This is a genomic window from Pseudomonas sp. Q2-TVG4-2 (assembly GCF_013620795.1).
Taxonomy (GTDB): Bacteria; Pseudomonadota; Gammaproteobacteria; order Pseudomonadales; family Pseudomonadaceae; genus Stutzerimonas.
In genome coordinates this window covers 173015-261105 of the sequence record NZ_LGLW01000008.1, presented here as the reverse complement: position 1 = coordinate 261105, position 88091 = coordinate 173015, and the positions used below count along the sequence as shown (strand labels likewise).

The window sequence follows — 88091 nt, the reverse complement described above, 5'->3', positions numbered from 1 at the left end:
TTGCGTGGCGAAAAAGTTGATCGGCTCTTGGGACTTGGCAGCAAGACGCCCGCCCAGTCACAGGCGCCTGCCGGCGATTTCTAATGGCAATGCGTGCCTGAGGAAATGGGTCACCGATGTCACGGGAATCGCTACCCTAGGAACAAGCTATTCCTAAGCGTGGTGCTTGATCTATACAGCAAGTTAATCGGTTGGCCGATGCAGCGTCAGGGTGGCCCGGCAATCCGGGCCGCGGAAAGGTATTTGGCGGCGCCTGGATAACGCTGCCCGTGGAGGCTTCTTCAGCCTGCTCAAGCTAATCGCGCGTATCGGACTCGCGACACAAAGCAGGAGTGGATCTAGATGACTGCCTCGAGCGGTTTGATAACCCAAGGATGCGTCATCGAGTCGCTCGTCAGGATCGGAAGTTTTCAACTCTCTTCAAGCTACCCGTAGAAGCGGAGTAGAGCCCGGCGAGCAGGCGAACATCTTAGGTTGCGGCTGTAGAAGTGACTGGAGAGAGGGTCTGGTCTTAATGTAAACGTCAAAGCGCCATCGCGCCTCAACGGCGCCTCGACCATCGGATGCCAAAATTTGAGTGTCAGACGACTTGGCAACTAATCCAGAACCCGTCTCGACAAGGCAGTTAAATCCCGCGGTACTCACAGCCACTTGTGCAGGTTTCGTGGATGCGTATCCGCGACAACTCCGGTAGTAGCGGCTTTAGCTTGTGCCAGATCCATTTTGCAAGGTTCTCGCTGGTCGGATTCTCCAGACCTGGCAGGTCGTTTAGATAGTTATGGTCGAGCTGGTCGTAAAGCGGTTTGAAGATCTGTTTTATCTCACCGAAATCTCGAATCCAACCAGTGTGCACATCCACTTCGCCTTCCAGATAAATCGCGATCCGAAATGAATGGCCATGCAAACGTCCGCATTTATGGCCTTCGGGCACATGTGGCAAGCGGTGCGCTGATTCGAACGTAAATTCTTTGTATATTTCCATTGAGCCGTCCAAAAGGTGAAGCGAATCGTTGCATCTTATCGTTTTGTATCCGGAAATCGCAGCTAAATAACAGCGAAAGGAAATCAGCGTAGATCTTGTTTGGTGTCTTGCAATGGCTCTTTGACACTCCTGTGGGCTTGAGGCAAAGTACGCGGCTTTTTACCGGCATGCGCCGCTTTGAGGAGTCAAGATGAATGCAGTAGTGGCAGCAGTCGGCATTATGCTGATTCTTAGCCTGTGCAGGGTCCATGTTGTTGTGGCGCTGATTGCCGGTGCTATTGCTGGCGGCGTTCTGGGCGGGTTGGGGCTTGACGGTAGCCTCGCTGCTTTCAATAAAGGGCTTGGTGGCGGCGCGACGGTTGCGCTGTCCTACGCCCTGCTTGGTGCGTTCGCAGTAGCGATCGGCAAGAGTGGGCTGGCTCACGCATTGGCCGATCGCGCATTGGCTATGGTCGGCAAGCGTGAGTCCCAAGCTGGCGGATCGGTCAAGTGGATGATGGTCGGGCTGCTGCTTGCGGTCGCCGTGTCATCCCAGAATATTCTTCCGATTCACATCGCATTCATTCCCCTGCTGGTCCCGCCACTGTTGTACGTACTGAGCAAGCTACAGATCGACAGACGACTGATTGCGTGCGTATTGGCGTTTGGTTTGGTCACGCCATATATGTTTCTACCCGTTGGCTTCGGGAGCATCTTCCTGAAGGAAATTTTGCTCGCAAACGTTGCCAAGAGCGGTGCTGACATCGTCGGAATCAATGTCAGCCAGGCCATGCTGATACCGGCGCTTGGAATGACGGCAGGCCTGCTGATAGCCATGTTTACCTATCGCAAGCCACGCGCTTATGACATGACCAAAGTCGATCAGTCGCAAACTACCGGTGCAAGCTACAGCCCGCTCACGTTGTTGGTAGCAGCTTTGGCTGTAGCCGCAGCGTTCATTGTCCAGCTGTGGTTGGACTCGATGATTATCGGGGCGCTGACAGGTTTCGTTATCTTCTCCGCCTCCGGAGTGGTGCGCTGGAAGGAGGCGGATGACCTATTCACCGAAGGCATGAAAATGATGGCCATGATCGGCTTCATCATGATCGCTGCCGCTGGGTTCGCAGAAGTGATGCGCGAGACTGGCGAGGTGAAAACGCTTGTCGACGCGTCTGCGGAATGGATCGGCAACAGCAAGGCCATCGGCGCCTTGATGATGTTGCTGGTGGGGCTGTTAGTCACGATCGGCATCGGGTCGTCATTTTCAACGGTTCCGATCATCGCGGCGATTTTTGTCCCGCTCGGGCTTGAACTCGGCTTCAGTCCATTGGCGATCGTCAGCCTGGTGGGGACGGCCGGCGCGCTGGGTGACGCGGGCTCACCTGCTTCCGACTCGACATTGGGTCCAACAGCCGGATTGAACGCGGACGGCCAGCACAACCACATCTGGGACACCGTGGTGCCGACTTTTCTGCATTACAACCTGCCGCTCCTGGCATTTGGCTGGATTGCAGCCATGACCCTGTAACGATGGGCTAACTGCTAATCCTCTCAGATTATGCGCCGTTGCCAAGACGGCGCTTTCACCACTGCCTATCGCTCGAATCAGCACTCCTTACGGCAATCGCTGACTAATAGATACAGCCGCAGCGATAGGATGCAGATAGTGAACTCGACCCTTGAGCAAAAAGTGTTTCTTGCTCTGTTACTTGTCGTAAGCATTGCGTTCGGCTGGATACTGTTCCCGTACTACGGCGCTGTATTCTGGGCCGTCATTCTGGCCATCATCTTTGCGCCACTGCAAAGCCGCCTCTCCCCTTATTTAGGTAACAGACGAAATCTGACTGCGCTGGTTACCTTACTGGTGTGCCTCATTGTTGCAGTATTGCCGGTCATTCTGATTACAGGTCTGCTGGTTCAGGAAGGCTCTTCGCTTTACAAGCAGATTGAAAGCGGTGAGCTCGATATAGGTAGTTTCGTCGGCGACGCGAAAGAGCTGTTGCCCGCGTCGTTTCAGCTACAACTGCAGCGGTTTGGCCTTGGCGACGTCGATCAGATCCGGGAACGCCTTGCAAGCGGTGCCCTAGAAGGCAGTCAATTTCTTGCGACCAAAGCATTCAGTTTTGGGCAGGGGACCTTTCAATTCCTCGTCAGCTTTTTCGTGATGCTGTATCTACTGTTCTTTCTCATTCGAGACGGACGAGAACTGGTGGCGTTAATCAGGCGAGCGCTGCCATTGAGCGACAATCAGAAACGTCGGCTGTTCAGCAAGTTCACGCGAGTGGTCAGAGCGACCGTAAAAGGCAATATCGTGGTGGCGGCCACCCAAGGAGTTCTCGGTGGAGTGATCTTTGCCATTCTGGGGATTCCGGCGGCATTGCTTTGGGGTGTACTTATGGCGTTCTTATCTCTGCTCCCGGCAATCGGTGCAGGGCTGATATGGACGCCAGTAGCGATCTATTTCTTGATGAATGGGATGATCATCCAGAGCGTGATCCTTACGCTTTATGGAATCTTGGTGATTGGTCTGGTTGATAACATCCTGAGGCCAGTTCTCGTGGGCAAGGACACTAAAATGCCGGATTACTTGGTATTGATCTCAACGTTGGGCGGACTCGCGCTGTTCGGCCTGAACGGCTTCGTGATCGGCCCCCTCATCGCCGCGCTATTCATGTCTACCTGGGGTCTGTTTACAACAGCCGAAGGGAAGTCGTCGGTCTAGTGCGTCCGGCTGTACCGGACGCACCACCAGGCTAAAGCACTCGCCCGCCATCATCACGGCTAATGATTACCGTCGCGGAGCGCGGTCGGCGGCCCGGACCATCGGGCCATACGCTCGTGTAGTCAGTGGATGTTGAGCCTTCGCCGGGATGTTGAATATTGACGAATAGGGTGCGGAAGTCCGGGGTCGCGGTAATACCGGTTACTTCGGCCCCCTTTGGTCCAACGAGGAATCGCTTGGTTTCGCCTGTTCTGGGGTCAGACACCAACATTTGATTGTTACCGAAGGGTCCGGTACTCAACTGGCTTCCGCTCATGTCGGTCTGGATCCAGAGCCGCCCGTCATTGTCGAACCAGAGTCCGTCCGGGCTTGCCAAAATATTATCTTCGTTCAGCGGCCCGCCACGTGGATCGCGGCTATCACTTTGTGGTCCGGCGAGCAGGTAAAGATCCCACTGGAACTGCGTGCCGATATGGTTTCTTCCGGCTTCGCGCCAACGAATGATGTGCCCGTAGCGGTTCGGTGCGCGAGGGTTTGCCGCCTCCGCATCCTCTCGAGCGCTATTGTTCGTCAGCGTGAAATACACCTCGCCGGTGTCGGGATGCACGGCACCCCATTCGGGGCGATCCATCTTGGTCGCCCCGACGACATCAGCAGCGAGGCGAGTGTTGATCATTACGTCACCCTGGTCAGCGAATTCGACGTTGGCCGCGGCACACGCCTGCTGGAATCCAGCATCCTCAACGTCCAGTGGTAGCCAGTCACCGCTGCCGTCCGGATTGAAACGAGCGACATACAGCGTGCCCTCATCGAGGAGGCGGCTATCGCTGCGCAGAGGGCGGTACCTGTCGCGGCTGACGTACTTATAGATGTATTCGTTCTGCGAGTCGTCTCCGGAATAGCATACGACTGGCCAGCCAGGTTTGGCGGGCGCAAACACCAGCCCCTCATGAGCAAAACGGCCCAGCGCAGTATGCTTCACAGGTGTCGAGTCGGGATCGAACGGATCGATTTCGACGATCCAGCCAAAGGTGTTGGGCTCGTTGCGATAGTCGGCTCTCGGGTCTTCGGCGGATGCTGTAGCATCGAAACGCTGGAATTCGTCGCCCTGAATCGTCTCCCAGCCATAGCGGCTCGTAGAGCGCAGCCCGTAGCGCTGCAAGTGGCGTGGAAGGTCGGTGTCTCGACTCGCGAAATAGCCAGCCCAGTTTTCCTCGCAGGTCAGGTAAGTTCCCCAAGGGGTATAGCCATTCGCGCAGTTGTTCAACGTTCCGCGGGTGGAGGTTCCGCTTGGGCTATAGCGGGTTTTCATCAGCTCATGGCCGCGTGCTGGGCCTTCGATCCGCATGGGAGTTGCGCCAGTGATGCGTCTGTTACGAGCTGTTGGCAGTACTGCCCATTCGCCACGGGCGCTGCGACGAATTTCCACAATCGAAACACCATGAGCGTTGATCTCCTTTCTGACCTCGTCGGCGTCGACGCGTTTGCTGTTAACCACGGAGGGGCCGTTCCGGTGTAGCAATGGCGCATTTATATACTCGTGATTCAGCGCGAGCAATCCGTGATCGCTCTTGCGTCCCTTGAACTTCGCATCCATGGGGAAGAAATGCATGCCGTCATGGTGCATACCGGTCTGCTGCGCTTGCTGTTCTGCGGTGTTGCTGGCGTCTTCGAGGTATGCCGGGTAGCTTCCGCAGATAGGCGTACCCCAGGGAATGAAGGTTTTCGCGGAATAGCCGGATGGGACCGTGACAGTGTCGGCTCTGGTTACGCTCACCGCACCGAATGGGAGGCGGGTGCCTCGCTGGAAAGGCAATCCACTACCAGTGCCGGTAGGCTCGGCTGCCCCAGCAATCGCAGGGATACCGCCTAGAAAGGCAAGGGCGCCAAATGCCGCGCCGCCGGCCAGCACCTTGCGTCGCCCCAAGCTGACGAGATCTTGAATATGAGGGTTGGCTGAACGGTTGCTGGGCAACTCATCGCCATTGCCGAACATTGTATTGTGGGTATCGTCAGTCACGACGCAGCTCCATTGGATAATCGACGGAACTGTGACGCTAGGCGGGGCGTGCGACAGCTTAATGACAATCCGTGTAGGCAGCGACAAGCGGTCCGTTTGATCATTTGCCAACAAAAAAAACCTCGGCGGATGCCGAGGTTTCGTTTACATCACCGACCTGGACCGCAAGCCGGTTTTGAAACCATTCTTAGTGGAACTGGTTCATGGTGTTGTCTTTGCCACTTGCCTTCAAAGCAGCTTCGCCAGCGAAGTACTCCTTGTGATTGTCGCCGATGTCGGAGCCAGCCATGTTCTGGTGCCTGACGCAGGCGATACCCTGACGCAGCTCCTGGCGTTGAACCCCTTTGACGTAAGCAAGCATCCCTTCTTCTGCAAAGTAACCCTTGGCCAGGTTGTCGGTGGACAGCGCAGCGGTGTGGTAAGTCGGCAGAGTGATCAGGTGGTGGAAGATACCTGCATGAGCGGAGCCGTCCTTCTGGAAGGTGCGAATCTTCTCGTCGGCGACTTGAGCCAGCTCGGTTTCGTCATAATCGACGCTCATCAGCTTGGCGCGATCGTAGGCGGACACATCCTTGCCTTCGGCAACGAACGCGTCGAACACCTGCTGGCGGAAGTTCAGGGTCCAGTTGAACGATGGGCTGTTGTTGTAGACCAGTTTGGCATTCGGGATGACCTTGCGGATCTCGTCAACCATGGCCGCAATTTGGCCAACGTGCGGCTTTTCGGTTTCGATCCACAGCAGGTCGGCGCCGTTCTGCAGCGAGGTGATGCAATCCAGGACGCAGCGCGCTTCGCCGGTGCCTTTGCGGAACTGGAACAGGTTGGATGGCAGACGCTTCGGGCGCAGCAGTTGGCCTTCGCGCTTGATCACGACGTCGCCGTTGTCCAGTTCGGCTTCGGTGATTTCTTCGCAATCCAAGAAGGAGTTGTAAAGATCGCCCAAATCGCCCGGCTCTTTGGTCACGGCGATCTGCTTGGTCAGGCCGGCGCCCAGAGAGTCGGTACGCGCAACGATCACGCCGTTGTCGATGCCCAGTTCGAGGAATGCATAGCGAACGGCGGCGATCTTGGCAAGGAAGTCGGCGTGAGGAACGGTGACCTTGCCGTCCTGGTGGCCGCATTGCTTCTCGTCGGAAACCTGGTTCTCGATCTGGATGCAGCAAGCGCCTGCTTCGATCATGCGCTTGGCCAGTAGATAGGTAGCTTCCGGGTTACCGAAGCCAGCGTCGATGTCGGCGATGATCGGGACGATGTGAGTTTCGTAGTTATCGATCTGGTTCTGGATTTCAGCAGCCTTGGCGCTGTCTCCGGCTGCGCGGGCGGCATCCAGGGCGGTGAACAGCAGATCCAGTTCGCGCGAGTCAGCCTGACGCAGGAAGGTATACAGCTCCTCGATCAGATCCGAAACGGCGGTTTTTTCATGCATCGACTGGTCCGGCAGTGGGCCGAACTCGGAGCGCAGAGCTGCAACCATCCAGCCCGACAGGTAGAGATAACGCTTGTTGGTGGTTTTCAGGTGCTTTTTGATCGAAATCAGCTTCTGCTGACCGATGAAGCCGTGCCAGCAACCCAGCGACTGGGTATAGACGGAGGAGTCGGCGTCGTACTCAGCCATGTCCTTGCGCATGATGTCAGCAGTGTACTGAGCGATTTCCAGACCGGTCTTGAAGCGGTTCTGAGCACGCATGCGAGCGACGGATTCAGGGTTGATAGCGCTCCAGCTGCTTCCAGCTACTTCTTTCAGAGCGGCAACGGCTTTGATGTCGTTTTGATAAGCGGACATGGTCAATCCTTCAAAAAATTCGTGTTTGGTTGAGCACCGACTTTTCCCACCGAAACCTACGTGCTAGCGCTGATCATGCGGACAACACGCGGCAGAGCGTCGAAATACCGACCGGGACGAGGATTGAACCAAGGAGAGGAGGGGTGTGCAGTCACGACCGCAAGAGGACTTCGGCTAGCTGCGGAATGATCGTGGCATTCCGGCACGCAGCGGCACGGGCCGTCGAGTGACTCAGCAGTACAAATGTCTCGAGCTGATGCGTTAATCGCTTCCCCGTCCCTCAGGACGACTCGTTCCAGTCGCAACCTCGTCAGTCCACCTTGTGGGCAGTACAGTCACGGAACGCCTCTGCTGGTTGGCTGAGTGCGATCCGGGGACCCTTGCCAGGGCCCCTGGTTAGCGGGAGCGGGGCCATAATGCGCTGGCGAAAAAGGTTCGTCAAATGTTTTGTAGTGCGTTTTTGAAGGCACTACATATCCTGAAGATAGCCGCAGGACGGCCGAACTTTTCTAATTCAGCGTGTCTACTTTCAGTCGTAGCGAAAGGTCCTGGCGTCCCTGTGTGGAATAACGCCGCAGGGTCCCGCTCTGATTGGAGATGGCGCTCTCGTCGATTCCGCCGAGAGAAATCCATTCTCCGAGTCGTCCGCTGACGCGGGTATCGGTTTCCTGGATATCGATGGTGTCTGGACGGGAAGGGCTCATGCGATCCTGACGGCTGCTGATGGTTACCTGTACGCGATCCCCGTGCACCGTCGCCGTGGCATAAAATCCGCGGGTGATGTCGCGAAATTGGGTCTGCTGATAAATCTGGCCGTAGCTATCGGCGCCGCTGGTGGTGATCGGCACGCTCTGACCCACCTGAATGAGCGCCGGATATCCTTCTGTTGCTTGGACCTGCTGAACGCCACTGCCCTGGCTGGTTGTGCTGCGCCGGATGATACGCACCTGATCACGACCGTTCTTCTCGCCACGTCCCGTTTGGACCTCGACATCGCCGACGCCGATCGAACCGTCGACGCGGTAACCGCTCTCGCCGCCCGCCGCGGAGTTTTGCGTATCGATGCTGATGAGCAACCTTCGGGGTTCGTTATCCAGCTGCGACAGCACATCACGCAGCTCGCTAATCACCGAGGAGGGCGCGTTGACGATCAGCTGATTGCCGTAGGCGTTCACCTTGCCCTGATCGCCGACAACGGATTGTGCGATCGGCAGGACGTCTTCGGCCAAGCGGAAGTTCAGCGGGATCACTTCGGTCGCAGCTTGAAGCGATAGGCTGGCCAGCAGCGAAAGGGCGGCGAGAAAGCGGCGATTCATAGCAGAAAGCTCCGCAGGTCGGGATCGGACAGGCTGTGATCCCAGGCCGTGTCGAATTGTCGTTGAAGCTGGCGCGCGCGGCCGGGATCCCGATAAAGTGCATAGCCAATGAACTGATCCGGCTCAGGGCGAACCAGCACGCCGCAGCGATCCGCTACGAGAAAGGCGCATGTTTGCGCGGGATAATCAGGGTGGAGCTTGCGGATCTGCATGCTGCTACTCAATCGACGTGCCAGGCTGAGCAGGCGGTGACCCTGCCTGACTGCTCGAGAGGAGTCCTTGAGCAGGACGCGAAGATGATTGCGCGGGTGCGCCAGGAGAAAACGCACACAAGCTTGATGAATGCTGCTGTGGTTGTACAGCAAGGGCTCGAAGTCAGGGCTGTAAAGCGTCAGAGTGCGCTGCGCCTGGCCGAGCAAAGCAAGTGCATGCCGGCGAGCATCGTCGGGAGATTCGAATCGCTGGATCGTCGTTGCCGTCCCGAGCGCGAAGGGTGCGGGCTGCCACTGATCCGGTTGATTCGATGACGCAGGCGGGTTGTGGACTATGAAGCGACCCGGCGATTGAAACTCGATCGCCGCCAGCTCAGGTGCGATGTTCGAACGATCCGGGTCGTCGGCGTTCATGCGGGATCAGCCGCTCTTTCGAAGCATGTCGACATGAGGTAAGCCCGCTTCGAGGAATTCATCGCTGATCACTTCGAAACCAAGCCGTTCGTAGAACGCGGTGGCATGGACCTGCGCGGTGAGTCGCTGTTCGCTGAGGCCGCGACGTTCGGCTTCTTTGATCACAGCTTGCATTAACGCGCCTCCGACATTCATTCCACGCCAATCGCGAAGGACCGAAACACGTCCGATGTGCCCGTCGCTGAGCAATCGCGCGGTACCGATTGGATAACCGCTTTCCAGAGCCAGAAAATGCACCGCCTCTGCATCGTCCGCATCCCACTCCAGTTCAGGGGGGACCGACTGTTCTGCGATGAACACGGTTTCACGAATCCGGCGTAGCTCGGCGTTGTCCTGGTGCCAGTCGGCGATGCGAACTTCTATCTCACTCATCAGCAAACTCCAGACTTCCCTGTTTGACCAATTGCCATATCAGATTACGCCCATCCTCGTCGCTCAGCCAGGCAGCAAGGTTTTCTTTATGCAGCGCCTCCGCCGAGCAGATCAGCTTCAGAAGATTCCGCAGGTGGCTCGGAAGCAGTCGACTTTGACCACTGGCAAACAGCAGCAGGCCGATGTCCACCTCGCTCCAGGCCAGTCGGGCGCTCAGGTTCCGCACCAGTATGGCGCCATCATTCAGCATAGCGAGCAACTCCTGCTCTTCAATTTCGGGGCCCTGCACACGCTCTGGGTAGCGAGGTTCGGTCATGAACTGACCAAACCATGTGAGCAACAGCCGCTCATCACCCATATGCTCGGCGAGCATGGCTCGCAGGCGCTCCAGCGCATCGCTTTGAATCTGGTGAGGGTCTTCAGCCGGGACCAGGTCGCCATCACTGTAACGCTCCTCCTCGGGCAAGAACTGCGCGAGAAAATCGGTGAAGTGGGTCAGCACTTCCGCTGCGCTGGGTGCCCGGAAGCCCAGGGAATAGGTCATACAAGCATCTTCGGCCGTACCGAAATGCGCGAGGCGCGGCGGCAGGTAGAGCATGTCGCCGGGCTCGAGCACCCATTCATCCGTGCCTTGGAAATCCGCGAGGATACGTAGATCGGCGTGCTGAAGTACTGGGCTGTCGCTGTCGCACATCTGCCCGACTCGCCAGCGGCGCTGGCCATGGGCCTGTAGCAGGAATACATCGTAATTGTCGAAATGTGGGCCGACACCGCCGCCCGAAGCCGCGAAGCTGATCATCACATCATCGATTCGCCAATTGGGTAGGAAGCGAAAGTGTTCAATAAGCTCAGCAACTTCCGGAACCAGCTGGTCAACCGCCTGGACCAGCAAGGTCCAATTGCGCTCTGGCAGGTTCTGGTAAGTATCTTCGCTGAACGGCCCGCGACGTAACTCCCATGGGGTTTCGCCATGCTCGATGACCAGGCGCGACTCGACTTCTTCTTCCAACGAAAGGCCGGCCAGCTCGTCTGGGGACACCGGGCTCTCGAACGAAGGGATCGCCTGGCGGATCAGAAGCGGTTTTTTTTGCCAGTAATCGCGCAGGAACTCGCGCGCGCTGATGCCGCCGAGAATTTGCAAAGGGATATCGGAAGTCATGCCAGGTACCTTGCTCTGCTACAGAGCTGCAAATAAAAACGCCCGGCACAGCCGGGCGTGCAAAGAGAGGGTTCGCTCAGATCCGCGCGGCTTGGGCTGCGGCATTGCCGATGTAGCTGGCCGGGGTGAGTTTGCGTAGATCTGCCTTGGCTTCGGCCGGTATTTCGAGCCCATCGATGAACGCCTGTAGGGCCTCGGGGCTGATGCCCTTGCCCCGGGTGAGCTCCTTGAGCTTCTCGTAGGGGTTCGCGATGGCGTAGCGGCGCATGACGGTCTGGATCGGCTCGGCCAGCACTTCCCAGCAGGCGTCGAGGTCCTGGGCTATGCGCGCTTCGTTGAGCTCCAGCTTGCCGATGCCCTTGAGGCTCGCCTCGTAGGCAATGACGCTGTGCGCAAAGCCGACGCCGAGGTTACGCAGCACAGTGGAGTCGGTCAGGTCACGTTGCCAGCGGGAGATCGGCAACTTGCTCGCCAGGTGCTGCAGCAGCGCGTTGGCGATGCCCAGATTACCTTCGGAGTTTTCAAAGTCGATCGGGTTGACCTTGTGCGGCATGGTCGAAGAGCCGATCTCGCCAGCGACGGTACGCTGCTTGAAATAGCCCAGCGAAATGTAGCCCCAGATGTCGCGATCGAAATCGATGAGAATCGTGTTGAAGCGTGCGACGGCGTCGAACAGCTCTGCGATGTAATCGTGAGGCTCTATCTGCGTGGTGTAGGGGTTCCACGACAGACCGAGATCACCCTCGATGAACTCGCGCGCGTTGGCTTCCCAGTCGACGTTCGGGTAGGCAGACAGGTGGGCGTTGTAGTTGCCGACCGCGCCGTTGATCTTGCCCAGCAGGGGGACGGCGGCGATCTGTGCGATCTGACGCTCGAGGCGGTAGACCACGTTGGCCAGTTCTTTGCCAAGGGTGGTGGGTGAGGCGGGCTGACCATGCGTGCGTGACAGCATTGGAACGTCGGCATGGGTTACCGCCAGCGTGCGGATGGCTTCTGCGAGTTGGCGCATCAGCGGCAGCAGTACGTTGTCGCGCCCCTCTCGCAGCATCAGCGCATGGGAGAGGTTGTTGATGTCCTCGCTGGTGCAGGCGAAGTGGATGAACTCGTTGACTTTAGCCAATTCGGGGAGCTGTTTGGCCTGCTCCTTCAGTAGGTATTCCACTGCTTTCACATCGTGATTGGTGGTGCGCTCGAATTCCTTGACGCGCTCGGCGTGCTCAACCTGGAAGTTCTCGGCCAGCTGGTCGAGCAGGGCGTTCGCCTCGTCGGAGAAGGGGGCGACTTCCGGTACGCCGGCATGTGCTGCCAGACGCTGCAACCAGCGAACTTCAACCTGAACGCGGCAGCGAATCAGACCGAACTCGCTGAAAATTGGGCGCAGAGCGCTGGTTTTGCCGGCGTAGCGGCCATCGACAGGGGAAACCGCGGTAAGCGAGGAAAGCTGCATAGAGGGCGTTCTCGGACAGTCGGGCAACGAAAAGAGGGCGCAGATTATACATGAAAGCGGGGGAATGACCGTCGCCGTGGCTAGAACGGTTGTCGCATAGCCTCGTCCTGGCTTATTCCGAGCGGAGCATGGGGTAAAGCGCGTCGAGCATTTTGCGACGGCTGAAAACCATCTGCCAACGATGCCCGCCCAGCTGACGCCAGAGTCGCGCGGAGCGAATTCCAGCTAAGAGAAGCGCGCGAATCTTGGCAGCGTTGTCGGTCTGTTGAAGGTGGCGCATGTCGCCTTGCACCTGGATGCGTTGGCGAAAGGTGCTCAGGGTGTCCTGATACAGGCCGCCAAAGGAGGCGATTACGTTTTCATGGGTCAGCCCGAAATGGTCTGCTTGTTGCTGTATCTGGTCCAGCCGAGTGCCGATCACCTGCAACAGGTCGCTGCGTTTATCCAGCTGGCGCTCCAGCCCTATCATGGCCAGCGCGTAGCGCAGCGGCTCGCGCTGCAGGCTGCTGGTGTCGCGCTCAAGTGCGCCGACCAGGGCTCGATAGCCGTCGCGCAGGTTCAGGTCGTCGCCGCCGTATATCTCCAATGCGGGCTTGTCCTCGCGCACCAGCAGGCTGCCCAGGATGCTGGCGAGCGCAGCATTTGGGACCTGTCCGGTCCGAGCGATTCGGTCGACCAGCGTCGCGGCTTCGAATACCGCGCCGAGCGCTACCAATTGTTCCCGTATCGGCGTCATGGGCGAACTCCGGCGAACCAGGGTTCCGCCGTCTCGATGACGCCACCTCCGAGGCAGACGTCGCCATCGTAAAGCACCACGGACTGCCCAGGCGTGACGGCGCGTTGAGGTTCATCGAATACAGCCCGATACCCATTGGCGGTCCGCTCCACCGTGCAGGTCTGATCACCCTGACGATAGCGAACTTTGGCGGTGAGCTGTAAAGGTTCGGGCAGTTCGATCGGGTTGACCCAATAGATCTCCGAAGCGAGCAGGGCGCGGGAGAACAACCAGGGGTGATCGTTGCCCTGCCCGACGACCAGCACGTTGCGCTCCAGGTCCTTGCTCAATACGTACCAGGGCTCGTCACTCGCATCCTTGAGCCCGCCGATGCCCAGCCCCTGGCGCTGGCCGATGGTGTGGTACATGAGGCCGTGGTGGCGACCGATGATTTCACCGTCGATCGTTTCGATGTCACCCGGCTGGGCCGGCAGATACTGCTTGAGAAAGTCGCTGAAACGGCGCTCACCAATGAAGCAGATACCGGTGGAATCCTTCTTCTTCGCGGTCGCGAGGCCGTGCTTTTCGGCAAGTGCCCGGACGGCCGGCTTTTCCAGTTCCCCCACCGGAAACAGCGTCTTGCTCAGCTGATCACCGCCAACCGCGTGAAGGAAGTAGCTCTGATCCTTGTTCGGGTCGAGCCCCTTGAGCAACTCGCTGTGCCCGTCAATATCGCGGCGGCGCACGTAGTGCCCGGTCGCGATCATGTCCGCGCCAAGCGTAAGTGCATAGTCAAGGAACGCCTTGAACTTGATCTCGCGGTTACAGAGGATGTCCGGGTTCGGTGTCCGCCCGGCCTTGTACTCGGCAAGAAAGTGCTCGAACACGTTGTCCCAGTATTCGGCGGCAAAATTTGCGGTGTGCAGTTTTATACCGATCCGGTCGCAGACGGCCTGAGCATCGGCCAGATCTTCCCGCGCGGTGCAGTATTCGGTGCCGTCGTCTTCTTCCCAGTTCTTCATGAACAGGCCTTCGACCTGGTATCCCTGTTCGAGCAGAAGAAGGGCGGAAACCGAAGAGTCGACGCCGCCGGACATACCGACGATAACGCGCAGGTTTTCAGGAGCAGCGGAGATTGAATCAGACATAGAAACTCAGGGCTGACTGCAAAAGGCGAATTCTAACAGGCTGACCAAGTCAGCGGTTAAGGCGGATTAGTCGCGAACGACGGCGAGGTCGTAGGTTGGCCCGGCGAGGTAGTCCTCAATGCAGCGCAGAATCAGCTCACTGCGCCAGCGTTCCGGCTGGGCCGCCAGTTCATCACGCGTCATCCAGCGAGTGCCGACAATGCCCGTATCGAGCTTTCGCTGTGGGTCGTGGCGAACCGCGTTGGCTGCGAAGCAGGTGCGTTGATAGGTCACGCCATTGCTCGGTGCGGTATAGAGATAGATCCCTACCACACCGCTCAGCTCGACGTTCCATCCCGTTTCTTCGAGCGTTTCGCGCGTAGCCGCCTGGCGTAGCGTCTCACCGGGTTCGAGATGGCCTGCGGGCTGATTCAGCACCAGCCGGCCCCCTTTCGATTCTTCAACCATAAGGAAGCGGCCATCTGTTTCGACGATCGTGGCCACCGTAATGCGGGGATGCCAGGTCATGTTCGGGTTTGTCCTGTCTAGGTTGATGATAGCGATCAGCCTGATTGAAAACAGAAAACCCCGACGCCAGGCCGGGGTTTTCGATTCAACAGCGCCACTCAGCGCCGAACGACTCAGGCCAGCGAGGCGAGCGCGGCGTTGAAGGTCGCGCTCGGACGCATGACCTGGCTGGTCAACTCCGAGTTGGAGCGGTAGTAACCGCCGATCTCCACCGCCTTGCCCTGAACCTCGGCAAGCTCAGCGACGATGACCTGCTCGTTGTCGCTCAACTGTTTGGCCAGTGGCGCAAAGTAAGCCTGAAGCTCCAGGTCTTCGGTTTGTGCTGCCAGTTCCTGCGCCCAGTACAGCGCCAGATAGAAGTGGCTGCCGCGGTTGTCCAGCTCGCCGGTACGGCGTGACGGAGACTTGTTGTTGTCGAGCAGTTTGCCGGTGGCCGCATCCAGCATTTTGCCGAGCAGCTTGGCTTTGACGTTCTCCGTCTTGATCCCGGTTTCTTCCAGCGATACCGCCAGCGCCAGGAACTCACCGAGCGAATCCCAGCGCAGATGGTTTTCTTCAATCAGCTGCTGTACGTGCTTGGGTGCTGAGCCACCGGCACCGGTTTCGTACATGCCACCGCCGGCCATCAGCGGAACGATCGAGAGCATTTTCGCCGACGTGCCCAATTCCATGATCGGGAACAGGTCAGTCAGGTAATCGCGCAGCACGTTGCCGGTCACCGAGATGGTGTCTTGGCCACGAATCAGACGCTCCATGCTGATACGGATCGCTTCGTTGTAGCCCATCATGCGGATATCCAGACCAGTCAGGTCGTGCTCCTGCAGGTAGGCTTCGACCTTCTTCTGAAGCTCACGATCGTGGGCGCGCTCGGGGTCAAGCCAGAAAATGGCCGGGGTGTCCGATTGACGAGCGCGGGTAACAGCCAGCTTGACCCAGTCACGAATCGGGGCGTCCTTGGTCTGACAGGCGCGCCAGATGTCGCCTTTCTCCACTTCGTGCTGCATCAGTACGGTGCCGTCGGCGAGTACGACACGCATGGTGCCGTCGGCAGCCATTTCGAATGTCTTATCGTGAGAGCCGTATTCTTCAGCCTTCTGCGCCATCAGGCCGACGTTCGGCACGCTGCCCATGGTGGTCGGATCAAAGGCACCATTGGTTTTGCAGAAGTTGATCATCTCTTGGTAGATGCGGGCGTAGGTGCTTTCCGGCATTACGGCCTTGGTGTCCTTGAGCTTGCCGTCCTTGCCCCACATCTGACCGGAACTGCGGATCATCGCCGGCATGGAGGCGTCGACAATCACATCACTTGGAATGTGCAGGTTGGTGATGCCCTTGACCGAGTCAACCATCGCCATTTCCGGGCGACCGGCATAGCACGCATGGATGTCCTGAAGGATTTCTTCCTGCTGGGAATCCGGCAGCGACTTGATCTTGTCGTAAACGCTGCTCAGGCCGTTGTTCGGGTTGACACCCAGCTCCTTGAACAGATCGCCGTACTTGTCGAACACGTCCTTGTAATAGACGCTTACGGCGTGGCCGAATACGATCGGGTGGGAAATTTTCATCATCGTGGCTTTTACGTGCAGGGACCACATCACGCCGGTCTCCTTGCAATCCTGCAGCGTTTCCTCGAAGAACGCGCGGAGCTTCTTGCAGCTCATAAACATGCCGTCGAGCACTTCCCCTTGCTGCAGGGCGATTTGCTTCTTGAGCTCGACTTGACCGTCTTTGCCTACGAATTCGATGCGAACGTCGCCAGCGTTTTCCATGGTGATGGACTGTTCGCTGGAGAAGAAGTCGCCGCCACGCATGTAGTCAGCATGGGACTGTGAGGCCTTGCTCCATTCGCCCATGGAATGCGGATGCTTACGGGCAAAGGCTTTTACTGCAGCGGGTGCGCGTCGGTCGGAGTTGCCTTCACGCAACACTGGGTTCACGGCGCTGCCGAGGACCTTGCTGTAACGCGCGCGTGCTTCTTTTTCCGCATCGGTCTGCGGATCTTCGGGGTAGTTGGGGATGTTGTAACCAAGGGCTTGTAGCTCGGCAATGGCGGCCTTGAGCTGAGGAACCGAGGCGCTGATGTTCGGAAGCTTAATGATGTTCGCGTCTGGCTGAACGGTCAGCTCTGCGAGTTTCGCCAGGTCATCATCAATTGCCTTATCGGCGTCCAGTTGATCAGCAAAGCTTGCAAGAATGCGCCCTGCAAGAGAGATGTCACGTGTTTCGACGGCGATGTCAGCGGAGGCGGCAAAGGCTTCTACAATAGGCAGAAGCGAATAAGTGGCCAGCGCCGGGGCTTCGTCGGTGAAGGTGTAGATAATCTTCGAGCGGGTGGACATGTAGAGTTGACTCTCTCTTGCTGAGCGTGCACAGAGTCCCGAAGTGCGCAGGTAGGCGCTCTGGCTGCGTTTGTTGAGCCAGTCTCGAGATCCGCCGCGATGATGTTGGATACAGCACCACTAGAGTGTTGAGCGTTTGATCCGTCTGGCTGCGGTTGGCGGCCTGGCGGGTTCAGGAGCAAGGTCTCGTTGGAAACCGGTTGGCCCCTCATGACTCGTTAGTCACCTAAGCAGTATATCACCGCGGCCCGTTGTCAAAGAATGCCCAGACCATAAGACGAACGCACATATGGTTTCGGCTGAATCAACTGGGTTACTCTTCGGAGATGACCACTGTTTAATGTTTAACCACAGAAACGGAGTCCAGCATGGGATACCAAAAGATCCAGGTGCCTGCCAGCGGTGACAAAATCACCGTCAATGCCGATAACACCCTGACCGTTCCCAGCAATCCGATCATCCCTTACATCGAGGGTGACGGGATTGGGGTTGATATCAGTCCGGTGATGATCAAGGTTGTCGATGCGGCCGTGGAAAAAGCCTACGGCGGTCAGCGTAAGATCTCCTGGATGGAAATTTACGCGGGCGAGAAGGCGACCCAGGTCTACGACCAGGACACCTGGCTGCCAAAGGAAACCCTGGAGGCCGTGCGTGACTATGTGGTATCCATCAAGGGCCCGCTGACCACGCCAGTCGGCGGCGGTATCCGCTCGCTGAACGTTGCATTACGTCAGGAGCTCGATCTCTACGTCTGTCAGCGTCCGGTTCGCTGGTTCACTGGCGTGCCCAGTCCCGTGAAGAAGCCCGCCGATGTCGACATGGTGATCTTTCGCGAAAATTCGGAAGACATCTATGCTGGTGTCGAGTGGAAGGCCGGTTCCCCGGAGGCGGAGAAAGTCATCAAGTTCCTCACCGAGGAAATGGGCGTCAAAAAGATCCGCTTCACCGAAAACTGTGGCATAGGCATCAAACCGGTTTCGCTGGAGGGCACTAAGCGCCTGGTTCGCAAGGCGCTGCAATACGCGGTAGATAACGATCGCAGCTCGGTGACGCTGGTGCACAAGGGCAACATCATGAAGTTCACCGAAGGCGCCTTCAAAGAGTGGGGCTACGAGGTGGCGCGTGATGAGTTCGGTGCGCAGCTGCTCGATGGCGGCCCCTGGATGCAATTCAAGAACCCAGTGACCGGCAAGAATATCGTCGTCAAAGACACCATCGCCGACGCTATGCTGCAGCAAATCCTGTTGCGTCCGGCCGAGTACGACGTAATCGCTACGCTCAACCTCAATGGTGATTATCTGTCCGATGCGCTGGCTGCAGAGGTGGGTGGCATCGGTATCGCGCCGGGCGCGAACCTGTCCGACACCGTGGCCATGTTCGAAGCGACCCATGGCACCGCTCCGAAGTACGCCGGTCAGGATAAGGTCAACCCGGGTTCGCTGATCCTCTCGGCCGAGATGATGCTGCGCCACATGGGTTGGGTAGAGGCTGCGGATCTGATCATTAAGTCGACCGAGAGCGCTATCGCTGCGAAGACCGTGACCTATGACTTCGAGCGTTTGCTGGACGGCGCGACGTTGCTGTCCTGCTCGGAATTCGGCGATGCCATGATCTCCCGCATGTAGCTAGCGGGAGCAACACAAAAAGGCCGATCAATGATCGGCCTTTTTGCTGCCTGAATCAGGCGTCTACGGTCGAGTCTTGTGAGGCCGGCGCCACTACTTCCGCAGTGGTCTGCAGTGACCGAATATTGGTTGCGTGCAGGCCCTTGGGACCTTGCAGAATGTCGAACATGACCGCTTGCCCAGCTTTCAGAGTTCTGTACCCTTCCATCTGAATGGCAGAGTAGTGGGCGAACAGGTCCTCATCGCCGCCGTCTGCTACGATGAACCCATAGCCCTTGGCGTTGTTGAACCACTTGACCTTACCGCTTAGCATGCTGTTATCCCTCTGCAAAGGAGTCCATCACTGGAGTAACATCCATTTCATTCCGCGCTGATGCAGCTCATGGCCCACACGCGCAGCCCGTTGCCGTTGTGGCACATACTGTTTGTATCATCGTTTTGCCGATAGTCAAGGCGACTCGTCAGGTGGCTGTGAAGCCTTTCCACTTACCCGGCCTCGGCGCCCCGATCTAGAACCGTTATACGCATGCGTGCATCTCCAGAGATTCGACTAATATTCAACCAGGACCGTCCCAAGCCATTGGATGACGACTCGTCCGGCTTGGCCGTCGAAGAAGCCAAACCACAGCTGAAGGCACCACCGATGTTCAAAGTTGTCATGTTTAATGATGACTACACGCCGATGGATTTCGTCGTAGAGGTGCTCGAAGGAATTTTCAATCACAATCGGGAGCTTGCCACCAAGATAATGCTGGCGGTGCATACCGAAGGGCGGGCCGTCTGTGGTGTCTACACGCGGGACGTCGCTGAAACCAAAGCGATGCAGGTCAATCAATATGCAAGGGAATGCCAGCATCCGTTGCTTTGTGAGATCGAGAAGGACGGTTAACCCCGACTGCTGGGTAAGAGGTGAAAGCTATGTTGAACCGTGAGCTCGAAGTCACTCTAAATCTGGCTTTCAAGGAGGCTCGTACTAAGCGTCATGAATTCATGACGGTCGAGCATCTCCTGTTAGCCTTGCTGGACAATGAAGCAGCCGCAACGGTTTTGCGTGCTTGTGGGGCCAGCCTCGATAAATTGCGACATGACCTACAGGAGTTCATCGACTCCACCACGCCTCTGATTCCCCAGCATGACGAAGAGCGCGAGACTCAGCCAACCCTGGGTTTCCAGCGCGTGCTTCAGCGTGCTGTTTTCCATGTTCAAAGCTCAGGTAAGCGGGAAGTTACTGGCGCGAACGTGCTGGTCGCGATCTTCAGCGAACAGGAAAGCCAGGCGGTGTTTCTGCTTAAGCAGCAGAATGTCGCCCGAATCGACGTTGTCAATTACATCGCCCATGGAATCTCCAAGGTGCCGGGTAATAATGCCAATTCTGAGGGCGATTCTGAGATGCAGGACGAGGAGGGTGGTGAGTCCGCCGCCTCTGGTAATCCGCTCGATGCTTATGCGAGCAATCTTAATGACCTGGCTCGTCAGGGGCGCATAGACCCGCTGGTCGGGCGTGAGCACGAAGTCGAGCGAGTCGCCCAGATTCTGGCGAGGCGCCGCAAGAACAACCCGCTGTTGGTTGGTGAGGCCGGAGTTGGTAAAACCGCAATTGCCGAAGGGCTGGCCAAGCGCATCGTCGACAATCAAGTGCCGGATCTGCTCGCGGACAGCGTTGTCTATTCTTTGGACCTCGGGGCCCTGCTGGCTGGTACAAAGTACCGGGGTGATTTCGAGAAGCGCTTCAAGGCGTTGCTGAACGAGCTCCGCAAGCGTCCCCAGGCGGTCCTGTTCATCGATGAAATCCACACGATTATCGGAGCTGGTGCGGCTTCTGGCGGGGTGATGGATGCATCCAACTTGCTCAAGCCACTGCTGTCATCCGGTGAGATTCGTTGCATCGGATCGACGACCTTCCAGGAGTTCCGCGGGATTTTCGAGAAAGATCGGGCGCTGGCTCGTCGCTTCCAGAAGGTCGACGTTTCCGAGCCGTCGGTCGAGGACACCATCGGCATACTGCGCGGTCTCAAAGGGCGCTTCGAGCAGCATCACAGCATCGAGTACAGTGATGAGTCACTCCGTGCGGCTGCGGAGCTGGCTTCTCGCTACATCAATGACCGGCACATGCCGGACAAGGCGATCGACGTAATTGACGAGGCGGGCGCTTATCAGCGCTTGCAGCCGGAAGATAAGCGCGTCGCGCGAATCGACGTTGAGCAGGTCGAAGATATCGTCGCCAAGATCGCGCGAATCCCGCCCAAGCATGTCAGCACCTCCGACAAGGAGCTGTTGCGCAATCTCCAGCGTGACTTGAAGCTGACCGTTTTCGGTCAGGACGATGCGATCGATTCGCTGGCTACTGCCATCAAGTTGTCTCGTGCCGGGCTGAAGGCGCCAGACAAGCCTGTAGGCTCCTTCCTCTTTGCAGGCCCCACGGGCGTCGGTAAGACGGAAGCTGCGCGGCAGTTGGCGAGGGCGCTGGGTATCGAGCTGGTGAGGTTCGACATGTCCGAGTACATGGAGCGGCACACCGTGTCACGGCTGATCGGTGCGCCACCGGGCTATGTCGGTTTCGATCAGGGTGGCCTACTGACAGAGGCGATTACCAAACAGCCGCATTGCGTGCTTCTGCTCGATGAAATCGAAAAGGCGCATCCGGAAGTCTTCAATCTGCTGTTGCAAGTGATGGATCACGGAACGCTGACCGATAACAACGGCCGCAAGGCGGATTTCCGCAACGTTATTCTGATTATGACCACCAATGCGGGTGCTGAGACCGCAGCACGTGCGTCGATTGGCTTCACTCATCAGGATCACGCCTCGGATGCGATGGAGGTGATCAAGAAGAGCTTCACGCCGGAGTTCAGAAATCGTCTGGATACTATTATTCAGTTTGGTCGCCTGAGCCACGAAGTCATCAAGAGCATCGTCGACAAGTTCCTCATCGAGTTGCAGACGCAGCTTGAAGACAAGCATGTCACGCTCGAAGTGTCGGATGCGGCGCGCGGTTGGCTGGCTGAGCGCGGCTATGATGCCCAGATGGGCGCGCGGCCAATGGCTCGTTTGATTCAGGACAAGATCAAGCGACCGCTGGCCGAAGAAATTCTCTTCGGTGAGCTGGCCGAACATGGCGGTGTGGTGCACGTTGATATTCGAGACGGCGAACCGTTCTTCGACTTTGAAACGTCAGCTGAGTTGGCTTAACGCATACTGCGCAGAAACAGAAACGCCCGGCAATAGCCGGGCGTTTTCTTTGATAGCTGTGTGACAGCAGTGCCGGCGCAAATTCGCTGGCGAATCTTGCCCGTATCCAGGGATAAGCAGAGTTCGGTTGCTTCGGTTTCTGCGAGCACAAACAAAAAGCCCGGTCATTACCGGGCATTTGTTCTCGCGTCCTGTTAGCGGGCGCGGTAAGTGATGCGACCTTTGCTCAAGTCGTAAGGAGTCAGTTCTACACGAACCTTATCACCGGTAAGAATCCGGATGTAGTTCTTGCGCATCTTTCCGGAGATATGCGCAGTAACGACGTGCCCATTTTCCAACTCCACGCGAAACATGGTGTTAGGCAGGGTGTCGACGACAGTACCTTCCATTTCGAAGCTGTCTTCTTTCGACATTCAGTAAAGCCCTCGGTGTCCAATGATTGACCCGGCGCGAAGAATGCGCGGGTAAAAGCGGCAAGTATTGTGCCTGAAAGGGTTCCGAGAGCCAAGGGCTCAGCTCAGAGTAATCCAGCGCTGGTTGACCAGTAGTTCGATAGGACGGTATTCGGTCTTGTAGTTCATCTTGCGGCAGTTCTTGATCCAATAGCCCAGGTAGATCGCCTTCAGTCCAAGCCGCGCCGCCTCGCCCACCTGCCAGAGAATGGCGAAGCGGCCGAGGCTGCGGCGCTCCTCGTTGGGGTCGTAGAACGTATAAACCGCTGACAGGCCATTGGGTAGCACATCGGTCACCGCGAGAGCGAGCAGACGACCTTCAAGGCGGAATTCGTAAAAGCGGGAGAAGGGCAGGTCGCGGACCAGGAAGGTATGGAACTGATCCCGGCTCGGTGGGTACATGTCACCGTCCGCGTGGCGCTGTTCGATATAGCTGGCGTAGAGCGAATAATACTCTTCGGTAAAAGAAGGTCGAACATTGGTGACGGTCAGGTCGGCGTTGCGCTTGAGAATGCGTTTTTGCTGACGATTGAGCTGTAGCCCTTCGGCTGGTATCCGCGCGGGGATGCAGGCGGTGCAGCGCTGGCAATGCGGGCGATAGAGGTGATCACCGCTGCGGCGGAACCCCATTTCGGACAGTTCGGCGTACACCTGTACATCCATCGGCTGGCTGGGGTCGAGGAAGAGCGTGGTGGCCTGTTCGTCGGGCAGGTAACTGCACGCATGAGGCTGGGTGGCGTAGAACTTGAGACGAGCCAGTGAAGTCATGGTCAGCTCTCATAAATCTTGAAGTCAGTGTAGGTCAGCTTGGCTTCGTCGACTAGGGCTCCCATCGGGCTGAACTGGGTTCGTCCAGATATTTGGCGAGCGTCTCGGCAAAGGCCTGGCGGGCTATGGCTCGCGCGCCGAAACTGGCCAGGTGTTGCGTCGGCATCTGGCAGTCAATCATTTTGAATCCCCAGTCTCGGAGACGTTCCACTAATGTCACGAATCCAGCCTTGGACGCATCGGTCGTATGACTGAACATCGATTCGCCGAAGAATAGTCGACCCATGGCGAGGCCATAGAGGCCGCCGACCAGCTGTTCGTCTTGCCAGACTTCTACCGAGTGCGCGATGCCCAGCTGATGCAGCTTTACATAGGCATTCTGCATCGGTGTGGTGATCCAGGTCCCGTCGTTATAGCTGCGAGGGCCGGCGCAGCCTTCGATTACGTCTCGAAAGGCTCGATCAAAAGTGACGTTAAAAGTGCCTTGCCGCAACTTCTTGCGCAGACTGCGCGAGACATGCAGTTCCTCGGGGTAAAGTACCGTGCGCGGGTCGGGTGACCACCAGAGCACCGGTTGCCCGTCCTGATACCAAGGGAAGCAGCCATGCCGATAGGCTGCTAGCAAGCGTTCGGGCGACAAGTCGCCTCCCGCAGCGAGCAATCCGTTGGGCTCGTGCATGGCCTTCTCTAACGGAGGAAATGACAGATCGTCGCGCTGCAGCCAGGTGAGCATATTGATAGCCACGAAAGGGCGGGGAGCCCGCCCCAGGGTGGGTTACTGATCCAGGTACTTTTCGGCATCGAGTGCGGCCATGCAGCCGGCACCTGCTGAGGTAATGGCCTGACGGTACACATGATCGGCCACATCGCCTGCCGCGAAAACGCCCGGAATCGTCGTGCAGGTAGCATCGCCTTCGCTGCCGCCTTTGATCTTGAGGTAGCCGTCTTTCATCTCAAGCTGACCCTGGAATAGATCGGTGTTCGGCTTGTGACCGATGGCGATGAATACCCCCGACAGTTCGAGCTTTTGTTCTTCACCCGACAAGGTGCTTTTCAGGCGCACGCCGGTGACGCCGCTGGCGTCGCCCAGCACTTCTTCCATCGTGTGGTTCCAGTGCAAGCGAATATTTCCGTTGGTCGCCTTTTCCATAATCTTGTCCTGCAGAATTTTCTCGGAGCGCAGCTTGTCGCGACGATGGATCAGGTGCACTTCCTTGGCGATGTTCGACAGGTAAAGCGCTTCCTCGACGGCCGTATTGCCGCCGCCGATCACTGCCACGACCTGATTGCGGTAGAAGAAACCGTCGCAGGTAGCACAAGCTGAAACGCCGCGCCCGGCAAATGCCTCTTCCGATGGCAGGCCGAGGTACTGAGCTGAGGCGCCGGTGGCGATGATCAGCGCATCGCAGCTGTAGGTGGCGCTGTCGCCCTTGAGGATGAACGGATGCTGCTGCAGTTCGGCGGTGTGGATATGGTCGAAGACCACTTCGGTATCGAAGCGCTCTGCGTGCTTCTGCATCCGCTCCATCAATGCCGGACCGGTAAGGCCTTCGACATCGCCCGGCCAGTTGTCCACTTCGGTGGTGGTAGTGAGCTGGCCGCCAGGCTGGATACCAGTGATCATGACCGGCTTCAGGTTGGCACGGGCGGCATATACCGCGGCGGTATAACCGGCCGGGCCCGAGCCGAGGATGATCAGACGTGAATGCTTGACTTCATTCATAAAAAGCCCTCATAAGCCTTTGTTGCAATTAGAGAAGCGTGCTCCAGTCGAGCCGCGCTGAAAAAACTGGCGTTTATGCTACACCGAAGCATCGAGAAAAGCCCAAGCCGGCGCGGAACCGGCATGCCATCGAATCGACAAACCCGTACAATGTCCAAGTTCAGGCTGACTACGGTTCATAGAGCGCGCCGCAGGCGCAGGAAATAAAGCGTTTTGAAGAATACCTCCTCTACAGCGCCGGCTTCCGTCTGGCGACAACAGTTGAATTACCGCCTCAAAGAGGGTGCCTTGATCGCGCTCGGCGCGCTGTGCGCCTACCTCTGGATGGCGTTGCTTACCTACGACCCGGCCGATCCCGGCTGGACCCATACGAGTAACGTCCAGCAGGTCCAGAACGCTGCCGGCCGCGCCGGGGCCTGGTTCGCCGATGTATTGTTCATGGCGCTCGGCTATTTCGCTTACTTGTTTCCGTTGTTGCTGGGCATCAAGACCTGGCAGGTATTTCGCGCGCGGCATCAGCCCTGGACCTGGAACGGCTGGCTGTTCTCTTGGCGATTGATCGGGCTCGTTTTTCTGATTCTGTCCGGCTCCGCGCTGGCTTATATCCATTTCCAGTTCGCCAACGATCTGCCTGCGTCGGCGGGCGGCGCATTAGGCGAAAGCCTTGGCCAGCTCGCGGAGGCTGCGCTCAATGTTCAGGGCAGCACCTTACTGCTGCTAGCGTTCTTCTTGTTCGGCCTGACGGTATTCACTGATCTGTCCTGGTTCAAAGTGATGGATCTGACCGGCAAGATCACCCTCGATCTGATCGAGCTGATTCAAAGTCTGTTCAGTCGGTGGTGGTCCGCCCGCAACGAGCGCAAGCAGATCGTCGCGCAGCTGCGCGAAGCCGACGATGTGGTCAACGAGGTAGCCGGTTCGCTCTCTGACCGTCGTGAGCGCGCCAAGGTCAAGGAGCGCCTGCTTGAGCGGGAAGAATCGCTGAGCAAGCACATGAGCGAGCGTGATAAGCGCCCGGCACCGGTCATACCGCCTGCCGCACCGCCGAAGCCGATCGAGCAAAGCAAGCGCGCCCTGAAGGAAAAGCAGGCCAATCTGTTCGTCGACCCGCTGATCGAAGGCAGCGTGCCGCCACTGTCACTGCTGGATGTCGCCGAGAAGCAGCAGAAGCAATACTCGCCCGAATCGCTAGAAGCCATGTCGCGGCTGCTGGAAATCAAGCTCAAGGAATTCGGCGTCGAGGTCATCGTCGAGTCGGTTCATCCGGGGCCGGTCATTACCCGCTTCGAAATCCAGCCGGCCGCCGGGGTCAAGGTCAGCCGCATCTCCAACCTGGCCAAGGACCTGGCGCGTTCGTTGGCGGTAATCAGTGTTCGTGTGGTTGAGGTGATTCCCGGCAAGACTACCGTGGGCATCGAGATCCCCAACGAAGACCGTCAGATCGTGCGGTTCTCGGAAGTGCTGTCCTCCGCGCCCTATGACGATGCCAAATCGCCGGTCACCATCGCCCTCGGCCACGATATCGGTGGCAAGCCAGTGATCGCCGACCTGGCGAAGATGCCCCATCTGTTGGTCGCGGGTACCACCGGTTCGGGCAAGTCGGTCGGTGTGAACGCTATGATTTTGTCCATCCTGTTCAAGTCCACGCCCGAAGACGCGCGACTGATCATGATCGACCCGAAGATGCTCGAACTGTCGATCTATGAAGGCATTCCGCACTTGCTGTGCCCGGTCGTGACCGACATGAAGGAGGCGGCCAACGCGCTGCGGTGGAGCGTCGCGGAGATGGAGCGGCGCTACAAGCTGATGGCGGCCATGGGTGTGCGTAACCTGGCGGGCTTCAACCGCAAGGTGAAGGAAGCGGAGGAGGCCGGTACGCCGCTCACCGATCCACTTTATCGCCGCGAAAGCATGGAAGATGAAGCGCCGTTACTGAAGAAGCTGCCGACCATCGTCGTGGTAGTGGACGAATTCGCCGACATGATGATGATCGTCGGCAAGAAGGTCGAAGAGCTGATTGCGCGTATTGCGCAGAAAGCCCGGGCCGCGGGCATTCACCTGATTCTCGCTACCCAGCGGCCATCGGTGGACGTGATCACCGGTCTTATCAAGGCCAACATTCCGACTCGCATGGCCTTCCAAGTATCGAGCAAGATCGACTCGCGCACCATTCTCGACCAGGGCGGCGCCGAGCAACTGCTCGGCCACGGCGACATGCTTTATCTGCCACCAGGTACCGGCCTGCCGATTCGTGTACACGGCGCCTTCGTTTCCGACGAAGAAGTGCACCGTGTTGTGGAGGCTTGGAAAGCGCGGGGCGCGCCCGACTATATCGAAGAGATTCTGGTCGGTGTCGAGGAATCCGGTAGCGGCTTCGATGGAGGGGGCGGCGACAGCGGCAGCGGTGAGGACAGTGAGGACGATCCGCTCTACGACGAGGCCGTACGCTTCGTCACCGAAAGTCGTCGAGCATCGATTTCCGCTGTGCAGCGCAAGCTCAAGATCGGCTATAACCGCGCCGCGAGAATGATCGAAGCCATGGAAATGGCCGGCGTCGTGACGTCAATGAATACCAACGGCTCGCGCGAAGTGCTCGCGCCGCCTCCTACCCGCGACTAGTTCGCCGAGGGCTCCATGCAATTGATTCGTGCGTTGTTTGCATCCGCTCTGCTATTTGCCCTGGTTCCGGCCCATGCCGACCAGGCCGCTTCGGTGCAGCGCCTGACCGGCCTGCTGCAGAAGGCTGAAACTCTGACAGGCCGCTTTTCCCAGCTGTCGCTCGACGGTACCGGTACCCAGCTCCAGGAGACATCTGGCGAGATGGCGCTTAAGCGGCCGGGCCAGTTCCGCTGGCATACTGATGAGCCGATGGAGCAGTTGCTGATTTCCAATGGCAAGAAAGTCTGGCTGTACGACCCGGACCTTGAGCAGGTGACCATCCAGACCCTCGACCAACGCCTGACTCATACGCCGGCACTGCTGTTGTCGGGTGACGTCTCGGCTATCAGTGAGAATTTCGAGGTTTCCCATCAGGAAGCTGGCGAGGTGGTGGATTTCACGCTGAAGCCCAAAGCCAAGGACACTCTGTTCGATACCCTGCGCCTGTCGTTCCGCGGCGACGTGATCAACGATATGCAGATGGTCGACGGTGTCGGTCAGCGCACCAACATCCTGTTTCACGGCGTCAGGCTGAACCAGCCGCTCAAGGCCGATCTGTTCACCTTCGAGATTCCCGAGGGAACCGACGTCATCTCCGAATGATCTGCGTCGGTACGCTCGCCAACCGGTACGGCCTGCTTTCCTGCAGGCCGTTTGCATAAGAGGTTCCCGCCCGCGATGGACCTGTTCAGTCGCGATCCTGTCGCCCAACCGTTAGCTGCACGTCTGCGTGCCGCCAGCCTTGACGAGTACGTCGGGCAGGAGCATTTGCTGGCGCGTGGCAAGCCGCTACGCGAAGCGCTGGAGCAGGGGGCGCTCCATTCGATGGTGTTCTGGGGACCGCCTGGCGTCGGCAAGACGACGCTGGCGCGATTGCTGGCCAAGGTTTCCGATGCCCATTTCGAGACCGTCTCGGCCGTACTGGCGGGCGTCAAGGAAATCCGCCAGGCGGTGGAAATCGCCAAGCAACAGGCCGCTCAATACGGTCGACGCACCATCCTCTTTGTCGACGAGGTGCATCGTTTCAACAAGTCCCAGCAGGACGCCTTCCTTCCCTATGTCGAGGACGGCACGCTGATCTTCATCGGTGCCACCACCGAGAATCCCTCGTTCGAGCTGAACAACGCCTTGCTGTCCCGGGCGCGGGTTTATGTGCTCAAAAGCCTCGACGAGGCGGCGTTGCGCAAGCTGGTCGAGCGCGCATTGACCGAAGCCAAGGGCTTGGGCGATCTGCGCCTGAGCCTACCGGACGAGAGTTTCCGCATGCTCATGGCCGCGGCCGATGGCGATGGCCGGCGGCTGCTGAATCTCTTGGAAAACGCCTCTGACCTGGCCGAAGAGGGCGGCGAGATCAGCGTGGAGCTGCTGCAGGATCTGCTGGGTGACAGCCGTCGTCGCTTCGACAAGGGCGGCGAGGCGTTCTATGACCAGATCTCGGCGCTGCACAAATCCGTCCGCGGCTCGAATCCGGACGCCGCGCTGTACTGGTTCGCACGGATGATCGATGGCGGCTGCGATCCGCTTTACATCGCGCGCCGTGTGGTGCGAATGGCTAGCGAGGAGGTCGGTAACGCCGATCCGCGCGCCATGGGGCTGTGCCTGTCCGCCTGGGACGTCCAGGAACGCCTGGGCAGTCCGGAAGGCGAGCTGGCGGTCGCGCAGGCCATCGTCTATCTGGCCTGCGCGCCGAAAAGCAACGCCGTCTACATGGCCTACAAGGCGGCGTTGCGCGAGGTCGCCGAGAACGGCTCGCAGGAAGTGCCTCTGCATCTGCGCAACGCACCGACTCGGTTGATGAAGGAGTTGGGCTATGGCAACGAGTACCGCTATGCCCACGACGAGCCCGATGCCTATGCAGCAGGTGAAGACTACTTCCCGGACGCCATGGCGCCACGGCAATACTATCAGCCAGTGCCGCGCGGCCTGGAAAGCAAGATTCGCGACAAGCTCGAACACTTGGCACGGCTCGACCGGGAAAGCCCGCTGCAACGGAGAAAGACATGATACGGATGGCGCTCGCGGTGGCGGCGGGTGGTGTGCTCGGTACCCTGATCCGCTTCGGCGTTGCGAGCTGGGTCTCGACGCACTGGCCTCGTCATTTCTATCTGGCAACGCTAGGGGTCAACCTGCTTGGTTGTTTGCTGATTGGCTATCTGTACGCGTCCTTCCTGGTGCGCCCGGAGATCTCGCCCGAACTGCGCGGCGGCCTGATCATCGGCTTTCTCGGGGCCCTGACGACGTTCTCGAGCTTCTCGCTCGATGGCTTGCGCTTGCTCGAAAGCGGGCAGTTTTCGACAACCTTCGGCTATATCGGGATCAGCGTGTTCGGCGGGCTGCTGGCGGCCTGGGCCGGGCTGGCGCTAGGTAGGTTATGAACCTGGCCGCGATCACAGTAAACTCCGCTTCCTCTTCGCCATTCCTCAAAGCTTTCACAGACGAGACCCACCATGCTTGATTCGAAACTGGTACGCACACAGCTGCAAGACGTCGCCGATCGCCTGGCTACTCGCGGCTACCAGCTGGATGTGGCGCGTATCGAGGCGCTGGAAGCTCAGCGCAAGACCGTGCAGACCCGCACCGAGCAGCTGCAAGCCGAGCGCAACGCTCGCTCCAAGTCGATTGGCCAGGCCAAGCAACGCGGTGAAGACATCGCACCGATGCTCGCCGATGTAGACCGCATGGCATCCGAGCTGGACGCCGGGAAGGTCGAGCTCGATAGCATCCAGGCCGAACTGGATCAATTGATGTTGAGCCTGCCGAACTTGCCGCACGAGTCGGTTCCGGTGGGCAAGAGCGAAGACGACAACGTTGAGGTGCGCCGCTGGGGCGCGCCAAAGACTTTCGATTTCGAAATCAAAGATCACGTGGCCCTGGGCGAACAGTATGGCTGGCTGGATTTCGAAACCGCCGCCAAGCTGTCCGGTGCACGCTTCGCCCTGATGCGTGGGCCGATTGCACGTCTGCATCGCGCATTGGCGCAGTTCATGCTCGACCTGCACACCCTTGAGCATGGCTACGAAGAGGCCTATACGCCGTATCTGGTCCAGGCGCCGGCGTTGCAAGGAACCGGACAATTGCCCAAGTTCGAGGAAGATCTCTTCAAGATCGCCCGCGAAAACGAGGCCGATCTTTATCTGATTCCGACCGCCGAGGTTTCGCTGACCAATATCGTGTCCGGCGAAATTCTCGATGCCAAGCAGTTGCCGCTGAAATTCGTCGCGCATACGCCGTGCTTCCGCAGCGAAGCCGGTGCGTCTGGCCGCGATACGCGGGGCATGATTCGCCAGCATCAGTTCGACAAGGTCGAGATGGTGCAGATCGTTGAACCGAGCCAATCGTTCGAGGCGCTTGAAAGCCTTACTGCCAATGCCGAGAAGGTTCTGCAGCTGCTGGGATTGCCGTATCGCGTGTTGGCGCTGTGCACCGGGGACATGGGGTTTGGCGCCACCAAGACCTACGATCTCGAAGTATGGGTGCCGAGCCAGGACAAGTACCGCGAGATCTCGTCCTGCTCCAACTGTGGCGATTTCCAGGCGCGGCGCATGCAGGCGCGCTTCCGCAATCCAGAAACCGGCAAGCCGGAGCTGGTGCACACGCTCAATGGTTCCGGTCTCGCCGTGGGGCGGACGCTGGTCGCAGTGCTGGAAAATTACCAGCAGGCGGACGGCAGCATCCAGGTGCCGGACGTCTTGAAACCCTACATGGGCGGTATCGAAATCATCGGCTGAGCGCTCGGTGCGCCATGTTGCCTGGAGTCGGAAGCCGGTGTGGTGAATTGCCGCCTAACGGGCTGCTTGCTGGCACTATCCTGACTCCTTGTTTACCGACAAGGGCCCTCTGCAGCGTAATGGTTGAGATGGTCCAATCTTTCTTGGTCACCAGGATTCGCTGATGGATTTTCTGCCGCTGTTCCACAACCTCAAGGGTCGCGCAGTGCTGGTCGTCGGCGGCGGCGATATCGCATTGCGCAAGGCGCGCCTGCTGTCCCAGGCCGGTGCGGTATTACGTGTCGTGGCGCCTGAAATCGAGCCACAACTGATCGAACTGGTGGAGCAGGGCGGAGGGCAGGCGCTCATGCGCGGCTACGCCCACGACGACTTGAGCGGCTGCGTGCTGGCGATCGCCGCCACCGATGACGGGCTGCTGAACGCACAGGTGTCGCAAGATGCCAAAGCGCTCGGCGTGCCGGTTAACGTGGTGGATTCCCCTGAGTTATGCACGGTTATCTTTCCGGCGATCGTCGATCGCTCGCCGCTGATGATTGCGGTATCCACGGGTGGCGATGCGCCGGTTCTGGCGCGTCTGATGCGTGCACGCATCGAAACCTGGGTGCCGGCGGTATACGGCCAACTGGCCGGTCTGGCGAAGAAATTTCGCAGTCAGGTCAAGGCCAAGCTGCCGAACGTGCAGCAGCGGCGGGTGTTCTGGGAGGAGGTCTTTCAAGGCAACATTGCCGAGCGGGCAATGACAGGGCGGGTGCATGAGGCTGAGCGGCTGCTGGAGGAAAAACTCTCCGGCGCATCATTGAAGAGCCTCGGTGAGGTGTATCTGGTCGGTGCCGGCCCCGGCGATCCAGACCTGTTGACCTTTCGTGCGCTGCGCCTGATGCAGCAGGCCGACGTGGTGCTCTATGACCGTTTGGTCGCGCCGGCCATTCTCGATCTGTGTCGCCGTGATGCTGATCGGATCTACGTCGGCAAGCAGCGCGCCGACCACGCCGTCCCCCAAGAACAGATCAACCAGCTGCTGGTGACACTGGCCCGGCAGGGCAAGCGGGTGCTGCGCCTCAAAGGGGGTGATCCCTTCATCTTCGGTCGTGGTGGCGAAGAGATCGAAGAGCTGGCCGCCCATGACGTGCCATTCCAGGTCGTTCCCGGCATTACGGCCGCCAGTGGTTGCGCAGCCTATGCCGGCATTCCGCTGACCCATCGCGATCATGCGCAATCGGTCCGCTTCGTCACGGGCCACCTGAAGGATGGCAGCTGCGATCTGCCCTGGTCGGAATTGGTCGCGCCCAGCCAAACCCTGGTTTTTTACATGGGCTTGGTGGGGCTACCAGTCATCTGCCAGCAGCTGATCGCTCATGGCCGCAGTGCCGAGACGCCCGCCGCGCTGATCCAGCAAGGCACCACCAGCCATCAGCGGGTTTTTACCGGAACGCTTGCCAATCTGGCCGAGCGTGTCGCCAGCGAGCAGGTGCAGGCACCAACGCTGATCATCGTCGGTGAGGTGGTGCAGTTGCGAGAGAAGCTCGCTTGGTTCGAAGGCGGCGATACCGAGACTGAATAGACGCAGCGCTCCGCGTGCATTCGCAGCAGCGCCGCTGCGAATGCCTCTGTTGGCAATCAGCGTGACCAGATTCCCTTGCCAGGTAGCCGTTCGCGATCGTGCATACGATCCAGTCCCAGCTCCGGCCCCTTGGGAATAATGCCGTTGGCATTGATATGGCGATGGCTCGCGTAGTAATGGCTTTTGATATGGGTGAGGTCGACGGTTTCGGCGATCCCAGGCCATTGATACAGCTCAAGCAGCCAATTAGACAGATCGGGGTAATCCTCGATTCGTCGCAGATTGCATTTGAAATGACCGTAATAGACTGAATCGAAGCGAACTATGGTGGTGAATAATCGCCAGTCCGCCTCGGTCAGATACTCTCCCGTCAGGTAGCGCCGTTCGCCGAGACGCAGATCCAGCCAGTCCAGTTCGCTGAACAATTCGTCGAACGCGCCCTCATAGGCCTTTTGCGTGGAAGCGAATCCGGCGCGATAAACCCCGTTGTTTACCCGCGGATAGATCCGCTCGTTGAGCGCATCGATCTCGGCACGCAGTGGTTCAGGGTAGAGGTCCAGGGTCGAGCCGGTCAAACCATCGAACGCAGTGTTGAAAATGCGGATAAGCTCGGCCGACTCGTTGTTGACGATGCGTTGCTGCTGGCGATCCCAGAGCACCGGCACCGTGACGCGGCCGGTGTAGTTCTCATCGTCACGGGTATAGCGCTGGTGCAGATACTGCAAACCGTCCAGTGCGTCACCGCTGGAACCGGTGTGCTTATCGAAAGTCCAGCCATGATCGGCCATCAGCCAGCTCACGACCGACACGTCGATCAGCGGTTCGAGTTGCTTGAGTTTGCGATAGATGAGCGCTCGGTGCGCCCAGGGGCAGGCGAGCGAGACATAGAGGTGATAGCGTCCGGCCTCGGCCTTGGCGGCCTGTTGACCGTCCGGGCCGGGCGAACCGTCTGCCGTCACCCAGTCGCGTCGTTGTGCCTGCTCGCGCTGGAATTCGCCGTCACGGCTGTTCTCATACCAGCGATCCTGCCATTGCCCGTCGACCAAGAGCCCCATATCTGCCTCCTCACGCTTTCAGGTTAGGGCTCAGTCTATGAGGGATAGTTCGATGGATGGGTCGCAATCCCCGGTCAAACCCATCGCCTAGCTCGATGAGTTGCGCCGTTCCCAATGCTGTCGTGCCTCGGCGAACGCCTGCTCGCGCGACCGCCCAAGGCCTCGTAATGCCAGAGCCATGGTCGCCACCACAGCCAGTTCACCATAGGCGTCTTCGGCAGTTCCGCGCCATACGGCGAGCAGCTGCTGCGGGTCGAGCTGTGCGGGCTTCACATGGCGTTGCGGTGACAGGGCCGGCCAGTCCTCGTCCCAGGCCTCGCCAGCGATGGCGCCGTACAGGTGTGCGACACCGTCCGGGTTAACCTCGATCTCGCCACCTTCGCCCTTGATGACGATGGCCGTGTCACCAAGCAGGCGGCTGGCTTCGCGGTGATTGGCCTGGTAGCCGGGATGGAAGATGCTTTGCAGGCCGCAACGTGCACCCAGCGGATTGAGGATGCGCGCCAGCGAGTGGATCGGCGAGCGCAGGCCAAGAATGTTGCGCTGATCAATCATCCGCTGCAGCCTTGGCATCCAGGCGCCCAGCGGCGTGAATGCAAGGTTGGTGCTATCCAGCACTGCGGAGACGCTGTCCCAGTCTTCGCAGTGGGAGATACCCAGTAGTTGGAGTTGCTGTTCGGTGTACATCCGTCCGGCCGTATGGGCCCCGCCGCCGTGCATCAGGATGCGAATACCGTTCTGTGCGAGGCATTTGGCTGCGAGCAGGTACCAGGGCAGATGGCGCTTTTTGCCGGCATAGGTAGGCCAATCGATATCCACGGCGATCGGCGGAGCGTGCAATCGCTCGCGTACGGCCTCGGTGAAGCCAGCAAGCTCTTCGGCGCTTTCTTCCTTATGCCGCAGCAGCATAAGAAAGGCTCCGAGCTGGGTCTCTTCGGTCTTGCCATCGAGCAGCATGCCCATGGCTTCGCGGGCTTCCTCTCGGGTCAGGTCGCGAGCGCCGCGCTTGCCCTTACCCAGGATACGGACGAAGACCGCGAAAGGGTGTTCGGACGGCGTGACGAGGCTCATATGCAATTGCTCGGTTTCGGCAAGCCCGCCAGCTTTGCGGCAAGCTTGGCAGGCGTACCTTTGAATAGGCGATTGAGGTGCATGCTGTTGCCCTTTTCCGGGCCGAGTTTCAGCGCGGTGTATTTGATCAGCGGGCGCGTTGCGGGGGAGAGCTGGAACTCGCGATAGAACTCGCGCAGCAGGTGCAGAATCTCCCAGTGTTCAGTATCGAGAGCGAGTCCGGCCGCTTCGGCCAGTGCTTCGGCAACCGGCTCGCTCCAGTCATCGAGATCGATCAGAAAACCCTCCTGATCCACAGCCACGTCTGTGCCGTTAACCATCAGCGCGTTCATAACCAGGCATTCGTCCGTGCGTACCGGCAGCAGAGCTCCACGAAGCCCGGATAGTCGACCTGCTGCAAGCGTTCGGGCAGATCGCCCAGGCCGCGCGCGACGATGTCTTCTTCCAGCGCGAACAGGGCAATGTTGTCCGGCATCAGCTCAAGTGCCTGGCGTTGGGTGGTTGCGTTCTGCAGCGCATAGACAGCATCGCCGCTGAGTAACAGGGCATCGTCGGCGCCCAGAAGGTGCAGGCAACTGGCCAGGCGGCCGTCGGCAAAGGGGGAGTGGGAAAGCAGGTGCAAGGTCGCCATCAGAGGGTAATCACATGGTCATAGCGGTTGATAAGGGCGCTAAGAGCGGCATCGTCGAGCACCTCGACCTGAAGCGGTAGTGCTGTCTCGTCCAGCCCCCGCTCGCTGAGGCTGCGTCTGGCTGCGAATAACGAATCGACGCCGAACATCGGCAATGCCTGCAGATTGGCTGTCAGGTCTTTCTGCTGCAGGTGCGCCGCCTGCTGCCCAGGTGCCAGCTGGAACACGCCGTCATCGAGAAACAGCAGCCCGAGAGGGAGCTCAAAAGCGCCTCCGGCCAGAGCGATGTCCAGTGCCTCGCGCGCCGAGGGTCCGGACCAGGGCGCTTGGCGGGTGATGATCAGCATTGAGCGAGCCATCAGTGGCCTCCAAAGCACACGAGACGGTCGGCTTGCTGGCTGGCTTCGTGCAGTTGGCCCAGCCCGGACAGCTCCCAGCCAGGCGCAAGGTTCGCAGCCGGGCGCTGATGGCGCTTCGCCTCCTGCTCGTCCAGCACGCCACGACGCAGGCCGGCGGCGATGCACACCACCCCATCCAGCCGGTGATGACTGACGAACTGGCTCCATTGCTGAGCTATATCGAGTTCGTCCTGCGCGCTCACAGTATTGGCCGATGCGCTATGTACACCGTCCTGGTAGAGAAACAGTCGGGCGATCTCGTGCCCATCGGCCAGCACCGCCTCGGCAAAGCGCAAGGCGCGTCGCGAAGCAGGAGAGTGGGCGGGAGAGAACAGGGCGATAACGAATTTCATGGGGCACCGTTGAATTGCTGGCTTACATGATACGCCAGCTTCAAAAACGAAAAAGCCCGCCGAAGCGGGCTCATTCATTGGGTGGCAATCAGTCGTCGCCGCCCATGATGCCCATCAGCTGCAGCAGGCTGATGAACAGGTTGTACAGCGAAACGTACAGGCCGATGGTGGCCATGATGTAGTTGCGCTCGCCGCCGTGAATGATCGCACTGGTCTGATAGAGAATGCAGACCGACGAGAAGAGCACGAAGCCGGCGCTGATTGCCAGTTGTAAGCCACTGATCTGGAAGAAGAAGCTCGCGACCATGGCGCCCAGCAGGACGAAGAAACCGGCAGTGATGAAGCCGCTGAGGAAGCTCATGTCCCTGCGGGTAATCAGCACGAAGGCCGACAGCCCGAAGAATACCAGAGCCGTCATCGACAGCGCGGAGGCGATCAGTTCACCACCGTTGGCGGTGCCCAGGTACATGTTGAGGATCGGACCGAGCGTATAGCCCATGAAGCCGGTCAGGGCGAAGGTGGAAAGCAGGCCCCAGGCGGAGTTGCGCAGCTTGACGGTCAGGAAGAACAAACCGTAGAAGCCGATCAGCACCACGAAAATATTGGGGTAGGCTGCGTTCGCCTGCATCGCCATGTAGGCGACCAAGGCACTGAAGCCCAGGGTGATGGCCAGAAGACCGTAGGTGTTGCGCAGAACGCGGCTGACTTCCTGTTGTTCAACCTGCGTGTGCGTAGATGCGTACTGTTGCTTGAGCATGGCGACACTCCTGTAAATGAATTCAGCCTGAGGTGAATTGCCCCGGATCATAGCAGAGCTTTTGTTTCAGCCTAACAACAGAGTTTGACAGTGTGTTTCGTTCCGGTACTATTGCGCCCGCTCTCTGCGGAGGAGTGGCAGAGCGGTTGAATGCAACGGTCTTGAAAACCGTCGAAGGGGAAACTCTTCCGTGAGTTCGAATCTCACCTCCTCCGCCATATCGCGAACTGAAGGCCCCGTATTCCGGGGCTTTCAGCATTTCTGAGGTAGGGAAATGCGGGCGTGAGTGTTCCCATATTGTTCCCAGCAGCTAAGGCCGCTCCCCAACCTCCCCCGCATAATGACAAGCCACCCACCGGCCATCGAGCGGCCGGAACACTGGCACTTCGGCGCGACAACGTTCCGTGGCGTGCGGGCAACGGGTATGAAAGACGCAACCGCCGGGCGGGTCGAGCGGGTTGGGTAGTTCGCCGCTGACCCTGACTCTCACCTTCGACGGATCGGGTCGGATACTCGGCGTCGCAGCCAGCAGCACCTGGGTATAGGGGTGCAGCGGGTGGGTATAAATCTGTTCGGCGGGGCCCATCTCCATCGGGCTGCCGAAATACATCACCAGTACCTGATTGGCTACGTGGCGGACCACGGCAAGATCGTGAGAAATGAACACGTAGCCTGCGTTGAACTGTTCCTGCAAGTCCATGAACAGATTCAGCACTTGCGCCTGGATTGACACATCCAGTGCCGAGGTAGGTTCGTCAGCGATCAGCACTTTGGGGTTGAGCATCATCGCCCTGGCCAGGGCGATACGCTGGCGCTGCCCGCCGGAGAACATGTGGGGATAGCGCTGATAATGCTCGGGGCGCAGCCCGACCTGCTCCATCATCGTCTGGACCCGGTCGCGGCGCTCGCTGCGTGACAGCTTGGTATTGATTACCAGCGGTTCGGCCAGTTGATCGCCGATCTTCTGCCGTGGATTCAGTGAGGCATAGGGGTTCTGGAACACCATCTGCACGTCACGACGCAACTGTTTACGCTGGGCTTTGTTGGCGCCAGAGACTTCCTGGCCGGCTATCTGCAGCGAGCCGGAGGAGGGCTCCTCAATCAGCGTCAGGGCGCGAGCAAGGGTGGATTTGCCGCAGCCGGACTCGCCGACAACGGCCAGCGTCTCCCCGGATCCGAGCTCGAAGGAAACCCCGTTCAGCGCTCGAACCGTGGCGTGGGGTTTGAACAAACCGCGGGATATATCGTAGTGACGGGTCAGTTCGCGCGCGGACAGTACGCTGCCAGTGGCTTGCTCAGTGGTGGGCATGGATACCTCCTGGCCGCTGGCTCTGACGCTGAGCCTCGGGCAGCACATTCGGCGTTTCCTCCCGCGTTATGTTTCGTGGATAGAAGCAACGTACTTCGCCTCGGTCATACGGCTCCAGCGCCGGACGCTCTTGGCAGCGCGGCTGTGCGTAGGGGCAGCGCGGCGACAGCAGGCATCCGGCAGGACGGTCGTAGCGACCGGGAACGATGCCCGGCAGCGTCGCCAATCGTCGGCTGCTCGAATGCTCGGGGATCGAGGCCAGCAACGCCTCGGTGTAGGGGTGCGCAGGTGTGTCGAACAGCTGCGGCACGCGCCCGGTCTCGACCGCCTGGCCGGCATACATCACGCAGACGCGCTGAGCCGTTTCGGCCACCACTGCCAGATCATGGGTGATTAGGATCAGTGCCATGTTCTGGTCGCGCTGCAAACTCAGCAGCAATTCCATGATCTGCGCCTGGATGGTTACGTCGAGTGCCGTAGTGGGCTCGTCGGCGATCAGCAGCTGTGGCTCCCCGGCGATGGCCATGGCAATCGCCACGCGCTGGCTCATGCCGCCGGAAAGCTGGTGGGGAAAGGCATCCAGACGACTGGCGGCACCGGGGATCTCCACGCGTTCAAGCAGCTCAAGCGCACGCTGTCGAGCGACCTTGCCCTTGAGTCCTAGATGCTGGCGGAGCACTTCTTCGATCTGAAAGCCCACCGTGTAGCTGGGGTTGAGCGCTGTCATCGGGTCTTGGAAAACCATTGCCAGGTCCTTGCCGATCAGTCGACGGCGCTGTCGGCCCTTGAGCGTCAGCAGATCTTGCCCGGCAAAACGGAGGCGGTCGGCAGCGACTTTGCCTGGCGCATCGACCAGCCCCATCAAGGCCATCATCGTGACCGATTTGCCGGAGCCGGATTCACCGACGATGGCCAGCACTTCGCCCTTATCGACGCTGATGTCGAGACCGTCAACGACAGGCGGTGCGCCACCGTCGCCGAAACGTACGCTGAGGTTCTGGATTTCCAGCAAGCTCATGACTGTGTCTCCGTTGGCTGTCGATGGATTTGCGGCGTTGGAACAGGCATCGAATGTATGCTCATGCCGCGTTCTTCAATTTCGGATCCAACGCATCGCGCAGGCCATCGCCTAGCAGGTTGATGGCTAGCACGCTGAGCAGAATTGCCAGGCCAGGCAGCGATACCACCCACCAGGCACGCTCGATATAGTCCCGTGCCGAGGCCAGCATCGTGCCCCACTCAGGAGTGGGTGGTTGCACGCCGAGGCCGAGAAAGCCCAGCGCGGCAGCGTCGAGGATCGCTGAAGAGAAGCTCAGCGTGGCCTGGACGATCAGCGGTGCCATGCAGTTGGGCAGCACGCTGATGAACATCAACCGAAGGGTGCCGGCGCCTGCCAGGCTTGAGGCGGTGACGTAGTCTCGGTTGAGTTCGGTCATCACGGCGGCGCGCGTCAGACGCACATAAGAGGGCAAAGACACGATGGCGATGGCGAAGATCGTGTTGATCAGGCCCGGGCCGAGGATCGCCACAATGGCGACTGCAAGCAGCAGTGAGGGCAAGGCCAGCATGACGTCCATCAGGCGCATGATGAACGGCCCCAGCCCGGTCGGAGAGAACCCAGCCAACAGACCCAGAAGAATCCCCGGGATCAGCGAAAAGACGACGGAGGCCAGCCCGATCAGTAACGACAGGCGTGCGCCGTGGACCAGGCGCGAGAGCATGTCGCGGCCCAGCTCATCAGTGCCGAGAAGAAATTGTGCCGTGCCGGCTTCCTGCCAGGCGGGCGGCGTGAGCAGAAAGTCGCGGAACTGCTCGCTGGGGTCGTAGGGTGCTAGCGCCGGGGCGAACAAGGCACAGGCGACCAGCAGTAACATGTAAACCAAGCCACCCAGGGCGGCTTTGTTACGCCGAAAGGCGTTCCAGAACTCGCCTAATGGCGATGGGTAAAAGGTGGTCGGTTCGGCTGCCGGCAGGGTCTCGATGCTGTTCATGCGTCCGGCCTCCTTAGCGCTGATGACGAATACGGGGATTGGCGAGGCCGTAGAGAATGTCCACGGTGAAATTGACCAGGATAACCAGGCATGCGACCAGCAGAATGCCGTTCTGCACGACTGGATAATCGCGTGCGCCGATGGACTCGATCAGCCATTTGCCGATGCCTGGCCAGGAAAAGATGGTCTCGGTGAGCACGGCTCCGGCCAACAGCGTACCGATCTGCAAGCCGAAAACGGTCAGCACCGGAATCAGCGCATTACGCAGGCCGTGCACGAACACCACCCGTTTCGGCGATAAGCCTTTGGCGCGTGCGGTGCGCACGTAATCCTCACGCAGCACTTCTAGCATCGCCGATCGGGTCATCCGGGCAATGACTGCCAGCGGAATCGTCGCGAGTACGATCGCGGGCAGGATCATGTGATGGAGGGCGTCCAAGAAGGCGCCTTCCTCATCGCTGAGCAGCGTGTCGATGAGCATGAATCCGGTCACTGGTGGTATGTCGTAAAACAGATCGATGCGCCCCGACACCGGCGTCCAGCCGAGGCCGACCGAGAAGAACATGATCAGGATCAGCCCCCACCAGAAGATCGGCATCGAATAACCAACCAGCGACACGCCCATGACGCCATGATCGAACAGTGAGCCGCGTTTCAGTGCTGCCATGACCCCTGCCAGAACACCTAGGGTTCCGGCAATGATAAGCGCCGCTAACGCCAACTCGAGCGTTGCCGGGAACAACGTGGTGAATTCCTTCCAGACGCTGGTGCGGGTGCGCAGCGATTCACCCAGATCGCCTTGTGCGAGCTTCCCGATGTAGTCGAGATACTGTAGGTGAAGCGGTTTGTTCAGGCCGAGGCGCTCCATGGCCTGCGCATGCATCTCTGGATCGACGCGACGCTCGCCCATCATGACTTCCACCGGATCGCCTGGAATCATGCGAATCAGCGCAAAGGTGAGCAGGGTGATGCCGAAGAAGGTCGGGATCAACAGACCCAGCCGGCGTGCGATAAAGCTGAACATCTTGGGAAGACTCCTGCTCAAGCTAGGCCACGCAGAGCGCCGCCGGTTTCTGGCTGCGAGCACAGCGTGGCGCCCTGGCCTGCGCCCTGGCCGCGGACGATTAGCTGTACGGTGGCAGCGAAGGAAGGGAGAACTAAACCCGTAACGGCAGGCAGATCGCAGGGTCTGCCTGCCGCATTCGCGCTAGCGCTGGTTTTCCACGCCGTAGAAGGAGTTGCGGCCGAAGGGGCTGATCTGGAAGCCCGTCACGCTATCCCGCATCGGCTGGTAGACCGTGGAATGCGCGATGGGTGTGATCGGCAGCTGCTGCTGGATGATCTGCTGAGCCTGTTTGTACAGCTCGGTACGCTCGTCCTGATCAGTGATACGTTTGGCTTGCTTGACCAGCTTGTCGTATTCGGCGTCGCACCACTTCGACCAGTTGTTCCCCTCCACTGCATCGCAGCCATACAGCGTGTTCAGCCAGTTATCGGGGTCACCATTGTCGCCGGTCCAGCCAATCAACATGGCGTCGTGTTCGCCTGCATGGCCGCGCTTGATGTACTCACCCCATTCGTAGCTGACGATTCGAGCGTTGATGCCGATCTTGGCCCAGTCGGCTTGGATCATCTCGGCCATGAGCTTGGCGTTGGGGTTGTAGGGTCGCTGCACCGGCATCGCCCACAGGGTGATTTCGGTGCCTTTCTCGACTCCGGCCTGCTTGAGCAGTTCGCGGGCCTTCTCAGGGTTGTATGCGGTGCCCTCGATGCTCTCGTCATAGGACCACTGGGTCGGGGGCATGGCGTTGACCGCCAGTTGCCCCGCGCCCTGATAGACCGCCTCGATAATGGAATTTTTGTCTACCGCCATATCCAGCGCCTTGCGCACTTCGAGCTTGCCGAGCGGCTCGTGGGTGACGTTGTAGGCGATGTAACCGAGGTTGAACCCAGGCTGGCTGGGTACTTGGATGTTCGGGTCTTTTTGCAGCGCTTCGAGATCCGCTGGACGCGGGTTCAGGGTGAGCTGACATTCGCCGGCGCGTAGCTTCTGTGCACGTACTGAGGCGTCGGTGGTGATGGCAAAGATCAGGTTGTCGATCTTCACGTCGTCCGGGTTCCAGTAGTCCTTGTTGCCCTTGAAGCGGATCTGCGCGTCCTTCTGATAACGGCTGAATACGAACGGGCCGGTGCCAATCGGCTTCTGGTTGATCTGAGCGCTATTGCCGGCTTTAAGCAGCTGGTCGGCATATTCAGCGGAGTGGATCGCGGCGAAATTCATCGCCAGGTTCTGAATGAATGCGGCATCCACGTGGTTGAGCTTGAAACGCACGGTGAGATCGTCGAGCTTTTCCACGCTGACGATGTTCTTGTCCATTCCCATGTCGGTGAAGTAGGGGAACTCGCTGGGGTAGGCCTTGCGGAACGGTTGCTCCTTGTCGAGCATGCGCTGGAAGGTGAACAGCACATCGTCAGCGTTGAATTCACGGGTCGGCTTGAAATAATCGGTGGTGTGGAAGCTGACGCCGGGCCGCAGGTGGAAGGTATAGCTGAGACCATCCTCTGCAACCTCCCACTTCGTGGCGAGAGCGGGAAGGGCACGGGTACCGCCGCGCTCGAACTGGGCCAGACGGTTGAATACCGTTTCTGAGGCTGCATCGAAATCGGTGCCGGTGGTGTACTGGCCGGGGTCGAAGCCGGCAGGGCTGCCTTCGGAGCAATAGACCAAGTTGCTGGCTGCGAAGGAGAGAGGGGAGCCGAGGATCAAGCCGGCGGCGAGCAAAGCTCGGATAGCACTGTTGTTTCGCATGCAAAACCTCATTTCTTTTTATTTGACGAGGGTCGGTCTCGTGGACCTGACAGTGTCTGACTGCACGCCGGTTTCGCCATGGGGTGTTGCCCGCTTGGCGCAGAACACTGCTGGCTGCGGTGCCAGATGCACCGCCTTAGCCTGGGCCGAAATTAAGTCATACTGAAAATTCGGTCAACCTGATTTAAGCATTGCTGAAACAGGTTGGCCCGGTTCGCGGCTGAAGCCGGCGCCAGTTAACGAGCGAGATCGTCGAACAGTCCCATGGTCGTCACCGTCAGCACTTCGGCGATCTGATTGCCGACATTGGCCAGGTGGTGGGGCTTGCTCGCATCGAAGTGGATCGAGTCGCCACTGGTCAGCGGGTAATCGCGGCCATCGACGGTATAGACGATTCTTCCTGAAAGCACATAGGCGAACTCGGCGCCTTCGTGGGAGATGAGCTCGGACTGGTAACCAACCGGCATGCTGACCTTGACGGCGTTCAACAGGTTGCCTGGAAAGCTCGTAGACAGGCGCTCGTAGGCCAGCGGCTGGCCCTCGATGGTGTAGCGTACGCGTTCGCCCTGGTGTGAATCAGGCTGGGCCTGGCTGGGCTGATCAAATAGCGAATTGAGCGGCACACCCAACGATTTCGCGATGTTTGCCAGCGAGGAAATCGATACGCCGGTCAGGTTGCGTTCGGCCTGGGACAGGAAGCTGGCGGTCAAACCGGATTCCTTCGCGACCTGACTCAATGTCTTCTTGGCGGCACGCCTGTGACGGCGCAGGCGCTCACCGATGCGATCAACTGTCATGGGATTCGCCCGTGGTTAAAGTGGCCAGTATACGGCCAGCGCAACGCTATCGTGCCAGCCTTCGTTCGGCCGTTGCATTGCCCAGCGAAGAAAAGCTTTGCATGAAAATTTAAGCTGTACTTAAATTTGGCGACTCAATCAGGTCCAGTTGGAGACGCGCATGACGATCGGTGTCGGTGGCACTACCGCGGAAGAGGCGCTTGGTCGCCTGCGGAATATGCTCGGTGGGGTCGAGCCGATAACCTTGAACGAATACCGGATGCGTATCGGCAACGCCCAGATGCGCATGCGGCACCTGGGTCTGGAAGCGATCTTTCTCAATGCCGGCAGTAATCTCGAATATTTCACCGGGGTGCGCTGGAGCCCGAGCGAGCGCATGGTGGGCGCCATCCTTCCCGCGAGTGGGGATATTGAATACCTAGCGCCAGCCTTCGAAGAGGGCACTATCCGGGATTTCATGGCGGTCGAAGGGGCAGTCAACAGCTGGCAGGAGCACGAGAGTCCGTACCGCCTGCTGTTCAGCTGCCTCCGGCGCATGGGCATCGGGCCGAACCCTGGCGCGCGTCCGACAATTGGTTTGTGCTCTTCGCTGCCGTTCTTCATGTTCGACGGCCTACGGATGCTGGACCCCGGTTATGCATTCACCGATGCAGGCGCCGTTACAGGCTATTGCCGGCAGCGTAAATCGGCAGCCGAGATTGCGCTGATGCAACGTGCAAAGGATATGACGCTTGAGGTGCACAGGGCCGCGGCGAGCATTCTTCGCGAGGGGATCAGCTCCACTGAGGTGGCTGAGTTCATCCATCAGGCCCATCGCAAGGTAGGCGCGCTTGGATCAACCTTCTGCATCGTTCTGTTTGGTCAGGCGAGCGCTTTCCCACATGGCGTTAAGCATCCCCAGGCGCTCAAGCGCGGCGACATGGTGCTTATCGACACAGGCTGTCGCGTGCACAGTTATCTTTCGGACATTACGCGCAGCTACGTTTTCGGTGAGCCGGACGAGCGTCAGCGGGCGCTTTGGGCGTTCGAGAAGGAGGCGCAGCTGGTCGCTTTCGCCGCAGCGCAGTTGGGCACCCGCTGCGAAGAGGTGGACGCGGCTGCACGCGACGCGCTCGAAGCCTGTGGCCTGGGCCCGGATTACCAGTTGCCTGGGTTGCCGCACCGCACGGGCCACGGCATCGGTCTCGACATTCATGAAAGTCCGTATCTGGTACGCGGTGACCAGACGCCCATCGAGGTTGGAATGTGTTTCAGCAACGAGCCGATGATCTGCGTACCCGGTGAGTTCGGCATTCGTCTCGAAGATCACTTCTACATGAGTGAGGCTGGCCCGCGCTGGTTCACCGAACCGAGCCACAGCGTGGACGATCCCTTCGGCTTGGCACGCTAAGGAGATTGGGTGCATCAACTGCACCGCCAAACAAATACCTGACTGTGCTTATCGTTCCATTCTTCGGCTGTCTAGAATCACTGATTCATCGTCCCGTTCGGGCTTGTCTTATGCCTTCGCGCTTTCCGCTGCTCCTCGTGGGCGCTTTTCTTGCGCTCTATCTGATCTGGGGTTCAACCTACTTCGTGATCAAGCTGGGGGTGCAGGCCTGGCCCCCAATGCTGCTGGCCGGGCTGAGGTTCGTCATTGCGGGCGGCCTGATGTTCGCGTGGCTGCGCTGGCGCGGTGTGCCGATGCCCACGGCGAACGAATGGCGGTCGTGCGCGATCGTCGGCTTTCTGCTACTCAGCTGCGGTAATGGTGGTGTGACGGTCGCCGAGCATCTCGGCGTGGCGTCGGCCGTGGCCGCGCTGGCAATTGCGACCGTGCCGTTGTTCGCGCTGCTGTTCGGGCTGATCTGGGGGCAGCGGACCACGGCGCTGGAGTGGGGCGGCATTCTGCTTGGGTTGATCGGCATCGGTCTGCTCAATCTCGGTCACAACCTGCAGGCGAGCCCATTGGGTGCGGTACTGGTACTGCTTGCGGCGGCGAGCTGGGCGTTCGGTTCGATGTGGAGCCGCCATCTCAGCCTGCCAGGTGGCGCCATGGCCAGCGCGGCGCAGATGCTCGTCGGCGGCGCGGTCCTGCTGCTCGGCAGCGCTGCAAGCGGTGAGCGCCTGCAGGAAATGCCGGATCTTGCGGGCTGGCTCGCTCTTGCTTATCTGACGCTGCTCGGCTCAATCGTCGCCTTCAGTGCCTATCTCTATCTGCTCAAGCACGTTCGACCCGCGGCGGCCACCAGCTACGCTTACGTCAACCCGGTGGTCGCGGTGCTGTTGGGCATCACCTTTGCCGGAGAGCGGATTGGTACCGAAGAGTGGCTGGCAATGACGGTCATCGTATCTGCTGTTGTGCTGATCGGTTTGCCTCAGTGGCGTAGACCAGCTGTTACGGGCGATGCGGAGCCAGTTTGAATCACCATTCCCTGCCGGCTCCGCTGCGGTTGTATGATGAGTCCTGCTTTGGCAAGATCTCAGAATCGTTCGGGCATGGGCGCATGCTCCTCGTCTTTACCTGAGCTTCGCTGATCCGGCACGCCATCTCATCCGCGTACAGTCACATCCACAGGCGAACCGATGCCCGCTGCCAAAACACCTGCTGCCAACGACACCTTCTTCATCCTTTCGTTGGTGGTGTTCAATTTCATCTCGTTCATCTCCATTGGTATTCCGCTGGCATCGCTGCCTGGCTATATCCATGAAAGTCTGGGTTTCAGCACAGCCATCGCCGGTATCGTTATCGGTGCGCAATACCTGACGACCTTGCTTTGCCGCCCCCTCGCAGGGCGGCTGGCAGATGAGCGGGGCGCGAAAAAAACCGTGTTGATCGGCATGGCGTCCGGCCTGGCCAGCGGGCTGCTACTGCTGATCTCGGCATTGCTTGAATCCTCGCCGATGGCGAGCATCGGTGTAATGCTGGCGAGCCGGTTGATTCTTGGCTTCGCGCAGAGCCTTATCGGCATCTCGGCGATTAGCTGGGGCATCAGTCGGTTGGGCCCGGAAAGCACCGCGCGGATGATTTCCTGGAACGGCGTGGCCGCTTATGGCGGGGTCGGTATTGGCGCCCCGTTGGGCGTTTTCTTGTCGCAATCGCTGGGGTTGTGGAGTCTGGGTGTGGTGACCATGTTGCTGGCTGCGACCGGATTGGCTCTGGCCTGGCGCCGAGGCGACGCGCCGCTCAACCCCGGCGAGCGCTTGCCGTTCGGCAAGGTGCTATGGAAGGTCGCTCCGCTTGGCCTCAGCCTGTCCCTAGCCACCATCGGCTACGGGACGCTGACCGCTTTTATCGCGCTGTACTACGACGCACGCGGGTGGGACGGCGCTGCCTGGTGCCTGACGGCTTTTGCGTTCGCCTTTATCGGGACACGCTTGCTGCTCCCTAACCTGATCAACCGTGTCGGGGGCTATTCGGTTGCGGTCGTCTGTCTGGTAGTGGAGATACTCGGCCTGACGATGCTTTGGCTTGCCGAGGCGCCGAGCATCGCTTTGGCCGGATCGGCCCTGACCGGGTGCGGGCTGTCCTTGCTGTATCCGGCGCTGGGTGTGGGCGTGGTGTCTCGCGTCGGGGCCGTCAACCGTAGCTCGGGACTCAGCGTTTTTGCCATGTTCTTCGATCTGGCGCTGGGGTTGTCCGGCGCGATCATGGGCGCGCTGGCCGTCTATATCGGCATGCAGAGTATCTTCCTCGGCGCAGCGCTAGTGGCGGCGGCTGGTCTTGCGATTGTTTGGACCCTGCTCAAACAGGAGCGCAAGGCCGAAGGTTGATTGGCACAACGCGCACAGTGCCGTTCGGCAGAGGTCATGGCTCGGTGGCGGGCTCCGAGGACGACTCGGCTGGTGCCTCGGTGCGGTCCAGCGCGATGCTGCCAAGGTCGGTCTGCAGCTTGCTCAGGTAATGCAGGAAGTTGACGCTGTCGTCGAAACTGAAACCCTTCAAGCCCTGCTCATAGAACTGGTAGATGCGCTGCTGCAGTGCATCCCAGTAGGTATGTCCCTGACCGGTCAGCCTCACCAGTCGCGCACGACCATCGTCGGGATGCGGCACTCGCTCCACGTGATAGTCCCGCTCCATACGCTTCAATACGCCATCCAGGCTTTGACGGCTGACCACCAGATACTCGGTCAGCTGGTTGAAGGAAATCCCGTCTTCGTAGCCGGGGCGCGACAGCGCGCCCAGCACGGCCCATTGCACGGTGCTGATGCCCATTTCCTTTTGCACCTGCCGCTGCAACACGTTACCCGTCTGAAACAACCGGAAGAAAAGCCGGTTGGGAATGCTCTTGGTTTCGATCGCAGTCATCTGATTTCCTTGCGGGGTGGCGGTGCGCAGCCGGTCGGCAACCGATACGGTCATCGGGGGATGCACTCGCGGGCGATGATATTTTTCATGATCTGCGCCGTGCCGTCACCAATCTGCAGCCCTAGCACGTCGCGCATGCGCTGCGAGAAGGGCAGGTCTTCGCCCCAGCCGGTATGTCCGTGGGCGAGCATGCATTGCTTGACCACATCGAATGCCAGCTTCGGGCCCCACCATTTGTTCATCGCCGCCTCGGCATTGTGAGGCTGCCCTGAGTCCTTCAGCCAAAGCGCGTAATAGCACTGCAGGCGGGCGGCCTGAACGTAGGTCTGGTATTCGGCGAGCGGGTGGGTCAGGCCCTGAAACGCCGCGAGCTTCTGCCCGAAGGCCTCGCGCTCGGTCAGCCACTGCCAGGTTTCATCCAGTGATTGCTGCGCTGTGGCCAGGCACTGCAGCCCGATCAACGCGCGACTGTAATCGAAGCCCTGCATGACCTGCTTGAAGCCTTTGCCTTCGTCGCCGAGGCGATGGTCGGCGGTTACCCGGACGTTATCGAAGAAGATCGAGCCACGGCCGATGCAGCGCTGGCCTGCGTCATCGAAACGAGTGGTGCTGATGCCCGCGAGATCCATAGGGACCAGGAAGGCGCTGATGCCGCTGGCCCGTGACTCCTGGGTTCCGGTGCGGGCGAACACCACCGCCACGTCGGCTTGGTCGGCCATGGAAATTGAAGTTTTTTCGCCGTTGAGGATGTAACAATCACCGCTGCGCTCGGCCTTTAGCCGCAGGTTCGCCGCATCCGAGCCGCCACCGGGTTCGGTCAGCGCAATGCACACCAGCTTGCGCCCGGCGGTGATCTCACCGAGCCATTCCCGTGCCAGTTCGGGTGAGGCGTGCTGGGCGATGATCTGGCCGTTGAGTGAGGCCAATAACGGGATATAGCCCACATTGAAATCGCCACGAGAGGTTTCCTCGATGATGATCCCGGTGGTAACGCAATCGAGGCCGCTACCGCCGAATATGTCCGGCAGTTCGCCACCGAGCAGGCCCATTTCGCCCATCTGCTGGATCAAGGGCCGCTCGATGAACCCTTCGCGCTCACGACGGCGGTAGCTGGGCTTGAGCACCTCGGTGCTGAAGCGCGCGACGCTATCGCGAATGGCGCTTTGTTGCTCATTGAAGGCGAAGTTCATCATGTTCTCCAGCCAAAGCCAGTATCGAGGGGGATCATCCGCCCCCTCATGGTCAGGGTTACTTGTAGAACTGGCGGAAGTTCGGTTTGCGCTTTTCCTTGAATGCCGCCGTGCCTTCCTTGGCTTCATCGGTTTCGTAGTACAGGCTAAGAGCCTGCATGCCGAGCCCGCCGATGCCTCCGATGTTGGCGCTGTCGGCGTTGAAGGAACGCTTGGCAATGGAGAGGGCGGTAGGGCTCTTTTCCAGGATTTCGTCGCACCACTTGCTCACTTCCGCATCGAGTTCTTGGTGGGGTACCACGGCATTGACCAAGCCCCAGTCGTACGCCTGTTGGGCGCTGTACTTGCGGCACAGGTACCAGATCTCGCGCGCGCGTTTCTCGCCGATGACCCGACTCAGATAGGCGGTGCCATAGCCTGGGTCGACCGAGCCAACCTTCGGCCCAACCTGGCCGAAAACGGCTGTCTCCGCGGCGATGCTCAAATCGCAGACCACGTGCAACACGTGACCACCGCCAATGGCGAAACCATTAACCCGTGCGATGACCGGCTTGGGCACTTCGCGAATCAGATTCTGCAGTTCCTCGACCGGCAAGCCGATCAGGCCACGACCGTCGTACTGGCCTTCATGCGCGCTCTGGTCGCCACCGGTACAGAATGCCTTGTCGCCTGCGCCGGTAAGCACGATGACGCCGATGGCCTTGTTCCAGCCGGCCCGGTTGAATGCGTCGAGCAGCTCCATACAGGTTTGGCCGCGGAAGGCGTTGTAGCGCTCGGGACGATTGATGGTAATAGTCGCGACGCCATCGGCTTCGGTGTAGAGGATGTCTTCATAGTTCATGGTGATCTCCTGTTCAGCCGGCCATGGTCAGGCCGCCGGACACGCTGATGACCTGCCCGGTAATGAAATCGGCGTCGTCGCTGGCGAGCAGGCAGACGATCCCGGGATAGTCTTCCGGTTGGCCAAGGCGGCGTTTGGGTACGGCGTTCTTGAAGGCCTCAAGCAGCTTTTCCGGATTGTTCGAGGTCGCTGCCACGCTTTTCAGCAATGCGGTATCGGTGGGGCCGGGACAGACCACGTTGAAGTTGATGTTCTTGCTCGCCAGCTCCCGAGCCAGGGTTTTCGACAGCCCGATCAAGCCGGCTTTGCAGGCGGCATAGACCGCCTCCCCGGAGGAGCCGACACGGGCTGCATCGGAAGCAACGTTGATCACCTTGCCGCCGCCGGCTTCGAGCATCTTGGGCAGTACCACGTGGTGCATGTTGAGTGCGCCGGTCAGGTTGATGTCGATCAGCTGTTGCCACATGCCGGGCTCGGTCTTCAGGAACGGCATGAAGCGATCGAAACCGGCGTTGTTAACCAGTACGGTCGGCACGCCCAGTTCGTCCTGCACCTTGCCTACCGTCTCGACGATCGCGGCGTAATCGGTGATGTCGGCGGCGAAGGCCATCGCCTTGCCACCGGTTTCGGCGATGAGGTCGGCGGTCGTCTGCGCGGCCGCCGCGTCACGGTCGAGGACGGCGACACGGCTGCCTTCGGCTGCAAAACGCAGGCACAGGGCACGGCCAATGCCGCCGCCACCGCCGGTAATGATCACGGTTTTTCCAGATAAGCCCTTCATATCGGTTCTCCAGGGAATGCAATTGGACGTGGCGCTCAAGCAGGCTTCGCCGCCGCGAGACTGATGCTCTTGGCCTGTTCACGCAGTTTGAATTTCTGGATCTTTCCCGACGGCGTGCGTGGCAACGCCGGCAGCACTTCGAGGTGCTCGGGCAGGTAGTTGCGGGTCAGCTGCTGTTCGAGCAAGAAGCTGACCACCTCCTGAAGGCTCAGCGATCGATGGCCTTCATGCAGTGTCACGTACGCGCAAAGGCGCTCGCCCAGGCGTGCATCGGGGCATCCGACCAGGGCCACCGCCGAAATGGCCGGATGCTTGTAGAGCAGGTTTTCGATTTCCACTACCGGCACGTTCTCGCCGCCGCGGATTACCACGTCCTTGGTGCGGCCGGTGATGCGGATGTAGCCCTGGGCGTCCATGCGCGCCAGGTCACCGGTAGGAAACCAGCCGTGCTCATCCACGTCGTAAAGATCCGGGCGCTTCAGGTAACCGATGAATAAGCTGGCGCCGCGCACCAGGAGATTGCCCTCGGTGCCCTGCGGAACCTCTGCACCGCTCTCATCGACGACGCGTACTTCCATGTGAGGCAAGGCGACGCCGTCGCTGTTGATGGCCCGCTCCGGGTCATCTTCGGGGCGAGTCATGGTCACCGCGCCGTTCTCGGTCATGCCCCAGGCGGATACGATTCGGGCGTTGATCGCGGCACCGGCGCGTTCAACCAACGCGCCCGGTATCGGCGCGCCAGCGGAAACGAAAATGCGCAGCGACGACAGCTCTTCGGGATACTGTGGCGCGATCTCGATCAGATCGGCCAGAAACGGCGTCGATGCCATGGTAAAGGTAGGCCGCTCGGCCTTGGCGACCTGGACGGCGAAGGCCGGGTCCCAGACGTCCTGCAGCACAGCGACGCTTTTTAGGTATATGGGCATCATCAGGCCGTAGAGGAAGCCGGTCTGATGGGCCATCGGTGAGGCCATGAAGACGATGTCATTGCTGCCCAGATGCAGTCGCTCGGCATAGGGGCGGATGTTGCTCCAAAGCGTATTGCTGCTGTGCAGGACCCCCTTCGGCTCGCCTGTGGTGCCGGAGGTGTAGAGCAGCTGCACCACATCGTCGCCGGCAGGTCGCCGCTCATTGAACAGCGCGTCGGTGTCGACTTCCTCTTCCCAGGCACGGTCCAGCAATACACGTTGGAAGCATCGGCTTTCATCATCGCTGTCGATCACCAGTACATGGCTGAGTGCCGGCAGCTCACCACGCAGGCCATCCACCATCGCGGCGTAATCGAAACTGCGGAATGACTGTGGAACGACCAGCACACGGCTCTGAGCATGGCTGAGCATGAAGCGCAGCTCACGTTCGCGAAAAATCGGCATCAACGGATTGAACACCACGCCGATGCGGACGCAGGCGAGGTGCAGCGCGGTCATCTGCCACCAGTTGGGAAGCTGGCAGGACACTACCTCGCCTTTGTTCACGCCCAATGAAGCCAGACAGGCCGCCATGCGTCGAACCACCTGATCCAGCTCCGAATAGCTGAGAGAGCGTCGCTCATTCTGATTGACGCGATACGAGATGAGGGCAGGGGCGTCGGCCATGCTGGAGACCGCCTGATCAAGGTGGTCCGTAATGATCATGTCATTCCAGGCGCCGGATTCGATCATGGAGGCGCGGCGCTCGCCTGACACCGTTGCGGTGATGTTCATATGCTCATACACCTTATTAGTTGGGTTTAGTTTTGTAGTTGTAGTGGTGAAGGAGACGTCAGGTCGCGGGATTGAAGATAGGTTCTCACAGCCAACTGTGTCAACGTCTTTACGTTAATGCTGCGATGGCAAGACTTTGCTGCAGCCGAAATGCTGCTTCGCATATTGCTCGCGCAGTGGGTAGGGACTGGGGTTGAAGCGTGTCTGACCGCCCGCACGATGGGGGGCGAAGAAGCCTAGCGGTGCGGACGGGCGAGTCGCGTGGCGCCGACGGAAATTCGTGGGGCTTGCAGATCGCGGCGTAGATTGCCGTTACTCGGAAATAGCGCTGAAGACGAGCAAGGGAGCGGTCAATTCAGGCATCGGAATGAGGTTGAATCAGGCGCGTGAATTTCGAGCGTCGGCTGCCGCATGCGAATTTAGCTGCAGTGATCAGAAGGAGGCAGGCAGGATTGAGTAAAGCGATCCCCCGTCGGGGTCACCGCCACGCCGCTGTGGCAGGTTCCGCAGCGGCGCTTCTGCACAAAGACGAGAACGCAGCTATCGTGCGGCCGCGCAGATTCCGAGGTCCATCGAGGCGCGTCTCGCCAGCGCTGCCGCACTGGGCCGGTAGTTGCCCTTGCCACGTTGCAGCTGCCTCCAGAACTCGAGCGGTTGTTTGGCGCTGAGGTCGGATTGCTTCACCAGATTTTCCAGGGTCTTGCTGCTCATACGGCCTCCAATAGCTCGATCGAGTGGTTGGTGGTCTTTGGGGGCGCGCATCCCTGCGCTAGCCGTCGCGGCTTTCCATAGAGCTGAGATTGCCTAGGATGAGTTACAGCTTGTTGACAACGAATTCAGGCCCCGCTGGGCGGACGAGCGGCAGGCCTTATGACGCTGTGTAATGAAGCGCTTCAGTAATAGAAGTATCTAAGGCTTGTCGTTGTTGAAACTACCGTTTCGTTGCTATTGAACTGCAATCATCTGGCCAGCGGTATATGGCAATATATATAACATTGAGAGATAGGCTGGGCGTTAATCAACCGCTCATCGTTAAGTGCAAATAATTTTCGAACCATCTTCTGCATATGGCTTTCGGAGATAGTGAGGCGGTTGTAATGCAGTCGCCATTGTTTCTTAGCACCACCATGTAACTGGAGAGATCTCATGTCGAATGATAAGAGCGGAAATCCGGGTAACTTTGCAAACGATCGCGAGAAGGCTTCCGAAGCTGGGCAGAAGGGCGGCCACAACAGCGGCGGCAATTTTGCCAACGATCCGCAACGCGCATCTGAAGCTGGCCAGAAAGGCGGCCACAACAGTGGCGGTAATTTTGCCAACGATCCAGAGCGCGCATCTGAAGCCGGGCAGAAAGGTGGCCAAAACAGCGGTGGCAACTTTGCCAACGATCGCGAGAAGGCGTCCGAAGCCGGTAAGAAGGGCGGCCAGAACAGCCACGGCGGTGGCCGTAGCTCCTGATGAACTAGCGTACCGCTAGCATCGGTAAGGGCGGAACTCGATTATCGAGTTCCGCCTTTTTATTATCTGTTACTTATCAATTTTTCTTTGTTGATGATTGAGTCTGCTTATTCACATTCCTGTGCGCGTTTCTCGTTTGGGTAATTAAACAAGGCAGCGGCGTGTTCAACCAACCGCTAGGTGAGGTACACGCTTCTGGTTGGTCTGGTCAATCGCGAGTGGAGGGAACGAGTCCAGCTCTTCGGGCTCCGTTACGTACGACGCTTCGGAACAGCATCCGAATGCCTGATATCACTCGCAACGCGGAGGACCTCCAATGGCCGAGGCCAAGCAGGATGAGCAAGGAAGTTTGGAGCAGGTAATCGATGGGATCATCGATCTCGGTAAGGACCAGGACAGGGTGCACGTCAGCGATATGCAGGATAGCCTTGGGCAGCGTAGCTTTGGGCCCTTCCTGTTCGTCCCTGCGATCATCGAGATCAGCCCCATTGGCGGCGTCCCTGGCGTACCGACGATGCTCGCGCTGATCGTTGCGCTATTTGCCATCCAGATGCTGTTCGGGCGCGATCACTTCTGGATTCCGGGCTTCCTTAGCAAGCGTTCGGTCAGCGGTGAGAAGCTCGACAAGGGCCTGAACAAGATTCGACCGGTGATTCGCTGGCTGGACAAGATCAGTCGCACGCGTCTCAACTGGGCCGTCAGCCAGGGGTTTCTTCGCGTGCTCGCAGTGCTATGTGTGTTGCTGGCCACTTCTGTACCGCCACTGGAGCTGTTGCCGTTTGCCAGTACCGCTCCGTTTTCTGCGATCGCGCTGTTCGGCCTTGGCATTACGACCCAGGATGGTCTGCTGATCGTACTCGGCCTGATTATTACGGTCGGCGCCTTTGTGCTGGTCGGCGCGGGCGTGATGGGCTAGCCAGGAGGCGCCATCTCGCTCGGACGCGGCTACTCCTCTTCCGTTTGCGCGTTCAGGTGCTCCGTGTGCGGTGGCGTGGGTCCGGGCCTTCGCGCATGAAGGCGCGTCAACGGCGCTGCGGTGACGCCGTGAAGCATGATCGAGGCAAAAATCAATGCGCTGGCTGCATGCCAGAACTGCGGATCGTGCAGATGGCTATGGGCAAGAGCGGCGTAGTAGATGGCTGCGATGCCAATCGGGCCGAACCAGCCGAGGAAAGCCGCATCCTGCTTGTTGAGTGATTGCTGCCACGTAGGCGCCAGCATCATCAGAACCGGCAGGCGGCGCAGTAGCAAAATCAGCAGTGCTAGCCAGAACAATGGCCAGCCCAGCGACGTCCATTCGCTCAAGGGCAGCGCGATGCCGAAGATGACGAACATGGGCAGCGTGAAGAGCTTGGCGACCACCTCCTGAGTGTTTTCTTCCTCGTGCTCCTCCTGCCTCTCACTGAACATGTTGAACATCAAGCCTGCAACGAACACGGCAAGCACACCGTCTGTGTGCAGCAACTTGGCCAGACCTAGAGTCAGCAGTGAAAAAGCGATGGAATAGCCAAGCAGAGATGTGCCAGCGACCAGCGCGTGGCGTTCGGCGGACGCCAACAGTTTCGCTGCGAAAAAGCCTATGAGCGCACCCAGCACTGACGCTCCGATCACACCGGTCAGCACTGATTCCAGAAGCCAACGAGACAGCGCCTGATCCGGCGTATGGCTAATCATCAAGATCGGCAGCATGACGAACACATAGGCGAGTCCGTCGTTGCTTCCTGATTCTGCCGACAGCGTGTCGCGCAGCCGCAGAGGCAGGTGTTGTTTGGCAAACTTGCCGGTGACGATGGAGCTGGCAACCACAGGGTCGGTAGGTGTCAGGATTGCGCCCAACAGCAGGGCGGTCCACAGCGACAGACCAAGCAACCAGCCGGCCAGCACCGATGAAATCAGCCACATCCCCAGCATCCCCAGCGTGAGCAGAAGGGCGATCGGGCGTAGCAAGGCCTTGATCGCTTCTCGCTTGAGCCGCAGCGCCACGCCCATCAGGCCGATTGCCAAGGTTAGTCGGGCTGCCTGCTCGAGCACCATATACGGATCACCCCAACGCGCCAGATCCAACCAGCCCAGCCCGTATGGGCCGACCGCCAGGCCGATCAGCACGGCAATGGACGGTTCCGAAACGGGACTGCGCTTGATAAGCGCCGAGAGCAGAGCGATACCGGCCGCGACGCTGCCCATGATGGCGAGCGCAATGTTCAGCTGTGTCATGGCGATCCCGTTTGTTGCCAATCGTCCTATTGCGAGTTGCATCGGTCGGGAATCGTTCCGCCAGTCGCTCAGCTGCGGGCGCGTTTCATGCAGGCCAGGTGCCGGTCGTTGACTCGATTGGCAAACCAGGCGGTGGTCAGGTTGCGCGTAATCTTCGGGCTCTCCAGGCGGATACCAGGAAGCACCGCACGCGGCAGCTGTTTACCCACACGCTTCTCCGCTAGGGCGAACACCTGCTCGTAAAGTCGGGTTTTCTCAAAGCCATGCGTGTCGCCGTGCTCCAGGGCGTTGCGAATCGCCGTTTCACTCATGTCGAGCTTGCTGGCGAGCGAACGTACCGCTCGCTCGGTCTGCCCGGCCTTGCTGCTGCCATGAATGATCAGGTCGCCATCGAGCGCCAGCTTGGTGCCGCTGGCCCGCGCCACCGCATTCTGAAAGGCGGCATTGCGGCTGGCGTACCAGCCGGCGTTGAAATCGGCGAAGCGATACAGCGGCTGGGTATAGCTGGCGGGGTAATCCAGCAGATGGGCGATGCCAAAGTACATGCCGCCACGACGAGTGAACACTTCGTCGCGTATCGAGCCCTTGTAGTCAAAGGGATATTCCCAACGGCGGTCTTCGGCGAAGGCGATGCTGACCTGCATTGGCCCGCCGGTCTTGACCGGGTTGAGCGTGCCGAAGAGTTGCTTGCCAAGCGGCATGATGCCGAGAAAGTCATCAAATATTGCGCTCAGTTGCTCTTCAGTGCGCACCGCATTCAGACGTTCACTATAGGTCCTGCCGTTGGGCGAACGGACATCCAGGGCGGCGTTAACTACGAAACGCGGGACATGCAGCCGGGCGGCACGACGGTAGATTTCTTCCCGTGCGATCTTCGCCAGGCCGGGCACGGGAGGTGTCGCCTGGAACGTGGACTCCTGAACGGTGACCGCGAGCACTGCACAGAGGTTTTCATCGGTCGGTGGAATCTCCAGCGCATCGAACGCGGCGTAGATATCCGTCGCCCAGCCCTTGCGGTCGGGGATATCGGCTGGAATCAGGCGTACGATCTTGCTGCGGACCTCATCGGGACGCGGCGCGGGTACTTCCGGCTGCTGGCTGCCACAGCCGGCCAGGCTCAGCAGCACGAGACCGCCGATACCGGCCAGCATGCGATGCAAGAAGGGCGTGGCAACCGCCCGCAGCGGTAATGCCGTCGGTGAGGTGGAGCCGGCCGAAGCCTGCTGTCGAAGCAAATGAAAAGCCATGCCGTCTCGTTCGTCTTGTACTGTGGGGCTTGGACAATAAAACAAACGAAGCTGCTGCGCAGTCTGCGTGAATGACTGTCGGCAAAGGCAGGCGGATACACGATGAACTTGCACCGCACGCGCTGTCCCAATTCAGACGTATCCACCCGCGCCGTGCCTGCTGGCGCTACGTGCCAATCGAGACCGATCAATGAGTGACAAGAATTTCGACATCCGTCGGCTGGAGCGTTACGACAACAGCACCAGCGAGTATCTGCTGGCGATTATCACCGACGAAGACCATGCCTCTCAGGTCGAGCTGAACGATGGTCGGGTCAGCTGGCAGTCGACGCTGCGCCATGATCGCCTCCATCGTAGGCTCGACCCGCAAACCGGGCGGCCTGGTTATCGCTTTGAAGACATCCCGGAAGCCCAGGGCGGCGAGTTCCGGTTGGTCAGCCTATTCGCCGAGGGCGGGCGGGGCGCCGAATTTTCCGAACTGGTAATGTTCGGTAAACGCCTGGTGACCTTCGATGATCGAACTGGGCTGGTCTGCGAAATTCGCGATCAGCACAAGCTGGTGCCGCGGCAGATCCTCATGACCGGCAGCGGTGATGAAGCGTTCAAGGGCTTCAAGAGCGAATGGGCGACGCTCTGGGAGGATCAATTGGTCGTTGGCAGTCACGGCAAGCGGCCGGCCGAAGAGTGGGTGAAGCTGATCGATCGCAACTACGGCGTGCGCAGCGTCGACTGGGCTGACCGCTACCAGCGCATTCGTGATGCATTGGGCATCGGGCCGGACGGTTACGTTATTCACGAGGCGGTGGAATGGCATCCGTACCGTCGCGAATGGCTGTTCTTCCCGCGCAAGATATCCTCCTCGCCGTTCGATCTGGCCGTTGACGAATGCGAGCGGGGCGCCAACACGTTGATCATTGCTAACGAAGATTTCAGCGAAATCCGCACCTTGCAAGTCGGCGACTGCAACCCCGAGCGCGGCATTTCCTCATTCAAGATCCTGCCGGGGCATCCCGACGAATGCATCGGGCTCAAAAGCGTGGAAATCGGCGATCGAACCGAAAGCTATCTGTTCTGTTTCAACCTCGACGGTGAAGTGCTGCAAGACGATATTTTCATCGGTGATTACAAATGCGAAGGGTTGGAGATTCTCTGATGCCCGAGCGCTAGGGATGCTTTGCTGCGCAGACGAGGTCTTTTGCCGAGTGCCCACCCGAAACAGCGCTGGGCGAAGGGCCGCGCGACCTGCTCTGCAAGCTCATCGCGTTTTCGACTAGGCTGATCGTTCCAGCGTGGCAGACCCGAACATGTACCCGACCCAGTCGAACCTCACATCACAACAGGCAGATGCGGGCTCCAGCTTCTGGCGGGACGCGGCGCTGCCTTTTATCGAGTCCCGTACGGTGGTGGACGGGCGCTGCGTCTGTTACGCCAGGCACAGTCATGAAACCTTCTCCGTTGGCCTGATCGATAGCGGCTCCAGCACTTACATCAACGGCCGGCAGCAGTGCCGCATCGACGCCGGGACGCTGGTGCTGATGAATCCCGGCGATGTCCACGCCTGCAATCCGATCGAGAACCAGCCCTGGGCGTATCGCATGCTCTACCTCGACGCTGGCTGGCTTGCCGATCTGCAGGCTGAACTGGGCCTGGGTTGCAGCGGGTTTCGGAGGTTCTCACCGATACTGACGCGCGATCCGCTGCTGCAGGCAGAGTTCAGGCGCCTCCATGCAGTGCTAACCGATGATCAGGCGGATCATTTGCAAAAACACAGCGCCGCGGTGGAGTTCTTCAGCGCCATGCACCGGCGATTAGGGATGGAGACGGCAGCCTCGGTGAGCGATCCGAAGCTGAAGCGAGCAGCCGAGTTCATCGCCGACAACTACCAGCGCTCGCTAAAGCTGGACGAGATTTGCTCGACGGCGGGGGTGTCGCCATCCGCTCTGATCCGTTCATTCAAAAAGCACTACGGCATGACACCGCACGCCTATCTGACCAACCGTCGGGTGCAGCTCGCCCGCGCCGAATTGCGCCGCGGCTTGCCGATCGCGGAGGTGGCGCTGGCCGCCGGCTTCGCCGATCAGGCGCATCTGCAACGCGCCTTCAAGCAACTACTGGCGGCAACTCCCGGGCATTACCGCGGCCAACGCCGGCCCTAAAGAGTGCGACGCTGTTCTTCGATGTGGCGGCAGGATCTGCTATGACAGCAATAGATAAGCTGCACAGCCGACCAGCAGCGCCGCCATGATCCGGTTGAACAATCGCAGCCGCGCCGCATCGCCCAGATAATGCCGCAGGAAGCTGCCAGCATAGGCCCAGCAAGCCAGCGAGGCGTAGCAGATCACAAAGTAGATCACTGCGAAGCGCCATACCGATGGCGCATCACCGGCGGTGGCGAACAGCCCCATGCCGGCCACCGAGGCGAGCCAGGCTTTCGGATTCAGCCACTGCATCATCGCCCCGTAGAGCATCGTCGGTTGCAAGGTTGGTTTGGCGCTAAGCCGGCCATCATCGCTCGCCAGCCGATAAGCCATGTACAGCAGAAATGCGACGCCAGCTAGACGGATGGATTCAGTCAGCCAGGGCCAGCGACTCAGCACCTCGCTTAGCCCAAGACCGATCAGCAACAGCAGCACGGTAAAACCGATGGTGGCTCCGCTGACGTGACGCATGGCGGCACGCAGGCCGAACTGAGCGCCAGCAGTGAGTGCGACAATGTTGACTGGGCCGGGTGAGATGGAAGAGGCCAGCGCAAAGGCGGCCATTGAGAGAAACAAGCTCATCGAAACTCCTCGTTTCGCGCAGGATTACTGCGCGAAGATAGGAGCCGGCAAGGCGCTGGTATTGAACGAAATGCGCGTTCGGCGCTTTACCAGCGCAGCAGACGAGGCCCCAGCAAGGCGCCGAGTGCGGTGGGTCCCAGCATGCCCAGCACATACCAGACCGCCCAGAAGGCAACGCTCATCTCCGGGCAGTGCAGGCTGTAAGCGAGTGTCGCCATCGAGCCGGCCAGCAGGCCGCCCGCGGCCCCTGCCAGACGCAGCCGGGTGGGTGCCAGTCCGCGCATGGCCCAAAACACCGTGACGAACGCAGGTACCGAAAGCACGGCAATGTTGAGCGGGCATACCTGCCAGGTCTCGCCAAACACCAGTACCCAGCGGCGCTCGGCGGATGCGCTGAGCAGCAGTCCCGCTGCCGCCAGCCATACGGCACCCACCGGCAAGCTGATTGCCGCCCAGCTGGCGCCGGCGCGCACGCCGGGCCGAGCCAGGCGCGTGCTCATCATCAGGGAGCCGCCAAGCAGCGTGGCCGGCAGCGCGACCTTGCCCCAGAACAACGGCGTGGTCGCCACTTCGGCGAGGTCCGGACGCACGCCGAAGAACGTCAGCAGCCCCAGCAGTGCGAGCAGCAGGCCAATCACGACCGCAAGGCTGAAGCGCCAGGCGACGATTCGGTTTCCCGTGGGGGGGACGTTGCTGGCGAGCATTGAAATCAGGTCATCGGTTTTCATCGGGCACCTCTAATCAGGGCGGCCAGCGCCTTCAGGCCGCGATGCACGCCAACTTTCACGGCGGAGACGGATAGCCCCGTGAGTGCGGCTGCCTCGCTCACTGAGAGCCCCTGCACCTTGACGTAAAGTATCGGCAAACGCTGCTTGTCCGGTAATTGCTCCAACAGCAGGGCCAGATCGCGCTGTGCCTGGTCGGCCTGATGATCTTCACGGGCGAGCAACATCGAATCGTCGTCCAAAGAGTCATTGAGGGCCTCGCGACGAGCATGGGCGCGGAAATGATCCGTCAATTTGTAGCGCGCAATCGCTTGTACCCAGGCGGTGAGCGGTTGGTCCGCGCGATAGGTGTGACGCGCGTTGTGCACCGCCAGCAAAGTTTCCTGCAGCAGGTCTTCCACGTCTGGTGTTTGCAACCGGCGCCGTAGAAAGCTGCGCAGATGCGCCCCGAGCAGCATGAGGAATTGCCGGTAAGCCGCCTCGTTGCCCTCTAGTCCCTGCAGCAGAAGTGCTTGCAGGCGGGCCTCGCGCTCTTTTAACGCTTTATGACTGGTAGTTCGTTGCATCGAGCGCTCTGGTTACAGAGGGAAGGAGTTTTCGCCGCGACAATTCAATTGCGTGTTACCAGCCGCCAGGCCGCCGCACGTCGCTACGGTAGAGCGGGCGAAAAATATCTCAAAGAAAATCTCCATCACTGTAACCGCGAGCGGTCGCCGCGCGAACTAACGATTGAGTGGCCATCAACAACTGTTGGCCGCATGTCGCGAATCGCATGGAGAACTACCAATATGAACAATCTCGCCCTTGCCGCCGCAGCTGTTGCCCTTGCATCCCTTGCCGCCGGAGCCACGGCTGCCGAAAAAACCGAAGGCGCCATGGAAAAATGCTATGGCGTCGCGCTTGCGGGCCAGAACGACTGTAAAGCCGGCGCCGGCACCAGTTGTGCTGGCACCTCGAAGACGGATTATCAGGGCAACGCTTGGAAGAACGTACCAGAGGGCACCTGCACCTCGATCGAGACGCCTAATGGCACTGGCTCGCTGACGCCGATCGACGCCTGATCGAGGACGCTGCCGATGGTCATGTCAGCTCACCTGGGGGCTGGTCTCAGCCTTAAGCCTGAGTACTACGAGGCGGCACAGGAATGTGGCGCCTGCGGAATCTGGTTCGAGGTGCACCCGGAGAACTACATGGCTGACGGCGGCGCCCGTCTTGCCTGGCTGGAGGCAGTCGGAGAACGCCATTCGCTTTCGCTGCACGGCGTGTCGCTGTCGCTGGCAGCCGACTGCCCACCGGACAAGGCACATCTGCAACGACTCAAAACGCTGGCTGAGCGGGTTCGGCCAGCCTTGATTTCAGAACACCTCGCTTGGTCCGCCTGGCGAGGGCAGTACCATCCCGATCTGTTGCCATTTCCACGCACCGACGCCGCGCTGACGCGGATCGTCGACAACGTTCAGCGCACCCAAGACCTGCTCGGGCGGCAGATCGCTGTGGAGAACCCCAGCCACTACCTGCGTATCGAGGGGCACGAGTGGGACGAAATCGACTTTCTTACCGAGCTGGCCCGGCGCAGTGGCTGCGGCTTGCTGTTGGACATCAACAACGTATTCGTCAGTGCACATAACCTCGATTTCGACGCGCTTACCTATGTCGATCGATTCCCCGCTCAGGCCGTCATCGAGGTGCACCTGGCCGGGCACAGCCAGGATTGGCAGGGAGATTCCGGTCTGTTGATCGATTCCCACGATGCACCAATCACCGCTGCGGTATGGGCGTTGTACCAGCGTCTGATCGAGCGAATTGGCGCGAGGCCCACCCTGATCGAACGTGACGACCAGCTGCCGTCGTTCGCAGAGTTGCTGGACGAGCGCGACTGCGCACAGCGGTTGCTCGATCAGCAGAGGAGGGTGGGATGAGCGTATCGCTTGGAAGATTTCAAGACGCGTTCGTCGAGGCCTTGCAGGGTGTCGAGCCCGAGGGCTCCGATGAGGCGGAATGGATGCGCGCGCTGACCAAGCAGCCAGGCTTCGCGGTGTACCGCAATACGGTAATGAAAGGCTGTGTGGACGCGCTGCGAGCCAATTTCCCCACTGTCGATCGACTGGTCGGCCCCCAGTGGTTCGCCGCGACCGCCGCACACTATGTCCGTAGATCGCCCCCGGTACTGGCGCAGCTGATCGAATATGGCGTCGATTTCGCTGACTTCCTTCAGACCTTCGAGCCGGCGCGCGAGTTGCCCTATCTCGCCGATGTGGCTCGGCTCGACCGTCTCTGGATCGAAGTGTTCTGTGCCGCCGAACAACCGCGTCTCACACTGAATGCGCTTGCCTCGCAGGCACCTGACGGGCTGGCTGGAATGCGCCTGCGGCCTTGCGCGGCAGTGCGCTGGCAGTGGTTTCCACTGCCTGTATTCACCATCTGGAGCTGTAACCGTGAACGGACTGATTTGCCTCAGCCACTCGTCTGGCAGGGCGAAGGGGCGCTGGTGTGCCGTCTGGATGGATGCATTGCTTGGCAGGCGCTGAGCGTCGGCGGCTGTACCTTTCTCGACGCCTGCGCAGCGGGCCGTACGCTGGATGAAGCCTCGACGTTGGCCCTGCGGGCCCAGCCCGAACTGGACTTCACCGACCTGCTGGCACGCCTGTTCGCGGCCGGCGTATTTGTCGCTGAGTACGGCGACCCGATGAGCAATGGAGACCGCTGATATGGATGCGCTACAAAAAACTTCAGCCAGCCCGGGATCGCGGCTGTTGCAACACTGGAACCGAGTCGCCGGCTGGCTGCAGGCCGTTATCGGTGATTCTGCGCTGAGCCTGGTGGCACGCCTGGCGATCGCAGCAGTGTTCTTCAATTCCGGTCGGACCAAAGTCAGCGGTGTGCTCACGATCAAGCCAGGCACGTACAGCCTGTTCGAGACCGAATACGCCGTGCCGCTGCTTTCACCTCAACTGGCGGCACATCTTGCTACCTATGCCGAGCACCTGTTTCCGCTATTGTTGGTGTTGGGCCTGCTGGCGCGACTGTCGGCACTGGCACTGCTGGGGATGACACTAGTGATCCAGATATTCGTCTATCCGGATGCCTGGCCAACCCATCTGACCTGGATCGGCTTGATGCTGATCGTGATCGGCCGCGGCGCGGGTTGGTGGTCACTTGATCGGCTGCTGGGGATTCGCTGAGCCGCCCTAATGATTGTCACCAAAGAGGCGGTAAAACTCGACGGGCTTGTTGCAGTCCAAGGCCTGTCTCCGCTTCTGGAGGCGTCGCGCCATTGCCGCGCATTCACCACCAGGAGATCCGATGGCCACTATCGACCTGCTGATCAGCGATTGCGATGGCGTTATCGTCGACAGCGAAATCATCAGCCACCGTGTGCTGTTCGAGGCGCTGAGCCTGTATGTGCCAGCCGACCGATTGAGTAGCGCACTGGAGGGTACCTTCGGCCTGACGGTGCCGAGCATCATCGACCTCATCGAAAAACGCTTCGACCTGACGATGCCGTCGACTTTCGATGCTGACCTGCGTCGGCAAAGCGAAAAAGCCGTCGCAGAAGAGGTTCAGGCGATCCCTGGCGTGCGTGAGGCGTTGCATGCCATCGATCTGCCTCTGGCGGTAGCGTCCAACAGCCGCCTGCACAATGTCGAATCGTCACTGCGACGCGCGGGTCTGACCGAGCGGGTAGCGGGCAACATCTTCTGTGCCGATATGGTGGCTTCACCCAAACCGGCTCCGGATGTGTATCTACTGGCTGCCGAACGCATGGGTGTCGCGCCCGGACATTGCTTGGTGGTGGAAGATAGCCCGACCGGCGTACTGGCCGCGCGCACCGCCGGGATGCAGGTGATCGGCTTCACCGGCGCCAGCCATATTCCGGCCGGCCATGATCAGGCGTTGCGTGAACTGGGCGTTTCGGCAGTGATCGATGACATGCGCGACCTGCCGGCTATGGTTGCGCGCTTCCTGGAAGGCTGAGCGATCGGTTACCGACCGGGAAGGCAACAAACTGCTCGCCTTGCGCAACGGTCCGGGCCTGGCCTTGTCTGTAATGAAACGGACAGATGGCGGATAACAGATGGTCGAACGTTGGAAGTGGTTTCTCATCCGCATCAGCAAGCGGCCCTGGTTCAGGGCGAGCCTGTTTTCAGTTCTGGGCGTCGCGACCGCGCTACTTGCTTTGGCGGTGGCGCCCTATATCCCCGACGATGTTCCTACCAAGATCGGTTCGGATGCGGTCGACAACATCCTTGGCGTGCTGGCCTCGAGCATGCTTGCGGTGACCACGTTTTCGTTGAGCATCATGGTTGCGGCCTATGGTTCAGCGACCAGTAACGTGACCCCGCGGGCCATTTCGCTGTTAGTGGAAGACCCCACGACGCAGAATACGTTGTCGACCTTTATCGGTTCGTTCATTTTCAGCCTGGTCGGCATCATCGCGTTGAGCACGGGGCTTTATGGTGCGGAAGGTCGCGTCGTATTGTTTGCTGCGACCATCGCCGTGGTCATTCTGGTGGTTTATGCCCTCTTGCGTTGGATCGATCAGCTGTCAGGGCTGGGCAGGGTCGCGGAAACCACGGCGAGAGTCGAACGCGCCGCTACCCGAGCGCTGTGCCAACGAATGGAGCAGCCCTATCTTGGCGGCTGTCCGCTTGAGGTAGACCCTCGAGCGCTGCCGGGTGCGCGTCCGCTATATGCCGACAAGGTTGGTTTCGTGCAACACATCGACATGCCTGCGCTGGGCGGGCTGACCCGATCGGAGCAGCATTCGATCTACATCTGCGTACTGCCTGGCATTTTTGTGGAACCGACCCAGCCGATCGCCTGGTCGATAGGCATCGATGAGCAGTGTGACGACACGCTGCGCGACGCCTTTGTCATCGGCGCGCAGCGAACCTTCGACCGTGACCCGCGCTTCGGCATAACCGTAATGGCTGAAATCGCATCCCGGGCATTGTCACCGGCGATCAACGACCAGGGCACAGCCATCGATGTCATCGGTCGCGGTGTACGCGTGCTGTCGCACCTGTCCAGACCTTCACCGCCTGAAGAGCCTAAGTTCGATCGAGTATTCGCACCAGGGCTCAGCGTGGCGGACATGCTGAATGACTTCTTCACGCCTATTGCCCGCGACGGCGCGGCAGTGGTGGAAGTGGGTATGGGGCTGCAGCAGGCGCTGGCTTCGCTGGCACGGCTTGGCGACGCAGCGATCTCGGTTGCCGCGCGCCGACAGGCCGAGCTGGCGCTCAAACGAGCTGAAACAGCGTTGACGCTGCCCGAAGACCATCAGCGTGTGCGGCAAGCTGCTATAGATGCAGGCTTTGCCGGATAAGTGCGCTAGCGATCTTCAGTTGGTGGCTTTCGGCTGGCGCCGGTGGCAAAACTTACTTTCCCTTTACGTCTGCTTCACACGAAGCTGACCATCAGGGGAGTAAAGTCCGGTTCAGGCTGACGGAACAGCCGGCTCCATTGGGTGGGCTTGCCGCGGCGGGCTGTCGTATCGTCAAACGGCCGTGCAAACGCGGCGGCCCGCTGCTTTTTTGACCTAGACTTTCGCATCCCGCCAGAGTGGGTCGGTCTTAAATATTTCGTGGGGAGACCAGTCACCATGATCCTTCATAAGAATTTCCTTGCTGTCGTGGCAGGCGTCGCGTTGTTCGGGCAGGCGGTCGTCGCTCAGGCTGAACTACCGGATTTCACACCGCTGGTCGAGGATGCCTCGCCGGCGGTGGTCAATATCAGCACCAAGCAGAGTAAACCCGTCCGCGGTGGGCCAGCGCAAATGCCTGACCTCGAAGGTATACCGCCGATGTTCCGGGAGTTCTTCGAGCGTGGGCTGCCGCAGCAGCCTGACCGTCGTCGCGAGGCTCAATCGCTGGGTTCCGGTTTCATCATTTCGGAGGACGGCTACATCCTGACCAACAACCACGTAGTCGCCGATGCCGATGAAATCATGGTGCGTCTGCCGGACCGCAGCGAACTGCAAGCCAAGCTGGTGGGCGCCGACCCACGCAGTGACGTCGCTCTACTCAAGATCGATGGTGATGATCTGCCAATCGTGAAGATCGGCAACTCCGAGGAGCTGAAGGCGGGCGAGTGGGTCGTTGCCATCGGCTCGCCGTTCGGCTTCGACCACACCGTGACGGCGGGTGTGGTCAGCGCGACCGGTCGCAGCCTGCCGAACGAAAGCTATGTGCCCTTCATTCAGACCGATGTAGCGATCAATCCGGGCAACTCCGGTGGCCCGCTGTTCAATCTGGAAGGTGAGGTGGTCGGCATCAACTCGCAGATTTTCACTCGTTCGGGCGGCTTCATGGGCTTGTCGTTCGCAATTCCGATCGACGTCGCGATGGATGTCGCCAATCAGTTGCGTGAGAACGGGAAGGTGAGCCGCGGCTGGCTCGGCGTGGTCATTCAGGAAGTGAACAAGGACCTGGCCGAGTCGTTCGGTCTCGAACGTCCTGCCGGCGCGCTCGTTGCGCAGGTGATGGACGGAGGGCCGGCAGCGAAGGGTGGCCTGAAGGTCGGTGATGTGATTCTGAGCCTGAATGGCAAATCCATCGACATGTCGGGTGACCTGCCACATCTGATTGGCGCGATGAAGCCGGGCAGCACTGCCAAGCTTGAGGTGGTTCGTGACGGCGATCGTAAGACGCTGAGCATCGATATCGGCGCGCTGCCGGAAGACGGTGATCTCCTGGCTTCTGGCCCTGGCACGGGCGGCAGCACCCATAGCGACAACCGAATGGGCGTATCCGTGATCGAGCTGACCGAGGCACAACGCCAGGCACTCGAAATCAGCGGCGGCGTGGTCATCAGGGAAATCAGCCAGGGGCCGGCCGCGATGATCGGTTTGCGCCCGGGTGACGTCATTACCCATCTCAATAACCAGGCCATTGATTCGGTGGAGACCTTCAGTCAGGTGGTCAAAGCCTTGCCGAACAACCGCTCCGTGTCGATGCGTGTGCTGCGTGAAGGGCGGGCGAGCTTCATCACGTTCAAGCTGCCGAAGTAATCCCAGGCACGATCGGAAAAGGCCCGCTTACAGCGGGCCTTTTTTCGTCCGTCGACGTTGGACGCAAGCCTTGTGCGCCTGTGCGAACTCGACTGGCGGGCAGCGGCTCCATATGGTTTGAACATGCATCTGGAGGCTTCGATGAAAATCTTTCTGACGCTGGGATTGCTGATACTGCCGGGCCTGACAGCGGCCGCGCCGCTGGCGCTCGAACGTGAACTGAACGATCTCCACCTCGATGTGGAGATCAGTGAGCTGGACACCGACACGCAAGCGGGCATCGAATCCGGGCGGGTGCAGGTAATGATCACCAATCACGAGCGCTTCAAGGTAGCGTGCCAGCTGCATCCGGGGGCGACCGAGGCATCCCCCGGCCTGGACAGCACGCCCATCACCATCATCGCGCCGGAGGGACGCCGCGCGCTCACGATGAGTGGCGAGTATGGTGATTCGACGTTGAACGCGTTACTGAGGTGTATCCGCGACGAGTGATGGAGGCAATCTACACGTTAGTTGGAACCGGCCGTCTGCCGTCAACTTTCCTGTTTTGAATGGTCTTTCGAATGTTCTTCGAGTTCCGGTGATAAGGGTTGACGAGATGGGCCGGCTGGGCGAAATGCCGCGAAAGTAGGGGGCGTCGTCTGATTGGAATCGCTTAAGCTAAAGTGCTCATCCAGAGCTGCATCCGTTTTTGAATGTCGGTGGGTTTGAACCACTGCCGACGCCCTTATCCGGCCGGGGCATCAGAGGTCATACTAATTTGAGTCACGCAAGTGGAGCGAAGCCGGCCCGGTCGGTACCGTTGCGCAGTCGTCTGCTGACCATCGCGCTTGCCGGGATCCTGCCTCTGGCCCTGGTTGCTGGCCTGGGTCTGATATCGATCGTCAGCGACCAGAAGCAGATGGCCCAGCAACGCAGCCTCGAAGCAACACGCCTCGCCGCTACGGCAGTTGAAATCGAACTCGTACGGTCACTGAACGTGTTGCAGGCGTTGTCGCAGTCACCGTTGCTTGGAGACGGTGCGCTCGACAGTTTCGCCGACATGGTCCAACGCGTACTGCCAACGGTCCCTGCCTGGCATTCGCTGCTGATCATCACGCCGGATGGCGAGGTCATCCGGCGAATCTCCTTGTATGACCCGCCTGAATCCAAGGCGATAGCGGAGCCGGAAAGCTTCGCTGAATTGATGCGCACGGGCGAACCGCAGGTGGGCAACATGGGGTTCGGGCCTGGTGACATGTGGGGCATCCCGTTGCGCGTACCTGTGCATGTTGGCGCCGAGATTCGCTATGTACTTACGGCCGTGATCAAGCCCTCGGCCGTCGGCAACGTCATCAGCAACCGCCGGCTGCCGGAGGGTTGGGTGACTACGGTGCTGGATGCCGATGGGTTGCGCATCACCAGAACCCACCGTCATATCGAGACGCTCGGGAAGCCGGCTTCTCCATCCCTCGTGGAGTTGCTGAAGGAGAACGAGGCGGAACAGGGTACCGGTATGACGACGACTGTGGAGGGTACGTCCGTCTTCACTGCGTTCGTGCGGTTGACCCCCTCGAGATGGGTGGTGGCGACGGGCGTACCCACCAGCGAAGTCCAGGCCGGTGCCGTCAGGGCATTCACGCTGTATGGTGGGGGGCTGCTGCTGTCTCTGTTGTTGGCGGTTGCTGCGGCGTTGTTCGCCACGCGACGAATCAACGTACCAATGCGTCAGTTGCGCCGCGCGGCGCAGGCAATCGGTCAAGGCCAGTCGGTGCGCCAGGGGCCGGACAGCGAAATTGAAGAGATACGGGAGGTCGGTAGGGCTCTGGCCGCCGCCGCGCAGGCGCGCAAGGCTAGCGAAGCTGAGCGCGACAGTATGCTGTCACGGCTGGAACTGGCCCAGCAGGACCTCACCGAGCAGGTCAGCGATCTGAAATCGCTACAGGCACTCGGCAACCGATTGCTTCAATTGCCGACGCTGGACGCGCAGCTACAGGCTATCGTTGAGGTGTTATGCGAGCTTCACGGTGCTGGACACGGGCTGCTTACCATCAGAGAAGGGGCGTCCTCGTTACGTATACATGCATCTGAGGGCTTCTCGCGCTCCTCGCTTGACCAACTGAACAATCTACCGTCCGGGGCCAGCGTGGACGCTACCGCCATCCTCGAAGGTCGCCGGGTTGTAGTCGAAGACACCGAGGCGGATCCGCGGTTCGCCGGGCTGCTTCCGCTCGCTCGCACCGAGGGCTTCCGGTCGATACACGCCACGCCGATCAGACACAGCGATGGCAGCGTACTCGGGACCTTGTCCGTTCAGCTCCGTGAGCCCCGCCTCCCTACCGAGCGCGAGGTGCGCCTGGCGGATCTTGCGGCGGGTCTCGCGGCAGTCTTCATCGACCGCGCGCGAGCCCAGACCAAGGCCGGCATGTTCGAGCAGCGACTGCGGGTAGCCCTGGAATCATCCACGGTGCCATTCAGCATCCTTTCCACGCTGCACGATGCGAGAGGCCAGGTGGAGGATTTCCTGTTGGCGTTCATCAACCCAACGGGAGCCGCCGCTCTGCGCGGAACGGTAGCGGATCTGACCGGACGCCGCCTCACCGAAGTGCTTGGTCCGAATGCTAATGCGCAGACCCTGGAGACGCTTGTGGCAGTGGCCACACACCAGCGGCCGCGTGATCTCGAATTGCGTAGTACTGCGTTCGGTGGTGACCGCTGGGTGCGCCTGGTTGCCACCCCGTACGAACAGAGTATCGCCGTCTGGTTTGCCGACGTGACCGAATCAAAGCACCAGGAACAGGCGATCCTGGAAGCTGATCGGCGTAAGGACGAGTTCCTCGCCACCTTGGCACATGAGCTGCGTAACCCACTGGCACCCATACGCCTGGCGGCTGGTCTCGTCGGTTCGCCGACTGCCTCCGAAGCGCAGAAGCAGCGTAGCCAACAGATCATCGAGCGGCAGGTCCGGCACATGGCGTTGCTGCTGGATGACCTGTTCGATATTTCTCGTATCACCCTCGGCAAGCTGGCGCTGCGTAAGGAGTCGCTGGATCTTGGAACGGTGGTTGAGGCAGCGGTCGAGACTGCTCGGGCCAAAGTCGAAGCGAAACAGCACGAGCTCATCTTGAATTTGCCGGAAGCGCCGATCCAGGTGGAAGCGGACCCTCTGCGACTGGAGCAAATTCTTGTCAATCTGCTGAACAATGCCGCCAAGTTCACTCCCCCTGGCGGGCGGATTCAGGTTAGCGCCGCATTGGTGGATGAGACCGCAACGGTATCGGTTATCGACAATGGATTGGGCATCGCACGCGAACACCTCAAGCTGATCTTTGAACGCTTTGCCCAGGTGCCCATGAGCCGGACGCAGGTCAACACCGGTTTGGGGATTGGCCTGGCGCTGGCGAAGGGCCTGGCAAACCTTCATGGCGGTGACATTCGCGTCAGCAGTGCTGGGTTGGAGCAGGGGGCGGAGTTCAGGCTGAGCCTGCCAGCGCTCGCGGTGCAATCAACCGACACACAACAGACAGAGCAAGGCAGGGCTACCATCAACATGCGGCGCGTCCTGGTTGCCGACGACAACCGAGACATCGCAGAGACCATGGCTGAAGTCCTTCGGTTGGAAGGTCATGAGGTGCATCTGGCTTTCGATGGTAACGAGGCGTTCGAACGCTATCAGCAGCTCAAGCCGGAAGTGGTACTGCTGGACATTGGCATGCCCGGCCTACGTGGCGATGAGGTCGCACGGATGATTCGTTCGCAGCCCTCGGATTTCCGCGTTCGGCTGATCGCCATTACCGGTTGGGGGCAGCCGAGTGACAAGGAGAATGCACTGGAGGCCGGATTCGACGTGCATATGACCAAGCCCGTCGATATTGCCCGGTTGATCGCTATTGTGGGAGCGTAAAGAAGTATCCCCCAGCCTGCTTGATCGGACCGCTGTGATCGTTTCGGGGCCGTAGGAGCGAGATGCACCAGGCTCCGTGGCGAGCGTTCCGGTCGCTTGTTGCTCCGGGTGGATCGCTCTTCGGTTGGCCGCAAAAAGCGAGTGCCATAACGGGATTTTTCTGGCACCTTTGCAACCTAAGTGGCAGTCGCCAGGCGTCGTTGATCGTGCTGGTGCACATGGTGTGGTATCGGGAGAGACTGTAGCGGCATCGCCGCCTGCAGCGCCGAAGGAGCAACCGCCCCGGAAACTCTCAGGCAAAAGGACCGATACCACAGCTTTAGACTCTGAAGAGCCGCCGGGCCGTCGTCGCCCGCCGCACCGAAGGAGCAAGTGGGCGCCGCTATGGCTGCTCATGAAACTCTCAGGTCCAGAACAGAGGGGGCGTCTGATCCGCCTATTGCGGACGGGCTCTAACCCTGACGTTCTGGAGCTTCAAGATGAAAACGATCGCTGTCATTGGTGGCGGTATCACCGGCATCACTACCGCTTACGCACTGGCCAAACGCGGATTTGCCGTCACTTTGTTTGAAAAGCACCGCTATGCCGCGATGGAAACTTCCTTCGCCAACGGCGGCCAGCTCTCCGCGTCGAATGCCGAGGTCTGGAACCACTGGTCGACCATCATCAAGGGTCTCAAGTGGATGCTCAAGAGCGATGCGCCTCTCTTGGTCAACCCCAAGCCGAGTTGGCATAAGCTGTCCTGGTTCGCCGAATTCATCGGCTCCATTCCGCAGTACCGTCGCAACACCATCGAAACCGCACGTCTGGCTATTGCCGCCCGCGAGCATCTGTTCGCCTGGGCCGAGGAAGAGGGCATCGCCTTCGATCTGAAGAAGGTCGGCATCTTGCACATCTACCGCGATAAGGCTGGTTTTGACCATGCAGGTAAGGTCTCGACTCTACTAGCCCAAGGTGGCCTGCCGCGCCGAAGCGTGACACCGGACGAGATGCGTGCCATCGAGCCGACGCTGGCAGGGCAATATTACGGCGGCTATTACACCGAATGCGATTCCACCGGCGACATCCACTTGTTCACCAACGGCCTCGCGGCGGCGGCCGTTCGTCTGGGTGTCGAATGCCGTTACGGGCAGGAGGTGAAAGGCGTGACGACCAATGGCCGACAGGCCTCCGTTATCCTCGGCACGCCGGGTGGCGAAGAAACCCTGGAGTTCGACGGCATGGTGGTTTGCGCCGGAACGGCCAGCCGGGCGTTGGCTGCGCAATTGGGCGATCGCGTGAACATCTATCCGGTCAAGGGCTATTCGATCACCGTCAATCTCAATGATGAAGCCAGTCGCGCCGCCGCGCCGACCGTCAGCCTGCTGGACGATGAAACCAAACTGGTCACCAGTCGTCTCGGCGATCATCGTCTGCGCGTCGCCGGTACCGCCGAGTTCAACGGCTACAACCGTGACATCCGCGCCGATCGAATCCGTCCGCTGGTGGACTGGGTAGCCGAGTGCTTTCCCGGCGTCAGCACGCAAAGCGTCGTGCCTTGGACCGGCTTGCGCCCGATGATGCCGAACATGATGCCCAAGATCGGTCGCGGCAGCTCTGCGTGCGTGTTCTACAACACTGGCCACGGCCACCTCGGCTGGACCCTGAGCGCCATCACCGCAGACATGATCGGCGATGTGGTGGGTCAATCGCTGGGCTCGCCAAGTGCCGTCCAGACCGCCACTCAGCAGACCGCCCTGGCTTGATAGGCCACAATGACCGCGGCGAAAGCCGCGGTCGCTTCAGTCATCCCGCGTCAGCACTTCCAGCAGCTCGATTTCGAACAGCAGGTTCGAGTCCGGTGTGATGTGTTCGCCGATCTGGCGTTCGCCATAGGCGAGGTGGGCGGGGACCAAGAGTTTGCGCTTGCCGCCAACCTTCATGCCCATCAGCCCGATGTCCCAACCTTTGATCACGCGACCGGTGCCGATGACGCATTGGAACGGCTTGCCGCGTTCGTAGGATGAGTCGAAGGTGGTGCCGTCTTCCAGCTGGCCGCGGTATTCGGTAGTGATCAGGGCTCCCTTGACCACTGCCTTACCGTCGCCGAGTCGGAGGTCTTCGATCTGCAGTTCTTTGCCCATCTGTTTCTCTCCTGAATGGGTTGCTAGGGTCTGTTGCCGTTCCCATACTTGCAGCAACGAGGCTCGCGTTGAGACGGCAACAGACCCTATACCAGTACCTGACGAGTGCTGGCGATAAGCTGATGCACCTGTTTTTCCACCTCCGGCGCAGTGGGACTTTCCGGGCTGCGGCCTCGGGGGCAGGGCAGGCTCGCGGTAGTACCGAACAGTCGGCAGATGAGAGGGCGCTCGGCGTAGGCTTCGCAGCCATTAGGGCCGAGATGCACGCAGTCCCAATGCGCTAAGGCGGCATCGTGTTCGGCGTCGCTGCGGTGAGGCAGTCGAGCCATTTCCTCGGACGACGCCGTCACCGGCCCGCAGCAGTCATGGCAGCCGGGCTCGCAGGCAAAGCCGGGAATTTGCTGGCGTAGCCGATCGATCTTGCGGTTGGTGCAGCTCATTGCAGGCGCATCTGGATTGGGCGCGCGCATGGTACCTGCCCAAGGCGGCGATCGCAGCCGGCGCGGACTTTTTCAAGCAGGCGAGTCGATGATGTCGTTCCACTCCGGATGCTTCTTCACATAGTCGGCGACGAACCCGCAAACCGGTACGACACGCTTGCCTCGGCGGCGTGCATCGTCGAGCGACTCGCGGACCAGCTTACTACCCATGCCCTGTCCAGAGAGGCTCTGGTCTACCTCGGTGTGGGTGAATACCTGGCGCTGGCCGTCGTCACGGTATTCGGCGAAGCCGAGGTCCTGACCATCGACCTCCAGCACGTAGCGGCGCGCACCGTCATCGTGACGTACTTTGGCGTTGTTATCGCTCATTGAGTCTTCCTCCCGGGAATAGCGGTGGATCAGGGCGTTCTTCGAGGACCAAAAGGCCAGGCGAGAGCAGGTGTTACAGTTGATCGACCAGTTCTCTGCCCATCTCACAACCGCGCTCGAGCGCTTCATCGAAACTGCGGTAATGCTGCGTTTGATCGATGTTGACCGGGACGACGATTTCACGGTCTTTTACCACTTCGGCGCCCACGGCCCAGAGCGTCTCGCCGAAGGTTTCATACTCATAGCCAGTGATGTGCACGATCACGTCGTGGTCGCGGTAGACCAGCCGATGGCTGTGTGGGATCTGATGATCGCTACCGCTCGGGATGTGTGCGGGCGTATCGAAGTAGGGCTGTTCGGCATCCGGTTTGACGGCCTTGCTCATTGCTGGTCCTCCTGGGTTTGTCTGGATTGGGCCCGAGGCAGTAGCTCATCGTTCCCGACGTCGACGCTGCTTGCGATAAACGTATACCTGTCCGGGGCGGCCTAGACTGAAGTACTGCTTTTCTGACCTGCAAGTCGCATGGTGTCCAGAGGGCTGCTGATTAGCATGGGTGTATAACCACAAGCCTAGAGGCACCCATGACTCGCAGCGCCACCTTGATTCCGTGCGTGCGCGCGCTCTTGTTGTTGTGCGTACTGGTCAGCCCATCGCTCTTCGCTCAGGGCCTGGAGGAACAGGTCATGCAGCTGTTTCCCAAGGCCACGCGCATCGAGCCCAAGCAGGAAAGCCCGCCGGTCTACAGCGCGTATCAACTCGACGAGTTGCTCGGCTATGCCTTTGAATCCACCGACTACTCCAATCTCCAGGGCTTTTCCGGCAAGCCGATACGGCTGCTGATCGGCATGGATCCGCAGGGCGTACTGGCCGGCATCAAGGTGCTGGAACATCACGAGCCGGTATTTCTGCACGGGCTTGGCGAGCAATCTCTGTTCGATTTCGTTGAGCAGTATCGGCAAAAATCGATTGGCAAGCCCATTGTGGTAGGCGGTCGGGAAGGGGGGATGGCCGCGAGCGACTCCGTGACACGGATCGACGGCGTGAGCAAGGCCACGGTGTCGGTGGTCATTCTCAACGAAACCGTTCTGCTCTCCGCGCTGAGCGTTGCGCGGCAGTTACTCGAAGGTTTTTCCAGTGGCCCGCTGGCGACCGCCAAGCCTGATCTTTACCAGCCGCTCGATTGGGGCGAATTGCTTCGAGAAGGTTTCGTTCAGCGCTGGATGGTCAGTCGCAACGAGGTGGAGCGGGCGATAGGCCATACGCTCGATGACTATCCGGAACTCGTGGCGGACGGAGAGAGCAGGCCCTTCAGCGATCTGCATTTCGCCTACCTGAACGCGCCGACTATCGGCCGTAACCTGCTCGGTGACGCGGAATTCCAACGACTGATGGAAGAGCTGAAACCCAATGAACAGGCACTGCTGGTAATGTCGTCGGGCATATATCGCCATGTACCGGACGACTTCATGCCCGCCACCACGCCGAGTCGACTGGTCCTGATGCAGAACGATCACGCCATCGAACTGCACGACATGAACTTCAACAACGGTGCGGTGCTGGCAATGTTGAACGTGCCCATCGATGCGGATGAAGCGCACGTGTTCCGGATCAAGGCACACAATGCATTCAACCCCGCAGAGCCGGCCGGCCTGCGCCTCAACGTAAGGTTGCCGCGCAACCACCTGGTGGAAACCCACACCCAGTTCACCCGAGACTTTCAGCTCGCCCCCGAGCTGTTCGACGTCCAACAGGCACAGGTTGTTGCCGAGCCGGTCCCGGTCTGGCTGCGGATGTGGCAGGAGCGCTGGTGGCAGGTTGGAGTGTTGGGGCTGTCATTGCTGCTGCTGACCGGTGTGTTCATCTGGCAGCACCGCATCAGCCGGAATAGCCGAGGATTTCACCTGTTCCGGGCCGGTTTTCTGCTGTTCACGCTGGTGTTCATCGGCCTCTACGCCCAAGGCCAGCTGTCGGTGGTGAATATCTTTACGTTGCTTCTGGCGCTGTGGAAGAACTTTGATATCCAGGTATTCCTGATGGACCCGGTGATCTTCATGCTCTGGAGCTTCACCTTCGTCAGCCTGTTCATCTGGGGGCGCGGCGTATTCTGCGGCTGGCTTTGCCCGTTCGGCGCGCTGCAAGAGATGCTCGGTTGGATCGCCAAGCGCTTGCACATCCCGCAATGGAAAATCTCCGATAGCAGCCATCGGCGGCTGCAATGGTTGAAATATCTGATTCTGATCGGGCTGGTGTCCACGGCTTTTTATTCGCTGACCCTGGCCGAGCGGCTGGCCGAAGTCGAACCCTTCAAGACCAGCATCACGCTGTTTTTCGTGCGCTCTTGGCCCTTCGTGCTCTATGCCATGTTCCTGCTCGGGCTCGGGCTGTTCGTGCATAAGTTCTATTGCCGCTATGTTTGCCCGCTGGGTGCAGGGCTGGCGATGCTCGGCAAGTTTCATCTGTTTTCCTGGCTCACGCGCATCGACCCCTGCGGCAAACCCTGCCAACACTGCAAGAACCATTGCGAGATCGGCGCGATCAAGCGCGACGGGCGCATTGACTACGGCGAGTGCATCCAGTGCCTGGAGTGCATCGTTATTCTCAACGACCAGGATCAGTGCGTGGCAACCATAAGCGCCCGCAAGAAATCCGCTAAAGCTGATCGTCATCGTCAAGGCACGCTTATTGCCACCGATGCCATGGCGCCTCGCTCCCGGTCGGCCTCCTAGCAAGCTCGGAAAATGACCGATGCGTTCTGCGAATCTGCAGAGTTGATATGCGGGTTTTCCTTATTGTGCTCCTCAGCCATCTGGCTAGGATCGGGCTTATCCTCGCGCCATCGATCGGCGCGACCCGAGAAATAGCAGGGAGAACCCCCATGACAGAACGCGAAATCGTCGTCGTCGGCGCTGTCCGCACAGCGATCGGCTCTTTTGGCGGCGCGCTGAAGGACGTCGACCTGACCACCTTGGCCGCCACGGTCTGCCGCGGCGTGCTGGAGCGCTCCGGCACGCCGCCGGACGCCGTCGGTCATGTCGTGATGGGTAATGTCATACCCACCGAACCACGCGATGGTTACCTGGCGCGGGTTGCGGCGGTGGATGCGGGCATCCCACTGGAAACACCGGCGTTCAACGTTAACCGCCTATGCGGCTCGGGCCTGCAAGCGGTGATTTCAGCAGCCCAGTCGATCCTGCTCGGCGATACCGATGTGGCGATTGGCGGTGGCGCGGAGAGTATGAGCCGCGGCCCGTTCATCCTCCCTAACATGCGCTGGGGCGCGCGCCTCGGCGACAGCCAGGCGATCGATTATATGAACACGCTGTTGCACGACCCCTGGGGCAAGTTCCATATGGGCGTGACCGCCGAGAACGTCGCTGAGCGCTACGGCATCAGCCGTGAACAGCAGGATGCACTGGCGCTGGGAAGTCAGCAGCGCGCCTCCCGCGCCTTGGAGAATGGCTATTTCCGCGAGCAGATCGTTCCGGTTGAAACCCACAGCCGCAAGGGCTCCAGCCATTTCGACACGGATGAGCACCTGCGCCCGGATCTGACCGCCGAGCGGCTTGCGGCCTTGAAGCCGGTATTCAAAAAGGATAACGGCACCGTGACTGCTGGTAATGCGTCGGGGCTGAACGATGGCGCCGCGGCGCTGGTGCTGGCCGAGGCCGGGCGGGCACAGGGATTAGGCTTGACGCCAATGGCGCGGCTGGTCGGCTACGCCCATGCCGGGGTCGACCCAGCCTACATGGGCATCGGCCCAGTGCCGGCAGTGCGCAAGGTGCTTGAGCGCACCGGCATCAGCCTGGAACAGATCGACGTAATCGAAGCCAACGAAGCCTTCGCCGCCCAGGCCTGCGCCGTGATGCAGGAACTCGGCATGGATCCGGCGAAGGTAAATCCCAACGGCTCGGGCATCTCCCTGGGCCATCCGGTCGGTGCGACCGGCGCGATCATCAGCGTCAAGGCTATCCACGAATTGCAGCGTATCCAGGGGCGCTATGCGCTGGTAACCATGTGCATCGGTGGCGGGCAGGGGATCGCCGCAATATTCGAGCGCTGCTGACCGAAGGCTCGGCAATTCGTCGGAAGCCGCTCAGGCCACTGAAGATTTCGCCGCGCCGGCCGACAAGTTCTGACGAGGTGTTATCTACGCTACGAGACCGGCTCTCCCACAGGACTATTCATGAACAACGCATCCGCCACCGACGCCTTATCGCTTCTGCTATTCACGCTTCGCAGCGGCAAGCAGATGGCGATCAATCTGTTGAAGGTCAGCGAGATCATTCCGACGCCGTCGTTGACCCGCCTTCCCGAATCGCATCCTCACGTGAGAGGTGTCGCCACGCTGCGCGGGCAGCCGCTATCAGTCATCGACCTGAGCCTGGCCATCGGCATGGCGCCCTTGCAGGACCCCAAGGGTGGCTGCCTGATCGTGACCGAGATCAGCCGCTCGAAGCAGGGCTTGCATGTGCAGGCGGTGGTGAAGATTGTGCATATCCAGTCCTCCAAAATTCTGCCGCCGCCTTATGGGGCGCGAAACAACTCCTTTATTACCGGTACGGCCGATGTCGACGGTGAGCTGATTCAGATTCTCGATGTGGAGAAGGTGATCCAAATGATCGCGCCGATTCCGGGCGAGGCGGATATCTCCCATCTCGATGATCAGGATGCGCAGCTGCTTACCGAAACCCGCGCGCTGATCGTCGACGACAGCCAGGTCGCCTTACACATGTCGGTGTCGGCGCTGAGGAAGATGGGCATTACTTGTCATGCGGTGCGCAGCGCCCGCGAAGCCTTTGAAAAGCTCGATAAGCTGAAGGACAGCTACGAGGCAATCAACGTCGTGGTGTCGGATATCGAGATGCCGGAAATGGATGGCTATACGTTCACCCAGACGCTTCGCAAACATCCGGATTACGCCTCCATCTATGTGCTGCTGCATACCTCACTGGATAGCACCATCAGCACCGACAAGGCCAAGGCGTCCGGCGCTAATGACATTCTCACCAAGTTCTCTCCGCCGGAAATGGCCAAGTGCATGCTGCGCGCAGCACGGGTGATACATCTGGGTGAGGACGTCTCGGTCGCCTGAGGGACGCATTCGCGACAAGCTCGCTCCTACCGGGAGCGAGACGTGCTGAGCGCTTGTTGAGGGTCAGGCCTGAGCCTTGCCGAACGTTGCGTCGCGTGTGTTGACGTAAAGCGCGTACAACGAATGGCTGCTGGCCATGAACAGCCGGTTGCCTTTGCTACCGCCGAAGCAGAGATTGGCGCAGCGCTCAGGCAGCCTGATCTTGCCGATCGCCTTTCCCTGCGGATTGAAGACCATTACCCCATCCAGATCGGCGGTCACGGCTTCTGGCGAGCCCGAGCTGCCCCAGCCGCACCACAGGTTGCCGTCCTCGTCGCACTTGATTCCATCCAAAGCGCCGTAGGCAGGTGCTTCGATGTGCTTGCGGCGCTCGCCCAAGGTGCCGTTATCGTTGACCGGGTACGCCCATACCAGCCGATTGGGCTTCGCCCGGCCTTCGACGACGTAAAGCGTTTTCTGGTCTGGCGAGAAGCACAGCCCGTTGGGACCGGAGATGGAGTCGATCACACGGGTGACGACGCCGGTTTCGCCGTCGATGCGGTAGACGGCGTCCGGCAGCTCGGTTTGAATCTTGTGGCCCTCGTAGAAATTGCTGGTCTGGAAGGGCGGGTCGGTAAACCAGACCGAGCCGTCTTGGCGGACTGCCAGATCGTTCGGCGAGTTGAAGCGTTTGCCCTCGAAGTTATCGGCCAACACCGTGATGCTGCCGTCCGGCTCGGTACGCGTGACCCGACGACCTTGGTCGTTGGTGGTGGACCCTTCGCACACCAGCAATCGCCCCTGCAAGTCACGGTTCAGACCGTTGGAATGGTTCGAGGGTTGTCGATAAACGTCGAACGAGCCGGTGATCTCGTCCCAGCGCATGATGCGATTTTCCGGAATGTCGCTGACCAGCAAATAACGACCATCGCCGACCCAGACCGGGCCCTCGGCCCAGCGCATGCCGCTGGCGATTTTCTCGACGCTCGCGTTGAACAGTCGATACTTGCTGAAACTCTCATCAAGTATTTCCACGAGCTCATCCGGGTACCGCTGTGTCAGCGGCTCGGCGAGGCTGAGCCGGGGCAGGCCCAGGCTTCCCATCGAGGCGATTCCAGCGGACACCATCAACGTGTTTTTCAGAAAGGCTCGGCGGGCGTTGCGTGGGTCGTGATTGGCGGAATCGTCGTGCATTGTCGTCATGGCGTGCGTCCTACGTAAGGTTTTTTATGGGCGAACGAATCCGTTCCGCCGGAGATGGCGGTTAGGAGATCCGCGAGGGGTCAGTTAATCAGTCGAGGCGGGCTGTAGGCGTGACGCAACAGCGGCAGAGCGCGCACGGCGGTTGGGCATGAGGGCATGCGGCTTATCCATTGTTATTGTAAGCTTATGTCGTCGTACAACTGCGATCAGTATTGTTAGCGTATGGGCGTTTGTCAAAGCCGGATATTGGAGGGAGAAAAAGATCTTACGCCGCCTCGTCGCTCTTGTTCGACATCGTATGAGCCGCGCTTTCGCTCGGTCGCATCCGCTAAGTCATTGCCACGTAGAATGGTCGCCTCGAAAGAATAAGGACGGCGAACGGTGGATCTGCAGCAGGGCTTTGTCCTGACCCGGCACTGGCGCGATACAGCGGATGGGACCGAGGTGGAGTTCTGGCTCGCGACCGATGCCGGCCCGCGCCGGATCCGCGTGCCTTACCAGCCTTCGGTGGCGTTCATTCCAGCGGCGCAGCAGCACAAAGTGGAACTGCTGCTTAAAGGCGAGCGCGACGTCGAGCTGCGCCCCCTGAACCTGACCGATTTCCGCCATCGCCCGGTGGCCGGCCTGTATTGCAAGCAGCACCGTCAGTTAATGAATCTGGACAAGCGCTTACGCGCCGCCGGGCTGGATGTGTATGAGGGAGATATTCGTCCGCCGGAGCGCTATCTGATGGAGCGCTTCATCACCGCGCCGGTTAGTTTTACCGGTACCCCGAACGCCGAGAGCGTGCTGGTCGACGCACAGATCCGACCAGCGTCGGACTACCGGCCGCAACTCCGGCTGGTCTCGCTGGATATCGAAACCACCATGCGCGGCGAGCTGTATTCCATCGCGCTGGAAGGCTGTGGCCAGCGCCAGGTCTATATGCTCGGCCCGGCCAATGGCGACAGTTCCGCCGTGGATTTCCAGCTGAACTACTGCGACAGCCGTAAGCAGCTGATCGAGCGGCTGAACGACTGGCTGGCGCTGCACGATCCGGATGCCATCATCGGTTGGAACCTGGTGCAGTTCGATCTGCGCGTGCTGCGTGAACAGGCGCAGCGTTATCAGGTACCGCTGCGCCTGGGCCGCGGTGGGGAGGAGATGACTTGGCGCGAGCATGGCAGCCGAGGCAACCATTTCTTCGCGGCGGCGGCGGGCCGGCTGATCATCGATGGTATCGAGGCCCTGCGTTCGGCCACCTGGAGCTTCCCCTCGTTCAGCCTGGAAAACGTCGCCCAAACGCTGCTCGGCGAAGGCAAGGCCATCGACACGCCTTATCAACGAATGGATGAAATCAACCGCATGTTCGCCGAGGACAAGCCGGCCCTGGCGCGCTACAACCTCAAGGATTGCGAGCTGGTCACGCGGATCTTCGACAAGACCGAACTGCTAACCTTCCTGCTCGAGCGCGCCACCGTCACGGGATTGCCGGCCGATCGCAGCGGCGGCTCGGTGGCGGCGTTCGAACACCTCTATATCCCGTTGATGCACCGCCAGGGTTTCGTCGCGCCGAACCTTGGCGAGCGACCGCCGGAGGCCAGCCCCGGCGGCTTCGTGATGAACTCGCAGCCGGGCCTGTACGAATCGGTGCTGGTGCTGGATTACAAGAGTCTATACCCCTCGATCATCCGGACCTTTCTCATCGATCCGGTGGGGCTGGTGGAGGGGATGCGTCATCCCGAGGGCAGCGACTCGGTGCCTGGCTTCCGCGGTGCGCGCTTCTCCCGCACGCGGCATTGCCTGCCGGCGATCGTCGAGCGGGTCTGGGAAGGGCGCGAATCGGCCAAGCGCGAGGGCAACAAGCCACTGTCCCAGGCGCTGAAGATCATCATGAACGCGTTCTACGGTGTGCTCGGTTCCAGTGGTTGCCGTTTCTTCGATCCGCGCCTGGCTTCGTCCATTACCTTGCGTGGGCACGAGATCATGCGCCACACCCGCGAGCTGATCGAGGCCGAGGGCTACAGCGTGATCTACGGTGACACCGATTCCACTTTCGTCTGGCTCAAACGCGCCCACAACGACGAGGACGCGGCGCGCATCGGTAAGCATCTGGCGCAGCAGATCAACGGCTGGTGGCGTGAGCACCTGCAGCGTGAGTTCGGCCTGCAGAGCGCCCTGGAATTGCAATTCGAGAGTCACTTCAAGCGCTTCCTGATGCCGACCATTCGGGGTGCGGAGGAGGGCAGCAAGAAGCGCTACGCCGGGCTGGTTACTCGCCCTGACGGCAGCGACGGCCTGGTATTCAAGGGCTTGGAAACGGTACGCACCGACTGGTCGCCGCTCGCCCAGCAGTTTCAGCAGGAGCTGTACCGGCGCATCTTTAACCGCGAACCCTATCAGGACTACGTGCGCGATTATGTCCGCAGCACATTGGCCGGCGAGCTGGACGAGCTACTGATCTTCCGCAAACGCCTGCGCCGCCGGCTGGACGACTATGAGCGCAACGTCCCTCCGCATGTGCGCGCCGCGCGGATCGCCGATGACTACAACCTGCAGCAGGGTCGCCAGCGGCAGTATCAGAACGGCGGCTGGATCAGCTACCTGATCACTGTGGCAGGCCCGGAACCGCTGGAGGTGCGCCGGGCCGCGATCGACTACGACCATTATGTGAGTCGCCAGCTGCAGCCAATCGCCGATGCCATCCTGCCATTCGTGGGCGACAGCTTCTCAGCGCTTATTGATGACCAGCTTGGCCTCTTCTGAGGCGCCCTTCAAACTTCGTTGTAGGCCTGAAATGACGTTCCTTGCTTCTCAACTGTTCGGTTTCATTATCGGCACTGCCCGCTGAGCTGCAGGTCGCGGCGCTTCGTATACGAATTTAAATGTTGAAATCATTCATATGCGTAGTAACCTGTCCTCAGTGGTGATAACAGCGGAGCCGAAGATGAAACTCGAGCAGGCGGTCAGCAAGCCGGATATAACCTCCCCCGACGCAGGGCGAGTCGCGCTGACGTTTTTCTTCAACCTCATGCGGTTGTGGAATTGCAGCGCCGAACAACAGCGCGTGTTGCTCGGTTCGGTGGGCAATACGACTTACTTTAAATACAAGAAGCTTCCGGAAGTTCGCCTGCCGCGGGATACGCTGGAACGGATTTCCTATCTGATGGGCATCCACAAAGCGCTGCGTATTATTTTCAGCAATCAAACCGAGCGCGCATACGAATGGGTGCACAAGCCCAATGATGCCGCGCCGTTCAATGGTATGAGTGCCCTTGACTACATGCTGGCTGGGCAGGTGGTCGATCTAGCGGATGTACGCCGCTACCTCGACTGGGTGCGCGGCTGATGCAGGCGATTCTGCCAGCCTGGCGGCGGGCGTACCGCATCATCAACAGCTCGTTTCCGCCCTTGGATGTATATGAGGACACGCTTAGCCCGGACGACCTGGAGATCGCCTTCGCGCTGGAAGCCATGACCAACGATCGTCTGCGCGAAGAGGCCGGCTTATTGCAGCGCGTCGCGCCTGGAGATCGGGTCAGCGGACCGGGTTCGACGCCGGTAATGGCCGCCTTTACCCATATCGGCAATGCCAGTCGCTTCAGCGACGGCAGCTACGGTGTCTATTACTGTGCCAGTTCGATAGACGCGGCCATTGCGGAAACCAAGTTCCATCAGGAGCGCTTCTTCGCGGCCACGCGCGAGGCGAATGCCGAGATCACCATGCGCGCCTACGTAAACAAGGTTATGAAACCGCTCATCGACGTGCGCGACATACCCGAGCTGCATCAACCCGATCCGGCCGGCTATGGCAACAGTCAGGCTTTTGCACGCGAGCATCGCGACGGCAAAACCTGGGGTCTGCTTTATCGAAGTGTGCGACTGGAAGGGCACGAATGTGTCGCGGCCTTCCGACCGCACGCGGTCTCGCTGCCGGTGCAGGGGCCCCATTTTCGCTACGTGTGGGACGCCCGTGCGGGCGCGATCACGCACATTCTGCAGATCAGCGAAGTGTTGGTCTGAGCGACCAGTAAAGCCTCAGAACCAGCGGTCGTTACGCTTGCGACCGCGCGTCATCGCCGGAATGATCAGTCCGGCCAGCAAACCCGCGCCTGCGATGCTGCCGCCGTAAACCATGTAACGCATCAGCACTTGATTGTTTTCATCCCCGAGGCGCGCCTGGGCATCGCGCAGCTCCGATTCGGTGGAGGTGAGTGCGGTGTCCAGTGCCTGCCGGCGCGCTTCCAGTTCGTCGATCAAGGCTTTGCGCGAATCGAGCGTCTCCTGCATGCCCTTTACCCGAGCCTTCCAGCTGTCGTCGATGGTGCGCAGCTCTTCGCTGAGCTCGGCAACCTGCTGCTCCAGTTCCGGCAAACGTTCCGCCTGGCCGGGCATTTCTTGTAAATCGGCGCTGCGGATCCAGACCCGGTCGCCATTTTCGCTGCGGACCTGGCTGTAATCGCCCTGTGTGTCGAGCAGTTCGACTTTCTCCCCAGAAGTGAGTGTGCCGACGATGCGATAGCCGTCGGTTGGGCCGCTGCGTACGTAAGTGTTCAGGCTGTCACTGACCCAGCGGTCATTGGTCGCTTGCTGAGCCTGGGCCGGCACGATGACAGCCAGCAGTGTGCCGAACAGCCCGGCACGGAAGGCCCGGCGCTGCGTGGCGGACCCGGAAACGCGGGAAAGAAGGGCAAGAAGATGACGGGATATGAACATGGTGGTCTTCGCGTTGACAAAAAGATGATGCCCGGTGAACGGGCCGAAACATAAGCGGATCCGGAGCTGGGGAGCTCGTCGATTGCATACCCCTGTGGGGCAACAGCCGACATGCCGGATGTGCCGATTGCGAAAGGGAGGATGCATTCTCCCAAGATGGGCATCTGGCCCAGTGGGCCTGCAGACAGGACAGACAGCGTGAAAAGCTGTCGGTTCATTAAATTTTCATCATCCTATGCTGCGGCTGAATCAGCCCTGCAATGGTTTTGCGCCAGGCCCAGCTTCTGCGCACAACCTTGATCAACAGAGGCATCGCTACAACATCTCGACCAGCTGCGCCCGAATCAATAGCTGCTCCTGGCAGAAGCGAGTTTCCAGCGACGCCCGATAATTGGCCCACCAAGCGCGGTCGAGTTCGCAAACCATGACTTCGTAGATGATCAGGTCGTCGTGTACGGCATGGTTGTCGTCTTCGCGCCAGAGCCCGTCCACAGGAGCACGGGTGTAGGCGGTCAGTCCGCCGAACTGCTCCAAGAGCTCGTCGCGGACCTGGGCAAACAGCGTCTTGGGCAGTGCTTGCCCGTGGTTGTCGTAAAGCGGAAGCAGCAGCTGAGTCAGGTACATATCACCGCCCCGGTTGCGTGAGCTTGAGTGTAGTGATCCGACCATCGGTAGAGGCCCTTGGCAACGTCGTGCGGATCAACGGTGCGAACGCAGGCTCCGCTGATAGGCGGAGCCGAATTCGTCGACGAAGCCGGACTCCAACCTGCATAAGAATCCTTGGAGGTAGTCAAAGATGGAAACGCCGAACCACTCGGTCAGCGCGCTGCAAAAAGCCCAGGACATCACGTCACGCTGGTCGGACGGTGAGCTGGGCGCTGAAGAAGCGCAGCGCGGGCTCAAGTCCGTATTCGATCAATGGCAACCCGGTGACCCGGCTACCGAGGCTGAGCGAGTCGCAGAACAATCACTGACCGCCGCACGAATTGCGTTTCAGGATTGGCAGCAGCGCGGCGAGAACTGCGATGAACTGGTCACGCAATTGCGCTGGATTCTCGACCCTTCGAAGGATGGCATTACCGATCCGGCGCTTAACGTCTATGCGCCGCAGCGGCCGGAGTGATGTCCCACTGTTTGGCTGGCAGCTTGCCGTCTACCGTTTCAGCGGAGCAGCAGCACGACTACCGCAAACGCCAACGCCACGGATACGCCTTTCCAGAACATCACCGGGTTGCGCTCCAACAGCGGCGGCCTGGCCTTGTTGAGAAAGGCCTGGTTGGGCTGACGTAACTCGAAGACGAATTCGGACAGGTCCTCGTAGCGTTTGTACGGATCGGGGTGCAGCGCCTTGCGCAGCACATCATCGATCCAGGCCGGTACCGCGCGATCGCGATCGCGGATCGAGCGATAGCTGAGCTTGTTCTGTGCCGCACGGGTGCGGCAGCTTGCCACCCGAGTGCCATAGGGCAGGGCGCCGGTGAGCATCTGATAGGTGATCACCGCCAGCGAAAACATATCCGAGCGGGTGCTGCCACTTTCCCCGAGAAAATACTCCGGTGCCGTGTACTGAACGGTGCCGAGCAGATCGCTGCGCTCGATGGCCGAAGCGATTTCCATGACGCCGGCGACGCGGGTCGAGCCGAAGTCGATGATTTTCACCGTGCCGGTGGCGTCGATCATGATGTTTTCGGGGCGCAGATCCTGATGCAGCATCTCCAGCCGGTGAAAGGCGCGCAGTCCCTTGGCGATTTGCTCGATGATGCCGCGCACCGTTTCCAGATCCGGTCGCGGATTGTCGACCATCCACTGGGTCAGCGTCTGGCCTTCGATAAACTCGCTGACGCTGTAAAGAAAGTTGCGTTTGCGCGTCTGCAGGCACGGCTTGACCACATGGGCGTCGTTGATGCGCCGCGCGACCCATTCCTCAGCCAGAAAACGTTCCAGGTACTGCACGTCCCGCTGCAGGTCGATCGACGGGGTCTTGATGATCACCGGCGTCTGGTTCTCGTTGTCGGTG

At 59.9% G+C, this 88091-nt stretch carries 83 protein-coding genes, 1 tRNA gene, 2 pseudogenes and 2 riboswitches (1 of these 88 cut by a window edge); of the genes and pseudogenes, 37 read left to right on the top strand and 49 right to left on the bottom strand.

All coding sequences use genetic code 11. From position 1 onward, the window contains the following. Positions 1 to 625: 625 nt before the first annotated feature. On the bottom strand, positions 626 to 982 hold the full coding sequence (gene queD / locus H3028_RS18030) for a 6-carboxytetrahydropterin synthase QueD (protein WP_181298594.1): 357 nt from the start codon (positions 980 to 982) through the stop codon (positions 626 to 628). Positions 983 to 1172: 190 nt separating this feature from the next. Between queD and H3028_RS18025 the strand changes: the two genes are divergently transcribed. Next, positions 1173 to 2489 carry a Na+/H+ antiporter family protein gene (locus H3028_RS18025; RefSeq protein ID WP_181298593.1) on the top strand — a complete coding sequence of 439 codons (1317 nt, stop codon included), beginning with the start codon at positions 1173 to 1175 and terminating at the stop codon, positions 2487 to 2489. A 135-nt stretch (positions 2490 to 2624) separates the two neighbouring features. Next, positions 2625 to 3683 (top strand): AI-2E family transporter, encoded by a 1059-nt coding sequence (locus H3028_RS18020; RefSeq protein ID WP_181298606.1) that lies wholly within the window; start codon positions 2625 to 2627, stop codon positions 3681 to 3683. A gap of 31 nt (positions 3684 to 3714) precedes the next feature. On the opposite strand, the gene H3028_RS18015 is transcribed toward H3028_RS18020, so the two are convergent. The 11 genes from H3028_RS18015 to H3028_RS17965 form a co-directional block, all read right to left on the bottom strand. Beyond that, complete coding sequence (locus H3028_RS18015) at positions 3715 to 5679, bottom strand: PhoX family phosphatase (protein ID WP_181298605.1); 1965 nt, start codon at positions 5677 to 5679, stop codon at positions 3715 to 3717. 211 nt (positions 5680 to 5890) lie between these two features. Beyond that, positions 5891 to 7486, bottom strand: a complete 1596-nt coding sequence (locus H3028_RS18010; RefSeq protein WP_181298592.1) for an isocitrate lyase — start codon at positions 7484 to 7486, stop codon at positions 5891 to 5893. 509 nt (positions 7487 to 7995) lie between these two features. Then, positions 7996 to 8802: a secretin N-terminal domain-containing protein gene (locus H3028_RS18005; protein WP_181298591.1), complete on the bottom strand. Its 807-nt coding sequence runs from the start codon at positions 8800 to 8802 to the stop codon at positions 7996 to 7998. Next, positions 8799 to 9428 (bottom strand): histone acetyltransferase HPA2, encoded by a 630-nt coding sequence (locus H3028_RS18000; protein WP_181298590.1) that lies wholly within the window; start codon positions 9426 to 9428, stop codon positions 8799 to 8801. The genes H3028_RS18005 and H3028_RS18000 overlap by 4 nt, the downstream gene beginning before the upstream one ends. Before the next feature lie 6 nt (positions 9429 to 9434). Next, positions 9435 to 9860, bottom strand: coding sequence for a GNAT family N-acetyltransferase (locus tag H3028_RS17995; protein ID WP_181298589.1), 426 nt, complete (start codon positions 9858 to 9860; stop codon positions 9435 to 9437). Next, positions 9853 to 11019 (bottom strand): cupin domain-containing protein, encoded by a 1167-nt coding sequence (locus H3028_RS17990; RefSeq protein ID WP_181298588.1) that lies wholly within the window; start codon positions 11017 to 11019, stop codon positions 9853 to 9855. Before H3028_RS17990 ends, H3028_RS17995 begins: the two co-directional genes overlap by 8 nt. A gap of 76 nt (positions 11020 to 11095) precedes the next feature. Then, positions 11096 to 12466, bottom strand: coding sequence for an adenylosuccinate lyase (gene purB / locus H3028_RS17985; RefSeq protein WP_181298587.1), 1371 nt, complete (start codon positions 12464 to 12466; stop codon positions 11096 to 11098). 112 nt (positions 12467 to 12578) lie between these two features. Then, positions 12579 to 13202, bottom strand: coding sequence for a high frequency lysogenization protein HflD (gene hflD, locus H3028_RS17980; RefSeq protein WP_181298586.1), 624 nt, complete (start codon positions 13200 to 13202; stop codon positions 12579 to 12581). Then, positions 13199 to 14329 carry a tRNA 2-thiouridine(34) synthase MnmA gene (gene mnmA / locus H3028_RS17975; RefSeq protein ID WP_181298585.1) on the bottom strand — a complete coding sequence of 377 codons (1131 nt, stop codon included), beginning with the start codon at positions 14327 to 14329 and terminating at the stop codon, positions 13199 to 13201. The genes hflD and mnmA overlap by 4 nt, the downstream gene beginning before the upstream one ends. 66 nt (positions 14330 to 14395) lie before the next feature. After that, positions 14396 to 14836 (bottom strand): NUDIX hydrolase, encoded by a 441-nt coding sequence (locus H3028_RS17970; protein ID WP_181298584.1) that lies wholly within the window; start codon positions 14834 to 14836, stop codon positions 14396 to 14398. 113 nt (positions 14837 to 14949) lie between these two features. Next, entirely contained in the window at positions 14950 to 17175 is a 2226-nt protein-coding gene (locus H3028_RS17965) for an NADP-dependent isocitrate dehydrogenase (RefSeq protein ID WP_181298583.1), read from the bottom strand. 368 nt (positions 17176 to 17543) lie between these two features. Here H3028_RS17965 and icd point away from each other — a divergent pair, with 368 nt between their 5' ends. Next, a complete protein-coding gene (icd, locus tag H3028_RS17960; protein ID WP_181298582.1) occupies positions 17544 to 18800 on the top strand; it encodes an NADP-dependent isocitrate dehydrogenase in 1257 nt (418 codons plus the stop codon). Positions 18801 to 18855: 55 nt separating this feature from the next. Here icd and cspD read toward each other — a convergent pair whose 3' ends face one another. Next, the gene (cspD, locus tag H3028_RS17955; protein ID WP_168425516.1) at positions 18856 to 19113 is read right to left on the bottom strand and encodes a cold shock domain-containing protein CspD; all 258 of its coding nucleotides are present in this window, start codon (positions 19111 to 19113) and stop codon (positions 18856 to 18858) included. A gap of 213 nt (positions 19114 to 19326) precedes the next feature. On the opposite strand from cspD, the gene clpS reads away from it, so the two are divergent. Together clpS and clpA are read left to right on the top strand one after the other, a co-directional pair. After that, positions 19327 to 19689, top strand: a complete 363-nt coding sequence (clpS, locus tag H3028_RS17950) for an ATP-dependent Clp protease adapter ClpS (RefSeq protein WP_168425515.1) — start codon at positions 19327 to 19329, stop codon at positions 19687 to 19689. 29 nt (positions 19690 to 19718) lie between these two features. Continuing rightward, complete coding sequence (gene clpA, locus H3028_RS17945) at positions 19719 to 21989, top strand: ATP-dependent Clp protease ATP-binding subunit ClpA (RefSeq protein ID WP_181298581.1); 2271 nt, start codon at positions 19719 to 19721, stop codon at positions 21987 to 21989. Positions 21990 to 22183: 194 nt separating this feature from the next. On the opposite strand, the gene infA is transcribed toward clpA, so the two are convergent. From infA to trxB, 4 genes are all read right to left on the bottom strand, one after another. Continuing rightward, positions 22184 to 22402, bottom strand: coding sequence for a translation initiation factor IF-1 (gene infA / locus H3028_RS17940; protein WP_002553999.1), 219 nt, complete (start codon positions 22400 to 22402; stop codon positions 22184 to 22186). Positions 22403 to 22501: 99 nt separating this feature from the next. Then, positions 22502 to 23209, bottom strand: a complete 708-nt coding sequence (locus H3028_RS17935; protein ID WP_181298580.1) for an arginyltransferase — start codon at positions 23207 to 23209, stop codon at positions 22502 to 22504. Between the two features lie 52 nt (positions 23210 to 23261). Next, entirely contained in the window at positions 23262 to 23942 is a 681-nt protein-coding gene (gene aat / locus H3028_RS17930) for a leucyl/phenylalanyl-tRNA--protein transferase (protein WP_181298579.1), read from the bottom strand. A 42-nt stretch (positions 23943 to 23984) separates the two neighbouring features. Further along, the gene (gene trxB / locus H3028_RS17925) at positions 23985 to 24932 is read right to left on the bottom strand and encodes a thioredoxin-disulfide reductase (RefSeq protein WP_181298578.1); all 948 of its coding nucleotides are present in this window, start codon (positions 24930 to 24932) and stop codon (positions 23985 to 23987) included. 213 nt (positions 24933 to 25145) lie between these two features. Between trxB and ftsK the strand changes: the two genes are divergently transcribed. From ftsK to cysG, 6 genes are all read left to right on the top strand, one after another. After that, complete coding sequence (ftsK, locus tag H3028_RS17920) at positions 25146 to 27551, top strand: DNA translocase FtsK (protein WP_181298577.1); 2406 nt, start codon at positions 25146 to 25148, stop codon at positions 27549 to 27551. Positions 27552 to 27566: 15 nt separating this feature from the next. Beyond that, the gene (gene lolA / locus H3028_RS17915) at positions 27567 to 28193 is read left to right on the top strand and encodes an outer membrane lipoprotein chaperone LolA (protein WP_181298576.1); all 627 of its coding nucleotides are present in this window, start codon (positions 27567 to 27569) and stop codon (positions 28191 to 28193) included. A gap of 75 nt (positions 28194 to 28268) precedes the next feature. Then, positions 28269 to 29594, top strand: coding sequence for a replication-associated recombination protein A (locus H3028_RS17910; protein WP_181298575.1), 1326 nt, complete (start codon positions 28269 to 28271; stop codon positions 29592 to 29594). Continuing rightward, positions 29591 to 29965: a fluoride efflux transporter CrcB gene (gene crcB / locus H3028_RS17905; RefSeq protein WP_181298574.1), complete on the top strand. Its 375-nt coding sequence runs from the start codon at positions 29591 to 29593 to the stop codon at positions 29963 to 29965. Before H3028_RS17910 ends, crcB begins: the two co-directional genes overlap by 4 nt. 72 nt (positions 29966 to 30037) lie before the next feature. Further along, on the top strand, positions 30038 to 31318 hold the full coding sequence (gene serS, locus H3028_RS17900; RefSeq protein WP_181298573.1) for a serine--tRNA ligase: 1281 nt from the start codon (positions 30038 to 30040) through the stop codon (positions 31316 to 31318). 163 nt (positions 31319 to 31481) lie between these two features. Continuing rightward, the gene (gene cysG / locus H3028_RS17895) at positions 31482 to 32879 is read left to right on the top strand and encodes a siroheme synthase CysG (RefSeq protein ID WP_181298572.1); all 1398 of its coding nucleotides are present in this window, start codon (positions 31482 to 31484) and stop codon (positions 32877 to 32879) included. 56 nt (positions 32880 to 32935) lie between these two features. Here cysG and H3028_RS17890 read toward each other — a convergent pair whose 3' ends face one another. The 7 genes from H3028_RS17890 to H3028_RS17860 form a co-directional block, all read right to left on the bottom strand. Continuing rightward, positions 32936 to 33934 (bottom strand): glutathione S-transferase family protein, encoded by a 999-nt coding sequence (locus H3028_RS17890; RefSeq protein WP_181298571.1) that lies wholly within the window; start codon positions 33932 to 33934, stop codon positions 32936 to 32938. An 87-nt stretch (positions 33935 to 34021) separates the two neighbouring features. Continuing rightward, a complete protein-coding gene (locus tag H3028_RS17885; protein ID WP_181298570.1) occupies positions 34022 to 35005 on the bottom strand; it encodes a glycosyl transferase family protein in 984 nt (327 codons plus the stop codon). After that, positions 35002 to 35337, bottom strand: a complete 336-nt coding sequence (locus tag H3028_RS17880; protein WP_181298569.1) for a TusE/DsrC/DsvC family sulfur relay protein — start codon at positions 35335 to 35337, stop codon at positions 35002 to 35004. The genes H3028_RS17885 and H3028_RS17880 overlap by 4 nt, the downstream gene beginning before the upstream one ends. Then, a complete protein-coding gene (tusB, locus tag H3028_RS17875) occupies positions 35334 to 35636 on the bottom strand; it encodes a sulfurtransferase complex subunit TusB (RefSeq protein WP_181298568.1) in 303 nt (100 codons plus the stop codon). Before tusB ends, H3028_RS17880 begins: the two co-directional genes overlap by 4 nt. Further along, positions 35636 to 35995, bottom strand: coding sequence for a sulfurtransferase complex subunit TusC (gene tusC, locus H3028_RS17870; RefSeq protein WP_181298567.1), 360 nt, complete (start codon positions 35993 to 35995; stop codon positions 35636 to 35638). The genes tusB and tusC overlap by 1 nt, the downstream gene beginning before the upstream one ends. Beyond that, positions 35995 to 36387, bottom strand: a complete 393-nt coding sequence (tusD, locus tag H3028_RS17865) for a sulfurtransferase complex subunit TusD (RefSeq protein WP_181298566.1) — start codon at positions 36385 to 36387, stop codon at positions 35995 to 35997. Before tusD ends, tusC begins: the two co-directional genes overlap by 1 nt. An 88-nt stretch (positions 36388 to 36475) precedes the next feature. Beyond that, complete coding sequence (locus H3028_RS17860) at positions 36476 to 37144, bottom strand: Bax inhibitor-1/YccA family protein (protein WP_181298565.1); 669 nt, start codon at positions 37142 to 37144, stop codon at positions 36476 to 36478. 128 nt (positions 37145 to 37272) lie between these two features. Here H3028_RS17860 and H3028_RS17855 point away from each other — a divergent pair. Beyond that, positions 37273 to 37362: transfer RNA gene (locus H3028_RS17855), tRNA-Ser, on the top strand. 92 nt (positions 37363 to 37454) lie between these two features. On the opposite strand, the gene H3028_RS17850 is transcribed toward H3028_RS17855, so the two are convergent. From H3028_RS17850 to H3028_RS17825, 6 genes are all read right to left on the bottom strand, one after another. Then, positions 37455 to 38453 carry a peptide ABC transporter ATP-binding protein gene (locus H3028_RS17850; RefSeq protein ID WP_181298564.1) on the bottom strand — a complete coding sequence of 333 codons (999 nt, stop codon included), beginning with the start codon at positions 38451 to 38453 and terminating at the stop codon, positions 37455 to 37457. Then, a complete protein-coding gene (locus H3028_RS17845; protein ID WP_181298563.1) occupies positions 38440 to 39471 on the bottom strand; it encodes an ABC transporter ATP-binding protein in 1032 nt (343 codons plus the stop codon). Before H3028_RS17845 ends, H3028_RS17850 begins: the two co-directional genes overlap by 14 nt. A 61-nt stretch (positions 39472 to 39532) precedes the next feature. Beyond that, positions 39533 to 40444 carry an ABC transporter permease subunit gene (locus tag H3028_RS17840; RefSeq protein ID WP_181298562.1) on the bottom strand — a complete coding sequence of 304 codons (912 nt, stop codon included), beginning with the start codon at positions 40442 to 40444 and terminating at the stop codon, positions 39533 to 39535. 13 nt (positions 40445 to 40457) lie between these two features. Then, a complete protein-coding gene (locus H3028_RS17835) occupies positions 40458 to 41468 on the bottom strand; it encodes an ABC transporter permease subunit (protein ID WP_181298561.1) in 1011 nt (336 codons plus the stop codon). Positions 41469 to 41651: 183 nt separating this feature from the next. Continuing rightward, a complete protein-coding gene (locus H3028_RS17830) occupies positions 41652 to 43253 on the bottom strand; it encodes an ABC transporter substrate-binding protein (protein WP_181298560.1) in 1602 nt (533 codons plus the stop codon). A 236-nt stretch (positions 43254 to 43489) separates the two neighbouring features. Beyond that, positions 43490 to 44050 carry a cupin domain-containing protein gene (locus tag H3028_RS17825; protein ID WP_181298559.1) on the bottom strand — a complete coding sequence of 187 codons (561 nt, stop codon included), beginning with the start codon at positions 44048 to 44050 and terminating at the stop codon, positions 43490 to 43492. Between the two features lie 160 nt (positions 44051 to 44210). Here H3028_RS17825 and H3028_RS17820 point away from each other — a divergent pair, with 160 nt between their 5' ends. The 3 genes from H3028_RS17820 (at position 44211) to H3028_RS17810 (ending at position 47803) form a co-directional block, all read left to right on the top strand. Beyond that, positions 44211 to 45440, top strand: a complete 1230-nt coding sequence (locus H3028_RS17820; RefSeq protein WP_181298558.1) for a Xaa-Pro peptidase family protein — start codon at positions 44211 to 44213, stop codon at positions 45438 to 45440. 110 nt (positions 45441 to 45550) lie between these two features. Further along, a complete protein-coding gene (gene yedA, locus H3028_RS17815; RefSeq protein ID WP_181298557.1) occupies positions 45551 to 46453 on the top strand; it encodes a drug/metabolite exporter YedA in 903 nt (300 codons plus the stop codon). A 162-nt stretch (positions 46454 to 46615) separates the two neighbouring features. Next, positions 46616 to 47803: an MFS transporter gene (locus H3028_RS17810; protein WP_181298556.1), complete on the top strand. Its 1188-nt coding sequence runs from the start codon at positions 46616 to 46618 to the stop codon at positions 47801 to 47803. A 34-nt stretch (positions 47804 to 47837) separates the two neighbouring features. Here the strand turns inward: H3028_RS17810 and H3028_RS17805 are convergent, their stop codons facing one another. The 6 genes from H3028_RS17805 to H3028_RS17780 all read right to left on the bottom strand — a co-directional run bounded on the left by H3028_RS17805 (position 47838) and on the right by H3028_RS17780 (position 53564). After that, the gene (locus tag H3028_RS17805; RefSeq protein ID WP_181298555.1) at positions 47838 to 48338 is read right to left on the bottom strand and encodes a MarR family winged helix-turn-helix transcriptional regulator; all 501 of its coding nucleotides are present in this window, start codon (positions 48336 to 48338) and stop codon (positions 47838 to 47840) included. A 50-nt stretch (positions 48339 to 48388) separates the two neighbouring features. Beyond that, positions 48389 to 49528 carry a cyclohexanecarboxyl-CoA dehydrogenase gene (gene aliB / locus H3028_RS17800; protein ID WP_181298554.1) on the bottom strand — a complete coding sequence of 380 codons (1140 nt, stop codon included), beginning with the start codon at positions 49526 to 49528 and terminating at the stop codon, positions 48389 to 48391. Positions 49529 to 49586: 58 nt separating this feature from the next. Continuing rightward, a complete protein-coding gene (locus tag H3028_RS17795; RefSeq protein WP_181298553.1) occupies positions 49587 to 50369 on the bottom strand; it encodes an enoyl-CoA hydratase-related protein in 783 nt (260 codons plus the stop codon). Between the two features lie 13 nt (positions 50370 to 50382). After that, entirely contained in the window at positions 50383 to 51150 is a 768-nt protein-coding gene (locus H3028_RS17790; protein WP_181298552.1) for an SDR family NAD(P)-dependent oxidoreductase, read from the bottom strand. 35 nt (positions 51151 to 51185) lie between these two features. Continuing rightward, complete coding sequence (locus H3028_RS17785; protein ID WP_181298551.1) at positions 51186 to 52853, bottom strand: cyclohexanecarboxylate-CoA ligase; 1668 nt, start codon at positions 52851 to 52853, stop codon at positions 51186 to 51188. A gap of 540 nt (positions 52854 to 53393) precedes the next feature. Continuing rightward, a complete protein-coding gene (locus tag H3028_RS17780; RefSeq protein ID WP_181298550.1) occupies positions 53394 to 53564 on the bottom strand; it encodes a hypothetical protein in 171 nt (56 codons plus the stop codon). A 435-nt stretch (positions 53565 to 53999) separates the two neighbouring features. On the opposite strand from H3028_RS17780, the pseudogene H3028_RS21660 reads away from it, so the two are divergent. The 3 genes and pseudogenes from H3028_RS21660 to H3028_RS17770 all read left to right on the top strand — a co-directional run. Next, a pseudogene (locus H3028_RS21660) lies at positions 54000 to 54089 on the top strand (KGG domain-containing protein); the annotation flags it as partial. Between the two features lie 9 nt (positions 54090 to 54098). Beyond that, positions 54099 to 54311, top strand: a pseudogene (locus H3028_RS21335) (general stress protein); the annotation flags it as partial. A gap of 316 nt (positions 54312 to 54627) precedes the next feature. Then, positions 54628 to 55227, top strand: a complete 600-nt coding sequence (locus tag H3028_RS17770; RefSeq protein WP_181298548.1) for an exopolysaccharide biosynthesis protein — start codon at positions 54628 to 54630, stop codon at positions 55225 to 55227. Positions 55228 to 55256: 29 nt separating this feature from the next. Here H3028_RS17770 and H3028_RS17765 read toward each other — a convergent pair whose 3' ends face one another. Together H3028_RS17765 and H3028_RS17760 are read right to left on the bottom strand one after the other, a co-directional pair. Continuing rightward, positions 55257 to 56525: a cation:proton antiporter gene (locus H3028_RS17765; protein WP_181298547.1), complete on the bottom strand. Its 1269-nt coding sequence runs from the start codon at positions 56523 to 56525 to the stop codon at positions 55257 to 55259. Between the two features lie 68 nt (positions 56526 to 56593). Continuing rightward, entirely contained in the window at positions 56594 to 57676 is a 1083-nt protein-coding gene (locus H3028_RS17760) for a DUF1615 domain-containing protein (RefSeq protein ID WP_181298604.1), read from the bottom strand. A 286-nt stretch (positions 57677 to 57962) separates the two neighbouring features. Between H3028_RS17760 and H3028_RS17755 the strand changes: the two genes are divergently transcribed. Both H3028_RS17755 and H3028_RS17750 read left to right on the top strand, forming a co-directional pair. Further along, positions 57963 to 58925 carry a hypothetical protein gene (locus tag H3028_RS17755; protein WP_181298546.1) on the top strand — a complete coding sequence of 321 codons (963 nt, stop codon included), beginning with the start codon at positions 57963 to 57965 and terminating at the stop codon, positions 58923 to 58925. Positions 58926 to 59076: 151 nt separating this feature from the next. Continuing rightward, on the top strand, positions 59077 to 59928 hold the full coding sequence (locus H3028_RS17750) for an AraC family transcriptional regulator (protein WP_181298545.1): 852 nt from the start codon (positions 59077 to 59079) through the stop codon (positions 59926 to 59928). A 39-nt stretch (positions 59929 to 59967) separates the two neighbouring features. On the opposite strand, the gene H3028_RS17745 is transcribed toward H3028_RS17750, so the two are convergent. The 3 genes from H3028_RS17745 to H3028_RS17735 all read right to left on the bottom strand — a co-directional run bounded on the left by H3028_RS17745 (position 59968) and on the right by H3028_RS17735 (position 61843). Next, positions 59968 to 60552, bottom strand: coding sequence for a LysE family translocator (locus H3028_RS17745; protein WP_181298544.1), 585 nt, complete (start codon positions 60550 to 60552; stop codon positions 59968 to 59970). A gap of 86 nt (positions 60553 to 60638) precedes the next feature. Further along, entirely contained in the window at positions 60639 to 61280 is a 642-nt protein-coding gene (locus H3028_RS17740; protein ID WP_181298543.1) for a DUF1109 domain-containing protein, read from the bottom strand. Continuing rightward, positions 61277 to 61843, bottom strand: coding sequence for a sigma-70 family RNA polymerase sigma factor (locus H3028_RS17735; RefSeq protein WP_181298542.1), 567 nt, complete (start codon positions 61841 to 61843; stop codon positions 61277 to 61279). The genes H3028_RS17740 and H3028_RS17735 overlap by 4 nt, the downstream gene beginning before the upstream one ends. A gap of 222 nt (positions 61844 to 62065) precedes the next feature. Here H3028_RS17735 and H3028_RS17730 point away from each other — a divergent pair, with 222 nt between their 5' ends. The 10 genes from H3028_RS17730 to H3028_RS17685 all read left to right on the top strand — a co-directional run bounded on the left by H3028_RS17730 (position 62066) and on the right by H3028_RS17685 (position 73917). Further along, positions 62066 to 62338: a DUF2282 domain-containing protein gene (locus tag H3028_RS17730; protein ID WP_168425475.1), complete on the top strand. Its 273-nt coding sequence runs from the start codon at positions 62066 to 62068 to the stop codon at positions 62336 to 62338. Positions 62339 to 62353: 15 nt separating this feature from the next. Further along, entirely contained in the window at positions 62354 to 63196 is an 843-nt protein-coding gene (locus H3028_RS17725; protein WP_181298541.1) for a DUF692 domain-containing protein, read from the top strand. Beyond that, positions 63193 to 63984, top strand: a complete 792-nt coding sequence (locus H3028_RS17720; RefSeq protein WP_181298540.1) for a DNA-binding domain-containing protein — start codon at positions 63193 to 63195, stop codon at positions 63982 to 63984. Before H3028_RS17725 ends, H3028_RS17720 begins: the two co-directional genes overlap by 4 nt. A gap of 1 nt (position 63985) precedes the next feature. Continuing rightward, positions 63986 to 64459: a DoxX family protein gene (locus H3028_RS17715; RefSeq protein ID WP_181298539.1), complete on the top strand. Its 474-nt coding sequence runs from the start codon at positions 63986 to 63988 to the stop codon at positions 64457 to 64459. A gap of 121 nt (positions 64460 to 64580) precedes the next feature. Beyond that, a complete protein-coding gene (locus tag H3028_RS17710) occupies positions 64581 to 65252 on the top strand; it encodes an HAD family phosphatase (protein WP_181298538.1) in 672 nt (223 codons plus the stop codon). A gap of 100 nt (positions 65253 to 65352) precedes the next feature. Further along, on the top strand, positions 65353 to 66606 hold the full coding sequence (locus tag H3028_RS17705) for a DUF2254 domain-containing protein (RefSeq protein ID WP_181298537.1): 1254 nt from the start codon (positions 65353 to 65355) through the stop codon (positions 66604 to 66606). 276 nt (positions 66607 to 66882) lie between these two features. Then, positions 66883 to 68289 carry a DegQ family serine endoprotease gene (locus tag H3028_RS17700; protein ID WP_181298536.1) on the top strand — a complete coding sequence of 469 codons (1407 nt, stop codon included), beginning with the start codon at positions 66883 to 66885 and terminating at the stop codon, positions 68287 to 68289. A gap of 141 nt (positions 68290 to 68430) precedes the next feature. Continuing rightward, a complete protein-coding gene (locus tag H3028_RS17695) occupies positions 68431 to 68781 on the top strand; it encodes a hypothetical protein (protein WP_181298535.1) in 351 nt (116 codons plus the stop codon). A 310-nt stretch (positions 68782 to 69091) separates the two neighbouring features. After that, complete coding sequence (locus H3028_RS17690; protein WP_181298534.1) at positions 69092 to 72172, top strand: ATP-binding protein; 3081 nt, start codon at positions 69092 to 69094, stop codon at positions 72170 to 72172. 220 nt (positions 72173 to 72392) lie between these two features. Continuing rightward, positions 72393 to 72490: riboswitch (glycine riboswitch) on the top strand. Between the two features lie 6 nt (positions 72491 to 72496). Further along, positions 72497 to 72592: riboswitch (glycine riboswitch) on the top strand. Positions 72593 to 72651: 59 nt separating this feature from the next. Further along, complete coding sequence (locus tag H3028_RS17685) at positions 72652 to 73917, top strand: D-amino acid dehydrogenase (RefSeq protein ID WP_181298533.1); 1266 nt, start codon at positions 72652 to 72654, stop codon at positions 73915 to 73917. 36 nt (positions 73918 to 73953) lie between these two features. Here the strand turns inward: H3028_RS17685 and H3028_RS17680 are convergent, their stop codons facing one another. The 4 genes from H3028_RS17680 to H3028_RS17665 all read right to left on the bottom strand — a co-directional run bounded on the left by H3028_RS17680 (position 73954) and on the right by H3028_RS17665 (position 75489). Then, positions 73954 to 74295: an FKBP-type peptidyl-prolyl cis-trans isomerase gene (locus H3028_RS17680; RefSeq protein WP_181298532.1), complete on the bottom strand. Its 342-nt coding sequence runs from the start codon at positions 74293 to 74295 to the stop codon at positions 73954 to 73956. A gap of 86 nt (positions 74296 to 74381) precedes the next feature. Next, a complete protein-coding gene (locus tag H3028_RS17675) occupies positions 74382 to 74735 on the bottom strand; it encodes a YkgJ family cysteine cluster protein (RefSeq protein ID WP_181298531.1) in 354 nt (117 codons plus the stop codon). Positions 74736 to 74807: 72 nt separating this feature from the next. Continuing rightward, complete coding sequence (locus H3028_RS17670; protein WP_375154431.1) at positions 74808 to 75233, bottom strand: GNAT family N-acetyltransferase; 426 nt, start codon at positions 75231 to 75233, stop codon at positions 74808 to 74810. Further along, on the bottom strand, positions 75178 to 75489 hold the full coding sequence (locus H3028_RS17665; protein WP_181298529.1) for a hypothetical protein: 312 nt from the start codon (positions 75487 to 75489) through the stop codon (positions 75178 to 75180). Before H3028_RS17665 ends, H3028_RS17670 begins: the two co-directional genes overlap by 56 nt. A gap of 197 nt (positions 75490 to 75686) precedes the next feature. Here H3028_RS17665 and H3028_RS17660 point away from each other — a divergent pair, with 197 nt between their 5' ends. The 3 genes from H3028_RS17660 (at position 75687) to H3028_RS17650 (ending at position 80197) form a co-directional block, all read left to right on the top strand. Further along, positions 75687 to 77831: a 4Fe-4S binding protein gene (locus tag H3028_RS17660; RefSeq protein ID WP_181298528.1), complete on the top strand. Its 2145-nt coding sequence runs from the start codon at positions 75687 to 75689 to the stop codon at positions 77829 to 77831. A 149-nt stretch (positions 77832 to 77980) separates the two neighbouring features. Next, positions 77981 to 79168, top strand: coding sequence for an acetyl-CoA C-acyltransferase family protein (locus H3028_RS17655; RefSeq protein ID WP_181298527.1), 1188 nt, complete (start codon positions 77981 to 77983; stop codon positions 79166 to 79168). 120 nt (positions 79169 to 79288) lie between these two features. After that, complete coding sequence (locus tag H3028_RS17650) at positions 79289 to 80197, top strand: chemotaxis protein CheV (protein ID WP_181298526.1); 909 nt, start codon at positions 79289 to 79291, stop codon at positions 80195 to 80197. A 63-nt stretch (positions 80198 to 80260) separates the two neighbouring features. Here H3028_RS17650 and H3028_RS17645 read toward each other — a convergent pair whose 3' ends face one another. After that, positions 80261 to 81379, bottom strand: coding sequence for an SMP-30/gluconolactonase/LRE family protein (locus H3028_RS17645; RefSeq protein WP_375154430.1), 1119 nt, complete (start codon positions 81377 to 81379; stop codon positions 80261 to 80263). 381 nt (positions 81380 to 81760) lie between these two features. Between H3028_RS17645 and H3028_RS17640 the strand changes: the two genes are divergently transcribed. The 3 genes from H3028_RS17640 to H3028_RS17630 all read left to right on the top strand — a co-directional run bounded on the left by H3028_RS17640 (position 81761) and on the right by H3028_RS17630 (position 85381). Beyond that, positions 81761 to 84124, top strand: a complete 2364-nt coding sequence (locus H3028_RS17640; protein WP_181298525.1) for a DNA polymerase II — start codon at positions 81761 to 81763, stop codon at positions 84122 to 84124. A gap of 181 nt (positions 84125 to 84305) precedes the next feature. Beyond that, positions 84306 to 84707 carry an MbcA/ParS/Xre antitoxin family protein gene (locus H3028_RS17635; protein WP_168423809.1) on the top strand — a complete coding sequence of 134 codons (402 nt, stop codon included), beginning with the start codon at positions 84306 to 84308 and terminating at the stop codon, positions 84705 to 84707. Further along, positions 84707 to 85381 carry an RES family NAD+ phosphorylase gene (locus H3028_RS17630; protein ID WP_181298524.1) on the top strand — a complete coding sequence of 225 codons (675 nt, stop codon included), beginning with the start codon at positions 84707 to 84709 and terminating at the stop codon, positions 85379 to 85381. The genes H3028_RS17635 and H3028_RS17630 overlap by 1 nt, the downstream gene beginning before the upstream one ends. 15 nt (positions 85382 to 85396) lie before the next feature. Here H3028_RS17630 and H3028_RS17625 read toward each other — a convergent pair whose 3' ends face one another. Together H3028_RS17625 and H3028_RS17620 are read right to left on the bottom strand one after the other, a co-directional pair. Next, positions 85397 to 86068: a TIGR04211 family SH3 domain-containing protein gene (locus H3028_RS17625; protein ID WP_375154432.1), complete on the bottom strand. Its 672-nt coding sequence runs from the start codon at positions 86066 to 86068 to the stop codon at positions 85397 to 85399. A gap of 321 nt (positions 86069 to 86389) precedes the next feature. Further along, the gene (locus tag H3028_RS17620) at positions 86390 to 86698 is read right to left on the bottom strand and encodes a hypothetical protein (RefSeq protein ID WP_181298523.1); all 309 of its coding nucleotides are present in this window, start codon (positions 86696 to 86698) and stop codon (positions 86390 to 86392) included. A gap of 172 nt (positions 86699 to 86870) precedes the next feature. On the opposite strand from H3028_RS17620, the gene H3028_RS17615 reads away from it, so the two are divergent. Beyond that, complete coding sequence (locus tag H3028_RS17615; RefSeq protein ID WP_181298522.1) at positions 86871 to 87197, top strand: hypothetical protein; 327 nt, start codon at positions 86871 to 86873, stop codon at positions 87195 to 87197. Positions 87198 to 87235: 38 nt separating this feature from the next. On the opposite strand, the gene H3028_RS17610 is transcribed toward H3028_RS17615, so the two are convergent. Continuing rightward, positions 87236 to 88091, bottom strand: the end of a protein-coding gene (locus H3028_RS17610; protein ID WP_181298521.1) for a bifunctional protein-serine/threonine kinase/phosphatase. The gene runs 866 nt beyond the window's last position; only the last 856 of its 1722 coding nucleotides appear in the window; its start codon lies beyond the right edge, outside the window; the stop codon is at positions 87236 to 87238.

Coding starts and splice junctions, on each gene's coding strand:
- serS (WP_181298573.1), top strand. CDS start 30,038: ATGCTTGATTCGAAACTGGTACGCACACAGCTGCAAGACGTCGCCGAT.
- H3028_RS17770 (WP_181298548.1), top strand. CDS start 54,628: ATGGCCGAGGCCAAGCAGGATGAGCAAGGAAGTTTGGAGCAGGTAATC.
- H3028_RS17715 (WP_181298539.1), top strand. CDS start 63,986: ATGGATGCGCTACAAAAAACTTCAGCCAGCCCGGGATCGCGGCTGTTG.
- H3028_RS17710 (WP_181298538.1), top strand. CDS start 64,581: ATGGCCACTATCGACCTGCTGATCAGCGATTGCGATGGCGTTATCGTC.
- H3028_RS17740 (WP_181298543.1), bottom strand. CDS start 61,280: ATGAAAACCGATGACCTGATTTCAATGCTCGCCAGCAACGTCCCCCCC.
- H3028_RS17720 (WP_181298540.1), top strand. CDS start 63,193: ATGAGCGTATCGCTTGGAAGATTTCAAGACGCGTTCGTCGAGGCCTTG.
- H3028_RS18025 (WP_181298593.1), top strand. CDS start 1,173: ATGAATGCAGTAGTGGCAGCAGTCGGCATTATGCTGATTCTTAGCCTG.
- H3028_RS17880 (WP_181298569.1), bottom strand. CDS start 35,337: ATGAACGCGCTGATGGTTAACGGCACAGACGTGGCTGTGGATCAGGAG.
- H3028_RS17755 (WP_181298546.1), top strand. CDS start 57,963: ATGAGTGACAAGAATTTCGACATCCGTCGGCTGGAGCGTTACGACAAC.
- H3028_RS17750 (WP_181298545.1), top strand. CDS start 59,077: ATGTACCCGACCCAGTCGAACCTCACATCACAACAGGCAGATGCGGGC.
- H3028_RS17840 (WP_181298562.1), bottom strand. CDS start 40,444: ATGAACAGCATCGAGACCCTGCCGGCAGCCGAACCGACCACCTTTTAC.
- aliB (WP_181298554.1), bottom strand. CDS start 49,528: ATGAACTTCGCCTTCAATGAGCAACAAAGCGCCATTCGCGATAGCGTC.
- clpA (WP_181298581.1), top strand. CDS start 19,719: ATGTTGAACCGTGAGCTCGAAGTCACTCTAAATCTGGCTTTCAAGGAG.
- H3028_RS17665 (WP_181298529.1), bottom strand. CDS start 75,489: ATGAGCAAGGCCGTCAAACCGGATGCCGAACAGCCCTACTTCGATACG.
- H3028_RS17700 (WP_181298536.1), top strand. CDS start 66,883: ATGATCCTTCATAAGAATTTCCTTGCTGTCGTGGCAGGCGTCGCGTTG.
- H3028_RS17890 (WP_181298571.1), bottom strand. CDS start 33,934: ATGGGGCTCTTGGTCGACGGGCAATGGCAGGATCGCTGGTATGAGAAC.
- H3028_RS17620 (WP_181298523.1), bottom strand. CDS start 86,698: ATGTACCTGACTCAGCTGCTGCTTCCGCTTTACGACAACCACGGGCAA.
- purB (WP_181298587.1), bottom strand. CDS start 12,466: ATGCAGCTTTCCTCGCTTACCGCGGTTTCCCCTGTCGATGGCCGCTAC.
- H3028_RS17995 (WP_181298589.1), bottom strand. CDS start 9,860: ATGAGTGAGATAGAAGTTCGCATCGCCGACTGGCACCAGGACAACGCC.
- H3028_RS17650 (WP_181298526.1), top strand. CDS start 79,289: ATGAACAACGCATCCGCCACCGACGCCTTATCGCTTCTGCTATTCACG.
- H3028_RS17805 (WP_181298555.1), bottom strand. CDS start 48,338: ATGACTGCGATCGAAACCAAGAGCATTCCCAACCGGCTTTTCTTCCGG.
- H3028_RS17705 (WP_181298537.1), top strand. CDS start 65,353: ATGGTCGAACGTTGGAAGTGGTTTCTCATCCGCATCAGCAAGCGGCCC.
- mnmA (WP_181298585.1), bottom strand. CDS start 14,329: ATGTCTGATTCAATCTCCGCTGCTCCTGAAAACCTGCGCGTTATCGTC.
- hflD (WP_181298586.1), bottom strand. CDS start 13,202: ATGACGCCGATACGGGAACAATTGGTAGCGCTCGGCGCGGTATTCGAA.
- H3028_RS17785 (WP_181298551.1), bottom strand. CDS start 52,853: ATGAACATCACCGCAACGGTGTCAGGCGAGCGCCGCGCCTCCATGATC.
- H3028_RS17845 (WP_181298563.1), bottom strand. CDS start 39,471: ATGAGCTTGCTGGAAATCCAGAACCTCAGCGTACGTTTCGGCGACGGT.
- H3028_RS17830 (WP_181298560.1), bottom strand. CDS start 43,253: ATGCGAAACAACAGTGCTATCCGAGCTTTGCTCGCCGCCGGCTTGATC.
- H3028_RS17645 (WP_375154430.1), bottom strand. CDS start 81,379: ATGACGACAATGCACGACGATTCCGCCAATCACGACCCACGCAACGCC.
- H3028_RS17660 (WP_181298528.1), top strand. CDS start 75,687: ATGACTCGCAGCGCCACCTTGATTCCGTGCGTGCGCGCGCTCTTGTTG.
- H3028_RS17695 (WP_181298535.1), top strand. CDS start 68,431: ATGAAAATCTTTCTGACGCTGGGATTGCTGATACTGCCGGGCCTGACA.
- H3028_RS17630 (WP_181298524.1), top strand. CDS start 84,707: ATGCAGGCGATTCTGCCAGCCTGGCGGCGGGCGTACCGCATCATCAAC.
- tusB (WP_181298568.1), bottom strand. CDS start 35,636: ATGGCGACCTTGCACCTGCTTTCCCACTCCCCCTTTGCCGACGGCCGC.
- H3028_RS17835 (WP_181298561.1), bottom strand. CDS start 41,468: ATGTTCAGCTTTATCGCACGCCGGCTGGGTCTGTTGATCCCGACCTTC.
- H3028_RS18000 (WP_181298590.1), bottom strand. CDS start 9,428: ATGAACGCCGACGACCCGGATCGTTCGAACATCGCACCTGAGCTGGCG.
- H3028_RS17935 (WP_181298580.1), bottom strand. CDS start 23,209: ATGACTTCACTGGCTCGTCTCAAGTTCTACGCCACCCAGCCTCATGCG.
- H3028_RS17670 (WP_375154431.1), bottom strand. CDS start 75,233: ATGAAGCGCTCGAGCGCGGTTGTGAGATGGGCAGAGAACTGGTCGATC.
- H3028_RS17780 (WP_181298550.1), bottom strand. CDS start 53,564: ATGAGCAGCAAGACCCTGGAAAATCTGGTGAAGCAATCCGACCTCAGC.
- H3028_RS17795 (WP_181298553.1), bottom strand. CDS start 50,369: ATGAACTATGAAGACATCCTCTACACCGAAGCCGATGGCGTCGCGACT.
- H3028_RS18010 (WP_181298592.1), bottom strand. CDS start 7,486: ATGTCCGCTTATCAAAACGACATCAAAGCCGTTGCCGCTCTGAAAGAA.
- crcB (WP_181298574.1), top strand. CDS start 29,591: ATGATACGGATGGCGCTCGCGGTGGCGGCGGGTGGTGTGCTCGGTACC.
- tusC (WP_181298567.1), bottom strand. CDS start 35,995: ATGGCTCGCTCAATGCTGATCATCACCCGCCAAGCGCCCTGGTCCGGA.
- icd (WP_181298582.1), top strand. CDS start 17,544: ATGGGATACCAAAAGATCCAGGTGCCTGCCAGCGGTGACAAAATCACC.
- H3028_RS17615 (WP_181298522.1), top strand. CDS start 86,871: ATGGAAACGCCGAACCACTCGGTCAGCGCGCTGCAAAAAGCCCAGGAC.
- H3028_RS17970 (WP_181298584.1), bottom strand. CDS start 14,836: ATGACCTGGCATCCCCGCATTACGGTGGCCACGATCGTCGAAACAGAT.
- H3028_RS17725 (WP_181298541.1), top strand. CDS start 62,354: ATGGTCATGTCAGCTCACCTGGGGGCTGGTCTCAGCCTTAAGCCTGAG.
- clpS (WP_168425515.1), top strand. CDS start 19,327: ATGCGTGCATCTCCAGAGATTCGACTAATATTCAACCAGGACCGTCCC.
- H3028_RS17745 (WP_181298544.1), bottom strand. CDS start 60,552: ATGAGCTTGTTTCTCTCAATGGCCGCCTTTGCGCTGGCCTCTTCCATC.
- yedA (WP_181298557.1), top strand. CDS start 45,551: ATGCCTTCGCGCTTTCCGCTGCTCCTCGTGGGCGCTTTTCTTGCGCTC.
- trxB (WP_181298578.1), bottom strand. CDS start 24,932: ATGAATGAAGTCAAGCATTCACGTCTGATCATCCTCGGCTCGGGCCCG.
- lolA (WP_181298576.1), top strand. CDS start 27,567: ATGCAATTGATTCGTGCGTTGTTTGCATCCGCTCTGCTATTTGCCCTG.
- H3028_RS17735 (WP_181298542.1), bottom strand. CDS start 61,843: ATGCAACGAACTACCAGTCATAAAGCGTTAAAAGAGCGCGAGGCCCGC.
- H3028_RS17675 (WP_181298531.1), bottom strand. CDS start 74,735: ATGAGCTGCACCAACCGCAAGATCGATCGGCTACGCCAGCAAATTCCC.
- H3028_RS18005 (WP_181298591.1), bottom strand. CDS start 8,802: ATGAATCGCCGCTTTCTCGCCGCCCTTTCGCTGCTGGCCAGCCTATCG.
- cysG (WP_181298572.1), top strand. CDS start 31,482: ATGGATTTTCTGCCGCTGTTCCACAACCTCAAGGGTCGCGCAGTGCTG.
- tusD (WP_181298566.1), bottom strand. CDS start 36,387: ATGAAATTCGTTATCGCCCTGTTCTCTCCCGCCCACTCTCCTGCTTCG.
- H3028_RS17730 (WP_168425475.1), top strand. CDS start 62,066: ATGAACAATCTCGCCCTTGCCGCCGCAGCTGTTGCCCTTGCATCCCTT.
- H3028_RS17910 (WP_181298575.1), top strand. CDS start 28,269: ATGGACCTGTTCAGTCGCGATCCTGTCGCCCAACCGTTAGCTGCACGT.
- H3028_RS17680 (WP_181298532.1), bottom strand. CDS start 74,295: ATGGGCAAAGAACTGCAGATCGAAGACCTCCGACTCGGCGACGGTAAG.
- H3028_RS17860 (WP_181298565.1), bottom strand. CDS start 37,144: ATGCTCAAGCAACAGTACGCATCTACGCACACGCAGGTTGAACAACAG.
- H3028_RS17965 (WP_181298583.1), bottom strand. CDS start 17,175: ATGTCCACCCGCTCGAAGATTATCTACACCTTCACCGACGAAGCCCCG.
- H3028_RS17635 (WP_168423809.1), top strand. CDS start 84,306: ATGAAACTCGAGCAGGCGGTCAGCAAGCCGGATATAACCTCCCCCGAC.
- H3028_RS17825 (WP_181298559.1), bottom strand. CDS start 44,050: ATGACAGTTGATCGCATCGGTGAGCGCCTGCGCCGTCACAGGCGTGCC.
- H3028_RS17885 (WP_181298570.1), bottom strand. CDS start 35,005: ATGAGCCTCGTCACGCCGTCCGAACACCCTTTCGCGGTCTTCGTCCGT.
- infA (WP_002553999.1), bottom strand. CDS start 22,402: ATGTCGAAAGAAGACAGCTTCGAAATGGAAGGTACTGTCGTCGACACC.
- queD (WP_181298594.1), bottom strand. CDS start 982: ATGGAAATATACAAAGAATTTACGTTCGAATCAGCGCACCGCTTGCCA.
- aat (WP_181298579.1), bottom strand. CDS start 23,942: ATGCTCACCTGGCTGCAGCGCGACGATCTGTCATTTCCTCCGTTAGAG.
- H3028_RS17655 (WP_181298527.1), top strand. CDS start 77,981: ATGACAGAACGCGAAATCGTCGTCGTCGGCGCTGTCCGCACAGCGATC.
- H3028_RS17810 (WP_181298556.1), top strand. CDS start 46,616: ATGCCCGCTGCCAAAACACCTGCTGCCAACGACACCTTCTTCATCCTT.
- H3028_RS17685 (WP_181298533.1), top strand. CDS start 72,652: ATGAAAACGATCGCTGTCATTGGTGGCGGTATCACCGGCATCACTACC.
- H3028_RS18015 (WP_181298605.1), bottom strand. CDS start 5,679: ATGTTCGGCAATGGCGATGAGTTGCCCAGCAACCGTTCAGCCAACCCT.
- H3028_RS17820 (WP_181298558.1), top strand. CDS start 44,211: ATGACGATCGGTGTCGGTGGCACTACCGCGGAAGAGGCGCTTGGTCGC.
- H3028_RS17850 (WP_181298564.1), bottom strand. CDS start 38,453: ATGCCCACCACTGAGCAAGCCACTGGCAGCGTACTGTCCGCGCGCGAA.
- cspD (WP_168425516.1), bottom strand. CDS start 19,113: ATGCTAAGCGGTAAGGTCAAGTGGTTCAACAACGCCAAGGGCTATGGG.
- H3028_RS17765 (WP_181298547.1), bottom strand. CDS start 56,525: ATGACACAGCTGAACATTGCGCTCGCCATCATGGGCAGCGTCGCGGCC.
- H3028_RS17760 (WP_181298604.1), bottom strand. CDS start 57,676: ATGCTGGCCGGTATCGGCGGTCTCGTGCTGCTGAGCCTGGCCGGCTGT.
- H3028_RS17790 (WP_181298552.1), bottom strand. CDS start 51,150: ATGAAGGGCTTATCTGGAAAAACCGTGATCATTACCGGCGGTGGCGGC.
- H3028_RS17990 (WP_181298588.1), bottom strand. CDS start 11,019: ATGACTTCCGATATCCCTTTGCAAATTCTCGGCGGCATCAGCGCGCGC.